Origin of the sequence: Peribacillus faecalis, assembly GCF_014712675.1 — a bacterium.
In the GTDB taxonomy this organism is placed as follows: domain Bacteria; phylum Bacillota; class Bacilli; order Bacillales; family DSM-1321; genus Bacillus_AD; species Bacillus_AD faecalis.
Genome location: NZ_JACXSI010000011.1, coordinates 1 through 93,944 on the forward strand (window position 1 = coordinate 1; position 93,944 = coordinate 93,944).

79 protein-coding genes, 1 other RNA gene and 3 other annotated features are annotated in these 93,944 nt (G+C 40.7%); of the genes, 71 read left to right on the plus strand and 9 right to left on the minus strand.

Annotation, left to right across the window (positions count from 1 at the left end):
- The first annotated feature begins 306 nt into the window (after positions 1 to 306).
- The 3 genes from lonB (at position 307) to yihA (ending at position 5,161) form a co-directional block, all read left to right on the plus strand.
- Entirely contained in the window at positions 307 to 1,974 is a 1,668-nt protein-coding gene (gene lonB, locus IEO70_RS05420) for an ATP-dependent protease LonB (RefSeq protein ID WP_190997346.1), read from the plus strand.
- A gap of 283 nt (positions 1,975 to 2,257) precedes the next feature.
- Positions 2,258 to 4,579, plus strand: a complete 2,322-nt coding sequence (lon, locus tag IEO70_RS05425) for an endopeptidase La (RefSeq protein ID WP_190997347.1) — start codon at positions 2,258 to 2,260, stop codon at positions 4,577 to 4,579.
- Positions 4,580 to 5,161, plus strand: a complete 582-nt coding sequence (yihA, locus tag IEO70_RS05430; protein ID WP_190997348.1) for a ribosome biogenesis GTP-binding protein YihA/YsxC — start codon at positions 4,580 to 4,582, stop codon at positions 5,159 to 5,161.
- A 278-nt stretch (positions 5,162 to 5,439) separates the two neighbouring features.
- Here the strand turns inward: yihA and IEO70_RS05435 are convergent, their stop codons facing one another.
- Both IEO70_RS05435 and IEO70_RS05440 read right to left on the minus strand, forming a co-directional pair.
- On the minus strand, positions 5,440 to 5,688 hold the full coding sequence (locus IEO70_RS05435) for a hypothetical protein (RefSeq protein WP_190997349.1): 249 nt from the start codon (positions 5,686 to 5,688) through the stop codon (positions 5,440 to 5,442).
- 59 nt (positions 5,689 to 5,747) lie between these two features.
- On the minus strand, positions 5,748 to 6,233 hold the full coding sequence (locus tag IEO70_RS05440; RefSeq protein WP_190997350.1) for a LiaF transmembrane domain-containing protein: 486 nt from the start codon (positions 6,231 to 6,233) through the stop codon (positions 5,748 to 5,750).
- 219 nt (positions 6,234 to 6,452) lie between these two features.
- Here IEO70_RS05440 and hemA point away from each other — a divergent pair, with 219 nt between their 5' ends.
- The 12 genes from hemA (at position 6,453) to ysxE (ending at position 20,340) form a co-directional block, all read left to right on the plus strand.
- Positions 6,453 to 7,805, plus strand: coding sequence for a glutamyl-tRNA reductase (gene hemA / locus IEO70_RS05445; RefSeq protein ID WP_190997351.1), 1,353 nt, complete (start codon positions 6,453 to 6,455; stop codon positions 7,803 to 7,805).
- 14 nt (positions 7,806 to 7,819) lie between these two features.
- Positions 7,820 to 8,653 carry a cytochrome c biogenesis protein gene (locus IEO70_RS05450; RefSeq protein WP_190997352.1) on the plus strand — a complete coding sequence of 278 codons (834 nt, stop codon included), beginning with the start codon at positions 7,820 to 7,822 and terminating at the stop codon, positions 8,651 to 8,653.
- 9 nt (positions 8,654 to 8,662) lie between these two features.
- Entirely contained in the window at positions 8,663 to 9,598 is a 936-nt protein-coding gene (gene hemC / locus IEO70_RS05455; RefSeq protein WP_190997353.1) for a hydroxymethylbilane synthase, read from the plus strand.
- The gene (locus IEO70_RS05460) at positions 9,595 to 10,359 is read left to right on the plus strand and encodes a uroporphyrinogen-III synthase (RefSeq protein WP_190997354.1); all 765 of its coding nucleotides are present in this window, start codon (positions 9,595 to 9,597) and stop codon (positions 10,357 to 10,359) included. The genes hemC and IEO70_RS05460 overlap by 4 nt, the downstream gene beginning before the upstream one ends.
- Before the next feature lie 15 nt (positions 10,360 to 10,374).
- Positions 10,375 to 11,361: a porphobilinogen synthase gene (gene hemB, locus IEO70_RS05465; protein WP_190997355.1), complete on the plus strand. Its 987-nt coding sequence runs from the start codon at positions 10,375 to 10,377 to the stop codon at positions 11,359 to 11,361.
- Positions 11,362 to 11,436: 75 nt separating this feature from the next.
- Entirely contained in the window at positions 11,437 to 12,723 is a 1,287-nt protein-coding gene (gene hemL / locus IEO70_RS05470; protein WP_190997356.1) for a glutamate-1-semialdehyde 2,1-aminomutase, read from the plus strand.
- Positions 12,724 to 12,883: 160 nt separating this feature from the next.
- The gene (locus IEO70_RS05475; RefSeq protein WP_190997357.1) at positions 12,884 to 14,611 is read left to right on the plus strand and encodes an ABC transporter ATP-binding protein; all 1,728 of its coding nucleotides are present in this window, start codon (positions 12,884 to 12,886) and stop codon (positions 14,609 to 14,611) included.
- Positions 14,608 to 16,461 (plus strand): ABC transporter ATP-binding protein, encoded by a 1,854-nt coding sequence (locus tag IEO70_RS05480; RefSeq protein ID WP_190997358.1) that lies wholly within the window; start codon positions 14,608 to 14,610, stop codon positions 16,459 to 16,461. The genes IEO70_RS05475 and IEO70_RS05480 overlap by 4 nt, the downstream gene beginning before the upstream one ends.
- A 167-nt stretch (positions 16,462 to 16,628) precedes the next feature.
- Positions 16,629 to 16,976, plus strand: a complete 348-nt coding sequence (locus IEO70_RS05485) for a PadR family transcriptional regulator (protein WP_190997359.1) — start codon at positions 16,629 to 16,631, stop codon at positions 16,974 to 16,976.
- On the plus strand, positions 16,966 to 17,769 hold the full coding sequence (locus tag IEO70_RS05490; RefSeq protein WP_190997360.1) for a DUF1129 domain-containing protein: 804 nt from the start codon (positions 16,966 to 16,968) through the stop codon (positions 17,767 to 17,769). Before IEO70_RS05485 ends, IEO70_RS05490 begins: the two co-directional genes overlap by 11 nt.
- Positions 17,770 to 17,878: 109 nt before the next feature.
- Positions 17,879 to 19,249: a LysM peptidoglycan-binding domain-containing protein gene (locus tag IEO70_RS05495; protein WP_190997361.1), complete on the plus strand. Its 1,371-nt coding sequence runs from the start codon at positions 17,879 to 17,881 to the stop codon at positions 19,247 to 19,249.
- Positions 19,250 to 19,278: 29 nt separating this feature from the next.
- The gene (gene ysxE / locus IEO70_RS05500; protein WP_190997362.1) at positions 19,279 to 20,340 is read left to right on the plus strand and encodes a spore coat protein YsxE; all 1,062 of its coding nucleotides are present in this window, start codon (positions 19,279 to 19,281) and stop codon (positions 20,338 to 20,340) included.
- A gap of 383 nt (positions 20,341 to 20,723) precedes the next feature.
- Here the strand turns inward: ysxE and IEO70_RS05505 are convergent, their stop codons facing one another.
- Both IEO70_RS05505 and IEO70_RS05510 read right to left on the minus strand, forming a co-directional pair.
- Complete coding sequence (locus tag IEO70_RS05505) at positions 20,724 to 22,292, minus strand: IS1182 family transposase (RefSeq protein ID WP_190997363.1); 1,569 nt, start codon at positions 22,290 to 22,292, stop codon at positions 20,724 to 20,726.
- 606 nt (positions 22,293 to 22,898) lie between these two features.
- Entirely contained in the window at positions 22,899 to 23,081 is a 183-nt protein-coding gene (locus tag IEO70_RS05510) for a hypothetical protein (protein ID WP_190997364.1), read from the minus strand.
- A 187-nt stretch (positions 23,082 to 23,268) separates the two neighbouring features.
- Positions 23,269 to 23,498: a binding site (T-box leader), on the plus strand.
- A 51-nt stretch (positions 23,499 to 23,549) separates the two neighbouring features.
- Between IEO70_RS05510 and IEO70_RS05515 the strand changes: the two genes are divergently transcribed.
- From IEO70_RS05515 to IEO70_RS05525, 3 genes are all read left to right on the plus strand, one after another.
- Positions 23,550 to 26,198 (plus strand): valine--tRNA ligase, encoded by a 2,649-nt coding sequence (locus IEO70_RS05515; RefSeq protein ID WP_190997365.1) that lies wholly within the window; start codon positions 23,550 to 23,552, stop codon positions 26,196 to 26,198.
- A 383-nt stretch (positions 26,199 to 26,581) separates the two neighbouring features.
- Positions 26,582 to 27,883 (plus strand): bifunctional folylpolyglutamate synthase/dihydrofolate synthase, encoded by a 1,302-nt coding sequence (locus IEO70_RS05520; protein ID WP_190997366.1) that lies wholly within the window; start codon positions 26,582 to 26,584, stop codon positions 27,881 to 27,883.
- A gap of 80 nt (positions 27,884 to 27,963) precedes the next feature.
- On the plus strand, positions 27,964 to 29,667 hold the full coding sequence (locus tag IEO70_RS05525) for a sensor domain-containing diguanylate cyclase (protein WP_190997367.1): 1,704 nt from the start codon (positions 27,964 to 27,966) through the stop codon (positions 29,665 to 29,667).
- Between the two features lie 96 nt (positions 29,668 to 29,763).
- Here the strand turns inward: IEO70_RS05525 and IEO70_RS05530 are convergent, their stop codons facing one another.
- Both IEO70_RS05530 and IEO70_RS05535 read right to left on the minus strand, forming a co-directional pair.
- Positions 29,764 to 30,252, minus strand: coding sequence for a hypothetical protein (locus IEO70_RS05530; protein WP_190997368.1), 489 nt, complete (start codon positions 30,250 to 30,252; stop codon positions 29,764 to 29,766).
- A 14-nt stretch (positions 30,253 to 30,266) separates the two neighbouring features.
- On the minus strand, positions 30,267 to 30,671 hold the full coding sequence (locus IEO70_RS05535; protein WP_190997369.1) for a type II secretion system protein: 405 nt from the start codon (positions 30,669 to 30,671) through the stop codon (positions 30,267 to 30,269).
- An 89-nt stretch (positions 30,672 to 30,760) separates the two neighbouring features.
- On the opposite strand from IEO70_RS05535, the gene IEO70_RS05540 reads away from it, so the two are divergent.
- The 40 genes from IEO70_RS05540 (at position 30,761) to yajC (ending at position 73,516) form a co-directional block, all read left to right on the plus strand.
- Positions 30,761 to 32,104 carry a PulJ/GspJ family protein gene (locus IEO70_RS05540; protein ID WP_190997370.1) on the plus strand — a complete coding sequence of 448 codons (1,344 nt, stop codon included), beginning with the start codon at positions 30,761 to 30,763 and terminating at the stop codon, positions 32,102 to 32,104.
- A gap of 268 nt (positions 32,105 to 32,372) precedes the next feature.
- A complete protein-coding gene (locus tag IEO70_RS05545) occupies positions 32,373 to 32,999 on the plus strand; it encodes a hypothetical protein (RefSeq protein WP_190997371.1) in 627 nt (208 codons plus the stop codon).
- Positions 33,000 to 33,033: 34 nt separating this feature from the next.
- The gene (locus IEO70_RS05550) at positions 33,034 to 34,530 is read left to right on the plus strand and encodes a VanW family protein (protein ID WP_190997372.1); all 1,497 of its coding nucleotides are present in this window, start codon (positions 33,034 to 33,036) and stop codon (positions 34,528 to 34,530) included.
- Between the two features lie 3 nt (positions 34,531 to 34,533).
- Positions 34,534 to 36,195, plus strand: coding sequence for a GspE/PulE family protein (locus tag IEO70_RS05555; protein ID WP_190997373.1), 1,662 nt, complete (start codon positions 34,534 to 34,536; stop codon positions 36,193 to 36,195).
- 17 nt (positions 36,196 to 36,212) lie between these two features.
- Positions 36,213 to 37,253: a type IV pilus twitching motility protein PilT gene (locus tag IEO70_RS05560; protein ID WP_190997374.1), complete on the plus strand. Its 1,041-nt coding sequence runs from the start codon at positions 36,213 to 36,215 to the stop codon at positions 37,251 to 37,253.
- Positions 37,254 to 38,459: a type II secretion system F family protein gene (locus IEO70_RS05565; protein WP_190997375.1), complete on the plus strand. Its 1,206-nt coding sequence runs from the start codon at positions 37,254 to 37,256 to the stop codon at positions 38,457 to 38,459.
- Between the two features lie 118 nt (positions 38,460 to 38,577).
- Positions 38,578 to 39,012, plus strand: a complete 435-nt coding sequence (locus IEO70_RS05570) for a prepilin-type N-terminal cleavage/methylation domain-containing protein (protein WP_190997376.1) — start codon at positions 38,578 to 38,580, stop codon at positions 39,010 to 39,012.
- A 33-nt stretch (positions 39,013 to 39,045) separates the two neighbouring features.
- Positions 39,046 to 39,801, plus strand: coding sequence for a prepilin peptidase (locus tag IEO70_RS05575; protein WP_190997377.1), 756 nt, complete (start codon positions 39,046 to 39,048; stop codon positions 39,799 to 39,801).
- A gap of 25 nt (positions 39,802 to 39,826) precedes the next feature.
- On the plus strand, positions 39,827 to 40,822 hold the full coding sequence (gene pilM, locus IEO70_RS05580) for a type IV pilus biogenesis protein PilM (RefSeq protein ID WP_190997378.1): 996 nt from the start codon (positions 39,827 to 39,829) through the stop codon (positions 40,820 to 40,822).
- Positions 40,823 to 41,485 (plus strand): PilN domain-containing protein, encoded by a 663-nt coding sequence (locus IEO70_RS05585; RefSeq protein WP_190997379.1) that lies wholly within the window; start codon positions 40,823 to 40,825, stop codon positions 41,483 to 41,485.
- Positions 41,478 to 42,236 carry a hypothetical protein gene (locus IEO70_RS05590; RefSeq protein WP_190997380.1) on the plus strand — a complete coding sequence of 253 codons (759 nt, stop codon included), beginning with the start codon at positions 41,478 to 41,480 and terminating at the stop codon, positions 42,234 to 42,236. The genes IEO70_RS05585 and IEO70_RS05590 overlap by 8 nt, the downstream gene beginning before the upstream one ends.
- Before the next feature lie 131 nt (positions 42,237 to 42,367).
- On the plus strand, positions 42,368 to 43,348 hold the full coding sequence (locus IEO70_RS05595) for an SPOR domain-containing protein (protein WP_190997381.1): 981 nt from the start codon (positions 42,368 to 42,370) through the stop codon (positions 43,346 to 43,348).
- Between the two features lie 735 nt (positions 43,349 to 44,083).
- A complete protein-coding gene (locus IEO70_RS05600; protein ID WP_190997382.1) occupies positions 44,084 to 44,647 on the plus strand; it encodes a Maf family protein in 564 nt (187 codons plus the stop codon).
- A 59-nt stretch (positions 44,648 to 44,706) separates the two neighbouring features.
- Positions 44,707 to 45,393: a RadC family protein gene (gene radC, locus IEO70_RS05605; protein WP_206711506.1), complete on the plus strand. Its 687-nt coding sequence runs from the start codon at positions 44,707 to 44,709 to the stop codon at positions 45,391 to 45,393.
- Between the two features lie 153 nt (positions 45,394 to 45,546).
- On the plus strand, positions 45,547 to 46,560 hold the full coding sequence (locus IEO70_RS05610; RefSeq protein WP_190997383.1) for a rod shape-determining protein: 1,014 nt from the start codon (positions 45,547 to 45,549) through the stop codon (positions 46,558 to 46,560).
- Between the two features lie 124 nt (positions 46,561 to 46,684).
- Positions 46,685 to 47,575, plus strand: a complete 891-nt coding sequence (mreC, locus tag IEO70_RS05615; protein WP_190997384.1) for a rod shape-determining protein MreC — start codon at positions 46,685 to 46,687, stop codon at positions 47,573 to 47,575.
- On the plus strand, positions 47,572 to 48,114 hold the full coding sequence (gene mreD / locus IEO70_RS05620; RefSeq protein WP_190997385.1) for a rod shape-determining protein MreD: 543 nt from the start codon (positions 47,572 to 47,574) through the stop codon (positions 48,112 to 48,114). The genes mreC and mreD overlap by 4 nt, the downstream gene beginning before the upstream one ends.
- A gap of 76 nt (positions 48,115 to 48,190) precedes the next feature.
- Positions 48,191 to 48,880: a septum site-determining protein MinC gene (minC, locus tag IEO70_RS05625; RefSeq protein ID WP_190997386.1), complete on the plus strand. Its 690-nt coding sequence runs from the start codon at positions 48,191 to 48,193 to the stop codon at positions 48,878 to 48,880.
- A 2-nt stretch (positions 48,881 to 48,882) separates the two neighbouring features.
- The gene (minD, locus tag IEO70_RS05630; RefSeq protein ID WP_190997387.1) at positions 48,883 to 49,686 is read left to right on the plus strand and encodes a septum site-determining protein MinD; all 804 of its coding nucleotides are present in this window, start codon (positions 48,883 to 48,885) and stop codon (positions 49,684 to 49,686) included.
- A 604-nt stretch (positions 49,687 to 50,290) separates the two neighbouring features.
- The gene (locus IEO70_RS05635; RefSeq protein WP_190997388.1) at positions 50,291 to 51,040 is read left to right on the plus strand and encodes a M23 family metallopeptidase; all 750 of its coding nucleotides are present in this window, start codon (positions 50,291 to 50,293) and stop codon (positions 51,038 to 51,040) included.
- On the plus strand, positions 51,033 to 51,899 hold the full coding sequence (locus IEO70_RS05640) for a M50 family metallopeptidase (protein ID WP_190997389.1): 867 nt from the start codon (positions 51,033 to 51,035) through the stop codon (positions 51,897 to 51,899). The genes IEO70_RS05635 and IEO70_RS05640 overlap by 8 nt, the downstream gene beginning before the upstream one ends.
- 71 nt (positions 51,900 to 51,970) lie before the next feature.
- Entirely contained in the window at positions 51,971 to 53,389 is a 1,419-nt protein-coding gene (locus IEO70_RS05645; RefSeq protein WP_190997390.1) for a ribonuclease E/G, read from the plus strand.
- A gap of 91 nt (positions 53,390 to 53,480) precedes the next feature.
- Positions 53,481 to 53,563, plus strand: a sequence feature (ribosomal protein L21 leader region).
- Between the two features lie 14 nt (positions 53,564 to 53,577).
- Positions 53,578 to 53,886, plus strand: a complete 309-nt coding sequence (gene rplU / locus IEO70_RS05650; protein ID WP_190997391.1) for a 50S ribosomal protein L21 — start codon at positions 53,578 to 53,580, stop codon at positions 53,884 to 53,886.
- A gap of 8 nt (positions 53,887 to 53,894) precedes the next feature.
- Entirely contained in the window at positions 53,895 to 54,230 is a 336-nt protein-coding gene (locus IEO70_RS05655) for a ribosomal-processing cysteine protease Prp (RefSeq protein WP_190997392.1), read from the plus strand.
- A 12-nt stretch (positions 54,231 to 54,242) separates the two neighbouring features.
- The gene (gene rpmA / locus IEO70_RS05660; RefSeq protein WP_190997393.1) at positions 54,243 to 54,533 is read left to right on the plus strand and encodes a 50S ribosomal protein L27; all 291 of its coding nucleotides are present in this window, start codon (positions 54,243 to 54,245) and stop codon (positions 54,531 to 54,533) included.
- Between the two features lie 196 nt (positions 54,534 to 54,729).
- Positions 54,730 to 55,266 (plus strand): Spo0B C-terminal domain-containing protein, encoded by a 537-nt coding sequence (locus IEO70_RS05665; protein ID WP_190997394.1) that lies wholly within the window; start codon positions 54,730 to 54,732, stop codon positions 55,264 to 55,266.
- A 56-nt stretch (positions 55,267 to 55,322) separates the two neighbouring features.
- Positions 55,323 to 56,615 (plus strand): GTPase ObgE, encoded by a 1,293-nt coding sequence (obgE, locus tag IEO70_RS05670; protein ID WP_190997395.1) that lies wholly within the window; start codon positions 55,323 to 55,325, stop codon positions 56,613 to 56,615.
- Between the two features lie 18 nt (positions 56,616 to 56,633).
- Positions 56,634 to 57,086 carry an ACT domain-containing protein gene (locus tag IEO70_RS05675; protein WP_190997396.1) on the plus strand — a complete coding sequence of 151 codons (453 nt, stop codon included), beginning with the start codon at positions 56,634 to 56,636 and terminating at the stop codon, positions 57,084 to 57,086.
- 705 nt (positions 57,087 to 57,791) lie between these two features.
- A complete protein-coding gene (gene pheA / locus IEO70_RS05680; RefSeq protein ID WP_190997397.1) occupies positions 57,792 to 58,655 on the plus strand; it encodes a prephenate dehydratase in 864 nt (287 codons plus the stop codon).
- A gap of 100 nt (positions 58,656 to 58,755) precedes the next feature.
- A complete protein-coding gene (locus IEO70_RS05685) occupies positions 58,756 to 59,955 on the plus strand; it encodes an MFS transporter (RefSeq protein ID WP_190997398.1) in 1,200 nt (399 codons plus the stop codon).
- A gap of 782 nt (positions 59,956 to 60,737) precedes the next feature.
- Positions 60,738 to 65,126 carry a S8 family peptidase gene (locus IEO70_RS05690; protein ID WP_190997399.1) on the plus strand — a complete coding sequence of 1,463 codons (4,389 nt, stop codon included), beginning with the start codon at positions 60,738 to 60,740 and terminating at the stop codon, positions 65,124 to 65,126.
- A gap of 166 nt (positions 65,127 to 65,292) precedes the next feature.
- Positions 65,293 to 67,149: a SafA/ExsA family spore coat assembly protein gene (gene safA / locus IEO70_RS05695; RefSeq protein ID WP_190997400.1), complete on the plus strand. Its 1,857-nt coding sequence runs from the start codon at positions 65,293 to 65,295 to the stop codon at positions 67,147 to 67,149.
- Entirely contained in the window at positions 67,142 to 68,098 is a 957-nt protein-coding gene (locus IEO70_RS05700) for a phosphotransferase (protein ID WP_190997401.1), read from the plus strand. Before safA ends, IEO70_RS05700 begins: the two co-directional genes overlap by 8 nt.
- A 172-nt stretch (positions 68,099 to 68,270) precedes the next feature.
- Entirely contained in the window at positions 68,271 to 68,783 is a 513-nt protein-coding gene (locus tag IEO70_RS05705) for a BofC C-terminal domain-containing protein (RefSeq protein WP_190997402.1), read from the plus strand.
- Between the two features lie 363 nt (positions 68,784 to 69,146).
- Positions 69,147 to 69,752 carry a Holliday junction branch migration protein RuvA gene (gene ruvA / locus IEO70_RS05710; protein ID WP_190997403.1) on the plus strand — a complete coding sequence of 202 codons (606 nt, stop codon included), beginning with the start codon at positions 69,147 to 69,149 and terminating at the stop codon, positions 69,750 to 69,752.
- A gap of 12 nt (positions 69,753 to 69,764) precedes the next feature.
- A complete protein-coding gene (ruvB, locus tag IEO70_RS05715) occupies positions 69,765 to 70,763 on the plus strand; it encodes a Holliday junction branch migration DNA helicase RuvB (protein ID WP_190997404.1) in 999 nt (332 codons plus the stop codon).
- The gene (locus IEO70_RS05720) at positions 70,760 to 70,966 is read left to right on the plus strand and encodes a DUF2905 domain-containing protein (protein ID WP_190997405.1); all 207 of its coding nucleotides are present in this window, start codon (positions 70,760 to 70,762) and stop codon (positions 70,964 to 70,966) included. Before ruvB ends, IEO70_RS05720 begins: the two co-directional genes overlap by 4 nt.
- A gap of 46 nt (positions 70,967 to 71,012) precedes the next feature.
- Entirely contained in the window at positions 71,013 to 72,041 is a 1,029-nt protein-coding gene (gene queA, locus IEO70_RS05725) for a tRNA preQ1(34) S-adenosylmethionine ribosyltransferase-isomerase QueA (RefSeq protein WP_190997406.1), read from the plus strand.
- Between the two features lie 29 nt (positions 72,042 to 72,070).
- Positions 72,071 to 73,210: a tRNA guanosine(34) transglycosylase Tgt gene (gene tgt / locus IEO70_RS05730; protein ID WP_190997407.1), complete on the plus strand. Its 1,140-nt coding sequence runs from the start codon at positions 72,071 to 72,073 to the stop codon at positions 73,208 to 73,210.
- Between the two features lie 30 nt (positions 73,211 to 73,240).
- Positions 73,241 to 73,516, plus strand: a complete 276-nt coding sequence (yajC, locus tag IEO70_RS05735; protein WP_190997408.1) for a preprotein translocase subunit YajC — start codon at positions 73,241 to 73,243, stop codon at positions 73,514 to 73,516.
- A gap of 108 nt (positions 73,517 to 73,624) precedes the next feature.
- On the opposite strand, the gene IEO70_RS05740 is transcribed toward yajC, so the two are convergent.
- Positions 73,625 to 74,008 (minus strand): TIGR04086 family membrane protein, encoded by a 384-nt coding sequence (locus tag IEO70_RS05740; RefSeq protein ID WP_190997409.1) that lies wholly within the window; start codon positions 74,006 to 74,008, stop codon positions 73,625 to 73,627.
- Between the two features lie 145 nt (positions 74,009 to 74,153).
- Here IEO70_RS05740 and IEO70_RS05745 point away from each other — a divergent pair, with 145 nt between their 5' ends.
- The gene (locus IEO70_RS05745; RefSeq protein ID WP_190997423.1) at positions 74,154 to 74,807 is read left to right on the plus strand and encodes a DUF421 domain-containing protein; all 654 of its coding nucleotides are present in this window, start codon (positions 74,154 to 74,156) and stop codon (positions 74,805 to 74,807) included.
- On the opposite strand, the gene spoVB is transcribed toward IEO70_RS05745, so the two are convergent.
- On the minus strand, positions 74,808 to 76,340 hold the full coding sequence (spoVB, locus tag IEO70_RS05750) for a stage V sporulation protein B (RefSeq protein WP_190997410.1): 1,533 nt from the start codon (positions 76,338 to 76,340) through the stop codon (positions 74,808 to 74,810).
- Positions 76,341 to 76,412: 72 nt separating this feature from the next.
- Between spoVB and IEO70_RS05755 the strand changes: the two genes are divergently transcribed.
- From IEO70_RS05755 to dtd, 7 genes are all read left to right on the plus strand, one after another.
- On the plus strand, positions 76,413 to 76,757 hold the full coding sequence (locus IEO70_RS05755) for a post-transcriptional regulator (protein ID WP_235973506.1): 345 nt from the start codon (positions 76,413 to 76,415) through the stop codon (positions 76,755 to 76,757).
- A gap of 201 nt (positions 76,758 to 76,958) precedes the next feature.
- Entirely contained in the window at positions 76,959 to 79,217 is a 2,259-nt protein-coding gene (gene secDF, locus IEO70_RS05760; RefSeq protein ID WP_190997411.1) for a protein translocase subunit SecDF, read from the plus strand.
- Between the two features lie 733 nt (positions 79,218 to 79,950).
- Positions 79,951 to 80,844: a cation diffusion facilitator family transporter gene (locus IEO70_RS05765; RefSeq protein ID WP_190997412.1), complete on the plus strand. Its 894-nt coding sequence runs from the start codon at positions 79,951 to 79,953 to the stop codon at positions 80,842 to 80,844.
- Between the two features lie 81 nt (positions 80,845 to 80,925).
- Positions 80,926 to 83,292: a single-stranded-DNA-specific exonuclease RecJ gene (gene recJ, locus IEO70_RS05770; protein ID WP_190997413.1), complete on the plus strand. Its 2,367-nt coding sequence runs from the start codon at positions 80,926 to 80,928 to the stop codon at positions 83,290 to 83,292.
- Positions 83,283 to 83,795 (plus strand): adenine phosphoribosyltransferase, encoded by a 513-nt coding sequence (locus IEO70_RS05775; RefSeq protein ID WP_190997414.1) that lies wholly within the window; start codon positions 83,283 to 83,285, stop codon positions 83,793 to 83,795. The genes recJ and IEO70_RS05775 overlap by 10 nt, the downstream gene beginning before the upstream one ends.
- A gap of 971 nt (positions 83,796 to 84,766) precedes the next feature.
- Complete coding sequence (locus IEO70_RS05780; protein WP_190997415.1) at positions 84,767 to 86,965, plus strand: RelA/SpoT family protein; 2,199 nt, start codon at positions 84,767 to 84,769, stop codon at positions 86,963 to 86,965.
- 10 nt (positions 86,966 to 86,975) lie between these two features.
- A complete protein-coding gene (gene dtd / locus IEO70_RS05785; protein ID WP_190997416.1) occupies positions 86,976 to 87,410 on the plus strand; it encodes a D-aminoacyl-tRNA deacylase in 435 nt (144 codons plus the stop codon).
- A gap of 157 nt (positions 87,411 to 87,567) precedes the next feature.
- On the opposite strand, the gene IEO70_RS05790 is transcribed toward dtd, so the two are convergent.
- Positions 87,568 to 88,857 carry an N-acetylmuramoyl-L-alanine amidase gene (locus IEO70_RS05790; protein WP_190997417.1) on the minus strand — a complete coding sequence of 430 codons (1,290 nt, stop codon included), beginning with the start codon at positions 88,855 to 88,857 and terminating at the stop codon, positions 87,568 to 87,570.
- Between the two features lie 102 nt (positions 88,858 to 88,959).
- Here IEO70_RS05790 and IEO70_RS05795 point away from each other — a divergent pair, with 102 nt between their 5' ends.
- From IEO70_RS05795 to IEO70_RS05815, 5 genes are all read left to right on the plus strand, one after another.
- Positions 88,960 to 89,136: a hypothetical protein gene (locus IEO70_RS05795; protein ID WP_190997418.1), complete on the plus strand. Its 177-nt coding sequence runs from the start codon at positions 88,960 to 88,962 to the stop codon at positions 89,134 to 89,136.
- Between the two features lie 63 nt (positions 89,137 to 89,199).
- Positions 89,200 to 89,443: a binding site (T-box leader), on the plus strand.
- Between the two features lie 76 nt (positions 89,444 to 89,519).
- Positions 89,520 to 90,791, plus strand: coding sequence for a histidine--tRNA ligase (gene hisS / locus IEO70_RS05800; protein WP_190997419.1), 1,272 nt, complete (start codon positions 89,520 to 89,522; stop codon positions 90,789 to 90,791).
- 14 nt (positions 90,792 to 90,805) lie between these two features.
- Positions 90,806 to 92,581: an aspartate--tRNA ligase gene (gene aspS / locus IEO70_RS05805; protein WP_190997420.1), complete on the plus strand. Its 1,776-nt coding sequence runs from the start codon at positions 90,806 to 90,808 to the stop codon at positions 92,579 to 92,581.
- A 62-nt stretch (positions 92,582 to 92,643) separates the two neighbouring features.
- A non-coding RNA gene (gene ssrS / locus IEO70_RS05810) (6S RNA) lies at positions 92,644 to 92,831 on the plus strand.
- A 172-nt stretch (positions 92,832 to 93,003) separates the two neighbouring features.
- Positions 93,004 to 93,771, plus strand: coding sequence for a tRNA threonylcarbamoyladenosine dehydratase (locus tag IEO70_RS05815; RefSeq protein ID WP_190997421.1), 768 nt, complete (start codon positions 93,004 to 93,006; stop codon positions 93,769 to 93,771).
- The last annotated feature ends 173 nt before the right edge of the window (positions 93,772 to 93,944 follow it).

Below are 93,944 nucleotides of genomic sequence, written 5' to 3' on the forward strand. Positions count from 1 at the left end.
CAAGCTCGTTATGAATACTTGCGTCAATTATCTTAATTGAACCGCCGTATACGGAACCGTACGTACGGTGGTGTGAGAGGTCGGGGGTTAATCGCCCCCTCCTACTCGATTATTAAAGAAAAAGGCTAGCGGGGAGCGATTGAGTCGGACAATTAATCAAAAAAAGTGGAAGAAAGTAAGGCAGATGAAGGACAGACTGTTAAGTTTGTGCCTTTAATACGGTTTTTCGTTGCGAGACGGTTAATTTAAGACGTGGAGGGTGATAATGAAAATAAAGCGTTCAAGGTAGGATTAGGAGGTTATGAGATGAGTTGGACGAATATCATTATCTTGGTACAGCTCTTTTTTGGCATCATCATTGGGCTATACTTTCTGAATTTATTAAAAGGTCAACGTATGCAAAAAACAACCATTGACCGTGAATCAAAAAAGGAGATGGAGCAGTTGCGGAATATGCGAGCCATCTCTCTTACTGAACCTCTTGCTGAAAAAGTAAGACCGTCTTCTTTTGCTGAAATCATCGGCCAAGAGGATGGAATAAAAGCATTACGAGCAGCCTTATGCGGACCAAATCCACAGCATGTCATCGTATATGGACCCCCGGGAGTCGGAAAAACAGCTGCGGCCCGTATTGTATTGGAGGAAGCGAAGAGAAACGCGCAATCTTGTTTTAAAGAAAGAGCGGTCTTTGTAGAGTTGGATGCGACGACGGCTCGTTTTGATGAGCGGGGGATTGCGGATCCGCTCATAGGCTCGGTGCACGACCCGATTTATCAAGGTGCAGGAGCAATGGGGCAGGCAGGAATACCGCAGCCGAAGCAAGGCGCTGTTTCGAATGCGCACGGGGGCGTTCTGTTCATAGATGAAATCGGGGAGTTGCATCCGATTCAAATGAATAAGCTGTTAAAAGTTTTAGAGGACAGAAAAGTATATTTTGAGAGCGCCTATTATTCCGAAGAGAATCAACAAATACCTGCTCACATACATGATATTTTCAAAAATGGCCTGCCGGCTGACTTTCGTCTCATCGGAGCCACGACAAGAACTCCAAATGAAATACCGCCGGCAATTCGTTCACGTTGCATGGAAGTGTTTTTCAGGGAGCTTGATCAAGGAGAAATTATTCATGTCGCGAAGAATGCTGCTAAAAAAGTTGGTCTGAATGCAAGTGAGGAAGGTCTTCAATTTTTGGCACGTTATGCCCGTAACGGAAGAGAGGCAGTCAACATTGTGCAAATAGCAGCAGGGCTTGCGGTCAGCAATGAGCGCAAAGAATTACTTATAGAGGATATAGAGTGGATTGTCCAGAGCAGCCAGTTGGTGCCGAGGATGGAAAAGAAGGTTGGAGAGCAACCGAAAATAGGCAGAGTGAACGGATTAGCCGTATATGGGCCGAACAGCGGAGCGCTGCTTGAAATTGAAGTAATGGTCATTGCGGCTGAAGAAAAGGGATCGATTACGATAACTGGCATAGTTGAAGAGGAAAGCATCGGCGGTACCGGGAAGACAATTCGCAGGAAGAGTATGGCGAAAGGATCAATTGAGAATGTGATCACTGTTTTAAGAACAATGGGTGTTCCGGCTGATTCATATGATATTCATGTCAACTTTCCGGGTGGCATTCCAATCGATGGTCCATCGGCTGGCATTGCGATGGCAACCGGCATCTACTCGGCTATTTACCAAATTCCTGTCGACCATACGGTGGCAATGACTGGAGAGATCAGCATTCATGGAGAAGTGAAGCCGATTGGCGGCATTTACCCGAAAGTGAGAGCAGCTTATTTATCCGGAGCTAAAAAAGTAATTATACCTAAAGAAAATATGCAAAGTATGCTGAAAGAGTTTGATGGAATTGAAATTATTCCGGTAACTCAATTAAGGGAAGTATTGAATAAGGCACTGAAAAAAGAACAAACAGCACAAGAGCCGCTTCCGAGTATTAAAGTGATTCCAAAGGAAAATATGCTATAACTATGTGAAGAACGACTAAAAAAGAAATTGTGCTTTTAGTCGTTCTTTTTATATTTGATTGAGAAAAATAACAAGAGGTATGATTTCTCACTTGTAAGAACTTGCGTTATAATGAAATTATACCTTGTACGAATTTCACAAATTGATTTTTATTGTATTTTCAGCTGTTTTCATTAATGAGAAATCAAATAGACACGTAATATTAAATACGTTAGAATTGTTAAAAGACTGTTAATGTTCTTCGAAAATGTAACGGAATGCACTTACTTTGGAGGTGTCAAGCATGACTAATAATAATGAAATCATCGTTCCCCTCCTTCCGCTGCGAGGACTGATTGTATATCCGACAATGGTCCTTCATTTAGACGTAGGAAGAGAAAAATCCATACAAGCTTTAGAAAAAGCCATGGTTGATGATCATTTAATATTTTTAACTACACAAAAAGAAACTTCGACGGCTGAGCCGGGAGAAGACGATGTTTATAAAATGGGTACTTTAACTAAAGTAAAACAAATGTTGAAGTTGCCGAACGGAACAATCCGAGTGCTTGTGGAAGGTTTGAAACGAGCAGAGATTATTTCCTTTATAGATGAAGATACGTACATGGCTGCTGAATTGAGAACATTTGAAGATTCAGCGGACAAGGATGCTGAGCATCAGGCATTAATGAGAACACTGCTGGATTCTTTTCAAAAATACATAAAAATGACGAAAAAGAATGCTAATGATACGTACGCGTCAACAGCTGACATTGAAGAACCTGGACGATTGGCGGATATCGTTACTTCTCATCTGCCGTTGCAGGTAAAAGAGAAACAGGAAATTTTAGAAGCAATCGATGTGAAAGAACGTTTGGCGATTGTCATTGGACACATTAATAACGAACGCGAAATTCTTCAACTTGAAAAGAAAATTGGCGAGCGTGTTAAACGTTCAATGGAAAGAACACAAAAAGAATATTATTTGCGAGAGCAAATGAAAGCTATTCAGAAGGAACTAGGCGACAAAGAAGGTAAGACTGGCGAAATCGCTGTTTTAACGGAAAAAATCGAACAAGCTGGTATGCCTGAACATGTTGAAAAAGTTGCTTTAAAAGAATTGGACCGCTATGAGAAAATTCCATCCAGCTCAGCCGAAAGCTCTGTTATCCGAAATTACATCGAATGGCTTATTGCCCTTCCTTGGTCTGTCTCCACGAAGGATGACCATAATATTTTGAAAGCGGAAAAAATATTGAATAAGGAACATTACGGTCTTGAAAAAGTGAAAGAGCGTGTACTTGAATATTTGTCTGTACAACAGCTGACAAATTCATTAAAAGGGCCGATTCTTTGCTTAGCAGGACCTCCGGGTGTCGGAAAAACAAGCTTGGCTAAATCGATTGCGACTTCTTTAAACCGTCATTTCGTCCGTGTCTCCCTAGGCGGGGTGCGCGATGAATCTGAAATTCGCGGTCACCGCAGAACGTATGTAGGAGCGATGCCGGGCCGTATCATTCAAGGAATGAAAAAGGCTGGAACGATCAACCCAGTATTCTTGCTTGATGAAATCGATAAAATGTCGAATGATTTCCGTGGAGACCCATCTTCTGCTCTATTAGAAGTATTAGATCCGGAACAAAATCATAATTTTAGTGATCATTATATCGAAGAGACATATGACTTATCGAATGTTATGTTTATCGCGACAGCGAATAATTTAGCGACGATACCTGGTCCGCTTCGCGATCGTATGGAAATCATTCAGCTTTCCGGCTATACGGAGCTTGAGAAATTCCATATTGCGAAAGATCATTTGCTGCCGAAGCAAATAACTGATCACGGTTTGAAGAAAACACAGCTTCAACTGAAAGATGATGTGATTATCGATATTATTCGTTACTATACACGTGAAGCAGGTGTCCGAAGTCTTGAGCGCCAGCTGGCTAGCATTTGCCGTAAAACTGCGAAAATCATCGTTTCCGGCGAGAAGAAGCGTGTCATTGTCACAGCGAATAATCTTGAGGAATATTTAGGTAAAAAGAGATTTCGCTATGGACAAGCGGAAAAAGATGATACAGTAGGAGTTGCGACGGGACTTGCTTATACAACTGTAGGCGGAGATACGCTGCAAATAGAAGTATCATTATCGTCAGGGAAAGGCAAAATTTCCTTAACGGGTAAATTAGGAGATGTCATGAAGGAATCAGCGCAAACAGCATTAAGCTGTGTGCGTTCAAAAGCCGCTGAACTTGGAATTGATGAAGAGTTTTACCAAAAGTATGATATTCATATTCACGTTCCGGAAGGCGCTGTTCCGAAAGACGGTCCATCCGCAGGTATTACAATTGCGACTGCATTGGTATCTGCATTAACTGGCAAGCCAATTCGCAAAGAGGTCGGTATGACAGGTGAAATTACATTAAGAGGCCGTGTACTGCCAATCGGCGGTTTAAAGGAAAAAACGCTGAGTGCGCATAGAGCAGGATTAACGACGATTATTTTGCCGAAAGATAACGAAAGGGATATAGAAGATATTCCTGAAAGTATCCGAAACGAATTAAGTTTCCATCCTGTATCTACTTTCGATGAAGTATTAGAGCTAGCATTGGTAGGAGGAAAATAAATGAAAGTAACAAGCGCAGAGATTGTCATAAGCGCTGTTAGACCAGAACAGTATCCAGAAGGCGATCTTCCGGAATTCGCATTGGCAGGACGCTCCAATGTAGGGAAATCATCGTTTATTAATAAAATGCTGAACAGAAAAAGTTTAGCACGCACATCTTCAAAACCGGGGAAAACACAAACGCTGAATTTCTTTATTATTAATGAAATGATGCATTTCGTCGATGTTCCGGGTTACGGATATGCGAAAGTTTCCAAATCAGAGCGTGCAGCCTGGGGGAAAATGATTGAAACATACTTAACGACACGTGAGCAGCTGAGAGCTGCGCTATTGATTGTCGACTTGCGTCATCCGCCGACAAAGGATGATGTGATGATGTATGATTTCTTCAAGCATTACGAAATCCCTTGTATTGTGATTGCGACAAAAGCGGATAAAATTCCGAAAGGCAAATGGCAAAAGCATTTAAAGGTAACGAAAGAAACGCTTCAGCTTGAAAAGGGAGATGAAATCATTTTATTCTCTTCTGAAACAGGTCTCGGTAAAGAAGAAGCGTGGAAATCATTGCAAGCAAGAATGTAGATAAGAAAAACCGTCACCGGCTTGTTTTCACATTGAATAAGCTACTTGATATTACATCATGAAAAAGGTGGTCTTCGCCGATTTGACCTACAACGTGTAGGTCTCCGAGCATGGCAGGTGTAAAGTTGGACAGCTACTTATGTCAAAAAATATATACTGTCTAATTTAATGTAAAAACGAAGTGTACAGCATTATTTGCTGTACACTTCGTTTTTATTGTTTATTTATTATACGTGTGACTTTCTTTCCTTGTTGATGCAAAGAATATCAGAAAGCATCTACACTAGTAAAATGAACGCCAACAGCTCTAAAACGAAGCCAATCCGCATTCTGAAGTTGAAGGATTGGAGGTCGTCCAAGTCGTCAATAGATGCTAGCCCGCTGAATAATATAAAAAGGGAAATGGTTATTAATAGCAATATCGCTTCGCTGAAAACCTGCTCGGTCGAAAACAGCCGGAAAAGTTGAACAATCGCAAATAAAGAAAGCAAGGTGAAGATGGATATTCGTTTCGCTTGCCTGCTCATCGGAATCAATCCTCTTTATTTGCAGTATATGCAGCAAGCAGTTCCTTGGCGCTTACAAGCTATTTCTTCTTAATGAAGAGAAGAACCAATCCGAGCGCGATTAAAACAATTGCCCAAACGGAAAATCTTGAAATCAGCTCGGTTTGAACGACTCCGAGGATATTCAACAGTTTATCGTTAAATAAAAGCAGCATAGAAATGATCAATAACACAATTCCGGGAAAATATCCGTCTTTCGTTTTGTTCGCCTGCAGCAACAAGCCTAAAGAGATAATCAGTATGAATACTCCGAGATGGTTGGGCCATATATGATATGTATTTATGACATGAAAATGCACGCCGAAGCCGAAAAAAATAACGCCAGGCAAAATGGAGTCATAATGGTTCGCTTTATAAGCTTGTACAAGAAAGGCTACTCCGGTAATGCATAAGAGTGTAGGCCATGTATGCAAATTTTGCAGAAAGTCGATTGTAAATCGTTCCAGCAGGTAATATAGACCGAAGCCAATTAAAATGATGCCAGAAAAAATACTGTTGGATTTCATACTTATTCCTTCTTTCAAAACAAACTACTTGAAGATTTTAAATTTGATTGATAAATTATTACTTAGTAATAATTCTAATCTGTATTTTTTTTATTAATATATTTATAGTAACATAGTCTGTCATTATATGTTCAAAATTTTTAGAGAGATTGAAGTTGCCTCATGGTATAATTTTGAATAAGTAACTATGTTAACTAACGTGGGGGTGCGGATAAAGGGATGTTTATACTTGCAGTTGGTTTAAATTATAAGACTGCCCCTGTTGAGATTCGTGAACGCTTGGCTTTTAATGAATCTGAGCTTAAAGATGCAATGAAAGCGTTGCAAAACAAAAAGAGTATATTGGAGAATATCATCATTTCGACTTGCAACAGAACGGAAATTTATGCAGTAGTTGATCAGATTCATACTGGCCGATACTATATAAAGGAATTTCTATCGCAATGGTTTAATATGCCGACTGAAGATTTTGCCCCCTATTTATTCATTTACGAGGGTGACCGAGCTGTTGACCATTTGTTTCAAGTGACGTGCGGACTGAATTCAATGATCTTAGGGGAAACGCAAATACTTGGGCAAGTCCGTTCAAGTTATGCGCAAGCTCAGAAGGATGAAGTTATCGGCACGGTATTCAATCAGCTTTTCAAACAAGCGGTCACTTTGGCGAAAAGAGCACATGCTGAGACGGAGATCAATACGAATGCTGTTTCAGTCAGCTATGCGGCTGTAGAGCTTGCTAAGAAGATCTTCGGCAACCTCAATGACAAAAATGTGCTAGTCATCGGTGCAGGGAAAATGGGCGAGTTGGCTATCCAAAACCTGTACAGCGCCGGAGCGAAGAAAGTATCGGTTATTAATCGCACCCATGAAAAGGCGGTTGTTCTTGCCCGGAAATTTGACGGAATGGCAAAAGATCTTAAAGAACTTCAATGTGCTTTGCTTGATGCCGATATTGTTATTTCATCGACAGGCGCGAAAGAGTACGTAATAACAAAAGATTTAATGGAATATGTTGAACAATTGAGAAAAGGCCGTCCAATTTTTATGGTGGACATTGCGGTTCCGAGAGACTTAGATCCGGCCATTAACGAAATGGACAGCGTATTTTTATATGATATAGATGATTTGGAAGGGATTGTGGAAGCGAACCTTCAAGAACGAAAAATAGCTGCAGAGGCTATTTTAATGATGATCGAAGACGAGATTGAGAATTTCAATCAATGGATGAACATGCTTGGAGTTGTGCCGGTTATTTCTGCTTTACGTGAAAAAGCACTGGCAATTCAGGCAGAAACGATGGAAAGTCTCGAAAGAAAGCTTCCTAACTTGTCTGACAGAGAGAGAAAAATTATCAGTAAGCATACGAAGAGTATTATCAATCAGATGCTGAAAGATCCGATACTGTATGCGAAAGAATTATCAGGTGCCAAGAAAAGAGATGAAGCATTGGATCGTTTTATTAAAACTTTTAATATAGAAGGTTTAGTAGAGGTCCAAAAATTGAAGTATGAAATGAATCAAGCTGCATCAGCACAAGCAGGTGAACAGAAAGCGATCGCCGTTGAAGCGTAAGCGAGGTTTGTGTAATGCTGGACATTTCCATGACGAGGCTTCATGAAGTAACGGTAATTATTTATGCATTAAGTGTTCTTTTATATTTTATAGACTTTCTTCATACTAACCAGAAAGTGAATCGATTTGCTTTCTGGTTACTCTTGGTTGTTTGGGTGCTGCAAACAATTTTTTTATGCCTATATATGATTGAAAAAGGAAGATTTCCTGTTTCGACTTTATTTGAAGGGTTATATTTTTATGTATGGCTTATTATCGGACTGGCTGTTTTTATAAATAAATTTATTAAAACAGATTTTATTTTATTTTTCACGAATGTTCTGGGATTCATTTTAATGGTGGTGCATACATTTGCTCCTTCACAGGTCGAGTCCCGGGTAATGGCGCAGCAATTGGCATCCGAATTGCTGTTTATTCATATTACAATGGCCATTTTTGCGTATGCGGCTTTTACTTTGTCGTTTATTTTTTCAATTCTTTACTTAATACAGTATGATTTACTTAAGAAGAAAAAATGGGGCAAAAAGCTTTTGAGATTGGGCGATTTATCGAAGCTGGAGAAATTGTCTTACATATTGAATGTAATCGGTATACCGGTTCTTTTTATTGCCCTTGTTCTTGGTGTCAGATGGGCGTTCATCACGCTCCCGGACATTAACTGGATTGATACGAAAATAGTAGGTTCATTTTTTATTATTCTCGTTTATTCATTCTATATATATTGTAAGCAAGGGAAGCAATCATTCGGCAAAAATTTGGCTTTCATTAATGTCGCAGCGTTTTTACTAGTATTATTGAATTTTTTCTTATTTAGCAGTTTATCAGGCTTTCACTATTGGAACATTTAGGAGGATAATATGAGAAAGATTATTGTCGGTTCAAGAAGAAGTAAGCTTGCACTTACGCAAACAAATTGGGTTATTCAGCAACTGAAGGATTTAGGCTTACCTTTTGAATTTGAAGTGAAGGAAATTGTCACAAAAGGCGATCGGATTTTAAATGTGACTCTTTCTAAAGTAGGCGGTAAAGGCCTTTTTGTTAAAGAAATTGAAGAAGCGATGCTTTCAAATGAGATTGATATGGCGATTCATAGTATGAAGGACATGCCGGCGCTTCTTCCTGATGGATTGACAATCGGCTGTATACCGGTAAGGGAAGATCACCGCGATGTACTCATCTCAAAAGATGGAAGCACGCTTGAGCAGCTGAAAGAGGGAGCGATTGTTGGGACAAGCTCACTTAGAAGAAGTGCTCAGCTGTTGGCAAAACGTCCGGATCTGCAAATTAAATGGATTCGCGGAAATATCGATACACGTGTTAATAAGTTAAAAGAAGAAGATTATGATGCAATTATTCTAGCGGCAGCGGGACTATCTCGTCTTGGCTGGAGTAAAGATGTGGTGACGCAATATTTGGATGATTCATTATGTATACCGGCAGTCGGACAAGGGGCATTGTCGATAGAATGCCGAAGCAATGATGAAGAGTTGCTTCGTGAATTAGCGAAATTCACTTGCTCAAATACAGAAAGAACGGTTACGGCAGAAAGAGCATTTTTGTATGCAATGGAAGGCGGATGCCAAGTTCCGATTGCAGGGTATGCAACGATTACCGACCAAGATGAGGTCTCATTGACGGCTTTAGTTGCTTCTCCGGATGGAACGGTTATTTTGAAGGAACAAGTGTCAGGCATTGATGCGGAAGAGGTTGGAAAAACAGCAGCTGAACGAATTAAAGCGCGCGGTGGTCAGCAGCTTATTGATGATGTAAAAGCTGAGAGCAACCAATCATGAGTGCGCATTCTTTTCTGACCGGTAAGAAAGTATTACTGACAAGAGAAGAGCGCGATAATGCAGGATTTGCTGACTTAATAAGAGAAGCAGGAGGAGAGCCTGTTTCGATCCCGATGATTGGCTTTCGTCATCGCACTTTAGACGAGAAGGAAAAAGAGATACTCACTAATCCGCAGCAGTACGATTGGCTTGTGCTGACAAGCAAAAATGGTGTCGACTTCTTTTTCCGGCAAGTAGAAAAAGAAATCGGGTTGCCTGACATTGCTGTCATCGGAACGAAAACAAAGGAAGCGCTTGAGCAATACGGACATGTTCCGCAGTTTGTTCCGTCACAATTTGTGGCAGAATGCTTTGTCGAAGAATTCATACCGAAGCTGACTAATTCAGCAAAGGTGTTGGTTGTAAAGGGCAATTTAGCGCGGGACTTAATTGCAGAAAGCGTGAGAGAAGAAGGTCATAACTGCGATGAAATTATTCTTTATGAAAATGTGATGCCTGAGGGCAGTGAAGAAAAGCTGTGCGAAGCTATAAAAAATGAGCAGATAGATGTACTGACGTTTGCTAGCTCCTCAGCTGTCCGGCATTTCATGCAGGTTGTGGAAAAGCATGCGCTACATTCGCTTATCTCACAGTGCGTCATTGCCTGTATCGGACCGATTGCGCAAAAAACAGCCGAGCAACACGGCTTGCATGTCCAAATATGCGCACAACCTTATACAATAGAAGGATTAGTGGCAAGTTTAATTGATTATCGAGAGTAAAGGCAGGAGAATGTTATGAATATCGAATTTGCACGTCACAGAAGATTACGCCAAAACGAAAATTTGCGCGCTTTAGTAAGAGAAACAATTTTGCGCACGGAAGATTTAATTTATCCGATCTTCGTGGCAGCCGGAGAAAATGTCAAAAATGAAGTCAGCTCAATGCCGGGAGTTTATCAGTTGTCATTGGATAACTTGCTTGATGAAGTAAAAGAAGCGAAGCAACTTGGCGTTCGCGCATTTATTTTGTTCGGAGTTCCATTTGAATCTGATAAAGATGCAGTTGGAACCGGCGCTTTCAGCCATAACGGACTTGTGCAGCTAGCGACAAAGCTTGTCAAAGAGCATTATCCGGAGGTGCTGGTCGTTGCTGATACATGCTTGTGCGAATACACTGACCACGGTCATTGCGGTCTTGTGCGTGACGGTGAAATCTTAAACGATGAATCGCTTGAAGTATTAGTCAAGACAGCAATCAGCCAAGTAGAAGCTGGAGCGGACATCATTGCTCCTTCTAATATGATGGACGGATTTGTTGCGGCTATTCGCCAAGGTTTGGATGAAGCGGGTTATACACATATTCCGATTATGTCTTATGCGGTTAAATATGCATCTTCTTATTACGGACCATTCCGTGATGCGGCTAACGGTGCTCCGCAATTCGGTGACCGTAAGACGTATCAAATGGATCCGGCCAATCGCATGGAAGCATTGCGTGAAGCAGAATCCGATCTGCTAGAAGGTGCAGACTTCCTGATTGTGAAGCCGGCTTTAGCTTATATGGATATTATTCGTGATGTAAAAAATAATGTGAATCTACCAATCGTTGCGTATAATGTAAGTGGCGAGTACAGCATGATTAAAGCAGCGGCTTTGAACGGCTGGATCAATGAAAAGCAAATCGTATTAGAAACACTTACCGGATTTAAACGAGCGGGTGCGGATCTGATTATCACATATTTTGCGAAGGACGTTGCGAAATACCTTCAGGAAGATATGTAAGAATATGTGAGCTTATAATTTGTGCTTAATCAAAAGAAGGACCGGTGACGGTTTTTCGTTAAAGGAGATAGAACGATGCGTAATTATGAAAAGTCAAAAGCAGCTTTTAAAGAAGCGGTGAATTTAATGCCTGGGGGCGTAAACAGCCCGGTTCGCGCTTTTAAATCAGTGGCGATGGACCCGATTTTTATGGAACGCGGCCAAGGTTCGAAAATTTATGATATCGACGGCAATGAATACATTGATTATGTACTTTCATGGGGACCGCTTATTCTTGGGCATAGCCATCCGGAAGTAGTTGAAGAGTTAAAAAAAGTCGCTGAAACAGGGACAAGCTTCGGTGCACCGACTTTACTGGAAAATGAACTGGCGAAGCTGATTATTGAACGTATTCCTTCTATGGAAATTATCCGTATGGTGAACTCAGGTACGGAAGCTACGATGAGCGCGCTTCGTTTAGCAAGAGGATATACAGGACGCAACAAAATCTTAAAATTCGAAGGATGCTATCATGGGCACGGTGATTCCTTGCTAATTAAAGCAGGTTCAGGCGTAGCGACATTAGGACTTCCGGACAGCCCGGGTGTTCCTGAAGGCGTTGCGAAAAATACAATTACTGTTCCTTATAATGACTTAGAAAGCGTACGTTATGCATTCGAGCATTTCGGTGAAGATATCGCTTGTGTGATTGTTGAGCCGGTAGCCGGAAATATGGGGGTTGTCCCATCGCTTCCTGGCTTTCTGCAAGGCTTGCGCGAAATAACAAACCAATATGGTTCTCTACTAATTTTTGATGAAGTAATGACAGGTTTCCGGGTTGCTTACAACTGTGCCAGCGGCTTCTACGGTGTTGACCCGGATATTACTTGCCTAGGTAAGGTTGTCGGGGGCGGTCTGCCGGTCGGAGCATACGGCGGTAAAGCAGAAATAATGAATCAAATCGCGCCAAGCGGCTCAATTTATCAAGCGGGTACATTATCAGGTAATCCGATGGCGATGACAGCCGGTATTGCTACATTAAGCCGTCTGACTCCTGCTGATTATGAAGAATTCAAGCGCAAGGGCGACCTGCTTGAAGAAGGTATCATGAATGCTGCTAAAAAATACGGAGTGCCACTGACATTTAACCGTGCGGGTTCAATGATTGGTTTCTTCTTTACAGATGAAAAAGTCATCAATTATGAGACAGCAAAAGCTTCAGATCTTGAGTTTTTCGCTAACTATTACCGTGAAATGGCGAACGAAGGAATTTTTCTTCCTCCATCTCAATTCGAAGGCTTATTCTTATCGACAGCACATAGTGATGAAGATATCGCCAAGACAATTGCGGCAGTTGAGAAGGCATTTGCTACATTAAAATAATTATGAAGGTTAACACTAGTTTTACTAGTTGTTAGCCTTTTTTATTTTGTCATGAATTAAAAAGGAGTATGGTATACATTTCTAGTTTGCTTTTTAATATGTAACGCAAATTAACCAAAAAGGACCGGTAACGGTTTTTCTTATTGGAGGATTATTAGAAATGCGCAAGTTGTTTCGCTATTTAACATCGTATAAACTGCCGATTGTGTTCATTGTCGGTTTTGTTTTTCTGCAGACTTTATCAGAGTTATATTTACCGACATTGATGTCCGACATTATAGACAAAGGAGTAATCAATCAGGATATACCGTATATATGGAAAATCGGTGCTTTCATGTTGCTTGTCACTTTAATAGGTACAATAGCTGCTATAATTGCCAGCTATTATGCCGCAAGGGTGGCGATGTCGTTCGGAAAAGATTTGCGTCAGAGAATATTTTCTCACGTAGAGAATTTCTCTTTACATGAGTTTACGGAAGTGGGCACAGCTTCTTTAATTACAAGAACGACGAATGATGTTACGCAAGTCCAGCTTGTATTGAACATGATTTTAAGAATGATGATTATGGCGCCGTTAATGGCAATCGGCGGCATCATTATGGCTCTTTCTAAAAATGTAGGTTTATCGTGGGTCATTATTGTAGCGGTACCTGTTCTGCTGCTTGTCATTTTTCTCGTTGTCAGACGTGCGATTCCGTTATTTCAGCAAGTGCAAGTTCGGCTCGACAAAGTCAACCGCGTGATTCGGGAAAACTTAACGGGCGTTCGTGTTATTCGTTCCTTTAATAGAATAGGTTTTGAGCAGCGTCGCTTTCAATCTGCCAATGCCGATTTAACAGAGACAACGATTAAAGTTAATAAAATTATGGCCTTTTTAATGCCGGCGATGATGCTGATTATGAATTTAACGCAAGTCGCTATTGTTTGGTTCGGTGGCATCAGAATTGACGCCGGCGATATGCAGGTGGGAGATTTAATGGCCTTTATACAGTATGCGATGCAAATTATGTTCTCGATGGTTATGCTGTCAATGATGTTTGTATTAATACCGCGGGCTTCAGCATCTGCTGCCCGCATCAATGAAGTTTTGGAGATTTCACCGACCATTGAGGATGAAGATAAAAAGGAAGTTATTTTTCATCAAAAAGGAACTGTGGAGTTCCGGGAAGTAACATTCAGCTATCCGGGAGCGGAGGAACCGGCTTTGCAAAATCTTTCATTTTCCGCTGGTCCGGGGGAAACAACAGCTATTATTGGTGGAACCGGATCAGGCAAGTCCACTTTGCTTAAATTGATTTCTCGCTTTTATGATGCAGATTCCGGTGCTGTCCTTGTCGATGGAATTAATGTGAAGGACATGCCGATAGAGGATTTACGCGTGAAAATCGGCTTAGTTCCGCAAAAAGCAGTTTTGTTTACAGGCAGCGTCAAGGAAAACATTTTGTTTGGCAATGAAGAAGCGGCGGAGGAAGAAGTCATTCATGCAGCAAAAGTCGCACAAGCTTATGATTTTGTATCGAAAATGAAGGACGGCTTCGAATCGATGATTTCTCAAGGTGGAACAAACGTATCGGGAGGACAAAAGCAACGTTTGTCAATCGCCAGAGCATTAGTGAGAAAACCGGAAGTGTATTTGTTTGACGACAGCTTTTCTGCTTTAGATTTTAAAACCGATGCTAAGTTGCGTGCCGCTTTAAAACAAGAAACGACGGATGCTACTGTCATTATTGTAGCGCAGCGTGTTTCCACCGTCATGGATGCCGACCGCATCATTGTTCTTGATAAGGGAAAAGTAGCGGGAATCGGTACACATAAACAGCTTATGGATACTTGTGATGTGTATAAAGAGATTGTATCTTCTCAGCTGTCAGAGGAGGAGATTGCATGAGCAAACATAAGGGTCCGGGTTTTGGTCATCGTGGAGGACCAGGAGCTCCAGTTCAAAAGGCAAAGGATTTTAAAGGGACGCTTCGCCGGTTAACCGGTTATTTAAAACCCTATAAAATACGACTATTAACCGTGTTTTTCGCAGCTGTTCTTAGCACTATTTTTACTATATTAGCTCCGAAGATTTTAGGGAAGGCGACGACGAAGATATTTGAGGGTATTTCTTTGAAAATGGCCGGTGTGGGGACTGGTATTGATTTTGATTACATTTTTAGAATTGTTCTCATCTTGATTGGTTTATATATCATCAGTGCTGTCTTCTCGTTCATACAGCAAACTGTAATGGCAAGTGTAGCACAGCGTACTGTTTATAAACTGCGGGAAGAGGCGGAATCGAAAATTTCACGTTTGCCGTTAAGCTATTTTGATAGCACTACTACTGGGGAAACTTTAAGCCGTGTTGTGAATGATATTGACAATATCAGTACGACCCTTCAGCAAAGTTTGACCCAGCTCATTACTTCGGTAGTAACTATTATTGGTGTCATAATAATGATGCTGACAATCAGTCCTGTCATGACGTTAATTTTATTGTGCACACTGCCGCTCAGTGCAGTAATAGCATTAACTGTGGCCAAGAAATCGCAAGGTTTTTTCAGTGGCCAGCAAAAAACGCTTGGAGATTTAAGCGGTCATGTTGAAGAAATGTATACCGGGCATGAAGTCGTTAAGGCGTTTGGTCATGAACAAAAGGCTCAGGCAGAGTTTAATGCCATTAATGAAAAGCTGTTTACGTATAGCTATAAGGCACAATTTATTTCAGGCGTGATTATGCCGCTGATGAATTTTGTCAATAACTTCGGTTACGTCCTGATCAGCGTTGTCGGCGGTATTTTTGTCACAAAGGCATATATTACTGTCGGCGATATTCAGGCCTTCATCCAGTATGCCCGCCAGTTTTCTCAACCGATTACACAAACGGCCAATATCGCAAATATCATTCAATCGACGATCGCTTCTGCAGAACGGGTTTTTGAACTGCTTGACGAGAAAGAACAAGTAGCTGAAGCGGTAAATCCTAAAGTGGTCAATCAACCGAAGGGGCACGTATCTTTTGAACACGTTGATTTCGGATATAAAGCTGATCATTTACTCATTAAGGATATGAACATTGATGTGAAGCCGGGACAGATGATTGCGATTGTCGGTCCTACTGGAGCCGGCAAAACGACTTTAATCAATTTGCTTATGCGCTTCTATGAGATTAGTGGCGGCAGCATTAAAATTGATGGCGTAGATATTACCGAAATGCGGCGTGGCAATCTGCATAGCATGTTCGGTATGGTGCTCCAAGATACATGGCTGTTTAACGGCACAATTGAAGAGAATATCGGCTACGGAAGAGAGGGCGCAACGAAAGAAGAAATTGTTCAAGCTGCTAAAGCAGCTCATGCTGATTTTTTTATCCGCACGCTTCCTGAGGGCTATCAGACGGTACTGAATGAAGAAGGGACAAATATATCGCAAGGACAAAAACAATTGCTTACGATTGCGCGGGCCATTTTAGCGAACCCGTCTATACTGATATTGGATGAAGCGACAAGCAGCGTTGATACACGCACAGAAGTCTATATTCAACAAGCAATGAGCCGACTGATGGAAGGACGGACAAGCTTTGTCATTGCCCATCGCCTGTCAACGATTAAAGATGCTGATTTGATTTTGGTCATGAACCAAGGCACAGTTATTGAGCAAGGAAATCATGAGCAGTTGCTCGAGCAGGGCGGCTTCTATGCTGATTTGTACAACAGCCAGTTTTCTGGTGGCAGTTTTGTAGAAGATATAGGATGATGAAATGAGATGATCTCTGTTAGGGGTCATCTCATTTTAGAATTTTCAAATAACTATTGACAATGCACATTCAAAGGGGTAATTTTTACATATAGCTATTTTGTAATGCAAGATAGCCGGTTTTTAAAAATAACTATCTTGCATTGCAATGTACTGGAGGGAATAATTTGTCTTCAAGTCAAATGTTAAAAGGAATACTAGAAGGCTGCATTTTGGCCGTCATTGCGGAAAAAGAGGTATACGGCTATGAAATGACAGAGATTTTAGCACGATATGGTCTGAATATGGTCAGTGAAGGCAGCATTTATCCGATTTTATTAAAACTGCAAAAGCAAAACTCTGTCACAAGCGAGATGAGGGCATCGCAAGAGGGGCCGAAGCGAAAGTATTACCAAATTACTGAGAAGGGCAGAGAACAACTTCGTGAATTTCAGAGCGATTGGTTTGTGTTATCCGGGAGCGTTAATAAGCTGATGGACCAAATAAAAACAGGAGTTGAAGAGCATGAAAGTTGAAGATTTAATTAAAGAAAATGCTGAGAAGCAAAAACTATTGACTGAAGAAAATGAAAAAATATATGGCGATATTTTGTTGTATATTCGCCTTTCTTCTGTTGATGAGAAATGGTCTGAGGAACTGCTGCTTGAAATTTTAGATCATATACTTGAAGCGCAAGAAGAGGGGAAAAGCGCTCGTGAGATTGTAGGGAATGACCCGAAAGCTTATTGTGAAGAATTGTTAGCGGAGTTACCAAAAGATAATAATAAATGGTTCCAAAAAGATTTCGCACCTTTTCTTGTAGTTCCGTATGCCATGTATTTCATCCCAAAAGCATTCTTAGGTGGATTAACGTTTTCCGTTTTTAATGTAGTATTAGCTCCATTGTTTTTTATTTTGACTATTTATACGTTTTTCTGGGCAGTAAAAAAAGAGACCTATGTAACGCGTAAACTTCAAAGATTTTCATATTATTTAGTACCGTTCTTTAGTTTGTTTCTATCCACCGGGATGATTGGTCTTAATGAATTCATAAATGTCGCAACGGTTGAAGTCAGTCGAAAAATTTCTATTGCCATCGGTATTATTTTGTCTATTTCACTAGCCCGTTTTTATATTAAGTGGAAGTTTTGGGATACGATGTTGTTTTTCGTCGCTATTATTTTAATCGGCTACGCAATGAATGCTGAACTAATTAGCATTGGTGTAGGGGTTGGATTATTAATTTTAATAATGATCCTTCAACCGATCGTCAGTATTGTGCGTGCAAAAAGAGACAATATAACAAGCAATGTCAGTAAAACCAGATAACTGGTATGAAAATATGTTCACTCTTTTGTTTCAGTACTAAAAGAACAGATTGCCTCATAGTGTAATAAAGATAGGTGAAGTCTTTAAGTGATTGAGAGGAGGACATATTTTGAGTGAACAAAATCAATCGTTTTTGCGATTTTCTTTAGAGGAATCCATTTGGTTTCCGAAAGGCTTTGAAGTATCCGAATTGTATTCTCTCTCTATTGAGCCGGATGTGAACATAATTGAAAAGGATCAGTACGTGGTGATAGAGGGGAGCTTGGAAATTTCGGGTGAATACCGAGGTTTTGCCAATCAGCAAGCTAGTGCGCCGTTAGAGGCGGAACAAAATCATCGCCAGCTTGTTCACGATGTATTTTTAAGGGAAGAAGACAGCTTGAATGTCTTTACCCACCAGTTTCCTGTCGATATCAGTATTCCGGCAAATCGAGTGGAGGACAGGAGTGCTATCGAAGTGGAGATCTCTACCTTTGATTACTCGATGCCCGAGAGCAATTGTATTAAATTAATATCAGAATTAATGATATCTGGTATTTATGATGGAGCTGACAGAGACGAAAGCTCCGTACAAGCTAAAGCACCGGAGCAAATGATCGCCAATCCTTACAGTTATAGTGAAGCAGAGGCTACAGAAGAACCAGGAAGCCCACCGGAGTCTTCTTTTCATGAAATTCCAACGTATGAGTCTTATACGTTTTCGGAAGAGTCCCGTACAGCGGAATCTCAAAGTAAAGAACACGCCTTTGAACCGCTTTCGGAAGAGTCCCATACTTTGGAGTCACAAAGTAAAGAGCAAGCTTTTGAATCGTTTACGGTAGAAGCGTATGCGTTGCCGCGTCAGGAATCGGCAGATAATTTAGAAGAAGAGACAGAAGAGGAAGCAGAGCTGGCACAACCTTCATCATCCTATTCTGATATCCCGTCTTTCTCAAAACCGTTGCAGGAACCGTCCTTTACAATACCGATGCCTGTTTTTAAAGCTCCTGATATGGATTTTAGCGGTATATCTGAATATGCCCGCAACAATAATAACAATGAGTCGCAAGCTGAGAGGGCGCAATCGGAGTACTGGAGCGTAGATGATGAGTCTGAGCTGAATGATGAGTCTGATTCGATCGATCATGAAGAACCGTCGATTGCTGACTTCAGCCGTTCTGAAGAAGAAAGCATGCAAATCACTTTTCATCGTTCAGAAGAGGTGCAAGAAGAGCAGGCAAAAGAAGAATCCGAGCCAGCAGAAAAAGAAAGAAGCGGTTCGATGACGGTCAGTTTGACGGACTTTTTCGGCAAAAAAGACTCACATACACATACGCGCTTAAAAGTGTGCATTGTCCAAGCAGGAGACAACTTATCCGAGATTGCGAGCCGTTATGAGGTCAGTCGCTTAGATTTGCTGAACCTCAATGAATTGGACAGCGAGAGTGATTTGCAGGTAGGTCAAGTGCTTTATATACCGCAAAAAATAGTCCGTAAATAGCATCATGCGGCGAAAGTGAGTGAACAAGGATGACAGCGAGTGAAAATGCATCCGTCAATCTGCATGAAATCAGTCAGCAATATACGCTTCGCATTCACTATTCGGAATCTTTCGGACGCATTCATAAAATTTATACTGACAAAGGAACTTTCGCAATAAAAAGTATTCCTGCTGAGCAAAGCATGTCGTTCATTCGACATGTTCAGCGCCTTTATCAGGGCGGCTATAATCGGGTTGTGCCAATCTACCTCACAAGTGATGGACGTTATGGTGTCTTGCAAGGAAACCGTCTTTATTACTTAATGCCTTGGCTGACTAATGACGAGACTGGCGAGCGTTATGAAAAGCATAAGCAAATGTTTCGAGAATTGGCACGCATTCATAGCTTAACAGTTAAAGAGACACCGATTGAAAAAGAAGAAAGAGAGTTGCATTACGAACGAACAATCGACAGTTGGAAAAAACAACAGTCATTTCTTGAGGAATTTGTCAGTCATTGTGAAGGAAAATGGTATATGTCGCCGTTTGAACTGTTGTTTTGCTCTTACTACTATGACATTTCACAAGCTGTTTCCTTTTCAATCCGTAAGTTCGAAGAATGGTATGAAGAAACGAAAGATAATGAGAAGGTGCGGACAGTCATCGTGCACGGTAAGTTTTCACTGCAACATTTCCTGTTGGATGAAAATGGAATTGGGTACTTTATCAACTTTGAGAATGCTCGAACATTGCCGCAACATTTCGATTTGCTTCCGTTTTTCGTGAAATATTGCCATACGTATCCGACCCGTTGTGATGAATGTGTAGATTGGCTTTATTCTTACTATAAATATTTCCCGATGCGCGATGATGAAATGATGCTATTTATCAGTTACTTGGCTTTTCCAACCAACGTTTTGCAGGCGGCAGAAACATACCATAATGAAAAGTATGAGCGGAAAACAGAATATCAATATGTTAATCAGCTGCAAAAATATTACTGGCAACTGAAAAATGTTGAGTATTTTGTCATGAAGATTGAAGAAATTGAAGGGCAAAAGAAAGCTGCAAAAGCTGCTGCGGCAGAGGCAGCTCAAAATACAAGCCAATAATAAAAAAAGCTTTGGTCTGGGACCCAAAGCTTTTTTATATGCGGATGCAGTAACAAAAAGTGTAGTGAATGCGGGCAGCGAGTCGGATTAATTATTTTTGAATGTTGACTGATTTTTTTAGAATCTGGACCGATTAATTTAGAAAGCGAATTGATTTCTTTGGAGAGAGGACTGATTAAAATTTAAAAGTGGACAGATTACCCTGAAAAGCCACTCGATTATGCTCGGGAGCAAGGGTGAACGAAAAGCCGGTTACACGCTTGTGCTAATTTTAGACATGTGAACATTCACAAAAAGAGGCTGGGACATAACTAGCTTCAAATGACGAAAAACGTGAAATGGACAATTCCATTTCACGTTTTTCTGTTTTTATCTATGAATTCTTAGCTGCTGGCCGCGAACTTCCGTAGATTCACGGCCATTAATGCTATGCCCATTTCATTTTCAACCTTCGACTGTCCGCGGACGGAAAATCGGTTGAAATGCAAATTAGCCTTCAAGAATCCAAAAACTGGTTCCACATCTGTCTTTCGTTGACGGTAGATGGAACTTGTTTCTTCTTCTGAAAGCTTCGCTCTCACATATTCTTTTTGCTGTTCCCATTTCTCATTCACCATTAATTTTCGGTTGTTTCCTTCTTTTGCTTTGGTGCAGGAGGAACGGAATGGGCAGCCTGTGCAGTTTTCACACTCATAGATTTTGAACTCGCGAGTGAATCCTGCTTTATCCGTTCGCGTAGAATGATATTTAAATACCAGAGACTGTTGGTTCGGACAAGTGTACGTGTCTTTTTCCTCATCATACTGCCAGTTGTCGGAATGGAACTCGTTTTGTTTGTACTTTTTCTTCTGTTCTTTTTGATACATTCCATAGGTAATCAACGCTTCCCGTTTGCGGTTCGAAAGGATATCATCATAATTCTGTTCGCTACCATATCCGGCATCCGCGACAATGTGCTTCGGCAATTCAAAATAATGCTGCTCTATTTGATCCAAGAAAGGGATTAAGGTACGGGCATCGGTTGGGTTCGGAAAGATACTGTAAGCCAGCGCGTATTGACCCTCTGTTGCGATTTGGATATTATAGCCTGCTTTCAATTGGCCATTCTTCATATAATCATCTTTCATCCGCATAAATGTCGCATCTGGGTCTGTCTTCGAATAGCTATTTCGTTCGCCAAAGATTTCAAAATCCCTTTGATACTTCTGTTTGCGAGCGATGTGGTCCGCCAATTGCCTTCTGGCTTGTTTCGGGAATTTCCGTTCGCTCCTCAACGCTTTTCGCTCAGCTGTGTCCTCAGATGCTTCAATTTGTTTGTCATATTCAGATACAGCCTCATCCACTTTTTGAACCATTTGAGTGAGCTCTTCCAGGGATAATTGTTCTTCGCTTTCCCGTTCCATCTCAGGAATGATTTCTTTTTCAAGCAGCTCATTGTACAGTTGGTTCGACTTTTCAATCAGCCCTTGATGATATTTTTCAACCGATTTCTTCCAGACAAAGGTGAATTTATTCGCATTGGCCTCGATTTTTGTGCCATCAATAAAGATCGCTTCCTGATCGATGATCTCTTCTGATACGAGTCGACAACGGAATTGGACAAAGCATTGGCGGATTAATTCTTTCACTTCCGGATGGACTCGGAAACGGTTGATGGTGCGGTAGGTTGGTTCATATCCTTGAGCCAGCCACATCATGCGAATGCTGTCTTTCAGTAGTCCTTCGATTTTACGTCCTGAAAAGACAGATTGCGTATAAGCACATAAGATAATTTTCAGCATCATTCTTGGGTGGTAGGCAGGACACCCTGTATTTCGGAGAAATGGTTCCAGTGCTTCTTGTGGGATACTTTCTACTAAATGGTGGATGGAAAAAGCAATATCGTTATTTTGTAATTTCACTTCTAAATCTAAAGGCAAAACTAATTGATTCATGTTATAATCTTTAAACATAAGGACACTTCTTTCTATTAAAATTTTTGGGGTCAGATACTTAAATTTTAACAGATGGTGTCCTTTTTGTTGTAAAAAAAGTATAGCCGGTGGCCCTTTACTTACGTAAAATGCCACCGGCTATTTCTTGTTTAGAGGAGGGTTTTGTCCCAGCCTCTTGGAGTGTTTCTAAACAGCGTATTCATGTTGAAAAAGGTGTATCGACGTCCAGCTCCAGCGCCAAGCACCTTTTGCCCTTCGGCAACCTTCCTTCAATAAGTCAACGTTGAAATGTGGAATCGGTTCGCATACTGACCAGCACAAGACAGATCTCAGGAGGAAATCCGGTTTTGATTTCCGGAGGAGAGATGGCTTATGACCCGAGCTGTAAAAATCATCACTTGGCAGTCATTATTTTTACAAGATATTCGAGGAAGCTTTTCTAAGCTGGCTGGCCGATGCAACTAGACAAATCGAATTACTGTCGTTCTTCGTGTTTCCTTTATATCTGGGAGGGTGGAACAAAGACTAAAACCGCCACGGCCGCATGTCTTCGTCTTTGTGACTCTCATCCTGAGAGCCTCAGTTCATACGGTGCTTTTTAGAGGGCGCTTGCGCTTTTGTTCCTTATGCTCTCAAACTGAATGCTGCGACAATTAGCAGTGCTAACAGAAAAAAATCAAACGGCGTCGGGAAGAAAAATGTGCGAATCGCCTGGAAGACGGTAATCGGAATGATGAACTGACCGCAAACAAATTTGATTTTTTGCGCAAATGGCGGCAAATTATACGGATTGAATCTTCTTTTCATGCGTTTTCAACTCATTTCTCGGCATTATTCATGATTCAGTGTATGGTCGTTTGCCGGAAAAGGTGATATTATATTTGACTGGCCTATGGAAAAGCCGTTGCAACTTGCATACAATATAAAAAAGTGGTTACAATGATTGACGAAAGACTAATCTTTTTTGTAATATAAAAGAACAAAAAAATAAATTTCAATAGCTGAGAATGGGAGTAGTACGTTTGAATTCTGCTGAAAGAGAGAGGGACCAGTAGCTGAAAGGTCTTTTGAGCAAGAGCTGACGGAAGTAGCCCAGGAGCTGCTTTTATGAAGGATCAGTAGTAAAAGCCGGTGCAGAGCCGTTATACATATAAGCGCCAATTAAAGGAGTCTCTTTAATTGGAATAAAGGTGGTACCGCGAACTAACTCTCTTCGTCCTTTTTTAGGAAGAGAGTTTTTTTATGTTTAAATTTTTATACTAGGAGGAATTTTCAATGGCAATGAATGAAACAACAATGCCGACTAAGTACGATCCGCAAAACATTGAAAAAGGCCGCTATGACTGGTGGATTAAAGGGGACTTTTTCAAAGCGAATTCTGATGAGTCAAAACAACCATATACAATTGTGATCCCACCGCCGAACGTAACAGGTAAGCTTCACTTAGGTCACGCTTGGGATACAACACTGCAAGATATTTTAACGCGCATGAAGCGTATGCAAGGCTATGATGTATTATGGCTGCCAGGTATGGACCATGCTGGTATCGCAACGCAAGCGAAGGTAGAAGAAAAGCTAAGAGGCGAAGGTATCAGCCGTTATGATCTTGGACGTGAGAAATTTGTTGAAGAAACATGGAAATGGAAAGAAGAATACGCTGGCCATATTCGTGAGCAATGGGCGAAAATGGGTCTAGGTTTAGACTACTCTCGCGAACGCTTTACATTAGATGAAGGTTTATCAAAAGCTGTAAACGAAGTATTCGTTTCTTTATACAAAAAAGGTTTGATTTACCGCGGCGAATACATCATCAACTGGGATCCTTCAACTAAAACTGCGTTATCTGACATTGAAGTTATTTACAAAGATGTTCAAGGTGCTTTCTACCACATGAAGTATCCGTTAGCTGACGGTTCAGGTTATGTGGAAGTAGCTACAACTCGTCCGGAAACAATGCTTGGTGACTCAGGTGTTGCTGTTAACCCTGAAGATGACCGCTACAAGCACTTAATCGGAAAAACAGTTATTCTTCCAATCGTTGGTCGTGAAATTCCAATCGTAGCAGATGACTATGTTGATATGGAATTCGGTACAGGGGTTGTAAAAATGACACCTGCACACGACCCTAACGACTTTGAAGTAGGTAACCGCCATAACCTTGAGCGCATCCTAGTTATGAACGAAGACGGAACAATGAACGCTCGTGCCGGCAAATACGAAGGTATGGACCGTTTCGAATGCCGTAAGCAAATCGTCAAAGACCTTCAAGAGCAAGGCGTTCTAATCAAAATCGAAGAGCATATGCACTCAGTAGGTCACTCTGAGCGTAGTGGAGCTGTAGTTGAGCCTTACCTTTCTACGCAATGGTTCGTTAAAATGGGACCATTAGCGGAAGAAGCAATCGCACTTCAGGCAAACGAAGACGAAAAAGTAAACTTCGTACCGGAACGTTTCGAGAAAACATATTTACGTTGGATGGAAAACATTCGTGATTGGTGTATTTCTCGTCAATTATGGTGGGGCCACCGCATCCCGGCTTGGTATCATAACGAAACTGGCGAAGTATATGTAGGAACTGAAGCTCCTGCTGATGCTGAAAACTGGACACAAGATAACGACGTTCTTGATACATGGTTCAGTTCAGCATTATGGCCGTTCTCAACACTTGGTTGGCCAAACGAAGAAAGCGCTGATTTCAAACGTTACTACCCAACTTCTGCGCTAGTAACAGGCTATGACATCATCTTCTTCTGGGTATCTCGTATGATTTTCCAAGGAAGACAATTCACTGGCCAACGTCCATTCAAAGACGTATTAATCCACGGATTAGTTCGTGACAGTGAAGGTCGCAAAATGAGTAAGTCACTTGGTAACGGTGTTGATCCAATGGAGGTTATCGAGAAATACGGCTGTGACTCATTACGCTTCTTCTTATCAACAGGCAGTGCGCCAGGTCAAGACTTACGTTTCTCTATTGAAAAAGTTGAGTCGGTATGGAACTTTGCCAATAAAATTTGGAATGCATCCCGTTTCGCATTAATGAACATGGATGGCATGACATATGAAGAAATCGACTTAACAGGCAAAAAATCTGTTGCAGATAAATGGATTCTTACTCGCCTAAACGAAACAATTGAAACAGTGACTCGTCTTGCTGACAAATACGAGTTCGGTGAAGTGGGTCGTGTACTTTACAACTTCATCTGGGATGATTTCTGTGATTGGTATATCGAAATGGCGAAACTTCCATTATACGGTGAAGATGAAGAAGCGAAGAAAACAACTCGTTCAATCTTAGCTTACGTACTGGATAACACAATGCGTCTATTGCACCCATTCATGCCATTCATCACAGAAGAAATCTGGCAAAACCTTCCACATCAAGGTGAATCAATTACAGTAGCGGCATGGCCAACTGTTAAGGCTGAGCTTTCTGATGAGCAAGCGGCTGAAGACATGAAGCTATTGGTTGAAATTATTCGCTCTGTACGTAACATCCGTGCGGAAGTGAACACACCATTAAGCAAAAAAATCAACTTGATCTTAAAAGCAAAAGATGAGAAGGTTGCTGCTGCTTTAACGGAAAACAAAGGCTACATTGAGCGCTTCTGTAATCCGGAAAGTTTAACAATCGGGACAGACGTTGAAGAACCAGGTCAAGCAATGACAGCTGTTGTTACAGGTGTTGAAGTAATTATCCCGCTTCTTGGTTTAATCAACGTTGAAGAAGAAGTAAAACGTCTTGAAAAAGAACTGGATAAATTAAACAAAGAAGTAGAGCGCGTTCAGAAGAAACTAGGCAACGAAGGTTTCGTGAAGAAAGCTCCTGAAAAAGTAATTGAAGAAGAGCGTGCGAAAGAGAGAGACTACAGCGAAAAACGCGATGCTGTTATTCGTCGTATTGAAGAATTGAAACAACTGTAAGTGCGTAAAGAGGACCATCGACTTTTGATGGTCCTCTTTGTGTTATGCTGGGGCGGAGATTTGGCTCGATTATTATTGAATGTGGACCGATTAATTCTATTTACGGATTGATTGTTTGCAAAAGTAGACTGATTAATTTTAAAACTAGACCGATTCCGGAGATATGTCGCTCGATTAGGCAGAGGAGCAAGGTGACCGAAGGCCGGTTACTCCTTTTTGTGACTTCGGAACGGTAACTTGCAAGTAAAAGTGGCGTAATTGTTTTAAAAAGTGGATTAAATATTACTGTAGGCAAGTGGATTTCTTTCCAACTTGTCTACATAAACCAATATCATATATGATGGAAGATAGTTTATACAATTGCATGTGAGAGGAAGACAGAAATGATTACAAAAATAGACGATATGTATACGTATTTTGCTAAGCGCGAAAAGCGTTTCGGCATGAATTTTGGCCTGGAGAGAATGCATGAGCTGCTGGCTCACTTGCACGTTTCTCATGAGGAGCTTCCTTTTGTGCATATTGCAGGCACGAACGGCAAAGGTTCAACATTGAACTATTTGAAAAATATTATGATGGCACAAGGCTACCGTGTCGGCACATTTACATCGCCTCATATCGAAACAATTAAAGAACGCATTATGATTAATGATGAATATATCGAGGAAGAGGAATTTCTGGCACTGTTCCGCAAAGTGATGCAAGTAATGGAAGAAATGGAACAGGAAGATGTTTATCCAACTCAGTTTGAGATTTTGACGATTATCGCATTAATGTATTTCCAAGAGAAGAAGCCGGACCTTGTCATTTTGGAAACAGGACTTGGCGGCAGATTAGACTCTACTAATGTCATTACGCCATTGCTTTCAATTATTACTAATATATCGTTTGATCATATGAATATTTTAGGCAATACGATCCGGGAAATTGCTGGTGAAAAGGCAGGAATCATTAAAGATAACTCCTATGTCGTGACAGGCGTAAAAAATGAAGAAGCACTAAATATTATTGAGCGCACAGCTAAGGAAAAAAACAGTGAGCTGTTCAAATTGGGAGAACAGTTTACCGCAATAGCTCAACCGGCTGACCAAGACGGTGAATGTTTCACTTATTCTTTTGGCACTCATCATTTAGATGACATGTCGATTGCCATGATCGGCACTCATCAAATCGACAATGCTGCCTGTGCCGTGACGGCTGCGATCTTATTGAAGGAGAAATATGATTACTCACTGACAGAGGAGAAAATGCGCATTGGACTGCAAAAAGCAATGTGGAAGGGCCGTCTGGAGCAAATCAGCAAAGATCCGGCTGTCATTGTCGATGGCTCGCATAATGAAGAGGGAATCAACACATTAATTGAGACATTGCAAAACCGTTATGCGGATAAAAAAGTCATCTTCGTCACTGCAGCGTTGGCAGATAAAGATGTTGCTTCGATGATTGAAAAGCTTGAAAAAGTCGCGCATCATATTATTTTTACGCAATTTACAATGGACCGAGCCCTTGAAGCAACTGAATTTGCAAAGCATTGCCGAAATGTGCCGCACAGTGTCTTTGAGGATTATAAAGAGGCGCTCAATGAAAGTCTGCAAATGGCTGATGAAGATGCGGTGATTGTTGTAACAGGCTCATTATATTTTTTGTATTACGCACGTCCATACTTACAAACAAAGATTATTTGAAAAATTAGCCATATTGATTGAGAGATTAATGGGTAAAATGATATAATTTTCTTAATTTTCCTTAAAGGTGTGTGGCGAATATGGTGAAAAACGGTAAACATTTACTGTTGTGGGTTTCATGGTTTGCTGTTTTTCCATTAGGAATATGGCTGATTTATAAATGGGCTCCTTACAGTTATTTGGAATTCAACGGACATATGGCGGCTTTCCTTGCTTTAATGTTATTAGTAGCAGCCTTTCCGCTTATCATTAATAAAACAGTCATATTTGTTTTGCAAGGTGTATCACTTGCGGCTTTTTTGCAATTCGGTTTATTGGCAGAACTGCTGCTTACTCAAATTGCCGTAATTGCAATGCTGGCTACACTTAGAATACCGAAAACAGAATATTATCGTTACCCGTTGAATTTATTAATGTTCTATGCAGTTTCCATCTGCAGTGCCGTCGCTTACTATTTGGCAGGCGGGACACATCAGCAAATTGATGTGACTGAACCACGGGACTTATTTGCTATTTTGGTTTATATGCTGGCCTTTTTTATCAGTAACCAATTGATTATCTCGCTTATTATTTATTTTAAGCACCGAAATAAGCGCATTTTGTTTGGTAAAGATTTGCTGTGGGAAGGTCTGTCATCTATTGTCGTTTTTCCGATAGGTATCATTCTTTATATGTTATACCAAGAGGTCGATTTATTAGCTTTTCTTTTAGTAGGCATACCGCTGCTGAGCGTTGCCCTAATTATGAAGGTGCACTATTCGTCTGTGAAAATTAATGAAAGTTTGCAGAGAGCGTCAGTAATAGGACATCAACTAGCCGAAAGGTATTCTGTTTCAGAGGTTGAAGACCTTTTCATGGCGAAGGTTTCAAAATTATTTCCCGGGGAACATACGTATCTATTTGAAATTAATGAAGATTCCCGTTTGCAGCTTTTACGCTACTTAAACACACAAAATCGTAAGGAAAATGAAGATTTGACCGAATTGATGCTTGCTCTCAGTTACTATACTTGTAAAGAAGATCAGGCATTTTTGTTCAAAAATCAAAAAGAATGGCGCAAGCATATGGTGTGCAAGAAACAGGGTGCTGAAGTGGAAAGTATTTTGGCAATCCCTATTAAAAGGAACTCACAGTTAAAAGGTGTTTTAATAGTAGCAGCTAATCAAGCTCGCTTGTATGATAAATCGCAGCAAATGATTTTAGAAATATTATGTTCTCACTTCTCAATTGCTATCGAAAATGCGCAGTATTTTGAAGAAACAAAGATGAAAAGTGAACGCTGTGCACTAACAGGTGTTTATAACTATGGATATTTCGAAAGTCTTATAGAAACACAATTTCTTGCTTTCAAGCTAGGACAATTGGAGCATCTCTCTTTTATTATGTGTGATTTGGACTTTTTCAAGCGTGTCAACGATACATATGGACATGAAAACGGAAATGATGTAATCCGGCAAGTAGCCTCTCTATTAGAAGTAACAGTTGGAGAAAGAGGCACTTTGGCAAGATATGGAGGCGAAGAGTTTGTCATTCTTCTCCCTAATATAACAATTGAAGCTGCTTTCGCCTTAGCAGAAGAAATTAGGCAAACGATTGCCAATACGCCATTCGCCGTCCGGCAGCAAGAGAGAATGGTTTCAATCGGGGTAACCGCCAGTATCGGTGTTGCCTCAGCAAATCAAGAAGATGCTGACTACGTAACAGTTGTCCGTAATGCCGACAGGGCTATGTATACGGGAGCTAAGCGGGCAGGGCGAAATCGGGCAGCAGTTTATGTGAAATGAGAGGCAGATTTTGAGTTGGCTTTACTTTCTGGAAGTTATTTAAATAATAATTGAAGAGCCCAAGGATAATCAGAAACCGCTGATCATCCTTGGGTTTTATTGTATAGAAATCGTGATTTCTTTTTCTGTTTCATGTTTAATATCTTCGTCATCATTTAGAATAATAGAGTATTCAATTGTAAATTTATCATCTTTTTCATCCTCATCCTCATCCTTACTTAAACCTTTGTAACCGGTAATCTCATATTTAAATTTATTATTCTCGACTTCTACAGTTTTAGAAGTTTCTAGAAGTTTTTTGAAAACTGTTTGGTAATTTTCATAAGTTTCATTGTCTGTATTACCAATTATAAATTCATCATCATCTTTTACATTTTGGTCAGTGACGGCAATTAATCTTTCAACGTATGAAACACCCATTTGCATTAGATTTTCCTCTTGAATTTTTTCTTCTGTTTTATTATTTTGCGAAGAACTGTTTAATAAGTTTCCCATAAGGGTTATCGAAAATATAAAAAACAATGTAATGATAAGCAGTACTAGTATTAGTGTGTAGCCAGCTTCATTTTTTAGATGTTTTTCCATGCTCCCTCTCCTAATCAATTTGAACTTAATTCCACATAGCCATATAAGGCTGTAATAGGATTATTGCCATACTCATTTCTGGAAATGCTTATTTTCATAGGAACTAGGTTAAGTTCTTTTTCTCCACAAATAAATTCAACAGTAGAGTAATAGTCTTCTTTATTATTTGTTTTTTCTATTTGCTTCGTTATTGGAGTTGTAGGACAACTGTTTATTGGGCTTGCTTCAAATTTATTCATCTCATTTCTAAGCTCTCTTTCGGCTAAATTAATAGCTGTCAATTTATCTTCAGTTTTTGAAGATAGTTCGATGGAATTAGCGAAGAATGGTAGAAAAATTGCTAATACAATACTAAGTAAAGTAATAGATGCAAGAACTTCAATGAGAGTAAAGGCCTGATTTGTTTTAATATATCTCACCAATTTTTTCCTCCTTAGGTCTTTATAGTAATTATATAACATATTATAATAGGTAAAAGGATATATTTCAGAAAAGTGAGGAAAATTTGATGAAATTAAAAGATGAAAGAGGTATTACACTTGTTGAAGTTTTACTAGCTTTAACAATAACAGCTATTATTGGTGGATCGATTTATGGTGTTTTACATCAAACGATAAATGCAAAAGAAAAATCAGAGTCACATAATACACTTAGGCAAGAAGCGAATATTGTCATGACGAAGTTACGGGCAATACATGAAAATAGCGGTGATTTAGATGTAGAAAAAGGTGGCGGTAGTTCGGAAGTCATATTTTCATCTAATGGCAGTCCATTTGTAGATGAATCTGAGTATACAATAAAGTTAGATACCTTAAAAAGCTCTGAATGGGATATAGTCGAAATATTAAAAAATGATAGTTCAACTACCAAAACTTTTAATTCAGAGTCTGACATTGAAGTAACTTTCACTATTGAGGACAAACATAACAATGAATATGAGTTGAAAACGACATTATCAGGTGAACAAAGAAAGAAAGATGTTTCGATAAATGGATCATACAGACTTTTAGTGAACAAAGAGGTGTTTTTATATAGTTCAGCATTTGACACTGGTTCTCAAGGCAATCCCAATATTTATGGAGATGGTGCTTCAATTGTGATTACAGGTAAAAATGGATTAGATTTTAGTGGATTAAAAGGAAATTCATCGTCGATAGAAGTGACTAGTTTTTATATCAATGGCCCATTGATTAGAGACGGTAATTCCAAGTTGGGGGATATTGGAACAGATAACCCTAAAGGAGAATTGTATGTAAATGGGGATATGATATTAAAGACGAATGGTGGAGGAGAAATAAACAATATATATGGACAAGTATATGTAAATGGGAATCTCAATATAGACGGGAAATTCAGAGTTGTAGATTCTTTAAAATATAAAGGCACTTATACAGGTAAGAATACTGATAAGACTAACATTGAGCGGGACCCGAATATTCCGTCTTTCGAATTTTATAGTTTTACAACAAGGAACCCAGATTGGTATACAGTGAAGAGAGGGTATACAGTACATAAAGCGACTATTAATAAAACAATTTCTATTGGTGATAATAGTAAAGTTTATATTGAAAGTAAAAATATAACGGCAGATGTTAGTGGAGAGAATATGGTAGTCGTCAGTGAAGGTGACATAATAGTTAGTGGAGGCGGGAGCGGTGTTTTATTTGCCCCTAAAGGAAATGTAACGTTTGATAAGGGTACTTTCACAGGAGTAATTGTTGCAAAAAATATCAACTTAAATAAAGCTGTATTGAAATCTCCACCGGACATTCAGCAATTTTTTAAAGATCTTTCTATAGGTAGTGATGAAGAGTTTCCTTTAATAATTGATGAACTTTTACCTAGTAATTAAATTATAGAAGCATGTATTTAATTCGGAAAAGAGTTTTATAAAAGGCTCTAAGCTGTTTCTAGATTATGTGTTACAGCATAATGGAACAGCTTAGGCCTTTATTTGTATCAATAGTAGATTTCATACGGGAATAATTAGCTATAATCATTACTTCCTAATGATTGATACTTTTATACATTATTTTTCATTAGTTTATGGTAAAATGTGATTACGTTGGATTTATTTTCATTATTAGTAGGTATTTTGATTTGGGAGGATGGTATGACTGATGTTTGTTAATATAGGGCTCTTAACTGTTTCAATTTTGTTCTTATATTTTATCCTGCATTTATTGCCTCTTGGTTTATCTAGTAAAGGGAAACTCATTACGGTCGTTCTATCAGGTGCTATTGCTGTTTTATGTATTTTAAGCGGAGCTTATTTACCTGCATGGCAACTGATTGCAGCTACTGTATTGATTCTCCTGCTTTCTTCTTACTTTATAGGTAATAAATTGTATTCGCTTATTTTTATTAAGGAAGCAACTCGAGCTGGTAACCATGGGATTGAAAATACTGCAATGAAGGTCAACTTTGTGTCGGGAGTAAACGTAGTTAATTCGATAGAAGATGACCAAGGTATGCAGTTAGCGGTCAAAGAAGATAGCATCGATGAAGTTAAGTTTAATTCCAATTCTATTAATGAAGAATTGGTCAAAGTAGATTTAAATAATGATTTAAACGTTCAAGAAAGTGAATCTAATAATGTCAGTCTAGGAGAATACGAAATTGAGCCGCTATCATTTAATCAAAAGCCAATAGATGAGAAACAAAATGCCGAACCGATTGATAATTATGTTTCACCATTAAATGAATTATTTGAAGAAGAGTTAAAGAAAGAGGCAATTGCTAAATAAATGTTTCTGTTTGGACTTAGAAAGGGGCATTACGTTGAATCCAAGAAATTTTTTGAGGGTATTTAGTATCTTAGGTTTGTCGACAGTATTTGTGTTTAGTGCTGTTTATTTTGGTTCCCGTGCCTATTCGCAATACATTGAGAACGATGTGATTTATTCAGAAGGAACAGGTCTCTCCTCGCATTCTATTGAGGGGTTGTCGAGACAGCAGGCGTATGACTTATTGGAGAGTGAAATCACTAAGTGGAAGGAAGAGTCTGTAACGGTTATTCAATACAAAGAGAAAAGTATTGAGTTAAGCAATGATGTTTATATTTTTGATTTAAGCACGACGCTAAATCAAATACAGATGGGGCAAAGTAATCAACTGGTTGTAATGATTGATCAATCGAAGTTGGAAAATGAAATCACTGAAATTTCGGCGAATATTGATGTTGCTCATATTGACTGGACTGGGTTAATAACAGAGTTGAAAGAGACTGCCTCATCATTGAATCTAACTTCAAGTACCGTACAACTATTGACGTACATAGCTAATGAAAATTCGGATGCTGAACTTGTGACTGCTTCTGTACCGACGGAGAACTCGCTGGCAGAATTGACTAATTTAGTGAATGAGATAGAAATGATTGAAATAAAGCAGCAGTCTACATTTTCATTGCTTCATTTCGCAGAAAGTTTGGAGAGAGAATATTCATCGGAAACATTAAGTGTTCTAGCAAGTGGACTGTATGAAATCATTCTGAAGACGAATTTCGATATTGTTGAGCGGCATATCAGCTCAGAGATTCCTGTCTATGCAAAGTTAGGTTATGAAGCAAACGTAGCGAAAGATTTGAACAAAGATTTTGTTTTTGCTAACAATAATGCAACTCCTTTTACAATGACTTTGTCAATTGAGGGCAGTCAACTAATTGTCTCTTTGAAAGGATATCCGTTCTTGTATCAATATTCAGCCAATCCAAGCGATGAGAAAACATTTAAGCAGGAGACAATTGTGCAATTTGATCCGTTGCTTCGATTCGGGGAAGTTCAAGTAATTGCTGAAGGGAAAAACGGAAAAAAGGTAACGATTATTAGAGAGACGAAGGACGAATCTGGAACACTAATTAAGAAAGATGAGATCGCTTCCGATTATTACGCTCCTATTCACAGAAAAGAAATTCGCAGTTTAATGCTAACTGGTTCAGGTACCGGTGCTGCAGGTGAAACTACAGGCGAAGCTACAAGTGAAGCTACAGTGGAATCTACAAGTGAAACTGCAAATGAAGACGGAAGAGGAGAAACCGATACAAAACATGAACAAAGTGAAGCAAACCACTCCCAGAAGACAGAAGATTCCGTCGGTGGTGACTCCGATCTAGCAAGTGCAGAAGTTGAACAGGTATTATCACTGCTTGCATGTTTGGGCGAACTAGGGGCGGATAGTAATGAAGCAGATACGACCCAGTTCAATTGTGACTTGTATAAGAGATTCGAAAAAATAATTCAGGAACTTTTCTATAATTTCGGTAAGGGAAGCGGGGAATAACGTATGCCATATGCAAAGCGAAAACGGCTGGGGGATTTGCTTATAGAGGCAGGGTTAATCACCGAGGAACAGTTACAGAAAGCCTTGCAAGAAAAGGAAGCAAAACAAAAGCTTGGTGATGCCTTATTACAAAAAGGATTAATTACGGAAAATCAACTAATTGAAGTATTGGAAGTTCAACTCGGAATCCCGCGTGTTAATCTTTACCGCTATCCTTTTGATCCGAAGTTATTCAGCTTGGTATCCAGGGAAATGGCAACACGCAATTTAATTATTCCTTTGAAAAAAGATGGAGAAGTTTTATATGTTGCAATGGCTGATCCTATGGACTTTTTCACAATTGATGATATTCGTTTATCTACAGGGTTCAAAATTGAAACGGCGATTGCAACGAAAGAAGATATTTCAAGAGCGATTTCTAAATATTACGACCAAAATGAAGACTTCGGAACATTAACTGAAGAGGTTTTGGTTGAGGATGACAACAATCAGCAAGATCTTGAGGATGATTCTCCGGTTGTACGGTTAGTCAATCAAATATTAGCAAATGCCATTACGCAAAAAGCCAGTGATATTCATATTGATCCGCAAGAAAAAAGTATCGTTATCCGATTCCGGATTGATGGGCAATTGCGGATTGAGCGGGTCGTGCCTCGGCATATGCAAAATGTTCTAGTAGCCAGGATCAAAATTATGTCAAATCTCGATATTACTGAGCATCGAATTCCGCAAGACGGCCGTTTGAAGGTGACGGTGAATAATCATCCGGTTGACTTGCGTGTATCATTGCTTCCGACGGTGTTCGGAGAGAAAATTGTTTTTCGTATATTGGATTTGCGAAGCTCTGTCAGTGATATTAGCCGGCTTGGCTTCAATAAAATTCACGAACAACGCTTCGAGGAAATGATCAATAAGCCGACGGGGATTGTTTTAATTACCGGTCCGACCGGATCAGGAAAATCATCTACATTATATGCTGCTTTAAATAAGCTGAACAGTGAAGAAGTGAACATCATTACAATTGAGGACCCGGTAGAATTCCAGTTAGAGGGTATTAATCAAATTCAAGTTAATGCGAATGTCGGCATGACATTTGCATCCGGATTGCGCTCGATACTACGTCAAGATCCAAACATTATTATGGTCGGGGAGATGCGTGATAAAGAGACAGTTGAAACGGCTATCCGCGCATCGTTAACGGGGCATTTAGTGTTAAGTACGATTCATACGAATGATTCCTTAAGCACAATCACAAGGTTATTGGATATGGGAGTTGAACCATTTCTTATTGCGACTTCATTAAGTGGAATTGTGGCTCAACGTCTTGTCCGCAAAGTTTGCCGGGATTGTGCTGTGAAAGAAAAGCCGACAGAGAGAGAAGTTGAGATTTTCTCTAAAAGAGGTATGAGCATTGAGCAAATAACAAGAGGGCAGGGGTGTCCGGCTTGTAATATGACCGGATATAGAGGTCGGATGGCGATTCATGAAATGCTCATCATTAATGATGAAATTCGCCGTGCAATCATGAACTCGACCCAAATTGATCGATTGCGGGACTTTGCAGTGAAAAATAAAACAATCTTTTTGATTGATGATGGCTTATTAAAGGTGAAGCAAGGATTAACGACAACAGAGGAAGTGTTGCGTGTTGCGACATTGGATTAAAGAATGAAGGTGATGATATGAAAATAGAGGTAGAACAAATATTACGGGCAGCCTATGAACTGAAAGCATCGGATGTTCATTTAACTGTAGGTGTGCCGCCAATTATGCGAATAAATGGCGAATTGAAAAGGTACGGTAAAGAAGTGCTGAATTCTTCTGATACGGAGGCGATTGCTAAAGCGATGGTTCCGGAGCGAATGTATAGCATTTTTAAAGAGAAAGGCGAATTGGACTTTTCCTACACTTTGCCTGGTATTTCGAGGTTTCGTGTAAATGCTTATCACCAACGGGCTTGTATCGCACTGGCCATTCGGGTAGTGCCAACATTAATACCGTCTATTGATGATTTGAAAATGCCGCCTATCTTGAAAAAAATCGTAGAGAAGCCACAAGGTCTTGTATTGGTAACGGGACCGACTGGAAGCGGGAAATCGACGACTTTAGCAGCAATGATTTCCTATATGAATACGCATATGCGCAGACATATCATTACATTGGAAGATCCTATTGAGTATTTACATAGTCATAACACATGTATCATTGATCAGAGGGAAGTTGGCTATGATACGGATAATTTTGCTAATGGTCTCCGTGCCTCTTTACGTCAAGATCCTGATGTCATTTTGGTCGGGGAATTGCGTGATTTAGAAACGATTTCTACTGCTATAACAGCGGCAGAAACCGGACACTTAGTATTAGGTACATTGCATACATCGAGCGCGCCGTCGACCATTGACCGAATTATCGATGTCTTCCCGCCTGCCCAGCAGCAGCAGGTGCGCATCCAGTTGGCGAATGTGCTTGTCAGTATCATTTCACAAAGATTATTCCCGACTGTCCGCCAAGCAGGAAGAAGAGCAGCGACAGAAATTTTGATTAATAACCCGGCAATTGCCAACTTAATTCGAAGTGAAAAAATTCATCAAATCGTAAATGTACTGCAAATGTCGAAAGAACAAGGAATGCATACATTGGAAAGCAATTTGAAAGATTTAGTCTCATCAGGAGAAATCGCGATGGAGACAGCTTTACCATACTTAGGGGAAAAGGTGGAGTAAATGGCGAAGTTTGCATATCAGGGCCGAAGTCGTAGTGGGAAAGAACAAGGTCACATCATCGCTAATTCAAAACGGGATGCCATTTTTTCGTTAACGAATAAAGGGATTAAAGTAATAAATGTGCAGGAGGTCGAGCAATCGGCCTTTACGAAGGATATCGTAATCGGCGCGCCCGTTAAACATGAACATTTGACTATTTATTTACGGCAATTTGCCACTTTGCTGAGAGCAGGTGTGACGATCGTTGATGCTACTGCCATATTAGCTGAACAAACAGAAAGTAAACATTTAGCCAAGACACTGACAAATATCGAGCAAGAATTGCGGGAAGGAAATCCGTTTTCCCGTTCGGCGGCAAAATATCAAAGAATCTTTTCACCGATGTTCATTAACATGGTAAAAGCAGGCGAAGCGGGCGGAAATATGGAGGAAACATTGGAGCGTTTGGCTGTTCATTATGAAAAGCAAAATGTGACGCGGCAAAAAATCAAATCAGCATTAGCCTATCCGGTAGTTGTCGGAATCATTGCTGTCATCGTCACGATTTTCCTTTTAGTTTCAATTGTACCGACCTTTGCTTCGATGTTTGCCGATTTTGGTGAAGAACTGCCGGCAATCACTCAATCGGTTTTAAAAGCTAGTGAAGTGATGCAAAAGTTTTGGTATCTTGTCATTCTATTTTTTATCGCAATTTTCATTTTATTTTCGGTTATAAAGAGTAATAAAAAAACGAAATATTACTTAGATTATGCACTGCTTCGTATGCCTGTTTTCGGAAAGCTTTTGCAAAAATCGGCGCTTGCAAGAATGACAAGAACATTAAGTTCACTGTTTTCTAGTTCAGTGCCAATTTTACAAGCGATGAAAATTGTAGAGGAAGTAGTAGAAAATGAAGTAATCGGCAAGGTTATTCTTCAATCTAGAGACTCGTTGGAAAGAGGTCAATCAATTGCCTTGCCGATGAAAAAACATTGGGCTTTTCCTCCTCTTGTCACGCAAATGATTACAATTGGCGAGCAAACAGGACAATTGGACAGTATGCTATCAAAAGTGGCAGATTTCTATGAGCGGGAAGTAGAAACAGCGACTGACCAACTAAAATCATTGATTGAACCGTTGATGATCGTGCTTCTAGCTGGGGTAATCGGGGTTATAGTAGCGAGTATTATGATCCCAATGTTTGAAATTTACAATTCAGTTGGGTGAATTCAGTAAAAAAGTAATAATTTTTTTCATAAATTTTTCATAATTATGTTACTTTTTCTAATTTTATAGTATAATAGACTTCGTACTAAGGTAACAGAAAATTGAGAGGGTGGGGAAAATGAAGAAAGTAAAAAATATTTTGCGTAATGAGAAGGGGTTAACACTTATTGAGTTGTTAGCAGTAGTAGTTATTTTGGGGATTATTGCAGCAATTGCAATTCCGGCAATAGCTAGTATTATTGATAATTCAAAAAAGGATGCACATGTAGCAAATGCGGAGCAATTAGTAAGTGCTGCAAGATTGGCTGTTGCTTCCGGAGCTGAATTTGCAACTGAAGGTGAAACTACTGCTCAGGAATTGAAGGATTTAGACTATCTAGATGCTTTTAAAGATCCAGATAAAGAAGAATATACGTCTACTAAAGTTACTTTCGATGATAAGGGTGAAATTACATCGGTTACACTAGAACATCCAGATAGAGGAACATTAACAGCTACAACAGCTGACGAACTTGAAGATCTTGAAGGCACTTTACTAGCAATAATGGAATAAGATCAAACTTCGAACTAAAAGGAGCCCTAAACCATGATCACACTACTAATAATCTACACAACTATAATAGGTCTTATACTAGGTTCATTCTATAATGTGGTCGGATTGCGGGTTCCTTTGAAAGAATCGGTAGTGGCTCCGCGGTCGTCTTGTCCGAAATGCAATAATGTTTTGACTGCTTTTGAGTTAATACCGGTTCTATCATATGTGTTTCAAAAAGGGAAATGTCGGAGCTGTAAAGCTCCGATTTCTCCTATTTATCCGTTTATGGAATTCGTGACCGGTCTTTTGTTTGCTGTATCTCCGTTTATAATCGGTTGGAGCTATGAATTAATATTCTGTTACGCACTTATATCGCTTTTAGTCATTATTACGGTTTCGGATTTAGCTTATATGATTATTCCTGATAAGATATTGATTTTCTTTGCTGCTATTTTTATTGTTTTGCATTTGACGATTCATGAAGCAAATTGGCTCGATATTTTATTAGGAGCAATGATTGGATTTGTTCTTCTCCTATTGATTGCCCTAGTCAGCAAAGGCGGCATGGGCGGCGGCGATATAAAGTTATTTGCTTTGCTGGGATTTATTTTAGGAGTTAAACAAGTGCTGCTTGCTTTCTTTTTTTCTGTCTTCTTTGGAGCGGTCGTGGGAATAGTGTTAATTGCTACGGGTGTTGTCGAAAAAAAGAAGCCTGTTCCATTCGGTCCGTTTATTGCCGTGGGAACTCTAGTCGCCTATTATTTTGGCGATACTCTATTAGATTGGTATTTGCAAATGTTTGTATAGATTTGATGAATGGATGGGGAAAAACATGGGACTATCTATTTTTAACAAAAGAGATAAAGTAATTAATATTGAAATAAAGGATCATGTCATTCGCTACACAGAGGTGGCGTCCAATGATTCACTGTCTGTTCATTCAATGGGAGAGTATTTATTGCCTTCTGGTATTATACGAGACGGAAAAATAGAAGATCCATTTGCGTTGACTGCGATATTAGAGCAATGTGTCGATGAGTGGAAAATTGCCAGACGGAAAGTCCGTTTTCTTGTCCCAGATCAGCATGTGTTGGTGCGTCGGTTGAAGATAGAACAAGAGATAGCGGACGATGAAATAGAAGGGCATTTATATTTACAGCTAGGAACTAGCATTCATTTGCCGTTTGAAGAGCCGGTCTTTGATGTTATCGTTCTTGGTGAAAAAGATGGACAGAAAGAAATTCTTATATTTGCTGCATCTGAACAAATAGTGAAACAATATAGTGATTTATTGCAAGAATGCAAGCTAAAGCCGAGCATTTTTGATATTGTTCCTTTAGCGAATTATCGTCTTTATCATTCTTTATATGATTGTCATGAGGGTGAACATATTATGTTCCTTCATTTTGACTTGTATGGTGTCAATGTCAGTGTATTTGAGAACGATAAGCCGAGCTTCATGCGCTATTTGCCGATAAGCTCCGATAAAGAGCAGTGGGAAATTGTAAATGATAGTTTAGGATTCCAACGCTGGGAATATAAAGTGGATAAAGATCAATATTATGAGTTTCTAATAGACATGTATACCGAGATCGACCGTGTTGTCACTTTTTATAAATTCAATGTTAGTGAGGAACAGCAAGAAATCTCATCTTTAGTTATAATGGGCGACCATCCATTTTTAAGTACAATAGTCGAGCAAATGAAAAATAGATTCAATATGCCGGTTCGCTCACTGCTTGATACGGATCGAAGCAATGAAAAAATCCGAAACATAGATTATCAGTATTATTTGCCGATTGGTCTTGCTTTAAGAGGGGGAGATTAAATGTTAGCTGAAATTAATTTACTCCCGAAAAAAGAACGAAAAAGTTTTGCATTCCCTATTGCTTCAGCGCTGATTGTTCTTGTGCTTGCAGGAGTAGGCGGCTTCTTTTTTTATACATATACGCAAACGAAAAAGGATATTGTAGCTCTAGAATCAAACTTGGCTCAGACAAGGCAACTGATTGAAATAGAAACTACGAAAGCGGAAACAACCGTGAATTCCGTCACACAACTCGAAAACATGATTGAGTGGGGAGAAACGTACACAATAAAATCGGTTCCTATATTGGATGAGCTGATTTCGTTGCTGCCGCAAAGAGGATTTTTTATGCAGTACGACTACAAGGAACAAAACACTGTGGAACTGACTGTAAGGTTTGATGCCTCGTTGGAAGCTTCTTCTTACTTGGATGAATTGTTGGCATCAGAATGGACTTCAGAAGCAAAATTGAATTCGTTGGACGTTACAGAATCCTATCATTATTATGAAATAAATGGTTATGGAGAGCCGGAAAAGCCAGAATTTCAGTTGCTTAATGAAGATTTTGTTCCGCGTTATGAAGCGGTTTATGAAATGAAATTAGCTTCTGACTTTATCTTGAATAAACAGAACGAAGACGCTGATTCATCTTCTTCGCAGGAAGGGGAGGATGACGTTGAATAAGTTGGATAAGTTGGATAAGAAGTGGAAGATTATTGCACTCAGCGGATTGCTAGGAGTATCGGTTTTGGCTGCAATTTATTTCTATGTCATTTACCCGAAAAGTGACGATTTGCAATCGAAGGAGCGGGAATTGCAAGCGCTTGAAACAGAATTGGCGATCATACAAACTGAGCAAAATAAAAAAACAGAAGAGCCGCGCGTATCGTCTGTCGAATTGCAAAAAAAGATTCCGGTTAAGCCGAATGTTCAGCAGATTATCGTAGATTTTAATCAAGCAGAAATTGTTTCGGGAAGTTTGATAACTAATATTGCGGTAGAGGAAAATGTTGAAATTGGGCAGCCTGTCGCTTCTGCTGGCGAGGAAGACGAAAGTGAATCAGAATCTGAATCAGAATCAGTAAGCGAACCGGTTTCAGTACCGGCACAGGCAATAGAAGGTCTGAAGCAAGTTAGGCTGTCGTTAACCGTACAGTCGGAACGATATGCTGATTTGGAGAAATTTTTATCCTCGCTGGAGAGTTTAGAACGAATTACAAAGGTTGAGAATATCAGTTTCGAAGGATTCGAGGAAATTACCTCTGTTGATCAAACTCGCTCTATTCTGGAATATACAGTTGTTGTTTCGGCATATTATGCGTCGAAACTGAAAGATTTGCAGGAAGATTTACCTAGAGTCAGATCGGCTGAGCCTGCTAATAAAACAAATCCTCTTTACGAAAGCCCGATTCTTCAACGAAGAGGTCAGGAGTAAAACAAATACTAAATCTATCAAAATATATAACATATTGACGAAAGCTATTGATAACAAGACGACAAAAGTCTTGTTATTTTTTTTTTTGTCTATGTTAGGATGAAGCAAACGTCGAATGGAGGGGTGTGCGAATGGACAAGCCAAATCGTAAAACGATTACGATTAAAATAAATGGCAATGAAGAGGCATATATAAATGAAAAGAAGAAAGAGATTAAAGAGGGAAAAACAGAGACCGGAGAAGAGGCTGCCCCGCTTTTAATCGAAAGTGCCGCATCTAAAGAGAAGCAGGAAGAAAGCTTTGAATGGGTGATACCATCGGGGGAAGTGAGTTCATTTGAAAAAGAAAGTGTATTTGTCTCGAGCAGTCTTCAAAAAAAGAAAATTAATCGTAATGAGCGGATCTTTCAGAAGGTGTTTGTGTCGATTATTACGGCTGTTTTGGTTGGAGCCGGCTTTTGGTATATTGCATTTCGGACGATTACAGCAAGCGATGCGCCGACTGTGAATACAACAGCTCCTCCGATAGAAGACGGACGTGCTGCCCAACAGACGTCAAAAGTGAATCTTCCGCCGGTTAATCTGTTCTTTGTCCAGGGAGGCGTATTCAGTAATCGTGAGGCAGCGGAGGCAGCGAGGGATGATTTCGCTTCAAAAGGATTTCCGGCGATTGCGGTAAGTGATGGAGATAAGACGTATGTTGCGCTATTTGCCAGCGATTCTCTTGAAAATGCGAAAGCAATCGGTAAAACATATAAGGATCAAGGGATAGATGTGTACTGGAAGGAGCTGACTTTTGCCGGTGGGGAGACGAAGCTTTCCGCTGAAGATGCGAAAGTTGTCGAGACAGGAGCTGCCTTTTATCAGACATTAACTGTTGCGGCCACGCAGCATAAACTTGGTTCGACTCAAGCGGATAAAGAAGCGATTGAGACGGATTTGAAAGAATTGCTGGCCATGGAAGCGAAAGATGAAAATGTATCAAAAATGGTCGTCTCTTTAAAGGAAGCAGCTGAGTTGCTAATAAGCGGTGAGCTCTCCGAAAAGGCAATTGCGCAGGTGCAGTCGCAATTGCTGCAATTTGTATCTATGTACGAGCAATTGAAGTCTTAGTGCCAATCCTTGCAGCGATTTTGTCTGCGAGGATTATTTATTTCTTAAGAAATTTTTGAACGTGGATAGCTGTCTAACCTTACACCTGCCCCGCTCGGGGCCTACAGGATGTAGGTCACATCGGTGTTGTCACAGAACGTGAGCCTTTAGCCGATGTTCCTCTTAGACTGTGTCTAGCTGCAGCGGCCAGCCAGTTTTCATCCCTGATTAGACTTCTTTGAGTATTGTGTCAAATTCATGACTGGCAAGTGATGAATTTGACAGCGCTATGGTCTAAGCCAAATCATTCCAGAAATTTTGCAATTTCCTACGTGATTCGTCTTATGCAGGTCGGAGGATCTCACGATGAGAGTCACAGCGACGAAGATATGTGGACGTAGTGTTCTTAGTCGTTGTTCCTTACTTGCGGACCGCTTCCGCTTTTCGGTTCCCGCATGGCTCCTTTTTCACACTATAGTATATAAATTGGCAACGAGATGGAAGATTCGACGTAGTCGCCAATTTTAAGTCCATAGTATAAGGGTTATTAGATCTTTGCCTGCGCCTTATCAGGCTTGCCAAAGGCAAGTTTTCTTTATTGAAGTGAGTTCAAGAGGCGGATACAAAAATAAAAAAGGTTTGATTTCGGAATTTTTAGTCGAATTTTATCGAACAATTGTTGAGAAAGGTGGATAACTTTGGTACGATTATGATGTATCTCCATATTGAAATCATATAAAGGTTAAGGTGAAACACATGCAACCATTAATACTAGCTTCTGCCTCACCCAGAAGACAGGAACTTCTTACTCTACTAAATTTACCCTTCACAACATTCCCCACAGATGTTGATGAAACTCTTCCGGATTCTATTTCTCCGATAGAAGCTGTACAGCAGTTAGCCTATAAGAAAGCTGAAGCGGCATTGCAAGCTCATAATGGCTCAATTATTATCGGCTGTGATACAATAGTCGTGCATAATAATCATATACTTGGCAAGCCTGCTGACCGTGAAGATGCCTTGCAGATGCTGTCGCAGCTCTCTAATGAAACGCATGACGTCTATACAGGCGTCTGTATTTTATCCAATCAACAGACACTCCTATTTTATGAAAGAACGGAAGTGACGTTTTGGGAGCTGACACAGCAAGAAATCCTTGCGTATATTGAAAGCGGTGAGCCTTTTGATAAAGCCGGCTCATACGGTATTCAGGGGAAAGCGGCTCTTTTTGTGAAAGGCATTCGAGGAGATTACTATAATGTCGTAGGCCTCCCGATTTCACGTTTGCAGCGTGAATTATCGGCATTCGCAAATTCATAGTTTAACTAATAACAGCTTCCGGCTCGTCACGTTATTTAAGACGAAAGGAAGTATGTATATTGAGTGAATCATTTTTAATTCGCGATTTCCCTTTAAGCGAGCGGCCGCGTGAGCGCTTTTTAAGAGAAGGAGCGCGGGGGCTGACAAATCAGGAGCTGATTGCTTTGCTGTTGAGAACAGGCACGAAAAATGAATCTGTTCTCCAGCTCGCTGAACGGCTCATTATTAAATTTGACGGCCTGCGCTTGCTTAAAGATGCATCTGTAGAAGAAATCACCAGCATAAACGGAATTGGTGAAGCAAAAGCCATTCAGTTGCTGACAGCTGTCGAGTTGGGAAGAAGGGTGCATAATTTGATTACGACGGATCGCTATGTGATTCGTTCGCCTGAGGATTGTGCGAATTTTCTCATGGAAGAAATGCGGTTTCTTTCACAGGAGCATTTCGTTTGTGTATACTTGAATACGAAAAATCAAGTATTGCATAAACAAACTGTTTTTATCGGAAGTTTGAACTCATCGATTGTTCATCCGCGTGAGGTGTTTAAAGAGGCTTTTCGCCGCTCTGCTGCCTCTATCATTTGCGCGCACAATCATCCGTCCGGCGATCCGACGCCAAGTAAAGAAGATATAGATGTAACGAAAAGATTAATCGAATGCGGCAGATTAATCGGAATAGATATTTTGGACCACCTCATAATCGGTGAGAAAAAATATGTCAGTTTAAAGGAAAAAGGATATTTATGACACTATCATAATAATAAGGTATGTAATATAATATAAGTTATGATTTTTTATTGCGCTTGAATTACGCTAATATAAATAATACAGTGGATTATACTATAGTGTGTAATCACTTTAACTGACTTAGAAATGATGTTCGGAAAGGGAGATACAATCATGTTTGGAATTGGAACGAAAGACCTTGGTATAGATTTAGGTACAGCTAATACACTTGTATATGTGAAAGGCAAAGGCATTGCTGTACGCGAGCCTTCTGTTGTGGCTTTCCACACGGATACAAAACAAATCGTCGCAGTAGGTAATGATGCGAAAAATATGATTGGGCGTACACCCGGAAACGTTGTGGCGCTTCGTCCGATGAAAGACGGCGTTATTGCTGATTATGAAACAACAGCGACAATGATGAAATATTACATGAATCAAGCACAGAAGAAAGGTGTATTTGCTCGTAACCCATACGTAATGGTATGTGTGCCATCAGGTATTACAGCTGTTGAAAAGCGTGCGGTTATCGATGCAACTAGACAAGCCGGCGCACGTGATGCTTACACAATCGAAGAACCTTTTGCAGCGGCAATCGGTGCAAACCTTCCTGTATGGGAGCCGACTGGTAGTATGGTTGTAGATATCGGTGGCGGTACAACGGAAGTGGCAATCATTTCTTTAGGCGGGATCGTTTCTAGTCAATCTGTTCGTGTTGCAGGTGATGAAATGGATGAAGCAATCGTTAACTACATCCGTAAATCATATAACTTGATGATCGGTGAACGTACAGCTGAAGCGGTTAAATTGGAAATTGGTTCAGCAGGTGATCCTGAAGGCATTGAAAATATGGAGATTCGCGGACGTGACCTACTGACAGGTCTTCCAAAAACAATCGAAATCACAGCAGACGAAATTTGCGATGCATTAAGCGATACAGTTTATGCGATTGTTGAGTCTGTAAAAAGCACATTGGAAAAAACTCCGCCTGAATTAGCGGCAGATATTATGGACCGCGGTATCGTGTTAACGGGCGGTGGTGCATTGCTTCGTAACTTGGATAAAGTTATCAGCAGAGAAACAGAAATGCCTGTTTTAATCGCGGAAAATCCGCTTGATTGCGTAGCAGTCGGAACAGGTAAAGCGCTGGATCACATCCACGAATTCAGAAACCGTGCAAAACTGTAAAAAATAATGTTTATTGCTCTTCACATTCTGCGGTATACTGTAGAGTGTGAAGAGATTTTTAATAGCATCGATAGAATAAAAATAACCTGACAGTTATGAATACAGAATAAATAGAGGTGTAGCCATGCCACAGTTTTTTTTGAATAAAAAACTTATATTACTCTTGATAAGTATTATCATTCTGGTGGCATTGATTGGCTTTTCATTAAAAGAAAAAGAAAATGTTAGCTGGCCAGAGCAATTTGTTAAAGATACAACAGGCTTCGTTCAACAAATTTTTCAAACGCCTGCACAGTTTGTCGCAGATGTTTTCGGTGACCTTCGTGATTTGCAAAATACATATGAAGAGAACGAGAAGCTAAAAGCACGCTTAGAAGAGTATGCTACTTTACAAACGAAGGTTCAAGATCTTGAAAGTGAAAATGAAGAATTACGATCATTGCTTGATAAAGAAGATGATTTGCGTTCTTATTCTCCAATCAATGCAACGGTTATTGCAAGAAACCCGGATAAATGGCAGGAAGTGCTGGTTATTAATAAGGGGCAGCTGCACGGTGTCAAGAAGAATATGGCAGTCATTACGGCAAGCGGCTTAATCGGCAAAGTCAAATCATCCAATCAGTTTTCTTCGACAATACAGCTAATTAGCACTACAGATCCGAAGAGCCGAATTTCAGCGACTATTCAAGGAGAACAAGATGTTGTCGGACTAATCGAAGGTTATGATGAAGAGACTAAAATGTTGCTCCTGAAGAAGATTCCTTCCGATGTGGAAGTGAAGGTCGGGTCAACGGTAATTACATCAGGCCTTGGCGGTGTTTTCCCAAGAGGATTGCCGGTTGGAACTGTCGAGGAAGTAGTGGTCGATCAATACGGATTGACGCAAACGGCTTATGTGAAACCTTATGCGGATTTGTATGATATTTCTCATGTAGTTGTTGTTTCGCAAGATGTTGATAAGAAAGAGGTTTTATCGGATTTGGAAGATGCGGATCTTAAGGAGGCGGGCTTGTGAAGAAGCTTTATATCCCACTCCTTGCTCTCGTAATTTTTCTATCTGAAAGTATTTTTGTTACAACTTTTTCAGGTGGATTTTTTACCAGCGATAAAATATTTGTTCCGCGTTTTCTTATGATTTTTCTTGTTTTTATGGCTGTTTATAGCGGAAATCGAACTGCGCTATACTATAGTTTTGTAATAGGGATCCTCTTTGATGTGGTATACACAGAGATATTAGGCATATATCTGTTCATCTTCCCGCTTATTACATACGGCATTTCGAAAGTCATGAAAATACTGCAAAATAATATTTTTGTTGTTTCGTTTATGTCGCTTGTAGCAATTGCCATATTGGAAATGATCGTGTACGGAATGAATGCATTGCTTGGTTTTGTCTCGATGACTTTCCAACAGTTTTTGAGCGACCGTCTGGTTCCGACGTTAATATTGAATGCGATTGTCATTCTTATTATAGCTTATCCTTTACGGAAGTTTTTGCTTAAATATAGTGAAGAAGAGAATAATGAGATTCTTTTTAGAAAAAAAACAAAATAGAGTCACTTTTAGTAGGTATTGTTTGAAAGGAATAAACGCCATTTCGTAGAATATTGAATTATTGAGGTGAGAGTGCGTGATAAGTAATAAAAATCTGCAAAATGTTATAATCAAAGGCACAAAAGATGGGTTGACGCTACATCTCAATGATTCGTGTTCTTTTCAGAACGTGATTGAAGAATTGAATGAGAAGGTATCAATGTCCTATCGCCTGGTGAAGGAAGACGATCCTCTCATTCCTGTTAAGGTACATACAGGAAATAGGCAATTTTCTCAAGAAGAACAAGAACAGATTATTTCTACAATTGAGAGCAACTCAAAGCTGCTTGTAGAGCGCATTCAATCTAACGTAATGGCGGTTGAAGAAGCGACTCGATTGATTGAAGAGGGGCAAATTAAATCAATAGTCGGGAAGGTCAGGTCCGGACAAGTGATTGAGGCTCCAGGTGATTTATTGCTGATTGGGGATATAAACCCCGGGGCACAGGTAAAAGCTGTAGGTAATATTTTTATCATTGGAACGATTAAAGGTTATGCTCATGCGGGCTATAAAGGAAATGCAGAGGCGGTTGTGGCGGCCAGTCAAATGGAAAAAGCTTTAATCGGTATTGCAAATCTTCATACAGCGATGGTGACGTCCGGGCCTAAAGATAAGCTCAAACAATTTTGCGCGTACATAAATGATGATAATAATATAGTTTTTGATAAAATTCAGGTTTTAAAGCAACTAAGACCTAATTTAACTAGATTAGAAGGGGGAATCTAATCGTGGGTGAAGCGCTCGTTATAACGTCGGGGAAGGGTGGCGTAGGTAAAACGACTACCTCTGCCAATCTAGGAACGGCATTAGCACTATTGGGAAAAAAAGTGTGCTTAGTAGATACGGATATAGGTCTGAGAAATTTGGATGTGGTAATGGGGCTTGAGAACCGCATTATCTATGACTTAGTAGATGTCATCCAAGAGCGCTGTAAGGTGCAGCAGGCGCTTGTTAAGGACAAGCGTTTTGATGGGCTATTATATTTATTGCCGGCTGCGCAAACAAGCGATAAATTGTCTATCGCGCCTGAGCAAATGCAAAAGCTTGTTATAGAGCTGAAGCAAGATTTTGATTACATCATTATCGATTGTCCGGCCGGTATTGAGCAAGGATACAAAAATGCTGTTGCAGGAGCTGATAAGGCTATTGTCGTAACAACCCCTGAAAAGACAGCAGTGCGTGATGCGGATCGCATTATTGGTTTATTGGAGAAGGAAGAACATATCGAGTCACCAAAGCTTGTCATTAACCGTATTCGCGGGCATATGATGAACAATGGCGATATGCTTGATATTGATGAGATTACAGCGTTTTTATCGATTGATTTAATCGGTATTATTGTCGATGATGATCATGTAATTAAAGCTTCTAATCAAGGCGAGCCGGTTGTGTTGGACCCGAACAATGAGGCATCGATTGCTTATCGCAATATCGCAAGACGTATACTTGGAGAATCAATTCCGTTGAAACCGATTGAAGCTCAGTCAACGGGCATGTTTTCAAAAATAAAAAAGCTTTTCGGCGTTAAATAATGAAAGCAAGGCACCCAGAGTCGGTCAGGGTGTCTTTTTTGTGCTTGAGGAAATTATAAAAATCTATATTGTGTATAAGTTGAAAAAAGTATATCAACGTCCAGATCCACTGCCCAGCCCCTCGAGGTCATAAGCCAAATCACTCCGGAAATTTTACAATTTCCTACGTAATTCGTCATATGCAGGTCGGGGCTGAACCGGCCGCTTCCGCTTTTCGGTTCCCGCATGTCTCCTTTTTCATTGGAGTAAATTCGAGAGACGTATTCAAAACTGAAAAAGGACCGGTGACGGTTTTTTAAGAAAGATAAGAAAGCATATATTTTGAACTTAGATAGCTGTCTAACCTTATACCTGCCATGCTCGGAGTGTAAGCCGTGCCGGCTAGGAAATCAAAGAGCGGATTTCCCATCCGTACCGTCTTACATCTGCCGCATGGCTCCTTCTTTGGTTTGCAGTGGTTCAAGGATATATGCTTATACAAGGTTGTGTGTAATCTTAAAGTATCTGCTTGGAAACAAAGAAGGTCCGGTACCAGTTTTTCTTAGCATGATTCGGACAAGTTGCTCATATAGTGGTATTACAATACCAATGTAAAGGAGCATGCATGGTGTATAACGATCGAAGGAAAGAAATTATTAATCGTATAAAGAAAAGAAACAAAATGAAGGAACGTCAGCTGCACTCGCGCCATGAACAAAGTCCTTTCCAACCACACTCGGTAACGACCTTTGATGCGGATGAGGAGAGAGGTCACCCGCTCTTTCGCAAGGATATTATGCTGTTGAAAATATTAATCGCTTCCTTGTTGTTCATTACGGTGGCGATTATATACCGATATCCTTCAAATGATTTAGAGTCCGTCCGGCAAGTGATTTCCTCCACGATGGAAAACGAGCTGCAGTTTGCATTGGTGACAGATTGGTATGAGGACACCTTCGGCAAGCCGATTGCATTTTTGCCGTCAGAAAAGAAAGCGGTCAATGAGGATGCCCTGCAAGTTTCCGGTGACTATATACTGCCGGTCAAAGGAAAGATTATTGAAGATTATGCGACAAATGGAGCCGGCATTATCGTGAAGACAGACAGTGATGACGGTGCCTATGCAATTGAGGATGGTGTCATTATTTATGCCGGTATTAAAGAGGAGTATGGCAATACCGTCATTATTCAGCATAAGGATAAGAGCGAAACGTGGTATGGCAATCTTGATGCTATTGATGTGAAAGTGTACAGCCAGATTTCCAAGGGCGAGCAAATTGGAGTATTGAATGAAGAAGGCACTTTGTTTTTCGGAATGAAAAAAGAAGAAGCCGATCAATTCGTTGATCCCAGTCAGGTGATTTCTGTTGAATAAATATTTTCGTTTGCTATTTATGCTCCGCATCCATCCGACAACATGGGTGATTATGGCGATTGCGATTTTAACAGCTCATATTTATGAAATGCTCATGCTGCTTGCTGTCGTTTTAGTTCATGAGATGGGACATGCATGCGCAGCCGCTCATTTTAAATGGCGAATCAAGTCAATCACCTTGTTGCCGTTTGGTGGTGTGCTTGATACAGAGGAGCATGGCAATCGGCCGTTAAAAGAAGATTTAATGGTAATTTTATTCGGCCCGATTCAGCATTTAGTGCTCTTTTTACTTGTTTACTTAGCCTATATATCAGGGGTGGCCGATTATGAAACGTATGTCACCTTTCTTTATATTAACAGCACAATCTGCTTATTTAATTTATTGCCTATTTGGCCGCTTGATGGCGGGAAACTGCTGTTTTTGCTGTTTTCGCTTAAGTACTCATTTTTGAAGAGCCATTTGCTCATATTGCGGTTTTCAATTCTATTTTCAGTCGCGCTATTTACTTTCTGCCTTTTATCCGGTCAAATGAGTTTGAATATTATATTGATTTTAAGCTTCATTTGTTTTGCTATTGTAATGGAATGGAGACAGAGACAATATGTCTTTATGCGTTTTTTGCTCGAGCGCCATTATGGAAAAAACAGCGAAATGCAGCGTCTCATTTCGTTGACAGTGGATGAGAATAAAACAGTGCATGAAATATTGCAGCTGTTTCAACGCGGCTGCAAGCATCCGATTATCGTCATGAAAAATGGAAAAGAACGAGGTATGCTTGATGAAAATGAGGTGTTGCACGCTTATTTCAGCGAAAAAATGACCGGTGTTAAAATCGGTGACCTATTATATTCTTATTGATTATGTTATTCTTTCTTCAGAAAACGTCCGTGGTGTTTTGGCATCCGTTTTTGGAGGGAAGGATTTTTTTTATGAAAAATATCATCGTCAACTTATTATCGAGAGAACAGCGATTTGCAGTGCTTGAACAAGATAAGCTCGAGCAAATTGTATTGTATAATGAATCGGAAGAAAGTCTTGTCGGCAATGTCTATGTAGGGCGGATTGAAAAGCTTGTGCCTGGAATGGACGCTGCTTTCGTCAATTTTGGCCGGCAAAAAAACGGCTTTTTACATAAAGGTGATTTATTGTCGGCAATCGGCAAAGGAAAAGAGACACCAATCAATCAACTGGTGACGCAAGGTGAAAAACTGCTGATCCAAGTAATCCGTGATGAAACAGAGCATAAGGGAGCAAGAGTGACCGGAATCATTGAAGTATCTACGCCAAGCTTTGTATACAGTTACGGGCAAAAACATATTGCCGTATCAAAAAAGTTGGCTGATGCTGATAGAGAGCGTTGGAGAATGCTGGCGGAGAAACATCGTGAAGACAATGAAGGAATGCTTATCCGTACGGAAATGAATGAAAAGGATGAAGCGTTTTTTATCGGGGAATTGGAGCAATGCCGAAATGTCTATCAAGAATGGCAAAAGCAGCTGATAACAGCGAAGTCCCCTGTTTTGCTTTATAAAAAAAATCACTTGCTCTCAAAATTGAAGGACGAAATGAAATTCGGTTCAGGCAGCATTTATGTCGATGATTATGCGTTCTATCAGCAACTGCAAAAAGAAACTACAGCAGATTGGGAGCTGAAATATGAACGGGATAAAGAAAATATTTTCTCCCGCTGGAATATTGATGATCAATTAAACAAGCTGTACAAGCGTATCGTCTGGCTCCCAAACGGCAGCTTTTTGGTCATCGAGGAAGGCGAAGCGATGACGACGATTGATGTCAATACCGGGAAGTTCACGGGCAAGCAAGATAAAGAAAGAACAATTGCTGAAACAAACCGATTGGCAGCAATCGAAGCAATGAAGCAAATCAAGCTCCGCAACATAAGCGGTATCATTTTGATTGACTTTATTAATTGTTCCAACTCGGCAGGGCAAAAGCGGATTGTGCAGGAAGTGGCAGCTTGTGCTAAGCGGGATAAACAGACGATTCAGGTGATTGGATTCACCGAATTAGGCGTCTTGCAGCTGACAAGAAAGGTGCAATCAGGTTCACTTCTCCAATCGACAACGTCGGTTTGTCCTACTTGTGAAGGGCTTGGCAGAGTTGAAAGTGCGCAATCGGCAGCTTTTCGTTTAGAACGCGAGCTTATGCAATATCGCCAGAGCGATTATTCACAAGCAATTGTTGAAGTGACAAAAGATGTGCTCATTTGGTATTCAGGGGAAAATGCTGTCTATAAACAAAAGCTTGAAGAAAATATCGGTCTTGGCATTGAGTTTCAAATAATTGAGGCAGAAAAGCCGTACTATCATATTAAACAGCTGAATTGAGAGAACAGAATAAATGGCCTTCGCGCAAAAGATATTGACATGCAGTAAGATTTCATGATACCATTCATTTGTTATGTTTGTAGCGCACCAAAAAAAGCTACAACCGCACTGATTAGGTTACTAGAGTATTTACAATACTGTAAATCACCTTTGACGGCGAGTCTTAACAAATATGAGGAGGTGCAAGTATGTACGCAATTATCGAAACTGGTGGTAAGCAAATCAAAGTAGCAGCTGGTGATGTAGTTTACGTTGAAAAACTAAACGCAGAAGCAGGCGAAACTGTTACATTTGATAAAGTTTTATTCGTAGGTGGAGAAAACGTGAAAGTTGGTAGCCCAACTGTTGAAGGCGTTACTGTAACAGGTAAAGTTGAAAAACAAGGCAAACAAAAGAAAATCATCGTTTTCAAATACAAAGCGAAGAAAAACTACCGTAAAAAACAAGGTCACCGTCAACCATACACTAAAGTTGTTATTGAAGCAATCAACGCGTAAGGTTCACGATGATTACTGTAAAATTTGATTATACTCAAGATGGAAAGATTCAATCTTTCACAATGAGTGGTCATGCTAATTTTGCAAAACACGGTTCTGACATTGTATGTGCAGGGGCGTCAGCTGTTTCTTTCGGTACAGTCAATAGTATTATGAGCTTGACTGATGTGAAGCCAGTTATTGATATGTCCGGAAAAGGTGGCTTTCTCCACTGTCAGATTCCGGCTGATTTATCAGCAGAATCGGAAGAAAAAGTGCAGCTTCTTCTTGAGGCAATGCTTATTTCTTTACAGACAATCGAACGAGACTATGGCAAATATATAAAAATTAACCTCAACAAGTAGGAGGTGGAACAAATGTTAAGATTAGATCTTCAGTTCTTTGCTTCTAAAAAGGGAGTAGGTTCTACAAAGAACGGTCGTGACTCACAAGCTAAACGCCTTGGCGCTAAAGCTGGTGACGGCGAATTCGTATCTGGTGGTTCAATTCTTTACCGTCAACGCGGTACTAAAATCTATCCAGGTGAAAACGTAGGACGCGGTGGAGATGATACTTTATATGCGAAAGTAGACGGTCAAGTTCGTTTCGAGCGTTTCGGTCGTGATCGCAAAAAAGTAAGCGTGTATCCAGTTGCACAAGAAGCTTAATGCTTTCAATAAAACCCTAACCTTAGGTTAGGGTTTTATTCATTATGGGCCTTCAAAATGATGTTCCACATAAATTCCCCGTTAGATTACTCATCCATATTTATTCTTTTCTGTTATACTGTTCGTATACGATAAAAACAATGGGGTAGCATGTAATTCTCAGCAAAAATTGATGTGTATTGGGAGATTCATTTTTATGGAGAAAAAATGGGACATTATTGAGATTTTAAAGTATTGTCGGCATGATTGGCTGAATAAAGTACAGCTGATTAAAGGTAACCTGGAATTAGGCAAAGTAGATGAGGTAAAAGGAATAATTGAAGCTTTTATAATGGAATCTAAAAATGAAGCCCAACTTTCCAATTTGCATATGCCGAAAATGGCTGAGCTTCTCATTACGCTTAATTGGCGAGGATTGCCGTTTGCGTTTGAATATGAAATATTAGAAGCTAAAAGAGGCTGTCCGTTAATTGATCAGAAAATGTATGATTGGACGCTATCTTTTATTGGCTGTTTATGTCAGTCTCTTGACCCGGTTGTCGCTAACGAATTAAAGGCTGTTATTTATGAAAAGGATGAGAGTATCCGTTTTACCTTTGATTTAAGGGGAAAGATAATGAATAAAGATTTAATTGCGCCATTTTTGCGTGAATGTCCGACAGCTGCAACTATATGTATAAATGAATGCACAACAGAAGAGTTAGTGTTTGATATAGAGTGGAAGTGTGAATGATAACTTCGGCTACATAGAGGACAACAAAAGAAGTATACAAAAGAGGAAGTGATTATATGTTCGTTGATCAAGTGAAGATATATGTGAAAGGCGGAGATGGCGGTAACGGTATGGTAGCGTTTCGCCGAGAAAAATATGTTCCGAATGGCGGTCCTGCAGGTGGAGACGGCGGTAAAGGAGCAGACGTCGTATTCCAGGTAGAAGAAGGATTGCGTACGCTTGTTGATTTCCGATTTAAAAGACATTTTAAAGCAGATCGTGGTGTTCACGGTATGTCAAAAGGAATGCATGGTAAAAATGCCGAGGACTTAATTGTAAAAGTTCCGCCCGGCACAATCGTGCGTGACGAGAAAACAAATGAAATTATCGCGGATTTAGTTGAGCATGGGCAAACAGCAGTAATCGCTAAAGGAGGACGCGGAGGCCGAGGCAATTGCCGATTTGCGACTCCAGCCAATCCAGCACCGGAAATTGCTGAAAATGGTGAACCGGGTCAAGAGCGTGATGTTGTTCTTGAGCTGAAACTGTTGGCGGACGTTGGCTTAGTTGGTTTCCCGAGTGTCGGTAAATCAACGTTGTTATCTGTTGTTTCAGCAGCCAGACCTAAAATCGCTGAATATCACTTCACAACAATCGTTCCGAATTTGGGTGTTGTATCTACTGAAGACAACAGAAGCTTTGTTATGGCGGACTTGCCTGGTCTGATTGAAGGTGCTTCAGAAGGTGTCGGCTTAGGACATCAATTCCTTCGTCATATTGAAAGAACAAGGGTTATCGTTCATGTCATTGATATGTCAGGACTTGAAGGAAGAGATCCTTATGAAGACTACGTAACAATCAATAACGAATTGAAAGAGTACAACTTGCGTTTGACAGAGAGACCGCAAATTATTGCGGCCAATAAAATGGATATGCCTGATGCGGAAGAGAACTTAAAAGCCTTCAGAGAAAAAGTAGGCGAAGATATGCAAATCTTCCCGATTTCCTCATTCACTCGCGAGGGTGTTCGCGAATTGTTGTTCGCTGTTGCTGACCAGCTAGAGAATACACCGGAATTCCCGCTTGATCATGAGTTGGAAGAACAAGCAGGTATCCATCGTGTTATGTACAAATTCGAAGATGATACGAAAGAATTCGAAATCTCACGCGAACCGGACGGTCGTTTCGTTGTATCCGGCGATAAGATTGAAAGATTGTTCGTAATGACAGACTTCAATCGTGACGCATCTGTTGCGCGATTCGCTAGACAGCTTCGTTCATATGGTGTGGACGATGCTCTGCGCGAACGCGGTGCGAAAGATGGAGACATCGTGAAGATCTGCGAATTTGAGTTTGAATTTGTAGAGTAATTTTTTGGGGTGAATACTTTGAAAAAAAGCAGCGATCATAAATATTATTTAGTTCGTGAAGATGTTTTGCCTGAAGCTATGCAAAAAACATTGGAAGCGAAAGAACTGATTCAACGAGGAAAAGCGGAGTCTGTTTGGGAAGCCGTACAGAAGGTTGATTTAAGCCGAAGCGCTTTTTATAAATATCGTGATACGGTTTTTCCTTTTCATACAATTGTAAAAGAAAAAATTATAACACTGTTTTTCCATCTTGAAGATCGCTCGGGAGCATTGTCTAATTTGTTGACGATTGTCGCAAATGCAGGCTGTAACGTGCTGACGATTCATCAGACGATACCGATTGAAGGAAGGGCAAATGTGACGCTATCCCTAAATGTCAGTTCGATGAACACGGATCTGGACGGACTGCTGTCTGAACTGAAGAAGCTGGAATTTGTGAACAAAGTAGAAGTGCTAGGTTCAGGAGCCTAACCAGCATCATGTTTTTCACAGCCTGGCCAATACTCTTATAAAGAAAACTTGCCTTTGACAAGCCTGATAAGGCGCAGGCAAAGGTCTAGTTGCACTTATACTATAAACTTAAAATTGGCTACTATGCTGAATCTTCCACCTCGTTGCCAATTTATATACTTATAGTGTAAAGAAAACTTGCCTTTGACAAGCCTGATAAGGTGCAGGCAAAGGTCTAGTTGCACTTATACTATAAACTTAAAATTGGCTACTACGCTGAATCTTCCACCATGATGCCAATTTATACTTTTCTATAGTGTAAAAAAGCCGACGAAATCATTTTTTTTAAATGAATTTCTCGGCTTTTTATTATGTTAGCAGCAATGATTATAGAGCTTTTTTAAAATATAGGTTATGTGCAAACTCATCCAGATATTGACTGAGCATATTTTGTTGATTGGAGTGAAGGACGGCGACTCCTGCTCAGATGAGCGTGACAGCCGAGACCCCACAGGAGCGTTAAGCGACGAGGAGGCTTGGTTTACGATGAGCGGAAAGCGCCCGTCCGTAACGGAAATCAACACGCTCATTTAAAGTGGTTCAAATAAAGAGATATAACGTTGCTAAATATTACTGTTCATAAAATCTGATTTATTATATTGTAAAAATTCAAAAAATAACCTAACATAAAGCAATACATGTTTTATAAATGCTGGAGGGGTTGTAGTGAAAGTAGTACATTTAGGTCCGAAAGCGACCTTTAATCATTTTACTGTAGTGAAAGCTTTCCCAAATGAAGAGATTGTACCGATGATGACAATTCCGGAATGTTTGGATGCGGTCATGGCCGATCAGGCCGATGTAGCAGTCGTCCCTTTGGAAAATGCGTTGGAAGGGTCGGTTACGATTACATTGGATTATTTAGTGCATGAAGTAAAGCTGCCGATTCAAGGAGAGATTAATACACCGATTCAGCAGCATTTTATGGTTCATCCTCATAATCGAGATAATTGGAGAAGAGTCAGCTGCGTTTATTCACATTCGCATGCGATTGCTCAATGTCACAAGTTTCTTCATCATGAATTAAAGGGTGTGCCTAGCGACCGGATGACTTCGACAGCAGCTGCGGCTCAATTTGTAAAAGAAAATCCGCAATTGAATATAGCAGCGATTGCAAGCGAACTTGCCGCTAAAGAATATGGCCTGGATATTGTCCGTCCTAATATACATGATTATTCACATAATACAACACGTTTCATTGTTGTTTCCAAAAAGCCTGTAGAGTTTCCGGAAACGGACTGCTCTATTAACGGCAAAAAAACGACGCTGATGATCGAGTTGCCGGAAAATCATCCGGGAATGCTGCATACTGTGTTGTCGGCTTTTGCTTGGCGTAAGCTTAATTTGTCAAAAATTGAATCGCGTCCAATGAAGACTGGTTTAGGGAAATATTTCTTCCTTGTCGATGTGGAGATGGAATTGGATGAAGTATTAATTCCAGGTACAATTCAAGAGCTAGAAGCGTTAGGCTGCAAAGTATCAATTTTAGGTAGTTATCAAAGCTTTTCGATTAAAGGTCTTCAAAGCTAGTACAAGCTTATCACCAAGATATGTTTATTGATAATTATCGTCCAACTGTAATAGAATGATAATTGACAATATATTTCGGGATACGAAAGAAGGCCTTTTAGTGCAAACTTGGAAACGAAATCTTTACCTTTGTTGGATAGGCTCATTTTTAACGGCAGCAGGAATGAATTTAGTCATTCCTTTTTTGCCTTTGTACATTACTGAACTTGGGGAAACAAATCATATTGAAATTTGGTCGAGCTTGGCATTCAGCAGCACGTTCCTGACAGCGGCAATCTTTTCACCGATTTGGGGTAAGCTTTCCGATCGATTTGGACGTAAACCGATGCTGCTTCGCGCAAGTCTCGGCATGTCGATTATTATGATGATGATCGGTTTTGCGACGAGCGCTTTCCAACTTGTTTTGCTTCGATTTTTAATGGGAGCTATTGCCGGATTTATCCCGGCTGCTGTCATATTGGTAGCATCGCAAACACCTGATGAAGAAAGCGGACGCGCTCTAGGATTATTATCGACAGGAGGAGTAGCCGGAACATTAATCGGTCCTGTCATTGGCGGTTTATTGGCTGATCTCGTCGGGTTTCGGCAAGTATTTTGGATTACCGGAGCTTTGTTGCTAATCTCTTTTATCGTTTCTTTATTTTTAGTTGAAACTTCATCCGCGGAAAAAAGAAAGAAAAAATCAATCAATACCGTGACAGTAAGCAACAAGGAATTTTGGGGTTTGACGTTATCAATTTTTGTGACAACGTTCATATTGCAGTCGGCGATGATGTCGATGCAGCCGATTTTAACATTATATGTGGAAAGTTTAGGCGGACCGGTGATGTATATATCCTTGTTGGCGGGGATTGTAACAGCTATTTCTGGAGTATCAAACATGATATCAGCACCGTACTTAGGTAAGTTGGGAGATCGCATCGGCCCGCAAAGAGTGCTGAATGTCTGTTTAGCGGCGGTTGCTGTACTTATCGCTTGTCATGCTTTTGTTTCTAATATATGGGTGCTGATTGTGTTGCGCTTCCTTCTTGGTTTTGGATTAGGCGGACTGCTTCCTGCTGTGAATTCGTTGTTGAAGAAACGGGTACCGGATGCAATTTTGGGAAAAGCGTACGGCTATAATCAAACATTTCAATATATGGGCGGTGTAGCAGGTCCGATTATAGGCGGCATAATCGGGGGGAGTTTCGGATTGCCTGTCGTTTTCATCGTGTCGAGCACGTTGCTGCTTGTGAATGCTCTTTTCGTTTTCTCATTTAGAAAGAGAACGATTGTTGTTGAGCAGCAAGTTTCAGCATAAAGATTACTAGTAAATAACAAAGGATTGATTGCGGATTAGCCGCTCTCAGTCCTTTTTTGCATTATATAAGTATAAGATTTTAAACACAGGTAGCTGTCTAACCTTATAACTGCTACTGCGTACTCATTAATTTATCTTTCGATTAGACTATTTTGATTAATTTCAATGACAGATGCAGAGGTTAGTTTGACTCGAAATGCACGAATTCGACCAAATTCGATTACCGGCTAAAGTTTTTATATGAAAAAGGGCATAGGCATACTTACTGCCCGATCTTGGCTAAATATATCGGAATGTTAGCAAAATACAAGAGTTTAATTTTATATATAAAATCATTGTGCATCTTCTGTCCTAAAGCCTTGTTTTTATGGCTATTCCTTCTTATTTTTTTGACAGTCAATCACTCTCTACAAAACCTGACAAAAGCAGGGGTGAATTTAGCCTTATTTTTGCAAAATCTCTCTGTTTGACTGAATATTCAAAAACTTAAATATCGTACTGATTAAAAAAAGAAATAGCATTCAGCTATACAGAACACTAACATTCAACCTCTCCAACAGCAGGGGAATTTACTGCATTAATGTTTGACATCCGGCAAAAATCTCCTCCTTTTTATTTATTTTTAATAGTACCCTTAAAAATGCGACATTTTTCTACATTAAAAGTCTATTGTTTGTTTGTATAGTTATTTTTAACAACATGATTATACAAGATTGATATTTTAGGAAGGGAGGGACAATTTTTCGGTTAGCTATTAAAAAGAAGGAAGGGAGAGTTGCTGAATGTTTACGAAACCTAAAGGCAGAAAAAGAAAAAAGAAATTAACATCGCTTATAGCAGCATCTGTGCTTATTCCAAGTTTGCTCCTCCCATCAGGATTTAGTTCAGTTCACGCGGTGAGTTCGGATGCATTATCGAAAAATGCCATTTCGACGTCCGTAAAGGCTGATCTAAATACAACGTTGAAAAATAAAGTATCTTCCGAGTTATTGTCTAAGTTTGATAAAGAGGACCGTGTTACGTTTCTCGTCAAGATGAAAGAACAAGTAGATACAGTAGCTGTAGCTAAAGAGGCAGAAAAGAAAACAACTGCAAAAAAATTAACAGCAGCAGAAGCTGAAATACAGAAACGTTCGGCTATTGTCTCAGAGCTTCGAGCAACAGCGACAGAATCGCAATACAATATCATTGAATATTTGGAGAAACAGGTAGAAGCCGGAAAAGCAAAAGACTTGCAATCATTTTATATCGTAAATGGACTTGCTGTTACGGCTACGAAAGAGGTTATGCAACAGGTCGCCATGATGGAGGAAGTTGAATTGATTACGCCTAATGAAAGCGTCAATTTGATTCAGCCGACTGTTGTTGGTGAAGCTGTGAAAGAAATCGAGACATCTGAACAAACGAATTCAATTGAATGGAATATTAATCAAGTGAATGCCCCGGATGCTTGGGCAATGGGCATTGATGGCTCCGGAACAGTTGTGGCATCTATTGATACAGGTGTGCAATGGGATCATCCGGCATTAAAAGAGAAATACCGTGGCTATAATGCAGCAAACCCGAATTCGCCAAATCATGAGTTCAACTGGTTTGATGCAACTTCTGGAGCTGGAAGCACTCCTTATGATGATCAAGGTCACGGAACACATGTAACCGGAACAATGGTTGGATCAGAGCCAAACGGCGGTAACCAGATTGGGGTTGCTCCTGGAGCGAAATGGATTGCAGTTAAAGCATTTACAGCGTCAGGCGGAACATCTGCTGATCTTTTGGAGGCTGGCGAGTGGATTTTAGCTCCTAAAGATGCGAGCGGAACACCACACCCTGAAATGGCTCCTGATGTTGTCAATAACTCTTGGGGTGGCGGTCCCGGATTAAATGAATGGTTCAGACCGATGGTACAAGCTTGGAGAGCGGCAGAAATTTTCCCTGAATTCTCAGCAGGCAATACGACATTGACGAATCCTGGAGGAGCAGGTTCGATTGCTGTACCTGCAAATTACCCGGAATCGTTTGCTACAGCAGCGACAAATAATGCTAATGCACTTGCTTCTTTCTCATTGCGCGGTCCATCTCCATATGGTGAGTCGAAGCCGGATATTTCCGCACCGGGTGTTAATATCCGTTCCGCTGTTCCTGGAGGCAGCTATGAGGGCGGCTGGAATGGCACCTCTATGGCAGGTCCGCACGTATCAGGTGTGGTAGCGCTATTGAAACAATTGAATGCAAACCTGACTGTAGATGAAATTGAAACAATTATAACGGAAACAGCGGTACCATTAACAGACAGCACATATCCGACTGTTCCGAATAACGGTTATGGTGCAGGTTTAGTGGATGCTCATGCTGCGGTTGCTTCAATTGTAGACGGACTTGGAACGATTGCTGGTACGGTAACAATTGAAGGCGACGATGATGAAAATCCTACTTTTACGCATGAACCTGTAAGAGAGTCTTATAAATCAATGGACCTTCCGTTATCAATTACAGCTGCTGATAACGTATCAGTCAATTCTGTAGTTGTTTCTTATAAGAAGGCAGATGGAACGTGGGCGCAAATCCCAGCTGTTCGCTCAGCGGGAGATTATAAGTCCGGAACATATAATGCAACATTGCCGGGATCTGAATTAACAGGTAATTCTGTGGATTATAAGTTTGTCATCACAGACTTCGGCGGAAATATTGTAGAAACACCTGTTTATAGTGCAGCATTATTAAACGGTATTTCTGTAGGTTATTTTGAAGATTTTGAGTCAACACCGATTGGCTGGACAAGTTTTGGAACGGCTGATTGGAAGTGGGGAGTTCCGACTGTAGGACCGGGGTCTGCATACTCTGGTGAAAAAGTATTTGCGACAAACTTGTCTGGCACTTACGAGGCAAGAGCAAATATGAGTCTGCAAATGCCTCCGATTGATCTTCCGGAAGGGAACAGCTATTTGCAGTTCAAACAATGGTATAACCTGGAGAGAAATTATGATTTCGGTCATGTATTCATCTCCACTGATGGTGAGAACTTTACGCAATTGGCTCGTTTCAATGATTTATCAAACGAGTGGGTTAATGGAGAAATCGATCTAAGCGAGTATGCCGGACAACGTGTTTATATCCAATTTAATTTAACAACAGACGGGTCGGTTCAAAGACCTGGCTGGTTCATTGATGATGTTGCTCTATCAGATACACCTAGTGAAGCAACTGGAAATGCAAAAAAAGGTACGGAAAAACTTAATGAATCGGCTAACGGCAATAAAGGAGCGCTAGGGGTTGTGGATAATCCAGGTTCTTCAGCAAAACAGAAAGTAGATCCGAATAAAATCGTACCACTCAAAGAAGTGAAAGAAAAAGAGGAAGTTAGTTCGGATAAACCTGCTCCAGCATTGCTGCCGCTATCTGCGAAAGTTAATGTCCTTGAGACAGGACGTTCAGTCTATACAAATCCTCAGGATGGTTCGTATCAATTTGTCAGCTCAAGCGGAACGTTTACTTTGCAAGCTTCGTCTTATGGTTATGTATCGCAAACACAATCTGTAACAGTGGAACGTGACGGAACAAGCACAGCGAACTTTGTTCTGCAGCCAATTCCGCAAGGGCAAGTTTCCGGTTCAATTACAAATGCCCAAACAGGCGAGCCTGTTGCAGGAGCTACCATTTTCCTAGTTGAAGATGCTGCTATAGCACCTGTAACAACAGATGAAGAAGGAAACTTCAGTTTAACTGCTTACGAAGGCTCTTATACAGTGAAAATTACTGCGCCGGGCTATGCAGGAACGCAAACAGAAGTGACAATTGAAGGCGGAGAAACTTCTACCTTAGAAATTTCCCTTAACCCTTTCATTGGTTATGAGGGTGAAATTGGCTATGACGATGGCACAGCAGAAAATGCCCGTGCTTATAACGCAGCAGGAAATAAATGGGCTGTGAAAATGTCATTGGCAGAGGGAGAAAGGCAAGCGAGTGTAACCGGAGCGTTGCTTCGTTTCTGGGATACAAGTTGGCCAAATCCAGGAGGAACAGCATTCCAAGTATCCGTTCATGATGCAAATGCAGATGGATCACCAGGAAATCTTATCGCAGGACCATTTGATGCAGAAGCTCAGCGTGACGGCACATGGACACGTGTTGACTTAAGTGAGCACGGTATTATGGTTGATGGTGATTTCTATATCGTCTATACACAAACTTTAGCAAATCCAAATTCGCCGGGATTAGCAACTGATGAGGATGGCGAGTTTTCCGGACGCAGCTGGGGTGAAGTGAGCGGAGTTTGGGCACCGTCACCTGAAGCGGAAGGTAACTACATGATTCGAGCAATCGTTAATTATGAAGTATCGGCACCGCAAATTACATCACCGGTAAATGGTGCATATTCGAATCAAGAAGAAGTGACTTTAGAAGGGGCTACATCACCAAATATGTCAGTGGAAGTTTTCCATGGAGATGAAGTAGCTGCAACTGTAACGGCAAATGCAGAAGGTAAATTCTCAACTCCTGTCAAGCTGAACACAGGTGAGAATACATTTAAGGTGCGTGTCACAACAGAACGCGGCTATAGCGAAACATCCGAAGCGGTAACGGTCATCTACGATGCAGATGCGCCTGAATTAACGATTACTGCTCCTATAGATGGTTCGAAGTCCAATCGTGAAACTGTTACAGTAACAGGTTCGATTACTGACGCGTATTTAGACGCAGTAACGGTAAATGGTGAAAAAGCAACTGTTAAAGATGGAAAATATAGTAAGCGAATCTTGCTAGAAGAGGGATTAAATACAATTACGGTTAAAGCGACAGATTTAGCCGGCAATGAAACAGAAGAAAGCGTAACGGTTGATGTGAAATTTACAGCTCCGGAAATTACGAACCTGGTGCCGACTGAAGATAAAGTTTTATTGAGCGGTGATACAGTGAAGATTGAATTCGACAGTGAACCAGGACTGGAAGCAGTATTCTCAATCTTAATGCCGTTAACGAATATTGTCGGGGCGCCTGCCAATGCGCTTGAACTGCCGATGAGAGAAACATCTCCTGGCCATTATGTCGGCTATTACACAGCAACGAGAAATGTTGTGGCGCCGGGAGCACAAGTTGAAGTGAAAGTAACAGATGATTATCAAAATGTAACAACTCAAAGAGCAAGCGGCCTGCTTTATATTAACCAGCAATAACAGCCGTTTAATCAAGGGCACCTCTATAAAAGTCGGCAGTATGACTTTTGGAGGTGCCTTATTTAATCATATTTTAGAAAGGCTTTACATAAATTTTTATGAAATATATTAGCAATTTGCCTAGTTTTTCATAGTATATATGGACATTTGCATAGGAGGGAACATCGTGAAAATACACATTGTCCAAAAAGGAGATACTCTGTGGAAAATTGCCCAGAAGTACGGCGTGCAATTTGAAGAGTTGAAACAAATCAATTCGCAGTTGAGTAATCCAGACATGATCATGCCTGGAATGAAGATTAAGGTGCCGAGTTCTGGGACTGCAAAGAATACACAAATGCAATCGAACACAAAAATCAATTTCGGCTCTAAAAAAGAAGCCCCTATTCCAGGTGTCACTGCCTCTCCAATCAAAGAAATGCCAATGAAGGAGATGGTTTCACCCACACCTGCACAACCGGAACCGATGATGTTTGAGCAACAGCCGAAAGTTATTAAAGAACAGCCGATGCCAATGCCGCAACCTGCACCGGTAATACCGCAAATGCCTCAGCCAATTATTCCTGATGTCGATATTAATAATTATTACATGGTGAATATGTCAAATATGATGGTACAAAAGCCGCAGCAAATGCAGCCGCAGGCACCGCCAGTACAGAAGCAAGAACAGCCTGTGTCGCCGATGCCTGTACCGGAACCGGCTCCTGCGCCTGCGGCAAAGCCGATTGTTGCAGAGGAAGAAAAAGAAGAAGCGCCAGTACAAATACAGCCTTATCCGGTAATGGCTGAGGGATGTGTGCCGATTACGCCTGTTATGCCGGGTGCAGGATTCTGTCCGCCAGTGTATCCGATGCATCATCTGATGAATCAGCCAATGTATGGACCCGGACCGGTACAAATGCAGCCGATGATGCCTCAACATCATCATTATCATGAAAGCTCCAGCTGGCATGAACCACAGATGGCATCATGGCAATACGGCGAGTATATGCCGGTAATGCATCAACAGCAGTGGGCGCCTTTTTATGGAGGAATGCCATATAATCCGGGAGTAAATATGCAGGCTCCAAATATGTCTCCTCATGGCATGCATCATCATGTCGAATCAAGTAGCAGTCATCACCATGCAGCTCAAATGATACAGCCTACTTATTATCAAACAGCTCATGCGGGAACAGAAATGACCAATATGCCAATTATGGAAGAGGAAGAAGAAGATTGCGGCTGCGGAGGCCCTAAATTTCCATCTGAAGCGGGAGGGGAGATGAATGCAGCTCCACAGCCGGCACAATATTATCAACCGCAAATGCAACAATGGGATCAATATCAAAAAGCGGAAAGTCATTCTCAGATGAATGATTCCCAGATGAATGATTCTCAGATGAACGCCGGTCAGTATGGGAGTGCGTATCAGCCGCAAATGAGCAATAATCAAGCGCCGATGGGCGGCAGCTCGAATAATATGTATCAACCGCCAATGGGAGAAAACCAGGCTAACATGTACCCTCCTCAAATGGGGATGAATACAGCAAGCATGTATCCTCCTCAAATGGGGATGAATACAGCAGGCATGTATCCTCCTCAAATGGGGATGAATACAGCAGGCATGTACTCTCCTCAAATGGGGATGAATACAGCAGGCATGTATCCTCCTCAAATGGAGATGAATACAGCAGGTACGAACTCTTCGCCAATGACAGGAGGCTCGGCAGACATGCAGCAGCCTCAAATGGGAGGAAACACAGCCAACATGTATTCTCTTCCAACGGGAAGCCAGCAGGCCGTTCCTCAGGCACAAAGTAATATGCCATATCAGATGCCGATGCAGCCGTGGCCTCAAGGAATGCCACAGTCGCAAATGAACCCGAATCAACCAAACGTCTTTGTTCCGCATATGAACTATCCAGCGGGCAATCCTGCTCCGTTCTATGGTCAAGATGATTATGCGTCAGATATCGGTCAGATGAAAAATTATTCGGATGCTTTCGATCTGCCTAGATATGCAGATGAGAGCAATGAGTAGCAGACATTATAGCGGGATACGGCGTTTAGAAAGTCACGCTTCTGCCAGTTTAAGAAGAGCTGGAATTGATTTGAGAAAGCTGCAATCAATTAGAGAAAATGTAATGATTGCTCAGACAAGTGCCGGTAAATTCCTGTTGAAAGGCTTCAGTAACTCAAAAAGGCTGGAAAATCAAAGGAAATTAACAAAACTTTTGCGTGAGAATGGTTTTAGGAGAACATACCGCTTCATTGAGGAGCTTGAACCCTTTGTTTATGACGGCTATATATTTGCATGGATTGAATTCCTTCCTTCCTCCAGAAAAAAATTCTCTTATTCTTCAAGACATTCAAGGGAGGAAGGGTTGCATTTGCTTGAAGAGTTTCATAGGACAACGCAGAAATTTTATGATCGTATTCCTGTTTCGCGCTTTAATCAATTAGATAAATGGAGAGACCGTTTCGATGAATTTGAAGATAATACCGGGGTTGTTAGGAAATACGTCTCAAATGATATTATTCAAACTTGGTTAAAATGGGGGAAGCGTTCGCTAAAAGGACTTCGTAAGTACGAAAATGATCTGTATGCTGAACCGCTTTGCATAGTTCATGGAGATGTGGCCCATCACAATTTTTTTTATAAAGAAGATGGAAGCCTATATTTAATAGACTTTGATTTAATAAGTAAAGCACCGCCTTTAATTGATTTTTTGCAATACAGTAACCGAATTATGCCGGACATCTCAGGAAGCGCCGAACTTTGGAGTTACGAGCAGCTGAGAAAATATAAAAATAATAAAGCTTTTCTTTACGCGCTTCTATTTCCGACAGATATTTTCAGGGAGTGGAACAGGTTAATCCGCGAGAATGATTTCCATAACAACAATTATCTCCATTCTGTTTGGCTGCTGACAGTTGAGGATTTTTCAAAGCGTATAAGAATGTATAAAGAAATAACGGATTTGCTTTAATCTGAATAGAACACCCAGGAAATTAAAAGAGGCTGACTGGAAGTGAATTTGTGCCAGATTCACTTTCAGTCAGCTTCTTTGTTAAATGAAAAAGGACCGGTGCCGGTTTTTCTTATTGCATTTTGGGCAGACTATGACAATGAGATGTAGAATGTATCCGTGAGGTGATAGCATGCGCAAATTTATGATGGGACAAAAGCTATATTTATCTGCGGTGATTTGTATGGCGTGTTTATTCAATATACCTGTAGGTGTAAAGATTAGTCAGGCAGAGGAACTTGCAATCCCTATTTTCAAAGTAACACTACAAAGTATTTTTTTGGATGGCGAATTAACTGAAGAAATCGTCTTTAAAGAATCAGCTTCTCCGGAAGAAGTGATGCAGCAATATGCAGATTGGGAGCTTGTCAAGCAGACGGATAAGGAGCTTGTTTTTCAGAAGCGAATTAATGATATATCTCCATTGCTGAAAACGAATGGTTACTTCGGATTAACGGAAGACGGGGTATTATCCATTTTTAACGGCAGACCTTCCGATTCGGATGTTATCCACTCATTTTTCCAAATCGATGTGGACATGCTTGAAGTAAAGAAGCAACAGGAGCTTGGTGATGGCATTAGAGTGAATGATAAAGACCAGTTTCAGGCTGTTCTTGAAACGTTTAAACCGTATAGGCAGCCATAGCACAAAAATAGGCGCAGAAAATACAACCGTTTGGCGACAGGGGCTTTCAGAATATCTGAACAGTCCCTTTTCTATACAATGAAGTATATTATTAAGCGAAATCAAAGACCGGTGACGGTTTTTCTCTTTGTCCAACCTTACACCTGCCATGCTCGGTCCTAAGCCACCCCTCCCAAGAAACCAAAATCGGGTTTCTCGTGCGGTTTGTCTTAGTCCTGCCGCATGGCTCCTTTTTCATTGAGGTGGTGGCAAGGAGTTAAATCAAAAATGAAAAAGGACCGGTGACGGTTTTTCTCGTTTTACTCAACTTCTTAGATAAACTATGTTAAAATGATTAACAGTCAAAGATAGGAGCGAGAGAGTTTGTACGATTATATTAAAGGTACGGTAGAATTTATTGCGCCACAATACATCGTAGTAGAGAATGGTGGGATCGGGTATCGGATAATGACGCCTAATCCTTTTGTTTTTTCTGTGGACGGCAAAGTCCAAACAGTTTTCACCTTTCATTATGTGCGTGAGGATTTGGTGGCTTTATATGGTTTTAAAACAAGAGAAGAAAAAGGATTATTCGAGAAGCTGCTGAATGTGACGGGGATTGGTCCGAAAGGTGCATTGGCAATTTTGGCATCCGGTCAAGTACAGGCTGTCGTGCAGGCAATCGAGAATGAGGATGAGAAGTTCCTGCTCAAATTCCCGGGAGTCGGCAAGAAAACAGCCCGCCAAATGATTCTTGACTTGAAAGGCAAGCTTGAAAATATTGTTCCTGATTACTTCCCGAATCTGTTCAATGATGCATTGGAAACAACTGCTTTTGGAAATAATGAACAACTGGAAGAGGCAATGGAAGCACTGAAGGCTTTAGGCTATTCAGAACGGGAAATCGTGAAGGCGCGTAAAGTGCTCGAGAAAGAAAATAAAACGACAGAAGAATATATTAAAGCAGCACTGCAGTTGCTTTTGAAATAGGAGGTGGATAGTATGGAAGAAAGAATCGTTCGATATGAAGCAGAATCAGAAGAAATAACTTTTGAGCAAACGTTGCGCCCGCAAAGCTTGAAGCACTATATCGGGCAAAGCAAGGTGAAGGAGAATTTGCAAGTCTTTATAGAGGCGGCAAAAATGCGTCAGGAAACGCTCGATCATGTTCTTCTTTACGGTCCCCCCGGCTTAGGTAAAACAACGCTGGCTACGATTATTGCCAACGAAATGGGTGTCAATATTAAAACGACATCCGGTCCGGCAATCGAGAGACCGGGTGACTTGGCGGCTGTACTGGCGACATTGCAGCCGGGAGATGTGCTATTTATTGATGAAATACATCGTCTGCCAAGAGCAATCGAAGAAGTGTTATATCCGGCGATGGAGGATTTTTGCCTTGACATCGTGCTTGGGAAAGGTCCGGAAGCTAGAAGTGTCCGACTTGATTTACCGCCTTTCACATTAGTTGGTGCAACAACGCGAGCCGGGTCACTGAGTGCTCCGCTTCGAGACAGGTTCGGTGTTTTATGCAGATTGGAGTATTATACAGAAGATCAGCTGCAAAATATAGTTGTCAGAACAGCTGAGATTTTGGAGACAGAGATGCATGAATCGGCAGCTCTGGAAATTGCTAGGCGCTCAAGGGGAACACCTCGTATCGCCAATCGCCTGCTCAGACGCGTTCGCGACTTTGCGCAAGTGAAGGGAACGGGAGAGATTACGATGGAGCTTGCCCAATACTCATTAGAGCTGATGCAGGTGGACCGTTTAGGTCTTGACCATATCGATCATAAGCTGCTAAAAGGGATTATTGAGAAGTTCAAGGGTGGACCTGTCGGTGTCGAAACGATTGCTGCAAGCATCGGTGAAGAAGCCGCAACGATTGAAGATGTGTATGAGCCATACTTACTGCAAATCGGTTTTCTGCAGCGGACCCCGAGGGGGCGAATGGCGACATACTCTGCTTATGAGCATTTCGGAATGGAGATGCCGCAATGAGTTCATTGCCGAAATTGTTGATGGTTGTCGGCGGCGTCATTTTTGTTTTAGGATTTCTCATGCAGTTTATCAAACTCGGTAAATTACCGGGTGATATTATCATCAAAAAAGAAAATGCAACATTTTATTTTCCGATAGTGACAAGTATCGTATTGAGTATACTAGTATCTGCAATACTGTTCATAATCGGCAAATTTCGTTAAAATAGGTAACGTTAGATTACAATAGGAAATTAGGAAGTGACATCAGGTGAAAGTCGATATATTTGACTTCTATTTACCGGAGGAGCGTATTGCGCAAACCCCTCTCGCAAATAGAGAAGAAAGCCGTTTAATGGTTTTAAATAAAGAAACAGGGGAAACGAGTGACCATATTTTTAAGGATATTTTGCAGTTCTTAAAACCGGGCGATTGTCTCGTTTTAAATGATACAAAGGTATTGCCTGCCCGTTTGTTCGGTATTAAAGAAGATACAGGAGCAAAAGTGGAATGTCTGCTTCTGAAGCAGGAAGAAGAAGATACGTGGGAAGTGCTTGTAAAGCCTGCCAAGCGTATAAAGGTTGGCACAACAATTGTCTTTGGTGATGGAGAGCTGAAAGCGACATGTACTGAAGAGCTTGAGCATGGAGGAAGAAAAATTAAATTCTCTTATGATGGCATTTTTTATGAAGTGCTTGAGGCGCTAGGTTCAATGCCGCTTCCTCCATATATTAAAGAGCAATTGGAAGAAAAGGATCGTTATCAGACAGTTTATGCTCGTGAAAGAGGATCAGCTGCCGCGCCGACTGCTGGATTGCATTTCACAAAACAATTGCTGGAAGATATCCGCAATATGGGTGTCAATATCGCGTTTATTACGCTTCATGTCGGGCTTGGTACGTTCCGTCCGGTAAGTGTCGATGATATCAACGAGCATGAGATGCACTCAGAATATTATCAGATGACAGAAGAGACAGCTGCCCTGTTGAATGAAACGAAGCAAAATGGCCGACGTATTATTTCAGTCGGAACAACTTCAACGAGAACGTTGGAAACCATCGCCTCGAAGCATGATGGCCAGTTCCGTGCAGAAAGCGGCTGGACGGATATTTTCATTTATCCTGGCTATGAATTTAAAGCGATTAGTGGCATGATTACCAATTTCCACTTGCCGAAATCGACGCTAATCATGCTGATCAGCGCGCTTGCGGGCAGAGAAAATGTATTAGCCGCATATAATCAGGCTGTCGAGAAAAACTATCGATTCTTTAGTTTTGGCGACGCTATGCTGATTGTTTAAGGTTTGTAAGAAGAAAGGAAGAATAACTATTGACTGCAATACGCTATGAACTTATAAAAACTTGTAAGCAAACAGGAGCTCGACTTGGACGTGTGCACACGCCGCACGGCTCTTTCGATACACCTTGTTTCATGCCTGTAGGAACGCTTGCTACTGTTAAAACGATGTCTCCGGAAGATTTGAAGGAACTGGGAGCAGGCATCATCTTAAGCAATACTTATCACTTATGGCTTCGTCCGGGACATGAAATTATTAAGGAAGCTGGTGGGCTTCACAAATTCATGAACTGGGACCGTGCGATCTTAACAGATTCAGGCGGTTTCCAAGTATTCAGCTTGAGCGATTTCCGCAAAATTGAAGAGGAAGGCGTCCATTTCAGAAATCACCTGAATGGAGACAAGCTGTTCCTTTCTCCTGAAAAAGCGATGGAAATCCAAAATGCGCTAGGGTCAGACATTATGATGGCATTTGATGAATGCCCTCCGTTCCCGGCTACATTCGAATATATGAAAAAATCGGTGGAAAGAACATCAAGATGGGCGGAACGTTGCTTAAAAGCACACGCAAGACCGAACGATCAAGGTTTATTCGGTATTGTTCAAGGCGGAGAGTTTGAAGAGCTACGTAAACAAAGCGCGAAAGATCTTGTATCACTTGATTTCCCTGGATATGCAATCGGCGGTCTGTCTGTCGGTGAGCCGAAGGACATTATGAACAGAATGCTTGAGTATACAACACCGCTATTACCGAGCGACAAGCCTCGTTACCTAATGGGTGTAGGTTCTCCTGACTCATTAGTAGACGGAGCTCTTCGCGGTATCGATATGTTCGACTGCGTGTTGCCTACACGTATTGCCCGCAACGGCACATTGATGACAAGCGAAGGAAGACTTGTCGTTAAAAATGCAAAATATGCGCGCGATTTCGGTCCGCTTGATCCGAACTGTAAGTGTCACGTATGCCGAAATTACAGCCGAGCATACATTCGTCACTTAATTCGTTGTGATGAAACATTCGGAATTCGTTTAACTACTTATCATAACCTGTATTTTCTGTTAAACTTAATGAAGCAAGTCCGACAAGCGATTATGGATGATCGTCTTGGCGACTTCAAAGAAGAGTTTTTCGAACAATATGGTTTCAATAAGCCGAACGCGAAGAATTTCTAAAAATAAACATCTTTGAAAGGAGTGAATGGAATGGCTAATACATTAGCAACAATTGCACCTTTATTAGTAATGTTTGTCCTGTTTTATTTCCTATTGATCCGCCCACAGCAAAAACGCCAGAAAGCGGTTCAAACAATGCAGAATGAATTGCAAAAAGGTGATAAGGTTATTACAATCGGCGGTCTTCATGGATTTGTCGATGCAATGGACGAAGGTACTGTCGTTATTAAATGTGGAGATGGAAGCCGTCTTACGTACGACCGTGCAGCGATCCGCGAAGTTGCTCAAAAAGCTTCAGCACAATAATATCTGCATAATAAGGACGACTCAGCAGTGAAATTATTTCAGCTGCTGAGTCGTTTTTTATTGCACTAAAGAAAGCATATTTCTTTGAACTTAAATAGCTGTTTTTCTTTATTTCTGATTTCCCCCGGATAAATTGACGCCGAGGACGCCTCCCATCATACAAACGAGAACATAACACAATGACTGAATCCATTCTTTTGCCGTGAAGGTTTGGTCGAATCCTAAGTATTGAAACGCCAAAATGATAAGAGTATATAATAAGCCTGTGCCGCCTCCAAGCAGCAATCCTTGTCTTTTCCCTTTCCCTCCGGAAATTAAGCCCCCGATAAAAATAGAAATAAAAGAGAGAATAAGAATTAAATACGAAATCGATGATTCGGTTAACGATGTAAATCGTAATAATAGTGAAAAGAATAGGCTGAAAATGATAGCGAATATAAAGATGCTCACAGTGCCATAAACAATGGCAGATCCCATTTTTCGTGTTTCCATAATGTGCTATACTCCTTTCATTTTAAAGGCAATTATTCTAGTACAAGCATATGAAAGGCTAACCGGGAATAGAACAAGGAAACATGTAATGATTGCCGGACTTGAGGTTATCCTAAAAGAAAAAGTGAAGGGCAAATTTATTTATATGAATGAATTAATCATCATTATTTTTAGAACGATTTTTATGTATGCTTTGATTATTATCATTTTTCGGCTGATGGGAAAAAGAGAAATCGGGGAAATGAGTCTATTGGACTTAGGCGTATTTCTGATGCTTGCCGAACTTGCCGCTGTTGCCATTGAAGATATTAATGTAACTTTAATTGAAGCGATTGTGCCGATGGTATCGTTAATGATTATCCAAATAACGCTCGCAATCATCTCACTGAAAATACCTAAATTCCGCAAGCTGCTTGATGGAAAGCCGACTATCATCATACACAACGGAAAAGTGGATGAGAAGGCTATGAAAACTCAGCGTTATAATTTCGATGATATGTTGTTGCAACTGAGGGAGCAAAACATATTTACTTTGTCAGAGGTTGACTATGCGATCCTGGAACCATCGGGGAAGTTATCCGTTTTAAAGAAAAGCACCGGTTCTGAGAAAGAGGCAACTATTATTCCGCTGCCTCTTATTTTGGATGGCATCATACAGGTCGACAACTTGCGGTACTTCGACATTCGTGAGGAATGGCTGGTTGAACAGCTTCGTCAAAATGGCTACCATGATTATCGGAAAATCTCTTATTGCAGTTTATATCGAGGAGTTTTAACAATCGACCTGATAGATGAGTAACTATTTTTTCTTTCTGAACACATTAAAAGCGGAAAGTTCACTGATTGTAATAACTTTTAGTAAAAGGCAAAGCAACAGGAAGCAAGCACCGGAAAGTAAGATGGAAATATATAAAGCGTATGAATTGGTCATGGTTTCATAAATAACGTGGCCGATCCAGCCGGATAGAAACGTAATGATAATCGTTAATAAATAATCTTTAATCTCAAATGCAAAAGTAATTCTTTTGGAAATAGTTGCGAAGTGCAAAAAGGTAACTAGTACTGTGCTTGCTGCGATACCAATAGCAGTGCCCATGATGCCAAGCTGTGGCTGAGAAGATAGCGCGAAAATCAAGCCCAGCTTAACTATGGCTCCAATCAGTGAATTGATCATGGCAGCTTTCGCCAAGTTAAGTGCCTGCAAGATTGATTGAAGCGGCATTTGATAGTAAATAAAAATACATATAGGTGCCAGAAAAGTAATATAAACGGCGGCATGATTGTTGTTGTACATCAATTCCATGAGCGGATCGGCAAAAACAAACAGAACCATCATTGAAAGGCAGCCTGTTATAAAAATAATCCGCAATGCTTGATGCAGTCGGTAGGAAACAAGTTTCATGTTGCCTAAAGATGCAGCCTCACTCACGGCCGGCACTAACGAAGTGGACAGCGAAATCGTGATAAAGGAAGGAAGCATCAGCACCGGCCAGGCATAGCCGACGAGCTCGCCGTATTGCTGAGTCGCCATGGCAGTAGATACACCTGCAATCGCTAGGCTTTGAGCTACAACAATCGGCTCGAGAAACCAAGATACATTGCTTATGAGTCTGCTGCCTGTCGAAGGAAGCGCGATGCTTAGCAATTGCGATAACGTCTCTTTTCCTTGTTTTATTTGTGAGAAAAACTTGTTTCGGAGACGAAAATGCTTTTTAACTTTAAAGCTTGTCAATAAATAAAGCAGGGAAACGAGTTCTCCAATGACAGATGCAAACATGGCAGCCGCTGCCGCATACTCGATCCCGTAAGGAAGAAATGTCTTAGTTAAGTAAGCAATAAGAAGAATACGAATCACTTGTTCCAAAATGATGGCTATAGCTCCCGGTTTCATGTTTTGTTTACCTTGGAAATAGCCGCGAATAACCGCTGACACAGCGACAATCGGAATAATCGGCGTAATTGCAATCAGCGGCCAAATAACCCGTTCGTCCGTAAAAAGCGTTTGCGATAATAAAGGGGCTAAAATCAGCAAAGCAGGAGTGAATAGGAGAGAAAGTCCTAATGTGATACTTAAAGAGACCACCAATATTTTTTTTATCCGCTTTTCATCACCGACAGCATTTGCCTCGGCAACAAACTTTGCTATGGCAACAGGCAAACCGATTTGAGTAACCGTAATGACAAGAAAGAGTGTGGGTAAGGCCATCATGTAAAGGCCTACTCCTTCTCCGCCGATTACTCTTGCGACGACGATCCGATTGATGAAGCCTAACACTCTTGTAATCAGTCCGGCAGCGAGGAGTATGAGTGTTCCTTGAAAAAACTTAGACATTTGCCATTACCTGCCTTCTCATAATTGTCGAAATACTCTACAATTAACTATATGCATCAAAGTGGACAAAGCATGACAAAGGAAGCTCAATTAACTTATGAGGGGTTGTGGAATGCTATGAATGGGACTCATCCTTATGCACAATATAGGCAAACGCTGAATTTAGCCATTAGGAGCAAATGCAATGAATTTTCCATTTTTGGCTACAATGATGTGACGGACGATCAGATTTGGGATTACTTGCTCTTAAAGAAGTGGAAGAAGGATAAAGAGGATGTTCATCTGCACCAATTGATAAACGATGTGTTATCAGTGAAAATTGGGGAGTTCATGCATTTTAAAACGATTGAAGCTTTTAAGTATTCACAGGAAAATAAAGGTCCGGATTTTGAATCATTCAAGGATTTATTTAAATGATCCTAATAAGGAATCCTAAACCTAAATTGACAGTCTTTCTAAATTAACTCATAATAATGAAGGAGTTAAGAGGATTAAATGATTGTGCCAAATCTTTCTATATGAAGCAGCAATTTTGTAAGATTGATGGAATTGGTTATTACATAATTATCTTTCATACTGCAAGATCAGGCCTAAATGTCGTAAGGAGGCTTTTGCTTAATGGTTAAAAGATCTAGAATAGTCGCGTTCCTGCTTCTGGTCATTACTATTTTCTCTCTGATCGGCACGACTACATCAGGAATAGTAAAAGACATTAAGCTCGGATTGGATTTACAAGGCGGCTTTGAAGTTCTCTATGAAGTTCACACAGTAGATGGTTCGAAAGTGACAACGGAAGTTTTAAACAGCACGGTAGATGCCCTCCGTCAAAGAATTGACGTTCTAGGTGTCAATGAGCCTGTTATTAGTATTGAAGGCGAAGACCGTGTCCGTGTACAACTGGCAGGCGTCAGCAATCAGGCTGATGCAAGGGAGATGCTGTCTACATCTGCACAATTGACGTTCAGAGACTATAACGACAAAGTTATGCTAACAGGCTCTGATTTAAAAGAGAACGGAGCTAAGCTGACATTTGATGAAAATAACCAGCCAGCCGTTGAAGTAACGTTAAAAGACGCGAATAAATTTAAAGAAGTAACACAAACGGTTTCTGCTATGCCTGCACCTACTAATGTGTTGGCAATCTGGCTGGACTTTGAAGACGGAGTAAGTACATACCAAACTCCTGAAGGACAAGCGAATATGATTTCGGCTCCTTTTGTAAGCCAAGTATTCAATCAAACAACTGTATTGATTACCGGGTCATTTACAAATGAAGAAGCGACTAACTTGGCTAATCTTTTAAATGCCGGTGCTCTGCCGGTAGACTTAGAGGAAATCTATTCTACATCAGTAGGAGCGAAATTCGGTGAGGATGCCTTAAAAGACACAATTTTCGCCGGATTTATTGGGGTAGCGGCTGTTTACTTATTCATGGTATTCTTCTACCGTTTCCCGGGTGTTATTGCTGTTGTAACCTTATCAGCGTATATTTACTTAATTTTGCTGATCTTTGATTGGATGCATGCCGTACTGACATTGCCGGGTATCGCAGCCTTGATCTTAGGGGTAGGAATGGCCGTTGACGCCAACGTTATTACCTATGAACGGATTAAAGAGGAATTGCGGGTCGGAAGAAGTATACGAACGGCTACTACGCTAGGAAATAAAACATCACTCGTTACAATTATGGATGCAAACTTAACAACACTGCTGGCTGCCGGAGTTATGTTCTATTTTGGTACAAGCTCTGTAAAAGGCTTTGCAACAATGTTAATCATCAGTATCCTGATGGGTATCCTGACTAACGTTTTCGTAACCCGTCTTCTATTATCACTTTGCGTAAACAGCGGTCTTCTTGATAAGAGACCGGGCTGGTTCGGAGTGAAGAAGAAGGATATTCAAGATATTCATCAAACAGCGGATGTTCTATCGCTGCCGACTAAATTTGACCGATTTGACTTTGTTAAAAACCGTAAAGTTTACTATATCATTTCTTCTGCCATTACGGTATTAGGAATAGTCGCATTGTTCGTGTTCAAACTGAATCTGAGCATTGACTTTACACAAGGTACAAGACTGGAAATTACATCTGATAAGCCGTTTACGACAGAACAGGTTCAAGCGGATATTGAAGAATTCGGCATCAACAGCGATGATATCGTTCTATCTGGCGATAACAATGAAACGGCGGTTGTTCGTACGGCAGATGAACTATCTAAGTCTGAAGTATTAGAAGTGAAAACTTTCTTCCATGATAAATATGGACATGATCCAAACATCAGTACAGTTTCTCCGACAGTCGGAAAAGAACTGGCTAAAAATGCATTAATGTCAGTGTTAATCGCTTCGGTCGGTATCATTTTATATGTATCGGTTCGTTTCGAATGGCGCATGGGTCTACCGGCTGTATTGGCGCTATTGCATGATGCATTCTTTATCATCATTGTATTTAGCGTACTACAGATTGAAGTCAACTTGAACTTCATCGCTGCTGTGCTAACCATTATCGGTTACTCTATCAATGATACGATTGTAACGTTTGACCGTGTCCGGGATAACATGAAGAAGAAACGTGTAATCAAAACTGTAGCTGAACTGGAAGAAGTGGCAAATGTAAGTGTTCGTCAAACGATGATTCGTACAATCAATACTATTGTTACAGTATTGCTGACAGTTATTGCATTATGTATCTTCGGTAGCGAATCAATCTTCACATTCTCACTTGCGTTACTGATCGGTATGATATGTGGCGTTTATTCGTCTATCTTTATCGCAACGCAAATATGGTTGGATTTGAAGAAAAAAGAATTAGCAAAAAAAGGCGAGCTAATCACTTACGTTGAAAAGAAAAAATATAGTGACGAGCCGCAAGTATAAATGAAAAAAGATGATCTCTGTACTCAGAGGTCATCTTTTTTTGTTTGAATACATTTAACCCAAAAGGACCGGTGACGGTTTTTCTTGAAAGAGAAAGAATATATTTTTAGACTTAGATGGCTGTCTAACCTTACACCTGCCATGCTCGGAGGCCTACAGGATGTAGGTCACATCGGCGAAGACATGCGGCTGTGGCGTTCTTAGCCGATGCTCCTTTTATACGTCCCTTTTCGAAAACCAAAGGTGGGTTTCTTGTGTGGGGCTCTCAGGATGAGAGTCACAGCGACGAAGATATGCGGACGTAGCGCTCTTAGTCGCTGTTCCTTCTTAGACTTTGTCTAGCTACAGCGGCCAGCCAGTTTTCATCTTAGATAATCTCCCATGAGTATCTTGTCAAATTCATGACTGGTAAGTGATGAATTTGACAGCTCGAGGTCATAAGCCAAATCACTCCAGAAATTTTACAATTTCCTACGTGATTCGTCTTATGCAGGTCGGAGGCTCTCAGGACGAGAGTCACAGCGACGAAGATATGCGGACGTAGCGTCCTTAGTCGCTGTTCCTTACTTGCGGGCCGCTTCCGCTTTTCGGTTCCCGCATGCCTCCTTTTTCATTGAAGAAAAATCAAGGAGTGAAATCAAAAATGAAAAAGGACCGGTAACGGTTTTTCTTAATGTTTGGGAACAATAACGAGATAAGGCATTGTAAAGAAGTGTTAGGGAGGATTTATTGAATGAGTGAAAAGGATCGTTTTAAACAAGCGGAATTTGCTGCTACACTCGGAATTGTAGTTAATATTGCTTTAGCTGTTTTAAAGGGAGTAGTCGGTGTTCTTGCGAATAGTAGAGCGCTGATTGCAGATGCGATTCATTCTGCTTCGGACGTAGTCGGTTCTTTTGCGGTTTACTTAGGCTTAAGAGCTGCTAAGGAGCCGCCGGATGAAGAACATCCATACGGACATGGAAAGGCTGAATCTATCGCAGCTATTATCGTCAGTTTACTTCTTTTATTGGTCGGGCTAGAGGTGGGGTATTCGTCGATTAAATCCTTTTTTACTGTCCGTGAACCGACTAAGCCTTTTGCATTAATAGTCATAGTCATTTCGATTGTCGTCAAAGAGGCGTTATTCCGTTATAAATTCCGATTAGGCACAAAGCTTGCAAGCAAAGCGTTAATCGCGAATGCTTATGAGCATCGGTCGGATGTGTATTCTTCGGTTGCGGCACTTGTGGGTGTCGGGGCGTCTGTTATCGGTGCGAAAACAGGATTACAATGGTTGGAGTATGGCGATCCGGCTGCCAGTTTTGTTGTGGCGATTTTAGTCATTAAAATGGCTTATACATTAGGGAAAGACTCCATTATTAATACATTGGATCATGTGCTGCCAGCAGAGGAAGTTGAACCATTAAAACAAGTTATTTTAGAGAACAAAGATGTGCTTAAAATCAATTCCCTTTATGGTCGGGTACACGGCTACTATGTCATTGTCGATTTGAAAATCTCTGTCGATCCTTATATAACTGTCGAAGAGGGACATGCGATTGGAAAAAGGGTAAAGAACGAGCTTTTGAAGCAATCCCATATTCACGATGTTTTTGTTCACATTAATCCTTTAGGGAGTGATTGAAAACAGTTAAAAGGAACAACTGAAAAAAATTGAAACCCTTCAATCTCTCTTGTATAATAGGGAAGGTTGAGGGGTGAATTCATGTTACAGTCAAAAACACGCTGGAATATAAAGCGATGCAATCAGCAAGAAGTTGATACATTGACTAAAGAGTTACAAATCACACCGTTAGTTGCGCAATTATTAGTTAATCGCGGTTTAAATACCATTGACTCAGTGAAGTCTTTTTTATTTTTGGATACATTGAAATTTCACGATCCATATCTGCTTAAAGATATGGATAAAGCTGTTCAGCGCATTAAAGCTGCGATAGCGAACCAAGAAAATATATTGATTTTTGGAGACTATGATGCCGATGGTGTCAGCAGTACGACTGTATTAATGGAAGCATTGACACGACTGGGAGCCAATGTCGATTTCTATATTCCGAACCGATTTAGTGAAGGGTATGGTCCGAATGAAGGGGCATTCCGTTTCGCGAAAGAAAACGGTACGGACTTGATCATTACGGTCGATACAGGTATTTCCGCTTTGCACGAAGCAAAAGTGGCAAATGAACTCGGAATGGATTATATCGTTACCGATCACCATGAGCCTGGTCCAGAACTGCCGCAAGCTTTGGCAATTATTCATCCAAAGCTACCAGACAGCGCTTATCCATGCAAGGATTTAGCTGGTGTCGGCGTTGCGTTTAAGCTAGCACACGCGTTATTAGGTGAACTTCCGGAAGATTTGCTAGAAATCGCGGCAATCGGAACTATTGCCGATTTAGTTCCTTTAAAGGATGAAAACCGCCTAATCGCTGCGAGAGGAATTCAACAGCTACGAAAGACAAATCGTCCCGGTTTGCGGGCCTTATTTAAAAAAGCAAGCATTGAATTGAATACAATCAATGAAGAAAGCGTCGGCTTTGGAATCGGACCTCGCATTAATGCAGCAGGACGATTAGGCGATGCCGATCCGGCAGTCGAATTGTTAATGACTAAAGAAAACGATGTTGCAGAGTTCATTGCTGAAGAGATTGACTCGTTGAATAAAGAAAGACAAGCGATTGTAGCTGAAATTGCAAAGGAAGCAATAAAGCAAGTTGAAGAGAAATACCCGATTGAAACGAACAGCGTGATCGTTGTTGGAGATTATGGCTGGAATCCCGGTGTCATCGGTATTGTTGCTTCTAAATTGGTCGAGAAGTATTATCGTCCGACCATTGTATTAAGCTATGATCATGAGAAAGGTGTAGCGAAAGGTTCTGCACGCAGTATTAATGGGTTTGATTTATATCATAACTTATCTACTTGCAGAGACATTTTGCCGCATTTCGGCGGACATCCGATGGCTGCCGGAATGACCTTAAAGCTTGATGATGTCGATGAATTAAGAACACGTTTGAATGTCTTAGCAAATGAAGTTTTGAGCGAAGAGGATTTAATTCCGGTTACGGATATCGATGCTTCAATTACACTTGAAGAAGCATCCATCGACTCGATTATGGAGATGGAAAAACTCGCGCCGTTTGGCATGGGCAATCCTAAGCCGCGTGTTTTATTGGAAAACCTTACGGTGGATACAATGAAAAGAATCGGAGCGGATGGCAGTCATCTAAAAATGTTGTTGACTGATCGAGAGAATTCTTTAGATGGTGTCGGCTTCGGCATGGGTGATTACTGCGATGAAGTATCCTCGAATGCTAAGGTCTCGGTAATTGGGGAATTATCTATAAATGAGTGGAATAATAGAAGAAAACCTCAAATTTTTCTGCAAGACTTAAGCGTGGATCATTGGCAGCTGTTTGATATTCGGGGAAACAAAAAGCTCTCTCAACTATTGGAGACTGTTCCAGTAGATCAAACGAAGCTCATTGTGTTTAATGAGAAAGATGCTGGGAAGTTTTCTGTCAGTCCATATCAGCTTAGTGTAGTGTCTGATGAAGAAGCGGCAACAGCAGAAGATTTGACAGGCTGTAATGTCGTCTTGGTGGACATGCCGCCGAATGAGCAACTTTTGACGAGGTTGTTTGAAGGCAAACAGCCAAATCGTATTTATACCCATTTCTACCAAAATCAAGAACATTTCTTCAGTACATTGCCTACTCGCGATCATTTTAAATGGATGTACGCATTATTGTTGAAAAAGGGTCCTTTCGACATAAAACGGCATAGTGAGGACATAGCTAAGCATAAAGGCTGGTCGCGTGATACAGTTGATTTTATTTGTCAGGTGTTTTTTGAACTAGGATTTGTTACAATGGAGAATGGATTGATTTCTGTGAATAGGGGAGCAGCGAAGAAAGATATCAGTGATGCCCCTTCATTTATAAGTAAGCAGAAACAAATTAAATTGGAAAACGAGCTTCTTTATTCTTCTTATAAGCAGCTTTACGATCGGATTCAATCGTATTTAGGCAGCGATGATAAAGAACTCAAGGAGGAAACGAATTCATGGATTTAAAGCAGTATATTACAATTGTACCTGATTGGCCGAAACCAGGTATTGTTTTTAAAGATATTACAACTTTGATGGACAATGGCGAAGCATATAAATATGCAACAGATCAAATTGTTGAATATGCAAAAGAAAAAAATATCGATATCGTAGTGGGTCCAGAAGCGCGCGGTTTCATTATCGGATGCCCGGTTGCTTACTCTTTAGGAATCGGCTTTGCTCCGGTACGTAAAGAAGGCAAATTGCCTCGTGAAACAATTAAAGTGAACTATGGTCTTGAATACGGTTCTGACGTATTGACAATCCATAAAGATGCGATCAAGCCTGGACAACGTGTATTAATCACGGACGACTTATTGGCTACTGGCGGTACAATTGATGCTACAATCAAGCTTGTTGAAGAGCTTGGTGGTGTTGTGGCAGGTATTGCTTTCTTAATCGAGCTTAAAGATCTTGATGGTCGCGCTAAGCTTGACGGATATGATGTTTTAACATTAATGGAATATTAATAAAAAGTTTTTGACCGGCTAGAGGAGTTGTGATGCTCCCAGCCGGTCTTTTTTTAAATCAAAAAGGGCCGGTTTCTTAAAAGTTAAGAAAGTTATATTTTTTAACTTAGATAGCTGTCTAACCTTTCACCTGCCATGCTCGGAGGCCTACAGGATGTAGGTCATATCGGCGTTGTCACAGGGCGTGCCGGTTTTAGCCGATGTTCATTCTTTGAATTTGTCTAGCTGCAGCGGCCAGCCCCTCGGGGTCATAAGCCAAATCACTTCAGAAATTTTACAATTTCCTACGTGATTCGTCTTATGCAGGTCGGAGGCTCTCAGGACGAGAGTCACAGCGACGAAGATATGTGGACGTAGCGTCCTTAGTCGCTGTTCCTTACTTGCGGGCCGCTTCCGCTTTTCGGTTCCCGCATGGCTCCTTTTCATTGAAGTAAAATCAATGAAGCGGAATCAAAAATGAAAAGGACCGGTGACGGTTTTTCTGCACTATAGTAAAGTAAATTGGCAACGTGGCGGAGAATTCGACGTAGTCGCCAATTTTAAGTCTATAGTATAAGTGCAACTAGACCTTTATCTGCGCCTTATCAGGCTTGTCAAAGGCAAGTTTTCTTTATGAAATTTGTAAGACTCTGATACATTATGTATAAATTTATGTTATATTTGAAGATGTCCCATTTATTTTTATAGGGATGTTTATGTTCGAATATGAGTTTTGTCAATTTTTGTCTGATATTTAGTGGAAATGAGTGTTAACCTCTTTACTTTCAGGCGATTTTTTTCGATAATAATAACAATACAATTTTTGAAATAGATTTATTTAGTAAGGCTCTTTTATTGTTACCTGTTGAGATCAACGTGCAATTTTTCCACGATGAATAAAACAACATTAGCTTTAATAGGGTCTTATTATTATTACTCTGTATAAGATAGATAAAAAATACCGTTTTCTACTATACATTTAAGGTGGTTTCATGGCGAACGAACAAATATTAACTTCAAAACAAGTGATTGAACGAACAGCAGCCTATATGCAACCGGAAGATGTTGCAATAGTTCAAAAAGCGTTTCTTTATGCTGAGGATGCGCATAAAGATCAATATCGGAAATCCGGTGAACCGTATATTATTCACCCGATTCAGGTTGCCGGTATTTTAGCCGATCTTGAATTGGATGCCTCAACGGTTGCTGCCGGTTTTTTACATGATGTCGTCGAAGATACGGATGTGACCATTGCCGAATTGGAAGAAGCGTTCAATCCGGAAGTGGCAATGCTAGTTGACGGCGTCACAAAGCTCGGAAAGATTAAATATAAGTCGCATGAAGAACAGCAGGCTGAGAATCATCGGAAAATGTTTGTCGCAATGGCTCAAGATATCCGCGTTATTTTGATTAAGCTCGCTGACAGGCTGCATAATATGAGAACGTTAAAGCATTTGCCGCATGAGAAGCAGCGACGCATTTCAAATGAGACGCTTGAGATTTTTGCGCCGCTTGCGCATCGTCTCGGTATTTCGACTATTAAATGGGAACTCGAGGATATTGCCTTACGATATTTAAATCCTCAGCAATACTATCGTATCGTCAATTTAATGAAGAAGAAGCGTACGGAGCGCGAGGAATCTTTGAAAGATGTTATTGATGAAGTAGCTGACAAATTAGAAAATGTTCAAATCAAGGCTGAAATATCAGGAAGGCCAAAGCACATTTACAGCATTTATCGGAAAATGGCTGTACAAAACAAGCAATTCAGCGAGATTTATGATTTGCTAGCTGTACGGATTTTAGTGAACAGCATAAAAGACTGCTATGCGGTTTTAGGTATCATTCATACTTGCTGGAAGCCAATGCCCGGTCGTTTTAAAGATTATATTGCGATGCCGAAGACGAATATGTACCAATCACTTCATACGACTGTGATTGGTCCTAAGGGTGATCCGCTGGAAGTGCAAATCCGCACTTTCGAAATGCATCGCATTGCCGAATTCGGGGTTGCGGCGCATTGGGCTTACAAAGAGGGTAAAGATGCTTCAGCTGTATTGCCGCTTGAAGAGAAATTGGGCTGGTTCAGAGAAATTTTAGAATTCCAGGATGATGCGACTAATGCGCAGGAGTTCATGGAATCGCTGAAAATTGATCTGTTTTCAGATATGGTGTTCATATTCACGCCGAAGGGTGATGTAATTGAGCTGCCGGCCGGTTCGATTCCGATTGATTTTGCATATCGTATTCACTCAGAAATCGGCAATAAAACGATTGGCGCGAAAGTGAACGGAAAAATGGTCCCGCTAGATTACAAATTAAAAACAGGCGACATTATCGAGATTTTGACATCCAAGCATTCATACGGACCGAGCAAAGATTGGCTGAAAATCACGCAAACTTCTCAAGCTAAAAATAAAATCCGACAATTCTTCAAGAAACAAAATCGCGAAGAAAATGTAGAAAAAGGCCGTGAGCTTGTTGAAAGAGAAATTAAGAGCCATGACTTGGATTTAAAAGAAGTATTAGCGCCGGATAATGTCAAGCGTGTAGTAGAGAAATTCAACTTTGCTAACCTAGAAGATATGTACTGTGCAGTCGGATACAATGGCATTACCGCTATACAAGTGGCCAATAAACTGACTGAGAAATGGCGTAAAATTAAAGAACAGGAAGAGCAGTTAGCAAAAGTTTCAGAACTTACTTCCGATACAAAATCATTTAAACCAATTAAAAAGCGTGAATCAGGTGTCCGTGTTGAAGGTGTGGATAATCTGCTGATCCGATTGTCACGCTGCTGCAACCCGGTACCGGGAGATGATATTGTTGGCTTTATTACAAAAGGGCGCGGTGTATCAGTCCATAGACGCGATTGTCCAAATTTAATCGGTGAAGATGCAGAAGCAAGACTTGTACCGGTTGAATGGGAAACAGGTATATGCGAAAACAAGGAATATAATGTGGATATCGAAATCAACGGTTATGACAGGAGAGGTTTATTGAACGAAGTATTGCAGACTGTTTATGGCACGAAGACAGATATTTCAGCTGTGTCGGGCAAGACAGACCGTAATAAAATTGCACTCATCAACATGACGTTAAGTATTCATAATGTGGCTCATCTGCAAAGAGTGGTTGATAAGATTAAACAAATTCCTGATGTATATGCTGTTAGAAGGATAATGAATTAAGGGGAGTATCATGAGAATCGTATTACAACGCTCTAAAGAAGCGAGTGTTACTGTAGATGGGCAAATTGTTGGCGCGATTGATAAAGGGCTTGTGCTTTTAGTTGGTGTTACGCATGAAGACACGGCTGAAGCAGCGCGCTTTTTAGCTGATAAAGTAGTGAATCTCCGTATTTTCGAGGATGAGGATGGCAAAATGAATCATTCTTTACTGGATGTGGGCGGAAGCATCTTATCCATTTCGCAGTTCACCTTATATGGAGATTGCCGTAAAGGCAGAAGACCGAACTTTATGGACGCTGCAAGACCGGATCATGCAACTGAAATATACGAGTTATTTAACGAAGAGCTGCGAAAGCATGTCAATGTCGAGACGGGCATTTTTGGTGCGATGATGGATGTTCAGCTTGTGAATGACGGTCCTGTAACACTTATACTAGATAAATAAGGCGAATCAAAGGCAACAAAATGTTGTCCTTGATTCGCCTTTTTCACTTCTTATGAAAGTATATAATTTTTAAACTTGGAAAGCTGTCTAGCCGTATCCCTGCCATGCTTGGTCCTCCCGCATGGCTCCTTATTCATTGAAGCGGTAACGGCTTGTTTTATTGAAAATAGTTTGAGATACCTTCGTATATAGCGGTTGTAATTTGGTGCTGAAATTTGGAATTGGTGACAGTTGCTTCTTCTTTCGGGTTGCTTAAATATCCAAGCTCCAACAAAACAGCAGGAAAACTATTGTGGCGGAGAACTTGGTAATTGCCGAAACGCGACCCTCTATTTCTGGAGATGTTGTCATCGTTCATGCTCGTGTTAATAGCTTCAGCAAGCCCTTTTTGTGAACTGTGATAATAGTATTGGGTGATCCCTTGTATCTCTGCTTGGTCGGCACTGTCGTAATGGATACTGATAAAGGCATCAGGTCGATGGGCATTAGCGACTTGCACGCGGGCTTCCAAGGACATATATGTATCTTCTTCCCTTGTCAATATGACAGTTGCCCCCGCGCGTTCGAGCTTGTCCTTTAGAAGCGAAGCGGTATAAAGAGCAAGGTTTTTTTCGTATGTGCCGTTTGCACCGATTGTCCCGCTATCGTGGCCTCCGTGACCGGGGTCAATAATAACCAACTTATTCTCTAGAGAGTTATTAGTGCCTTCTTTCGATAATTGAGGCAAATCACCGGAAGCTTCCACTAGCCAGCCTGCTACATAAGCTTTTCTCCACCAGCCGATTTTGACTTCGTACATGTTGCCTTCAATAGAAGTAACCTTTAACTCGTCCCCTTTATCAGCATATTTTTTCACATCGCTATTTATAGATGCCTTTGTACGGAGTGGAACATTGTCAAATAAGACAGTGATTGTTCCTTCTTCAGGTGTTTCCTCTTTTTCGCTGACAACTTTTACATTCCATTCAGGTATCCAGCCTGTTTCATCTTCAGAAACTTTGACTTTTAGCCAACTGTTTTTTTCATCAATAATAGGGTACGATTCTCCTTCACGGATAGTCGTCACGTAATTGCCTTCTGAATGTGGTTTGCTTTTTACAGCTAAAGCGGAGACTGTGATAACCGCATAAGGAGATGTAAGTTCAGCTTTATCTAAATTTGGTTCACTATCTTTGTTTTGTGCAATCAGCTCGTTGAAAACCCAAGCTTTCGTCCCGTTTGAAAGTTTAATTTGCGTCCATTCCGATTTTGTATCAATTACAGAAAAAATATCTCCCTTTGTCAGTTTCTGAACAATATCATAATCGGTTCCCGGACCGCTTCTTGCATTTACTGTATTGCCTGTTATTGTAACCGTTTCTGATTCCGCAAAACTTAAGTCGCCTATAGGGAGAAAAAAGACGATGAGCAAACAAAGAAAAATCAGTTTAAATTTTGTGATGGTCATCACCTCATTGCCATTCTTAAATTTTTGTCAAATATGATAAGAAAATCATAAAGAAGGACATTATAAATAATATCATCATTTAATCAGCAGGAGGAGCAGAAAATGCGAAATAATGAAAAAAACGGAATCGTTAACAGTGGTCTTAATCAGGTCTTTGGTATTGATTTTCACGATTTCATTCAAAGAGAACAAAGCAATACGATGGTCGAGCTGGCAAGTGAATTCGGTTTGCAGGTGCGGGAAGTCAAAAGCTTGAAGAAACAGCTCGGCCGCTCATAATCGTTTATGCCTTGACAATTGCTGCGCAGGCAATTATTATTAGTAGATAAATTAATACATAGTGTAAAACTAATGAGGGAGAAAAGTAGTTAAGAATCTCGGGTCAAGAGAGGGAGAGCCTTAGGCTGTAAGCTTTCCTACATCGAATCTTAATGAACGAACACTCCGTAGGTTTCGCTCTGAAAGAAGGGGTTGCCCTTTTTAGTAGGAGATGAACGTGAACAGGCGTTAACTGTTATGAGGAAATGCACAAGTTTGCATTTTGAATTAGGGTGGTACCACGGGAAATATAACTCTCGTCCCTTGTAAAGATATTTACAAGAGACGAGAGTTTTTTGTATAGAAAAAAATAGTGATTATGAGAAAACAAGGAGGAACAGGAAATGAAGGTGCAAATTCCAAGAGGAACGCAAGACATTCTTCCTGAACAAGCTGCTGTTTGGCAGTATATCGAAAACGTAGCAAGAGATCTTTGCAGAAGATATCAATATAATGAAATTCGTACACCGATCTTTGAACATACAGAAGTATTCACAAGAGGTGTCGGTGAAACAACAGATATCGTTCAAAAAGAAATGTACACATTTACTGACCGAGGCGACCGTAGCATAACACTTCGTCCGGAAGGAACAGCTGCTGTTGTCCGTTCATTTGTGGAAAATAAAATGTTCGGCTGGGCGAATCAGCCTGTAAAACTATTTTATAATGGACCAATGTTCCGTTATGAAAGACCGCAAGCCGGCCGTTTCCGCCAATTTGTGCAATTTGGCGTAGAAGCACTAGGAGCTGCGGACCCGGCTATTGATGCTGAAGTAATCAGCTTAGCGATGAATATATATAAGCAACTAGGGCTTCAAAAGCTAACGCTTGTCATTAACAGTCTTGGAGACAAGGAAAGTCGCACAAATCACCGTGAAGCTCTGATTTTACACTTCCAGCCGCATATTCATGAGTTTTGTTCAGATTGTCAAAACCGTTTAGAGAAAAATCCGCTTCGCATTTTAGATTGCAAAAAAGACCGTGATCACGAATTAATGAAGACGGCTCCATCGATTTTGGACTATTTGAATGAAGACTCTAAAAATTATTTCGAAAAAGTGCTGAAGCACTTAGAAGATATGGGAATACCGTACACAGTCGATGCCACATTAGTTCGCGGCTTAGATTACTATAATCACACAGCATTTGAAATCATGAGCAGCGCAGAAGGGTTTGGCGCGATTACTACTCTTTGCGGCGGCGGACGCTACAATGGTTTAGTAGAAGACTTCGGCGGTCCAGAAACACCGGGTATCGGTTTTGCATTAAGCATTGAACGTTTAATCGCCGCTCTTGATGCGGAAGGTGTTACATTACCGATTGAAAAGCAAAGTGATCTTTATGTCGTTGCGCTTGGAGAGGCAGCAAAAGATTACAGCGTGAAGCTTGTTAATGAAGCGCGTCTGCATGGTTTTTCTGCGGATAAAGATTATGGAAACCGCAAGATCAAAGCACAATTTAAAGCAGCTGACCGCGTAAATGCCCGTTTTGTTGCGGTGCTTGGCGATGACGAATTATCAAATAATAAAATCACTCTGAAAGATATGGCTACAGGCGATCAGCAAGAGTTGGATTTGCATAGTTTTATTGAAGAATTTAAAAGGATACAGCAATAAGGGAGGAAATAGGGATGTTTGGCAGAACGTATTATTGTGGAGATGTTTCAGAAGTTAACATTGGCGAAAAAGTCGTCTTAAAAGGATGGGTACAGAAGCGCCGCGATCTTGGCGGACTAATTTTCCTTGATTTACGCGACCGCTCGGGTCTTGTTCAAGTTGTATTCAACCCTGATGTTTCTAAAGAAGCATTGGCTACTGCAGAAAAAATCCGTACAGAGTATGTTTTAAGTGTTGAGGGGACAGTTGTTGCCCGTCAAGAAGGCACACATAACAAAAACTTAAAAACAGGTACGATTGAAATTCAAGCAGAAGCTGTAACAATCATTAATGAATCAAAAACAGTTCCATTTACAATCGATAATAAAGCGGAAGTACTTGAAGATACACGCCTGAAATACCGTTATTTAGACCTTCGCCGTCCGTTCATGTTCGATACGCTTAAAATGCGTCATGACATTACAAGAAGTGTTCGTCAATATTTAGATGGAGAAGGTTTCTTAGATATTGAAACACCAATTTTGACTAAGAGCACGCCTGAGGGTGCGCGTGACTATCTTGTACCGAGTCGTGTGCATGACGGTGAGTTTTATGCATTACCGCAAAGCCCTCAGCTGTTTAAGCAATTATTGATGGTTTCAGGATTCGATAAATATTATCAAATTGCTCGTTGCTTCCGTGATGAAGATTTGCGTGCAGACCGTCAGCCTGAATTCACTCAAATCGATATTGAAACAAGCTTCATGAGCCAAGAAGACATTATGACAATGGCTGAAAACATGATGGCTAAAGTAATGAAAGATGTAAAAGGCATCGAGCTTGAGCTTCCTCTTCCTCGCATGACTTATGCTGAAGCAATGGGACGCTACGGTTCAGATAAGCCAGATACACGTTTCGGTCTTGAACTTGTAGATGTATCAGAATTAGTGAAGGATTCAAGTTTCAAAGTATTCGCAGGCGCTGTAGCAAATGGCGGCCAAGTAAAAGCAATCAACGTAAAAGGTGCTGCTGAGAAGTTCTCTCGTAAAGATATTGATGCATTAGGTCAATTTGCATCTGTTTACGGAGCGAAAGGCTTAGCATGGATCAAAGTAGAAGAAGACGGCTTTAAAGGCCCAATCTCTAAATTCTTCGAAGGCGAAGCAGAAGCTGCATTAGCAAGTGCTTTAGAAGCAACTGCAGGCGACTTACTATTATTTGTAGCTGACAACAAAACAGTTGTAGCTGATACTTTAGGAGCGTTGCGCGTGAAGCTTGGTAAACAATTAGAGTTAATTGACGAAAGCCAATTTAACTTCCTATGGGTAACAGATTGGCCATTGCTTGAATATGATGCAGAAGCAAAACGTTACTTTGCAGCGCACCACCCATTCACAATGCCTGTTCGTGAAGACTTAGATAAGCTTGATACAGAGCCTCATAATGCTCGTGCTCAAGCGTATGACCTTGTATTGAACGGTTATGAGCTTGGTGGAGGTTCACTGCGTATTTTCGAAAGAGACATTCAAGAAAAAATGCTTTCTGTACTTGGTTTCAGCCAAGAAGAAGCTCAACTGCAGTTCGGATTCTTGCTTGAAGCTTTCGAATACGGTACTCCTCCGCATGGCGGTATTGCCCTTGGATTAGATCGTCTTGTTATGCTTCTTGCCGGCCGTACAAACCTGCGCGATACAATTGCATTCCCTAAAACAGCAAGCGCAAGCTGTCTGCTTACAGAAGCGCCAAGCCGCGTGAGTGTTGAGCAACTGGCTGAGCTAAGACTGATGCTTACAGGCGAAAAAAAGGAATAATTACCTATAGGTGATTTCTTGAAAATCGCTCTGTAAATATGCTATTATACAGTCAATAAGAGAGAGTCCTGATGTGTACGTTACTTTAACCTATAAGTTTTGACCGAACACTTATAGTTTTGGGAACTCGGACGTTTCGTCGATGCGTAAATGCCTCATTCGTTGTGGACTTACTAAGCGATGAACAGAGCACCCACCTGCGGAGAGCGGGTTCAAAACAAAGGCGAACGACGGCATAATTGGGACTCTTTCGCCTTATATTCGAATAATTATTTTAACAATATAACGGAGAAGCTATCGAAACGGCGATCTCCGTTTTTCTATGGGCAAATATTATATAATAATAGTATTCATACCTTTTTACTTGTGATTGAATAAAAAATAAGATATAACAATAGTAGCAAATTAATGGAGTTGAAATTATGTTACATCAATTTTCAAGAAACGAATTAGCGATCGGCAAAGAAGGCTTGGAAAAGTTAAAAAACACGACAGTAGCTGTTCTCGGAATCGGCGGAGTTGGATCGTTTGCAGCAGAAGCGTTGGCTCGTTCCGGCGTTGGGAGACTGATTCTTGTCGATAAGGACGATGTTGATATTACGAATGTAAACCGTCAGCTGCATGCGTTATTGTCTACTGTCGGTAAGTTTAAAGCGGATTTAATGAAAGAGCGCATTGCCGACATCAATCCGGAATGTGAAGTTATTTCTTTAAAAATGTTTTATACAGAAGAGACATATGAAACATTCTTTTCTTACGGTTTAGATTATGTAATTGATGCTTCAGATACGATTTCATACAAAATTCATCTGATGAAAGAATGTTTGCGTCGCGAAATTCCGATGATTTCAAGTATGGGAGCAGCCAATAAAATGGACCCGACACGTTTCCAAATTGCCGATATTTCTAAGACGCATACCGATCCTTTAGCGAAAGTCATTCGCACACGTCTGCGCAAAGAAGGCATTCGCAAAGGCATTACCGTTGTTTTCTCGGACGAAAGTCCAATTGTAATTCGCGAAGATGTCCGTAAAGTTGTCGGAAACGATGAAGCGGAAATTCGCAAGGCAAAAATGCCGCCATCTTCTAATGCATTTGTGCCTTCAGTAGCAGGATTGATTGCAGCCAGCTGGGTTGTAAGAGAAATCGTGAAGGATATTGATATCCAACGCTTGAGTGATGATAAATAAGAAAAACCGTCACCGGTCCTTTTGGGTATGACGGATACTCAGATTTGCCGCCATCTTCGGATAGTTACCATCTTGAATATGTTGCAAGTCAAAAAGGAGCCATGCGGGAACCGAAAAGCGGAAGCGGCCCGCAAGTAAGGAACAGCGACTAAGGACGCTACGTCCTGTAGCAA

What these genes read in the sequence shown, in the direction of transcription:
- recJ (WP_190997413.1), top strand. Translation starts at nt 80,926, where the DNA reads ATGTTACAGTCAAAAACACGCTGGAATATAAAGCGATGCAATCAGCAA.
- ysxE (WP_190997362.1), top strand. Translation starts at nt 19,279, where the DNA reads ATGACAGCGAGTGAAAATGCATCCGTCAATCTGCATGAAATCAGTCAG.
- spoVB (WP_190997410.1), bottom strand. Translation starts at nt 76,340, where the DNA reads ATGTCTAAGTTTTTTCAAGGAACACTCATACTCCTCGCTGCCGGACTG.
- IEO70_RS05570 (WP_190997376.1), top strand. Translation starts at nt 38,578, where the DNA reads ATGAAGAAAGTAAAAAATATTTTGCGTAATGAGAAGGGGTTAACACTT.
- IEO70_RS05435 (WP_190997349.1), bottom strand. Translation starts at nt 5,688, where the DNA reads ATGAGCAGGCAAGCGAAACGAATATCCATCTTCACCTTGCTTTCTTTA.
- dtd (WP_190997416.1), top strand. Translation starts at nt 86,976, where the DNA reads ATGAGAATCGTATTACAACGCTCTAAAGAAGCGAGTGTTACTGTAGAT.
- secDF (WP_190997411.1), top strand. Translation starts at nt 76,959, where the DNA reads ATGGTTAAAAGATCTAGAATAGTCGCGTTCCTGCTTCTGGTCATTACT.
- IEO70_RS05560 (WP_190997374.1), top strand. Translation starts at nt 36,213, where the DNA reads ATGAAAATAGAGGTAGAACAAATATTACGGGCAGCCTATGAACTGAAA.
- IEO70_RS05765 (WP_190997412.1), top strand. Translation starts at nt 79,951, where the DNA reads ATGAGTGAAAAGGATCGTTTTAAACAAGCGGAATTTGCTGCTACACTC.
- aspS (WP_190997420.1), top strand. Translation starts at nt 90,806, where the DNA reads ATGTTTGGCAGAACGTATTATTGTGGAGATGTTTCAGAAGTTAACATT.
- IEO70_RS05635 (WP_190997388.1), top strand. Translation starts at nt 50,291, where the DNA reads ATGGTGTATAACGATCGAAGGAAAGAAATTATTAATCGTATAAAGAAA.
- IEO70_RS05745 (WP_190997423.1), top strand. Translation starts at nt 74,154, where the DNA reads ATGAATGAATTAATCATCATTATTTTTAGAACGATTTTTATGTATGCT.
- IEO70_RS05575 (WP_190997377.1), top strand. Translation starts at nt 39,046, where the DNA reads ATGATCACACTACTAATAATCTACACAACTATAATAGGTCTTATACTA.
- IEO70_RS05610 (WP_190997383.1), top strand. Translation starts at nt 45,547, where the DNA reads ATGTTTGGAATTGGAACGAAAGACCTTGGTATAGATTTAGGTACAGCT.
- IEO70_RS05525 (WP_190997367.1), top strand. Translation starts at nt 27,964, where the DNA reads ATGGTGAAAAACGGTAAACATTTACTGTTGTGGGTTTCATGGTTTGCT.
- hemB (WP_190997355.1), top strand. Translation starts at nt 10,375, where the DNA reads ATGAATATCGAATTTGCACGTCACAGAAGATTACGCCAAAACGAAAAT.
- obgE (WP_190997395.1), top strand. Translation starts at nt 55,323, where the DNA reads ATGTTCGTTGATCAAGTGAAGATATATGTGAAAGGCGGAGATGGCGGT.
- IEO70_RS05505 (WP_190997363.1), bottom strand. Translation starts at nt 22,292, where the DNA reads ATGTTTAAAGATTATAACATGAATCAATTAGTTTTGCCTTTAGATTTA.
- IEO70_RS05480 (WP_190997358.1), top strand. Translation starts at nt 14,608, where the DNA reads ATGAGCAAACATAAGGGTCCGGGTTTTGGTCATCGTGGAGGACCAGGA.
- yihA (WP_190997348.1), top strand. Translation starts at nt 4,580, where the DNA reads ATGAAAGTAACAAGCGCAGAGATTGTCATAAGCGCTGTTAGACCAGAA.
- IEO70_RS05755 (WP_235973506.1), top strand. Translation starts at nt 76,413, where the DNA reads ATGACAAAGGAAGCTCAATTAACTTATGAGGGGTTGTGGAATGCTATG.
- IEO70_RS05720 (WP_190997405.1), top strand. Translation starts at nt 70,760, where the DNA reads ATGAGTTCATTGCCGAAATTGTTGATGGTTGTCGGCGGCGTCATTTTT.
- IEO70_RS05595 (WP_190997381.1), top strand. Translation starts at nt 42,368, where the DNA reads ATGGACAAGCCAAATCGTAAAACGATTACGATTAAAATAAATGGCAAT.
- rplU (WP_190997391.1), top strand. Translation starts at nt 53,578, where the DNA reads ATGTACGCAATTATCGAAACTGGTGGTAAGCAAATCAAAGTAGCAGCT.
- IEO70_RS05780 (WP_190997415.1), top strand. Translation starts at nt 84,767, where the DNA reads ATGGCGAACGAACAAATATTAACTTCAAAACAAGTGATTGAACGAACA.
- pilM (WP_190997378.1), top strand. Translation starts at nt 39,827, where the DNA reads ATGGGACTATCTATTTTTAACAAAAGAGATAAAGTAATTAATATTGAA.
- mreC (WP_190997384.1), top strand. Translation starts at nt 46,685, where the DNA reads ATGCCACAGTTTTTTTTGAATAAAAAACTTATATTACTCTTGATAAGT.
- hisS (WP_190997419.1), top strand. Translation starts at nt 89,520, where the DNA reads ATGAAGGTGCAAATTCCAAGAGGAACGCAAGACATTCTTCCTGAACAA.
- IEO70_RS05585 (WP_190997379.1), top strand. Translation starts at nt 40,823, where the DNA reads ATGTTAGCTGAAATTAATTTACTCCCGAAAAAAGAACGAAAAAGTTTT.
- IEO70_RS05690 (WP_190997399.1), top strand. Translation starts at nt 60,738, where the DNA reads ATGTTTACGAAACCTAAAGGCAGAAAAAGAAAAAAGAAATTAACATCG.
- IEO70_RS05510 (WP_190997364.1), bottom strand. Translation starts at nt 23,081, where the DNA reads ATGAAAAGAAGATTCAATCCGTATAATTTGCCGCCATTTGCGCAAAAA.
- hemC (WP_190997353.1), top strand. Translation starts at nt 8,663, where the DNA reads ATGAGAAAGATTATTGTCGGTTCAAGAAGAAGTAAGCTTGCACTTACG.
- IEO70_RS05545 (WP_190997371.1), top strand. Translation starts at nt 32,373, where the DNA reads ATGTTTGTTAATATAGGGCTCTTAACTGTTTCAATTTTGTTCTTATAT.
- rpmA (WP_190997393.1), top strand. Translation starts at nt 54,243, where the DNA reads ATGTTAAGATTAGATCTTCAGTTCTTTGCTTCTAAAAAGGGAGTAGGT.
- IEO70_RS05815 (WP_190997421.1), top strand. Translation starts at nt 93,004, where the DNA reads ATGTTACATCAATTTTCAAGAAACGAATTAGCGATCGGCAAAGAAGGC.
- hemL (WP_190997356.1), top strand. Translation starts at nt 11,437, where the DNA reads ATGCGTAATTATGAAAAGTCAAAAGCAGCTTTTAAAGAAGCGGTGAAT.
- lonB (WP_190997346.1), top strand. Translation starts at nt 307, where the DNA reads ATGAGTTGGACGAATATCATTATCTTGGTACAGCTCTTTTTTGGCATC.
- IEO70_RS05515 (WP_190997365.1), top strand. Translation starts at nt 23,550, where the DNA reads ATGGCAATGAATGAAACAACAATGCCGACTAAGTACGATCCGCAAAAC.
- IEO70_RS05530 (WP_190997368.1), bottom strand. Translation starts at nt 30,252, where the DNA reads ATGGAAAAACATCTAAAAAATGAAGCTGGCTACACACTAATACTAGTA.
- lon (WP_190997347.1), top strand. Translation starts at nt 2,258, where the DNA reads ATGACTAATAATAATGAAATCATCGTTCCCCTCCTTCCGCTGCGAGGA.
- IEO70_RS05460 (WP_190997354.1), top strand. Translation starts at nt 9,595, where the DNA reads ATGAGTGCGCATTCTTTTCTGACCGGTAAGAAAGTATTACTGACAAGA.
- IEO70_RS05795 (WP_190997418.1), top strand. Translation starts at nt 88,960, where the DNA reads ATGCGAAATAATGAAAAAAACGGAATCGTTAACAGTGGTCTTAATCAG.
- IEO70_RS05600 (WP_190997382.1), top strand. Translation starts at nt 44,084, where the DNA reads ATGCAACCATTAATACTAGCTTCTGCCTCACCCAGAAGACAGGAACTT.
- IEO70_RS05520 (WP_190997366.1), top strand. Translation starts at nt 26,582, where the DNA reads ATGATTACAAAAATAGACGATATGTATACGTATTTTGCTAAGCGCGAA.
- IEO70_RS05705 (WP_190997402.1), top strand. Translation starts at nt 68,271, where the DNA reads ATGCGCAAATTTATGATGGGACAAAAGCTATATTTATCTGCGGTGATT.
- IEO70_RS05450 (WP_190997352.1), top strand. Translation starts at nt 7,820, where the DNA reads ATGCTGGACATTTCCATGACGAGGCTTCATGAAGTAACGGTAATTATT.
- IEO70_RS05490 (WP_190997360.1), top strand. Translation starts at nt 16,966, where the DNA reads ATGAAAGTTGAAGATTTAATTAAAGAAAATGCTGAGAAGCAAAAACTA.
- ruvB (WP_190997404.1), top strand. Translation starts at nt 69,765, where the DNA reads ATGGAAGAAAGAATCGTTCGATATGAAGCAGAATCAGAAGAAATAACT.
- IEO70_RS05475 (WP_190997357.1), top strand. Translation starts at nt 12,884, where the DNA reads ATGCGCAAGTTGTTTCGCTATTTAACATCGTATAAACTGCCGATTGTG.
- IEO70_RS05540 (WP_190997370.1), top strand. Translation starts at nt 30,761, where the DNA reads ATGAAATTAAAAGATGAAAGAGGTATTACACTTGTTGAAGTTTTACTA.
- IEO70_RS05700 (WP_190997401.1), top strand. Translation starts at nt 67,142, where the DNA reads ATGAGTAGCAGACATTATAGCGGGATACGGCGTTTAGAAAGTCACGCT.
- IEO70_RS05645 (WP_190997390.1), top strand. Translation starts at nt 51,971, where the DNA reads ATGAAAAATATCATCGTCAACTTATTATCGAGAGAACAGCGATTTGCA.
- yajC (WP_190997408.1), top strand. Translation starts at nt 73,241, where the DNA reads ATGGCTAATACATTAGCAACAATTGCACCTTTATTAGTAATGTTTGTC.
- IEO70_RS05775 (WP_190997414.1), top strand. Translation starts at nt 83,283, where the DNA reads ATGGATTTAAAGCAGTATATTACAATTGTACCTGATTGGCCGAAACCA.
- IEO70_RS05740 (WP_190997409.1), bottom strand. Translation starts at nt 74,008, where the DNA reads ATGGAAACACGAAAAATGGGATCTGCCATTGTTTATGGCACTGTGAGC.
- hemA (WP_190997351.1), top strand. Translation starts at nt 6,453, where the DNA reads ATGTTTATACTTGCAGTTGGTTTAAATTATAAGACTGCCCCTGTTGAG.
- IEO70_RS05440 (WP_190997350.1), bottom strand. Translation starts at nt 6,233, where the DNA reads ATGAAATCCAACAGTATTTTTTCTGGCATCATTTTAATTGGCTTCGGT.
- IEO70_RS05555 (WP_190997373.1), top strand. Translation starts at nt 34,534, where the DNA reads ATGCCATATGCAAAGCGAAAACGGCTGGGGGATTTGCTTATAGAGGCA.
- IEO70_RS05790 (WP_190997417.1), bottom strand. Translation starts at nt 88,857, where the DNA reads ATGACCATCACAAAATTTAAACTGATTTTTCTTTGTTTGCTCATCGTC.
- IEO70_RS05655 (WP_190997392.1), top strand. Translation starts at nt 53,895, where the DNA reads ATGATTACTGTAAAATTTGATTATACTCAAGATGGAAAGATTCAATCT.
- IEO70_RS05665 (WP_190997394.1), top strand. Translation starts at nt 54,730, where the DNA reads ATGGAGAAAAAATGGGACATTATTGAGATTTTAAAGTATTGTCGGCAT.
- IEO70_RS05565 (WP_190997375.1), top strand. Translation starts at nt 37,254, where the DNA reads ATGGCGAAGTTTGCATATCAGGGCCGAAGTCGTAGTGGGAAAGAACAA.